Origin of the sequence: Salipiger bermudensis HTCC2601 (assembly GCF_000153725.1) — a bacterium.
In the GTDB taxonomy this organism is placed as follows: domain Bacteria; phylum Pseudomonadota; class Alphaproteobacteria; order Rhodobacterales; family Rhodobacteraceae; genus Salipiger; species Salipiger bermudensis.
Map to the genome: position 1 here is coordinate 1 of NZ_DS022277.1, position 95,241 is coordinate 95,241.

General features: G+C 64.6%; 89 protein-coding genes, 5 pseudogenes and 1 other annotated feature. Of the genes and pseudogenes, 42 read left to right on the plus strand and 52 right to left on the minus strand.

Features of this window, described 5'->3' with window-relative positions; all coding sequences use genetic code 11:
* Positions 1-806, minus strand: an 806-nt coding sequence (locus tag R2601_RS19230; protein WP_007801430.1) for an IS110 family RNA-guided transposase, incomplete at its 3' end; no start/stop codon positions are given.
* Positions 807-946: 140 nt separating this feature from the next.
* Between R2601_RS19230 and R2601_RS19235 the strand changes: the two genes are divergently transcribed.
* Positions 947-1,165 carry a hypothetical protein gene (locus tag R2601_RS19235; RefSeq protein ID WP_007801433.1) on the plus strand — a complete coding sequence of 73 codons (219 nt, stop codon included), beginning with the start codon at positions 947-949 and terminating at the stop codon, positions 1,163-1,165.
* Between the two features lie 83 nt (positions 1,166-1,248).
* Here R2601_RS19235 and R2601_RS19240 read toward each other — a convergent pair whose 3' ends face one another.
* Entirely contained in the window at positions 1,249-2,451 is a 1,203-nt protein-coding gene (locus R2601_RS19240; protein ID WP_007792467.1) for an IS256-like element ISPebe1 family transposase, read from the minus strand.
* Positions 2,452-2,611: 160 nt separating this feature from the next.
* On the opposite strand from R2601_RS19240, the gene R2601_RS19245 reads away from it, so the two are divergent.
* Positions 2,612-3,616 (plus strand): IS110 family RNA-guided transposase, encoded by a 1,005-nt coding sequence (locus tag R2601_RS19245; protein WP_007801435.1) that lies wholly within the window; start codon positions 2,612-2,614, stop codon positions 3,614-3,616.
* Between the two features lie 312 nt (positions 3,617-3,928).
* Here the strand turns inward: R2601_RS19245 and R2601_RS19250 are convergent.
* The 13 genes and pseudogenes from R2601_RS19250 to R2601_RS19315 form a co-directional block, all read right to left on the minus strand.
* Positions 3,929-4,977 (minus strand): annotated as a pseudogene (locus R2601_RS19250) (IS3 family transposase); the annotation flags it as partial.
* Positions 4,754-4,870 (minus strand) — a sequence feature (AL1L pseudoknot). Its footprint overlaps the pseudogene before it by 117 nt.
* Positions 4,978-5,071: 94 nt before the next feature.
* Positions 5,072-5,242, minus strand: coding sequence for a hypothetical protein (locus R2601_RS26820; RefSeq protein WP_154657519.1), 171 nt, complete (start codon positions 5,240-5,242; stop codon positions 5,072-5,074).
* Between the two features lie 215 nt (positions 5,243-5,457).
* Positions 5,458-6,780: an NAD(P)/FAD-dependent oxidoreductase gene (locus tag R2601_RS19260; RefSeq protein WP_007801440.1), complete on the minus strand. Its 1,323-nt coding sequence runs from the start codon at positions 6,778-6,780 to the stop codon at positions 5,458-5,460.
* Positions 6,777-7,805, minus strand: coding sequence for an ABC transporter ATP-binding protein (locus R2601_RS19265; protein WP_007801441.1), 1,029 nt, complete (start codon positions 7,803-7,805; stop codon positions 6,777-6,779). The genes R2601_RS19260 and R2601_RS19265 overlap by 4 nt, the downstream gene beginning before the upstream one ends.
* Positions 7,802-8,842, minus strand: coding sequence for an ABC transporter ATP-binding protein (locus R2601_RS19270; protein WP_007801442.1), 1,041 nt, complete (start codon positions 8,840-8,842; stop codon positions 7,802-7,804). The genes R2601_RS19265 and R2601_RS19270 overlap by 4 nt, the downstream gene beginning before the upstream one ends.
* Before the next feature lie 11 nt (positions 8,843-8,853).
* The gene (locus R2601_RS19275) at positions 8,854-9,741 is read right to left on the minus strand and encodes an ABC transporter permease (RefSeq protein ID WP_007801443.1); all 888 of its coding nucleotides are present in this window, start codon (positions 9,739-9,741) and stop codon (positions 8,854-8,856) included.
* 26 nt (positions 9,742-9,767) lie between these two features.
* Complete coding sequence (locus tag R2601_RS19280) at positions 9,768-10,718, minus strand: ABC transporter permease (RefSeq protein ID WP_040545570.1); 951 nt, start codon at positions 10,716-10,718, stop codon at positions 9,768-9,770.
* A 97-nt stretch (positions 10,719-10,815) separates the two neighbouring features.
* Positions 10,816-12,459: a peptide ABC transporter substrate-binding protein gene (locus R2601_RS19285; protein ID WP_007801445.1), complete on the minus strand. Its 1,644-nt coding sequence runs from the start codon at positions 12,457-12,459 to the stop codon at positions 10,816-10,818.
* 111 nt (positions 12,460-12,570) lie between these two features.
* Positions 12,571-13,902, minus strand: a complete 1,332-nt coding sequence (locus R2601_RS19290) for an NAD(P)/FAD-dependent oxidoreductase (RefSeq protein WP_040545572.1) — start codon at positions 13,900-13,902, stop codon at positions 12,571-12,573.
* Complete coding sequence (locus R2601_RS19295) at positions 13,902-14,603, minus strand: SDR family NAD(P)-dependent oxidoreductase (RefSeq protein ID WP_007801448.1); 702 nt, start codon at positions 14,601-14,603, stop codon at positions 13,902-13,904. Before R2601_RS19295 ends, R2601_RS19290 begins: the two co-directional genes overlap by 1 nt.
* Positions 14,603-15,106, minus strand: coding sequence for a MarR family winged helix-turn-helix transcriptional regulator (locus R2601_RS19300; RefSeq protein ID WP_110740119.1), 504 nt, complete (start codon positions 15,104-15,106; stop codon positions 14,603-14,605). Before R2601_RS19300 ends, R2601_RS19295 begins: the two co-directional genes overlap by 1 nt.
* 833 nt (positions 15,107-15,939) lie before the next feature.
* Positions 15,940-16,599: a hypothetical protein gene (locus R2601_RS19310; RefSeq protein ID WP_144266934.1), complete on the minus strand. Its 660-nt coding sequence runs from the start codon at positions 16,597-16,599 to the stop codon at positions 15,940-15,942.
* Positions 16,596-17,126, minus strand: coding sequence for a tyrosine-type recombinase/integrase (locus R2601_RS19315; protein ID WP_311135727.1), 531 nt, complete (start codon positions 17,124-17,126; stop codon positions 16,596-16,598). Before R2601_RS19315 ends, R2601_RS19310 begins: the two co-directional genes overlap by 4 nt.
* Before the next feature lie 205 nt (positions 17,127-17,331).
* Here R2601_RS19315 and R2601_RS26145 point away from each other — a divergent pair.
* Positions 17,332-18,502: pseudogene (locus R2601_RS26145) on the plus strand (IS5 family transposase).
* Between the two features lie 418 nt (positions 18,503-18,920).
* Here the strand turns inward: R2601_RS26145 and R2601_RS19335 are convergent.
* The gene (locus tag R2601_RS19335; RefSeq protein ID WP_007801456.1) at positions 18,921-20,630 is read right to left on the minus strand and encodes an FAD-dependent oxidoreductase; all 1,710 of its coding nucleotides are present in this window, start codon (positions 20,628-20,630) and stop codon (positions 18,921-18,923) included.
* A 12-nt stretch (positions 20,631-20,642) separates the two neighbouring features.
* Complete coding sequence (locus tag R2601_RS19340; protein WP_007801457.1) at positions 20,643-21,398, minus strand: SDR family NAD(P)-dependent oxidoreductase; 756 nt, start codon at positions 21,396-21,398, stop codon at positions 20,643-20,645.
* Between the two features lie 395 nt (positions 21,399-21,793).
* On the opposite strand from R2601_RS19340, the gene R2601_RS19345 reads away from it, so the two are divergent.
* From R2601_RS19345 to R2601_RS19360, 4 genes are all read left to right on the plus strand, one after another.
* Positions 21,794-24,271 carry an ATP-binding cassette domain-containing protein gene (locus R2601_RS19345; protein ID WP_040545575.1) on the plus strand — a complete coding sequence of 826 codons (2,478 nt, stop codon included), beginning with the start codon at positions 21,794-21,796 and terminating at the stop codon, positions 24,269-24,271.
* Positions 24,268-25,275, plus strand: coding sequence for an ABC transporter permease (locus R2601_RS19350; protein ID WP_007801460.1), 1,008 nt, complete (start codon positions 24,268-24,270; stop codon positions 25,273-25,275). Before R2601_RS19345 ends, R2601_RS19350 begins: the two co-directional genes overlap by 4 nt.
* Positions 25,276-25,336: 61 nt before the next feature.
* Positions 25,337-25,990 carry an EthD family reductase gene (locus R2601_RS25635; protein ID WP_007801462.1) on the plus strand — a complete coding sequence of 218 codons (654 nt, stop codon included), beginning with the start codon at positions 25,337-25,339 and terminating at the stop codon, positions 25,988-25,990.
* Between the two features lie 19 nt (positions 25,991-26,009).
* Complete coding sequence (locus R2601_RS19360) at positions 26,010-26,780, plus strand: sulfite exporter TauE/SafE family protein (protein WP_007801464.1); 771 nt, start codon at positions 26,010-26,012, stop codon at positions 26,778-26,780.
* A 300-nt stretch (positions 26,781-27,080) separates the two neighbouring features.
* Here the strand turns inward: R2601_RS19360 and R2601_RS19365 are convergent, their stop codons facing one another.
* From R2601_RS19365 to R2601_RS19375, 3 genes are all read right to left on the minus strand, one after another.
* Positions 27,081-28,061 (minus strand): zinc-binding dehydrogenase, encoded by a 981-nt coding sequence (locus R2601_RS19365; RefSeq protein ID WP_007801466.1) that lies wholly within the window; start codon positions 28,059-28,061, stop codon positions 27,081-27,083.
* Positions 28,062-28,075: 14 nt separating this feature from the next.
* Positions 28,076-28,687: a TetR/AcrR family transcriptional regulator gene (locus R2601_RS19370; protein ID WP_007801468.1), complete on the minus strand. Its 612-nt coding sequence runs from the start codon at positions 28,685-28,687 to the stop codon at positions 28,076-28,078.
* Positions 28,688-28,812: 125 nt separating this feature from the next.
* On the minus strand, positions 28,813-29,310 hold the full coding sequence (locus tag R2601_RS19375) for a lactoylglutathione lyase family protein (RefSeq protein ID WP_007801470.1): 498 nt from the start codon (positions 29,308-29,310) through the stop codon (positions 28,813-28,815).
* 102 nt (positions 29,311-29,412) lie between these two features.
* Between R2601_RS19375 and R2601_RS19380 the strand changes: the two genes are divergently transcribed.
* Entirely contained in the window at positions 29,413-30,300 is an 888-nt protein-coding gene (locus tag R2601_RS19380; RefSeq protein WP_007801472.1) for a LysR family transcriptional regulator, read from the plus strand.
* Between the two features lie 43 nt (positions 30,301-30,343).
* Here the strand turns inward: R2601_RS19380 and R2601_RS19385 are convergent, their stop codons facing one another.
* Positions 30,344-30,958: a TetR/AcrR family transcriptional regulator gene (locus tag R2601_RS19385; protein ID WP_007801473.1), complete on the minus strand. Its 615-nt coding sequence runs from the start codon at positions 30,956-30,958 to the stop codon at positions 30,344-30,346.
* A 144-nt stretch (positions 30,959-31,102) separates the two neighbouring features.
* Between R2601_RS19385 and R2601_RS19390 the strand changes: the two genes are divergently transcribed.
* Positions 31,103-31,666 (plus strand): carboxymuconolactone decarboxylase family protein, encoded by a 564-nt coding sequence (locus R2601_RS19390; protein ID WP_007801475.1) that lies wholly within the window; start codon positions 31,103-31,105, stop codon positions 31,664-31,666.
* Positions 31,667-32,353: 687 nt separating this feature from the next.
* Here the strand turns inward: R2601_RS19390 and R2601_RS19395 are convergent.
* Both R2601_RS19395 and hpbA read right to left on the minus strand, forming a co-directional pair.
* Complete coding sequence (locus tag R2601_RS19395) at positions 32,354-32,674, minus strand: PRC-barrel domain-containing protein (RefSeq protein WP_007801477.1); 321 nt, start codon at positions 32,672-32,674, stop codon at positions 32,354-32,356.
* A gap of 285 nt (positions 32,675-32,959) precedes the next feature.
* Positions 32,960-34,996, minus strand: a complete 2,037-nt coding sequence (hpbA, locus tag R2601_RS19400) for an N-methyl-L-proline N-demethylase HpbA (RefSeq protein WP_007801478.1) — start codon at positions 34,994-34,996, stop codon at positions 32,960-32,962.
* Between the two features lie 157 nt (positions 34,997-35,153).
* Between hpbA and R2601_RS19405 the strand changes: the two genes are divergently transcribed.
* The 5 genes from R2601_RS19405 to R2601_RS19425 all read left to right on the plus strand — a co-directional run bounded on the left by R2601_RS19405 (position 35,154) and on the right by R2601_RS19425 (position 41,052).
* The gene (locus R2601_RS19405) at positions 35,154-35,786 is read left to right on the plus strand and encodes a TetR/AcrR family transcriptional regulator (RefSeq protein ID WP_007801480.1); all 633 of its coding nucleotides are present in this window, start codon (positions 35,154-35,156) and stop codon (positions 35,784-35,786) included.
* A 180-nt stretch (positions 35,787-35,966) separates the two neighbouring features.
* On the plus strand, positions 35,967-37,223 hold the full coding sequence (locus R2601_RS19410) for an aromatic ring-hydroxylating oxygenase subunit alpha (RefSeq protein ID WP_007801482.1): 1,257 nt from the start codon (positions 35,967-35,969) through the stop codon (positions 37,221-37,223).
* Between the two features lie 3 nt (positions 37,224-37,226).
* Positions 37,227-38,315 carry an FAD-binding oxidoreductase gene (locus R2601_RS19415; RefSeq protein WP_007801485.1) on the plus strand — a complete coding sequence of 363 codons (1,089 nt, stop codon included), beginning with the start codon at positions 37,227-37,229 and terminating at the stop codon, positions 38,313-38,315.
* Positions 38,316-38,336: 21 nt separating this feature from the next.
* Positions 38,337-39,893 (plus strand): trimethylamine methyltransferase family protein, encoded by a 1,557-nt coding sequence (locus R2601_RS19420; protein ID WP_040545577.1) that lies wholly within the window; start codon positions 38,337-38,339, stop codon positions 39,891-39,893.
* A gap of 55 nt (positions 39,894-39,948) precedes the next feature.
* Positions 39,949-41,052, plus strand: coding sequence for a mandelate racemase/muconate lactonizing enzyme family protein (locus R2601_RS19425; RefSeq protein ID WP_007801489.1), 1,104 nt, complete (start codon positions 39,949-39,951; stop codon positions 41,050-41,052).
* A 60-nt stretch (positions 41,053-41,112) separates the two neighbouring features.
* Here R2601_RS19425 and R2601_RS19430 read toward each other — a convergent pair whose 3' ends face one another.
* From R2601_RS19430 to R2601_RS19445, 4 genes are read right to left on the minus strand one after another with little or no spacing between them, the layout of a single operon-like run.
* Positions 41,113-42,450, minus strand: a complete 1,338-nt coding sequence (locus R2601_RS19430) for an NAD(P)/FAD-dependent oxidoreductase (RefSeq protein WP_040545579.1) — start codon at positions 42,448-42,450, stop codon at positions 41,113-41,115.
* A complete protein-coding gene (locus R2601_RS19435; RefSeq protein ID WP_007801493.1) occupies positions 42,447-43,940 on the minus strand; it encodes an aldehyde dehydrogenase in 1,494 nt (497 codons plus the stop codon). The genes R2601_RS19430 and R2601_RS19435 overlap by 4 nt, the downstream gene beginning before the upstream one ends.
* A 5-nt stretch (positions 43,941-43,945) precedes the next feature.
* A complete protein-coding gene (locus R2601_RS19440) occupies positions 43,946-44,848 on the minus strand; it encodes a dihydrodipicolinate synthase family protein (RefSeq protein ID WP_007801495.1) in 903 nt (300 codons plus the stop codon).
* On the minus strand, positions 44,845-45,567 hold the full coding sequence (locus R2601_RS19445; RefSeq protein ID WP_007801497.1) for a GntR family transcriptional regulator: 723 nt from the start codon (positions 45,565-45,567) through the stop codon (positions 44,845-44,847). The genes R2601_RS19440 and R2601_RS19445 overlap by 4 nt, the downstream gene beginning before the upstream one ends.
* Positions 45,568-45,696: 129 nt before the next feature.
* Between R2601_RS19445 and R2601_RS19450 the strand changes: the two genes are divergently transcribed.
* Genes R2601_RS19450 through R2601_RS19465 form a run of 4 tightly spaced genes read left to right on the plus strand, consistent with a single transcriptional unit; the run spans position 45,697 to position 49,796 of the window.
* Positions 45,697-46,776 (plus strand): quaternary amine ABC transporter ATP-binding protein, encoded by a 1,080-nt coding sequence (locus tag R2601_RS19450; protein WP_007801500.1) that lies wholly within the window; start codon positions 45,697-45,699, stop codon positions 46,774-46,776.
* 14 nt (positions 46,777-46,790) lie between these two features.
* Positions 46,791-47,777 (plus strand): ABC transporter permease, encoded by a 987-nt coding sequence (locus R2601_RS19455; protein WP_007801502.1) that lies wholly within the window; start codon positions 46,791-46,793, stop codon positions 47,775-47,777.
* 22 nt (positions 47,778-47,799) lie between these two features.
* Complete coding sequence (gene proX, locus R2601_RS19460) at positions 47,800-48,789, plus strand: glycine betaine/L-proline ABC transporter substrate-binding protein ProX (RefSeq protein ID WP_007801504.1); 990 nt, start codon at positions 47,800-47,802, stop codon at positions 48,787-48,789.
* A 53-nt stretch (positions 48,790-48,842) separates the two neighbouring features.
* Positions 48,843-49,796, plus strand: coding sequence for a GlxA family transcriptional regulator (locus tag R2601_RS19465; RefSeq protein WP_007801506.1), 954 nt, complete (start codon positions 48,843-48,845; stop codon positions 49,794-49,796).
* Between the two features lie 310 nt (positions 49,797-50,106).
* On the opposite strand, the gene R2601_RS19470 is transcribed toward R2601_RS19465, so the two are convergent.
* Genes R2601_RS19470 through R2601_RS19480 form a run of 3 tightly spaced genes read right to left on the minus strand, consistent with a single transcriptional unit; the run spans position 50,107 to position 51,803 of the window.
* Positions 50,107-50,472 carry an ester cyclase gene (locus tag R2601_RS19470; protein ID WP_007801508.1) on the minus strand — a complete coding sequence of 122 codons (366 nt, stop codon included), beginning with the start codon at positions 50,470-50,472 and terminating at the stop codon, positions 50,107-50,109.
* A 2-nt stretch (positions 50,473-50,474) separates the two neighbouring features.
* A complete protein-coding gene (locus R2601_RS19475; protein ID WP_007801510.1) occupies positions 50,475-51,245 on the minus strand; it encodes an MBL fold metallo-hydrolase in 771 nt (256 codons plus the stop codon).
* A 15-nt stretch (positions 51,246-51,260) separates the two neighbouring features.
* A complete protein-coding gene (locus R2601_RS19480) occupies positions 51,261-51,803 on the minus strand; it encodes a cysteine hydrolase family protein (protein ID WP_007801512.1) in 543 nt (180 codons plus the stop codon).
* Between the two features lie 37 nt (positions 51,804-51,840).
* Here R2601_RS19480 and R2601_RS19485 point away from each other — a divergent pair, with 37 nt between their 5' ends.
* Complete coding sequence (locus R2601_RS19485; RefSeq protein ID WP_254656085.1) at positions 51,841-52,851, plus strand: GlxA family transcriptional regulator; 1,011 nt, start codon at positions 51,841-51,843, stop codon at positions 52,849-52,851.
* 211 nt (positions 52,852-53,062) lie between these two features.
* On the opposite strand, the gene R2601_RS19490 is transcribed toward R2601_RS19485, so the two are convergent.
* The 8 genes from R2601_RS19490 to dctP (R2601_RS19520) all read right to left on the minus strand — a co-directional run bounded on the left by R2601_RS19490 (position 53,063) and on the right by dctP (R2601_RS19520) (position 61,192).
* Positions 53,063-53,848: an L-2-amino-thiazoline-4-carboxylic acid hydrolase gene (locus tag R2601_RS19490; protein ID WP_217626393.1), complete on the minus strand. Its 786-nt coding sequence runs from the start codon at positions 53,846-53,848 to the stop codon at positions 53,063-53,065.
* Between the two features lie 191 nt (positions 53,849-54,039).
* Positions 54,040-55,554, minus strand: a complete 1,515-nt coding sequence (locus R2601_RS19495) for an aldehyde dehydrogenase (NADP(+)) (protein WP_007801517.1) — start codon at positions 55,552-55,554, stop codon at positions 54,040-54,042.
* Between the two features lie 68 nt (positions 55,555-55,622).
* Positions 55,623-56,348 (minus strand): ribonuclease activity regulator RraA, encoded by a 726-nt coding sequence (locus R2601_RS19500; protein ID WP_007801519.1) that lies wholly within the window; start codon positions 56,346-56,348, stop codon positions 55,623-55,625.
* Positions 56,349-56,359: 11 nt separating this feature from the next.
* On the minus strand, positions 56,360-58,093 hold the full coding sequence (araD, locus tag R2601_RS19505; protein ID WP_007801521.1) for an L-arabinonate dehydratase: 1,734 nt from the start codon (positions 58,091-58,093) through the stop codon (positions 56,360-56,362).
* A 5-nt stretch (positions 58,094-58,098) separates the two neighbouring features.
* Positions 58,099-58,260 carry a hypothetical protein gene (locus tag R2601_RS27090; protein WP_007801523.1) on the minus strand — a complete coding sequence of 54 codons (162 nt, stop codon included), beginning with the start codon at positions 58,258-58,260 and terminating at the stop codon, positions 58,099-58,101.
* 9 nt (positions 58,261-58,269) lie between these two features.
* Positions 58,270-59,586: a TRAP transporter large permease gene (locus tag R2601_RS19510; protein WP_007801525.1), complete on the minus strand. Its 1,317-nt coding sequence runs from the start codon at positions 59,584-59,586 to the stop codon at positions 58,270-58,272.
* Entirely contained in the window at positions 59,576-60,097 is a 522-nt protein-coding gene (locus R2601_RS19515; protein WP_007801526.1) for a TRAP transporter small permease subunit, read from the minus strand. Before R2601_RS19515 ends, R2601_RS19510 begins: the two co-directional genes overlap by 11 nt.
* 72 nt (positions 60,098-60,169) lie before the next feature.
* Positions 60,170-61,192 (minus strand): TRAP transporter substrate-binding protein DctP, encoded by a 1,023-nt coding sequence (gene dctP, locus R2601_RS19520; RefSeq protein WP_007801528.1) that lies wholly within the window; start codon positions 61,190-61,192, stop codon positions 60,170-60,172.
* A gap of 132 nt (positions 61,193-61,324) precedes the next feature.
* Here dctP (R2601_RS19520) and R2601_RS19525 point away from each other — a divergent pair, with 132 nt between their 5' ends.
* Positions 61,325-62,032, plus strand: a complete 708-nt coding sequence (locus R2601_RS19525; protein WP_007801530.1) for a GntR family transcriptional regulator — start codon at positions 61,325-61,327, stop codon at positions 62,030-62,032.
* Positions 62,033-62,081: 49 nt separating this feature from the next.
* Here R2601_RS19525 and R2601_RS19530 read toward each other — a convergent pair whose 3' ends face one another.
* Complete coding sequence (locus R2601_RS19530) at positions 62,082-62,999, minus strand: 2-hydroxyacid dehydrogenase (protein WP_007801532.1); 918 nt, start codon at positions 62,997-62,999, stop codon at positions 62,082-62,084.
* A 116-nt stretch (positions 63,000-63,115) separates the two neighbouring features.
* Between R2601_RS19530 and R2601_RS19535 the strand changes: the two genes are divergently transcribed.
* From R2601_RS19535 to R2601_RS26155, 5 genes are all read left to right on the plus strand, one after another.
* Positions 63,116-63,835: a FadR/GntR family transcriptional regulator gene (locus R2601_RS19535; RefSeq protein ID WP_040545736.1), complete on the plus strand. Its 720-nt coding sequence runs from the start codon at positions 63,116-63,118 to the stop codon at positions 63,833-63,835.
* Positions 63,798-65,099 carry an alpha-hydroxy acid oxidase gene (locus R2601_RS19540; protein ID WP_254656086.1) on the plus strand — a complete coding sequence of 434 codons (1,302 nt, stop codon included), beginning with the start codon at positions 63,798-63,800 and terminating at the stop codon, positions 65,097-65,099. Before R2601_RS19535 ends, R2601_RS19540 begins: the two co-directional genes overlap by 38 nt.
* A gap of 189 nt (positions 65,100-65,288) precedes the next feature.
* Positions 65,289-65,543: a type II toxin-antitoxin system CcdA family antitoxin gene (locus tag R2601_RS19545; protein WP_007801539.1), complete on the plus strand. Its 255-nt coding sequence runs from the start codon at positions 65,289-65,291 to the stop codon at positions 65,541-65,543.
* On the plus strand, positions 65,531-65,821 hold the full coding sequence (locus R2601_RS26150; protein WP_217626394.1) for a CcdB family protein: 291 nt from the start codon (positions 65,531-65,533) through the stop codon (positions 65,819-65,821). Before R2601_RS19545 ends, R2601_RS26150 begins: the two co-directional genes overlap by 13 nt.
* Before the next feature lie 127 nt (positions 65,822-65,948).
* Positions 65,949-67,037 (plus strand): IS30 family transposase, encoded by a 1,089-nt coding sequence (locus R2601_RS26155; protein ID WP_083793977.1) that lies wholly within the window; start codon positions 65,949-65,951, stop codon positions 67,035-67,037.
* Positions 67,038-67,282: 245 nt separating this feature from the next.
* On the opposite strand, the gene R2601_RS19555 is transcribed toward R2601_RS26155, so the two are convergent.
* From R2601_RS19555 to R2601_RS19565, 3 genes are all read right to left on the minus strand, one after another.
* On the minus strand, positions 67,283-68,053 hold the full coding sequence (locus tag R2601_RS19555; protein ID WP_007801543.1) for an SDR family NAD(P)-dependent oxidoreductase: 771 nt from the start codon (positions 68,051-68,053) through the stop codon (positions 67,283-67,285).
* Positions 68,054-68,102: 49 nt separating this feature from the next.
* The gene (locus tag R2601_RS19560; RefSeq protein WP_007801545.1) at positions 68,103-68,480 is read right to left on the minus strand and encodes a DUF2255 family protein; all 378 of its coding nucleotides are present in this window, start codon (positions 68,478-68,480) and stop codon (positions 68,103-68,105) included.
* 133 nt (positions 68,481-68,613) lie between these two features.
* Positions 68,614-68,829 carry a hypothetical protein gene (locus tag R2601_RS19565; protein ID WP_144266935.1) on the minus strand — a complete coding sequence of 72 codons (216 nt, stop codon included), beginning with the start codon at positions 68,827-68,829 and terminating at the stop codon, positions 68,614-68,616.
* A gap of 21 nt (positions 68,830-68,850) precedes the next feature.
* Here R2601_RS19565 and R2601_RS26160 point away from each other — a divergent pair.
* Positions 68,851-69,040 (plus strand): annotated as a pseudogene (locus R2601_RS26160) (hypothetical protein); the annotation flags it as partial.
* Positions 69,041-69,282: 242 nt separating this feature from the next.
* Here R2601_RS26160 and R2601_RS19570 read toward each other — a convergent pair.
* Positions 69,283-70,482 carry a pyridoxal phosphate-dependent aminotransferase gene (locus tag R2601_RS19570; RefSeq protein ID WP_007801548.1) on the minus strand — a complete coding sequence of 400 codons (1,200 nt, stop codon included), beginning with the start codon at positions 70,480-70,482 and terminating at the stop codon, positions 69,283-69,285.
* A gap of 1 nt (position 70,483) precedes the next feature.
* Positions 70,484-71,146 carry a TetR family transcriptional regulator C-terminal domain-containing protein gene (locus R2601_RS19575; protein ID WP_007801549.1) on the minus strand — a complete coding sequence of 221 codons (663 nt, stop codon included), beginning with the start codon at positions 71,144-71,146 and terminating at the stop codon, positions 70,484-70,486.
* Positions 71,147-71,300: 154 nt separating this feature from the next.
* Here R2601_RS19575 and R2601_RS19580 point away from each other — a divergent pair, with 154 nt between their 5' ends.
* From R2601_RS19580 to R2601_RS19595, 4 genes are all read left to right on the plus strand, one after another.
* Positions 71,301-72,074 carry an ABC transporter ATP-binding protein gene (locus tag R2601_RS19580; RefSeq protein ID WP_007801551.1) on the plus strand — a complete coding sequence of 258 codons (774 nt, stop codon included), beginning with the start codon at positions 71,301-71,303 and terminating at the stop codon, positions 72,072-72,074.
* A 36-nt stretch (positions 72,075-72,110) separates the two neighbouring features.
* Entirely contained in the window at positions 72,111-72,887 is a 777-nt protein-coding gene (locus R2601_RS19585) for a transporter substrate-binding domain-containing protein (RefSeq protein ID WP_007801552.1), read from the plus strand.
* A gap of 70 nt (positions 72,888-72,957) precedes the next feature.
* Positions 72,958-73,677, plus strand: a complete 720-nt coding sequence (locus tag R2601_RS19590) for an ABC transporter permease (RefSeq protein WP_007801554.1) — start codon at positions 72,958-72,960, stop codon at positions 73,675-73,677.
* A gap of 10 nt (positions 73,678-73,687) precedes the next feature.
* Positions 73,688-74,518 carry an ABC transporter permease gene (locus tag R2601_RS19595; RefSeq protein WP_007801556.1) on the plus strand — a complete coding sequence of 277 codons (831 nt, stop codon included), beginning with the start codon at positions 73,688-73,690 and terminating at the stop codon, positions 74,516-74,518.
* A 19-nt stretch (positions 74,519-74,537) separates the two neighbouring features.
* On the opposite strand, the gene R2601_RS19600 is transcribed toward R2601_RS19595, so the two are convergent.
* The 3 genes from R2601_RS19600 to R2601_RS19610 all read right to left on the minus strand — a co-directional run bounded on the left by R2601_RS19600 (position 74,538) and on the right by R2601_RS19610 (position 78,898).
* Positions 74,538-75,494 carry an NAD(P)-dependent oxidoreductase gene (locus R2601_RS19600; RefSeq protein ID WP_007801559.1) on the minus strand — a complete coding sequence of 319 codons (957 nt, stop codon included), beginning with the start codon at positions 75,492-75,494 and terminating at the stop codon, positions 74,538-74,540.
* A gap of 156 nt (positions 75,495-75,650) precedes the next feature.
* The gene (locus tag R2601_RS19605) at positions 75,651-78,167 is read right to left on the minus strand and encodes an ATP-binding protein (RefSeq protein WP_007801561.1); all 2,517 of its coding nucleotides are present in this window, start codon (positions 78,165-78,167) and stop codon (positions 75,651-75,653) included.
* Positions 78,164-78,898, minus strand: coding sequence for a response regulator (locus R2601_RS19610; RefSeq protein WP_007801563.1), 735 nt, complete (start codon positions 78,896-78,898; stop codon positions 78,164-78,166). The genes R2601_RS19605 and R2601_RS19610 overlap by 4 nt, the downstream gene beginning before the upstream one ends.
* A gap of 243 nt (positions 78,899-79,141) precedes the next feature.
* Between R2601_RS19610 and phnD the strand changes: the two genes are divergently transcribed.
* The 5 genes from phnD (at position 79,142) to R2601_RS19635 (ending at position 83,537) form a co-directional block, all read left to right on the plus strand.
* A complete protein-coding gene (phnD, locus tag R2601_RS19615) occupies positions 79,142-80,122 on the plus strand; it encodes a phosphate/phosphite/phosphonate ABC transporter substrate-binding protein (protein ID WP_007801565.1) in 981 nt (326 codons plus the stop codon).
* Between the two features lie 106 nt (positions 80,123-80,228).
* Entirely contained in the window at positions 80,229-81,002 is a 774-nt protein-coding gene (gene phnC / locus R2601_RS19620; protein WP_007801567.1) for a phosphonate ABC transporter ATP-binding protein, read from the plus strand.
* Positions 80,999-81,805 carry a phosphonate ABC transporter, permease protein PhnE gene (gene phnE, locus R2601_RS19625; protein ID WP_007801569.1) on the plus strand — a complete coding sequence of 269 codons (807 nt, stop codon included), beginning with the start codon at positions 80,999-81,001 and terminating at the stop codon, positions 81,803-81,805. The genes phnC and phnE (R2601_RS19625) overlap by 4 nt, the downstream gene beginning before the upstream one ends.
* Entirely contained in the window at positions 81,802-82,632 is an 831-nt protein-coding gene (phnE, locus tag R2601_RS19630) for a phosphonate ABC transporter, permease protein PhnE (protein ID WP_007801571.1), read from the plus strand. The genes phnE (R2601_RS19625) and phnE (R2601_RS19630) overlap by 4 nt, the downstream gene beginning before the upstream one ends.
* Positions 82,633-82,640: 8 nt before the next feature.
* Positions 82,641-83,537: an HAD-IIA family hydrolase gene (locus R2601_RS19635; RefSeq protein ID WP_007801572.1), complete on the plus strand. Its 897-nt coding sequence runs from the start codon at positions 82,641-82,643 to the stop codon at positions 83,535-83,537.
* 222 nt (positions 83,538-83,759) lie between these two features.
* On the opposite strand, the gene R2601_RS19640 is transcribed toward R2601_RS19635, so the two are convergent.
* Complete coding sequence (locus R2601_RS19640) at positions 83,760-84,020, minus strand: hypothetical protein (protein WP_007801573.1); 261 nt, start codon at positions 84,018-84,020, stop codon at positions 83,760-83,762.
* Between the two features lie 312 nt (positions 84,021-84,332).
* Here R2601_RS19640 and R2601_RS19645 point away from each other — a divergent pair, with 312 nt between their 5' ends.
* The 7 genes and pseudogenes from R2601_RS19645 to R2601_RS27760 form a co-directional block, all read left to right on the plus strand.
* On the plus strand, positions 84,333-85,328 hold the full coding sequence (locus R2601_RS19645; RefSeq protein ID WP_110740120.1) for an AraC family transcriptional regulator: 996 nt from the start codon (positions 84,333-84,335) through the stop codon (positions 85,326-85,328).
* Between the two features lie 97 nt (positions 85,329-85,425).
* Positions 85,426-86,193, plus strand: a complete 768-nt coding sequence (locus tag R2601_RS19650; RefSeq protein WP_007801577.1) for a CPBP family glutamic-type intramembrane protease — start codon at positions 85,426-85,428, stop codon at positions 86,191-86,193.
* A gap of 25 nt (positions 86,194-86,218) precedes the next feature.
* A complete protein-coding gene (locus tag R2601_RS19655; protein ID WP_007801579.1) occupies positions 86,219-86,818 on the plus strand; it encodes a lysozyme inhibitor LprI family protein in 600 nt (199 codons plus the stop codon).
* A gap of 42 nt (positions 86,819-86,860) precedes the next feature.
* Positions 86,861-87,727 (plus strand): SH3 domain-containing protein, encoded by an 867-nt coding sequence (locus R2601_RS19660; RefSeq protein WP_007801581.1) that lies wholly within the window; start codon positions 86,861-86,863, stop codon positions 87,725-87,727.
* Positions 87,728-87,866: 139 nt separating this feature from the next.
* Positions 87,867-89,795: an alpha/beta fold hydrolase gene (locus tag R2601_RS19665; RefSeq protein WP_007801583.1), complete on the plus strand. Its 1,929-nt coding sequence runs from the start codon at positions 87,867-87,869 to the stop codon at positions 89,793-89,795.
* A gap of 18 nt (positions 89,796-89,813) precedes the next feature.
* On the plus strand, positions 89,814-91,802 hold the full coding sequence (locus tag R2601_RS19670) for an alpha/beta hydrolase (protein ID WP_007801585.1): 1,989 nt from the start codon (positions 89,814-89,816) through the stop codon (positions 91,800-91,802).
* A gap of 326 nt (positions 91,803-92,128) precedes the next feature.
* Positions 92,129-92,345: pseudogene (locus R2601_RS27760) on the plus strand (IS110 family transposase); the annotation flags it as partial.
* A 28-nt stretch (positions 92,346-92,373) separates the two neighbouring features.
* Here the strand turns inward: R2601_RS27760 and R2601_RS19675 are convergent.
* From R2601_RS19675 to dctP (R2601_RS19690), 4 genes and pseudogenes are all read right to left on the minus strand, one after another.
* Positions 92,374-92,609 (minus strand): annotated as a pseudogene (locus R2601_RS19675) (transposase domain-containing protein); the annotation flags it as partial.
* Positions 92,610-92,752: 143 nt separating this feature from the next.
* Positions 92,753-94,066, minus strand: a complete 1,314-nt coding sequence (locus R2601_RS19680) for a TRAP transporter large permease (RefSeq protein ID WP_007801589.1) — start codon at positions 94,064-94,066, stop codon at positions 92,753-92,755.
* 21 nt (positions 94,067-94,087) lie between these two features.
* On the minus strand, positions 94,088-94,663 hold the full coding sequence (locus R2601_RS19685; RefSeq protein WP_050768464.1) for a TRAP transporter small permease subunit: 576 nt from the start codon (positions 94,661-94,663) through the stop codon (positions 94,088-94,090).
* The coding region (gene dctP, locus R2601_RS19690) for a TRAP transporter substrate-binding protein DctP (protein ID WP_007801592.1) at positions 94,660-95,241 on the minus strand (582 nt) is incomplete at its 5' end. The genes dctP (R2601_RS19690) and R2601_RS19685, both read right to left, overlap by 4 nt.

Here is a 95,241-nt window from a genome sequence, read left to right on the forward strand (position 1 = left end):
CCCACTGGATATTCCGAAGGCGTGAGCCCGAGGTAGGCCATCAATTGACGTGGGTTATCGAACCGCTGGAAATCGCCGACCTCGGCCACCACGGTAACTGCGACGATGAAGGCTACGCCCCTCATCGCTTGCACCGCCTCGACCACCGGGGCCAGCGACCAGGTCGGGAGCAGGTCGGCAATCTGTGTCGTGAGCCTCTCGACACGGACTTCGGCGTCGGAGACCGCATCGACATAGTCCTGGAACACGATCTTCTGGGCAGGGTGCTCAAAGCGCACCGTGGTCAGCCAGCGACGGTAGGCGACTGTCCACCCCTTCTTTCCGGGATAGATGCGACCGTGCCTTAGCAGAAACCCCTGCAAATGCTGACGCGCCTTTCCCAGCACCTGCATCGCCGTAGCGCGCGCTCGTACCAGGTCGCGCATCGCCTCATGCGCCGCATCCGGCACCCAGACCGCTGTCAGCTCTCCTGCACGGTGCAACTTCGCCAGCATCACTGCATCGCGGCGGTCGGTCTTCACACGGTCGCCCGTCTTCACCGGAATGAGCGATGGTGCGACCACGATGCAGTCATGCCCCATGTCGACGAGTTGCCGGTGCAGACCGTAGCCGCAAGGCCCGGCCTCATAGCAGAAACACAACCGGCCTCCGCTCGCAGCCAGCTTTTCCACCAGCTTACGGACATAATCAGGGCGGTGCGGCACCGTCCCCCAATGCCGGACCTCTCCACCGCGCTCTCCCATCGCAACCGCGACTGAAATCGTCGCCTTATGGACATCCAATCCGATGAACGTGCTACCCTGCATGTGGTCTCTCCCCCATTCTTGAGGCTCGGCGCCCGCCAACCGGACGCAACCCTCGAAGGGAGAATGCCGCGGGAGAGGCCACCAGCCCAGTCAGGCTCACTCCACGATCATGGGGTCTAAAGGACAACCGGATCATCGACATGTTCCTCGCCCAGGGCGATACGAAGCATCTCGTGCGCCTGCACTCCCTTGCCGGCAAGTTCATCCGTCGGTCCTTCGTCCTCGAGCACGGCATTCGCTTCGATGAGGGTCGTGTGGCGAACGAGGTGATGTTCAACGCGCGACTGCACCGAGCGAACCCGCGGCGGCGAGTCAGCAATCTGGTCTGCTACCAGCTGCGCGAAGGAGATCTGAACTGATGCGGTGGATGCCCCCACCGATGATGTCCCGGGAAGTGGTGTAGCTCCTCATGGGCCTCGCGCTTTCGAGCGGGCCGAGCTGGTCAGTCGCTCTGCGCTGCAGGCAGACTGACACCGAGATCATCGCAGACGGGCGCGAGCGTTTCCAGCGTCATGTATCTGGCGCGCTGGACTGTCCATTCCTCGGTCTGCTCCATGAGGATCGCGCCGACGAGGCGCCGGATCGAAGCCTCGTTCGGAAAGATGCCGACGACGTCCGTGCGTCGCTTGATCTCGCCGTTCAGCCGCTCGATCGGATTGGTGCTGTGCAGCTTGGTGCGATGCTGGGCCGGGAAGGTCATATAGGCCAGGACGTCCTCCTCGGCCGTGTCCATGAGCGTGGCCAGCTTGGGGAGCTTGCCGCGCATCTGGTCCGCCACGAGACGCCACTGGGCCTTCGCCGCCGCGTGGTCGGGCTGGGCAAAGGCCGTGGCGATGAATGCCGAGACCACCCGGCGGCTGTTCTTGCCGGCATGGGCGAGCGCATTGCGCTGGAAGTGGACGCGGCAGCGCTGCCAGGTCGTGGACAGGACCCGGGCGGTGGCGGCCTTGATGCCCTCATGCGCATCGCTGATCACAAGCTTCACGCCGCTGAGGCCACGGCGGACGAGATCACGCAGGAACTCGGTCCAAAAGGGTTCGGCCTCGGAGGCCCCGATCGCCATGCCCAGCACTTCGCGCCTGCCGTCGGTGTTGACGCCCACCGCGAGCGTGACCGCAACCGATACGATCCGGCCGCCCTGGCGCACCTTGAGATAGGTGGCATCGATCCAGAGGTAGGGCCATTCGCCCTCGATCGGCCGTGTCAGAAAGGCATCCACGCGCTCGTCGATCTCCTCGCACAGTCGGCTGACCTGGCTCTTCGACACCCCGGTGCCACCCATGGCCTGCACCAGGTCGTCCATCGATCGCGTTGAGACGCCGTGGACATAGGCCTCCTGGATCACGGCCGTCAGGGCCTTCTCAACAGAGCGCCGCGGCTCGAGGAACGAGGGGAAATAGGAGCCGGTGCGCAGGCGCGGGATGCGCAGTTCGACGCTGCCGGCCCGGGTCTGCCAGTCCCGATCGCGATACCCGTTGCGCTGCGCCAGGCGCTCGCTGGTCTTCTCACCATAGTCAGCACCGGTCTTGGCGCCGACCTCCAACTCCATCAGCCGTTCGGCAGCAAAGCCGATCATCTCGCGAAGCAGGTCGGCATCGGCGCTCTTCTCTACCAGCGCACGCAGGTCCATCATGGGTTTGGTCATCGGGGGCATCCCTCGGTTCAGGTTGGTGTCAGCAACCCGACCCTACCGAGAAACCCGATGGCCACCGAAAGCTACACCACGACCTGGGACCTCACCCCCCCAACCAACGGCATCTCATATGCCATGATGGTTCCATTGGAACCGAACGGAGGGCACATCGATGACGACGAATATCAGCATGCTGGCGATCGACCTTGCGAAGGGTAGCTTCCAGGTCTGCGCCATCGGGCCGGAGGGGGCGGTTCTATACAACCGAAGTATGTCGCGGACGCGGCTTGCGTCCCTTCTTGCCGAGCAGCCAGCTTGCATCGTGGCGATGGAGGCCTGCGCCACGTCGCACCATTGGGGCCGGGTGGCGCAACTGCACGGCCACGAGGCTCGGCTTGTTCCGGCGGCCTACGTGAAGCCGTTCGTAAAGCGCCAGAAGAATGATCGCGCGGACGCGGAAGCCATCGCGGAGGCGGCCTTGCGCCCGACTATGCGCTTCGTGGCGGTCAAGAGCGCCGAGACCCAGGCGCGCGCGGTCGCATTCCGGACACACCAATGCCTGGTCCGGCAACGCACGCAGCTTATCAACGGGCTACGAGGACATCTGGCCGAGTTCGGACTCGTGGCGCCGAAGGGCCCGGCGAGCCTGAACGCGCTGGACGACGAGGCCACGGACCTGCCAAGCCCGGTTCGTGAGATGGGCGCGATTTACCTCGACCAAATCGCGCGCCTCACTGCGGTGATCGAACAGCTGGCGGACGAACTCCAGGCGGCATCGAAGGCAGATGCACAGCTGCGACGATTGTGTACCATCCCCGGGATCGGCCCGGTCACCGCTGGCGCGGTCTCGGCATTTGCACCGGACCTCGATACATTTGACAGCGGACGAAACTTCGCAGCGTGGCTCGGCCTGGTACCCCGGCAGAGGTCCACCGGCGGCAAGATGAGGCTCGGCTCGGTCAGCAAGATGGGCCAAACTGACATCCGCCGCCTTCTGATTGTCGGCGCCATGAGCGTGATCCGTTGGGTGGTTCGCAAGGGCGGCAGTGCGAACCGCTGGCTGGCTGCGCTGGTGGCGCGCAAGCCCAGGATGGTCGCGGCCGTCGCGTTGGCGAATAAGATGGCTCGCATAATCTGGGCCATGACAACGAAGAAAGAGGATTATCGAATGCCGTGATCTGGGCCCGAGCAGGGCCTGAACACGGCATGGCCGCAGGGCCGGGGTGAGCGATCGACGAGGAGTAGGCGACACGGACTTCGAAGTTCAAGGCGGGAGATCCAGTCCCGGGGCTCGAGCGCTTGCAGCTCTCTGAACCGATGTGAACCCAGCCTTCCGAACAGCATACCGGCCCGTGGCGTCATGGAAGGCCACGCTCAGAGGCCTGACACACGTCCGATCGAAGACCCCGCCGACAAATCGAAGATCATGCTTGCCAAACAGGGGGCATCCACACACGCCCCGGTTTCAGCGGAGGCAGTTTGCTTGGTCTCAGGCGACCATATTCACTCCTTCGATCGTTTCATAGAAGTTGCGCTCGGCCTCGGCTGGCGGGATGTTCCCGACCGGCCCGAGAAGGCGGCGGTTGTTGAACCAGTCGACCCATTTCAATGTCTCCCATTCCACGGCATCGGTCGATTTCCACGGTCCAAGTCGGTGGATGACCTCGGTCTTGAAGAGGCCGATGATCGTTTCGGCCAGCGCGTTGTCATATGAATCCCCGACGCTGCCGACGGATGGCTCCAGCCCGGCCTCGCCCAGGCGCTCCGTATAGCGAATGGACAGGTATTGCCCGCCGAGGTCGGAATGATGGGTCAGACCCTTCCCTGGTCGGCGTTCGCACAGGGCCTGTTCGAGAGCATCGAGGACGAACTGTGTCTGCTGCGACCGGGATGCCCGCCAGCCCACGATCCTGTTGGCGAAGGTGTCGATTACGAAGGCGACGTAGACGACGCCCTGCCAGGTGGAGACATAGGTGAAATCGCTGACCCACAGGCAGTTGGGTGCAGGCGCTCGGAACTGCCGGTTCACCTTGTCCAGCGGACAGGGCATGGCCGGATCGGGGATCGTCGTCTTCCGCGTCTTTCCCCGGACAACGCCCTGAATCCCGAGCCGCTTCATCAGACGCTCGACCGTGCAGCGCGCCACTTCGAAGCCTTCTCGTCGCAATTGATGCCAGACCTTGCGCACGCCGTAGACCTGGAAGTTCTCGTCCCAGACCCGCTGCACTTCCGGCATCAGGTCCGCGTCACTGCGGGCGCGAGTGCTCGCCTGTGAAGGATCGCGGGCGACGACAAGCCCGGCATAGTAGGTCGACGGGGCGATCGGCAGCACCTTGCCGATCGGCTCGACCCCGAAGTCCATCCGGTGCTCTTCGATGAAGGCGATCATCGCTTCAGTGGGCGGTCGAGCTCCGCCTGGGCAAAATAGGCACTCGCCTTCTTCAGGATCTCGTTGGCCTGGCGTAACTCGCGCACCTCGCGCTCCAGTTCCTTGATGCGGGCGCGCTCGTCGCTGCTCAAGCCATCCCGCCGGCCGCTAACTAATCGAAATCAGCCTCCGGTAAACTCGGCGCAGTTCAGAACGCCTTAAGGGGGGCCGTCAAGCTTATCGTTCGTCATTTTCTTGGCAGGATCACCTGCCGCGAACCCCTGTCGCAAGGCTGAGTAAGCTGAACTCTTTCACTTGGCGTTGATCGCTGTGAATGCCGGTCTTCTTCTCGCCGCGCTCGGCCAGCGTCTGCGAAAAGATGCCTGTGTCGCGCCACTGGATCAGTTCAAATGCGACCATGGCACCGCCGGTCATGAGCGAGCTCTCCGTCACGGTGTCATGAGCGATTAGGGCAATCCGGACAGCGAGGAAAGGCGCAACCGGCGCCTTTCCTGATCTTCCTCGCCTCCAGTCTAACTGCTCGGCGTCTCCGGGCGCGAAAGTCTGACGCATGGAGGCGAAGGCTGACGCCTCGCGCCCGGCTTTGTTCCGGCCACAGCATGGCACTGCGCCGTCTCGTTATCGATGTGTCAAGCGTGTGGCGGCAGCTCAACGCCGTCACGCCGTGCGGAGAAGTTGTCCTTGATCCCGTACCAGCGCAGCATCATCTCCGGCGCGAACGACATGTAGGGCGGGGCCGCCTTCAGGCGCTCGACCGGCAGCGCGAGATCCATTTCGGCGGTGCCTTCAGCCCAGTCGGCAAGGATGCCGCCGAGCATGGTGCCGGTCGGTACGCCGCGTCCGGACAGACCGGTGCAGGCCAATGCGCCCGGGCCGAGGTCGTAGAGGCGCGGGATGGTGTGGCGCTGCATGTCCAGCTCGCCGGTCCAGAAGTAGTCCCATGTCGTGCCACCAGGCACCTGAGGGTGCAGCCAGCGCAGGCGGTCCATGAGCATCTGGCGGGTGTATTCGAGATCGCGCCCACGTTTGCCGACCGGGAACATCGAAGCGACGATCCGGCCTTCGGCGTTGTACTTGTAGACGAAGATGTCGCCCCGCCCGTCATGCATGGTGCCGTCGAAGGGGATCACCTGTGCCCGCACGTCCTCGGGCAGGATGCTGGTGGCCGCAAGCATCACCTTCTGGATGCGATAGGTCTTCTCGAGCCCGTTCCAGCCGCCGTCCGTATAGGCTCCGGTGGCCATGATCACCTTGTCCGCGATCACTTCGCCGGAATCGGTGCGGACGTGCCACTTGTCGCCCTGCCGCTCGACCTTCGAGACCTTTGACCGGGTGAAGAGCTGCGCGCCCTCCTGAAGCACCGCCCGCGCCAGCCCGCGCGCATATCCCAGCGGGTTCAGGTGGCCGCCCGATTTCAGCAACCAGCCGCCAAAGAACCTGTCGGATCCAGTGAGACGTCTGGCCTCGGCTGCGTCGACAACCGTAGACGGGCAGCCGACCGAGGCATAGCTATCGGCCTTTTTGCGAATGCCGTCCATACGTGATGGGCTGAGGGCGCCCTGGAAATAGCCGTTCTGCTTCCATTCGCAGGAAATCTGGAAATCGCGAATGAATTCGGCGGCCATGTCGGCGCCTTTTGTCTGGCGTGCGATCAGCCGGTTTGCGCGCTCGGTCCCGAGATGGGTGCGCAGCTCTTCCAGCGAGTAATAGGAAAATGTCGGCGTGCAGTGACCGGCATTGCGGCCCGATCCGCCAAACCCGGCCTCCTGCGCTTCCAGCAGCACCACCTCGTGCCCGCGGCGGCGCAATTCGATGGCCGACGTCATGCCCGTGTAGCCGCCACCCACGACGCAAACATCCGTGCGCACAGTGCCCTCGAGCGGGCCGGTGTCCGGGGCCCGTGTGGCGGTGGCGTGCCAAAGGGTCGTATCGAAGGGAGAGAACTGGGTCATGCTGACTGCTTTCGTCTGGGTGAAGTCGGTCGGTCGGATACCGCCGGCACGAGAGAGATGTCGTCGCGGATACAGGCGCTCAGGTGCCCCGGCGCTCGGGACCGCAGCTCGGGGTGGGCCGCGTCGCACTCGGGCGTGGCATGCGAGCACCGGGTGCGGAAGACGCAGCCCGAGGGCGGCGAGAGCGGGCTTGGCGGCTCGCCCTTCATCGGAATGCGCGCGCCCCGGGCGCCGACCGTGGGCTGCGGCGCAGCCGAGAGCAGGGTTTCCGTGTAGGGATGCTTCGGTGCCGTGAAGAGCGCACGGGTGGGGGCGATCTCCATGATCTGTCCGAGGTACATCACCGCCACCCGGTCGGCGATGTGGCCGACCACCGCGAGGTCATGTGTCACGAACAGCAGCGTGAGCCCCAGCGACTCCCGGATCTCGGAAAAGAGGTTGAGCACCTGCGCCTGCACCGACACGTCGAGCGCCGAGACAGGCTCGTCCGCCACCATGAACTCGGGCCGCACGATCAGACCGCGCGCGATGCCGATGCGCTGGCGCTGGCCGCCCGAGAACTCGTGCGGGTAGCGGGTTATCATGCTGCGTGGCAGCCCGACGCGCTCCAGCGTCTCGGCAGCGGCATCGCGGCGCTGCGCAGCGCTGAGCTCGGGCTGATGAAAGCGCAGCGGCATGGTCAGGCTGTCCTCGACCGTCATGCGCGGGTTCAGGGACGAGAACGGATCCTGGAACACCATCTGCATCTTCCGCCGGTAAGGATGCAGGGCCTTGTGCGAGCGGCCTGCCAGGTCGGAGCCTTCATAAAGCACGGCGCCGGAGGTCGGGCGTTCCATCATCATCAGGTTGCGCCCGAGCGTGGATTTACCCGAGCCGGACTCGCCGACGAGGCCCAGCACTTCGCCGCGATGGATTCGCAGGTTCACGCCGTCCACAGCCTTCACGGCAGCGGTCTGGCGACCGAGCAGTCCCTGGCGGACGGGATAGTGCTGCTTGAGGTCGACGGCTTCGATCAGGGTGCTCATACGGAGAGATCCTCCATGTCGGACGCTGCGATGTCCTCGATGCGGAGACAGCGCACGGGGTGATCGGGGCGGCCATGCGGCTCGAGCGCGGGCATGGCGGTGTCGCACACACCCGGCCGGGCATGGGGGCAGCGTGGGTGGAAACTGCACCCGTCGGGCAGGTTGCCGGCGGTGGGTACGAAGCCCTCGATGGTGCCAAGCGCCCCGGTCCTGAGCCCGGCATCTTCGAGCCGTGGCACCGAGGACAGCAGCCCTTGAGTGTAGGGCATGCGCGGCTGGGTCAGAACGTCTTCGAGACGGCCTTCTTCGACGATGCGGCCCGAGTACATGACCATCACCCGGTCGGCGATCTCGGCCACCACGCCAAAATCGTGGGTGATGAAGAGCATTGCCATGCCGGTGCGGTTCTGGATGTCGCGAAGAAGCTCGAGGATCTGCGCCTGCACCGTTACGTCGAGCGCGGTGGTCGGCTCGTCGGCAATGAGCAGGTCCGGCTCTAGCGCCAGCGCCATGGCGATGACCACGCGCTGCCTCATGCCGCCCGACATCGCGCCGGGATAGGCGGACATCCGGCGCTCGGGGTCCGGGATGCCGACGAGGGTTAGCAATTCGAGCACGCGGTCCCGGATTTGTGCGCGGGTCATCTTGCGGTGATAGCGGATCGCCTCGGCGATCTGGTCGCCGACCCGGTGCACCGGGTTGAGCGAGGTCAGAGGCTCCTGGAAGATCATTGCGATCTTCGGCCCGCGCACCGAGGTCATCTTGCGCTCGGTCAGCTCCAGCAGGTTGACCCCGCCGATATTGACCTGGCCCTCGATGGTGCAGTGCCGCGCGTCGGGCAGCAGCCGCATCAGTGCGAAAGAGGTCACGGATTTGCCCGACCCGGACTCGCCCACCAGGGCCAGCGTCTCGCCGCCATGGATGTCGAAATCGATGCCGTGCACCACCGGGGTCTCGCGCCCACGGGCCTTGAAACGGATGGTCAGGTCGCGAACAGAGAGCACGGGGTCAGTGGTGGAGGAGGAGGGTGTCGTCATGATCCGCATCCTCACTTGACCGAGCGTGCATCGAGCGCATCGCGCAGCCCGTCGCCGATAAAATTGAACGAGGTCACCGCCATGGTGATTGCGACGCCCGGCACGATGGCCAGCCAGGGGGCGCTCTCGAGATACTGTTGGGCGTTGTTGAGCATGTTGCCCCAGCTCGGCAGCGGTGGCTGTATGCCGTAACCGAGGAACGAGATGTAGGCTTCGAGCAGGATGGCGCGGGCCACGGTCAGAGTGGCAGCGACGATGATCGGACCGGTGACGTTGGGAAGGATCTCGCGCAGCATGATCCACCAGTGCGGCGCGCCGATCATGCGGGCGGCGGCGGTGAAATCGCGCGAAGCCTGGCCGCGGACCTCTGCTTCGACGATGCGGGCGACCTCCATCCACGAGGTGACGGCGATGATCAGTGTGATCATGGTCGGCGAGGGTTGCAAGAAGGCCGCGAGCGTCAGCATCAGGAAGATCGATGGGAAGGACAGGAACGCATCGACGATGCGCATCAGCCCGGTGCGGGTCCATCCGCCGAAGTAGCCGGCGACCAAGCCGATCACAGTGCCGATCAGGGTCGAGAGCACCATGGCGGTGAAACCGACGGTGAGCGAGATCTGCCCGGCCGAGAACAGCCGTGCGGCGATATCGCGGCCCAGAGGATCGGTGCCGAGGATGTGGTTCTCGGTCAGCGGCGGCGAGAAACGCGCGCGCAGATCGATGTACAGCTCGTCATAGGGCAGCAGGTAGGGGCCGAAGAAGCAGGTCAGCGTCAGGCCCACGATCATGATCAGGCCCAGCATGGCGAGCCGATGGCGCATGAACTTGCGCATACGCGGGCCGGTGAAGACGCGCAGCGGCGAAGGCCGGCGGGCGGGGGCGTCGGAGATGGCGCTCATTGGGGCGGTCCTTTCGGTCAGCTCTGTCAGCCCAGACGGATGCGCGGGTCGGCGAGTGCGACCCCCACGTCCGCGAGGAAGTTGCCGATGACGGTGAGGATGGCCGAGAACATGAGCAGGCCCATGATCACCGGGTAGTCGTTGTAGCCGAGGCTGTCGATGAACAGGCGTCCGAGGCCGGGCCAGGTGAAGACCGTCTCGGTCACCAGCGCGCCGCCGATGATGGTGGGCAGCTGCAGGCCGGCGAGGGTGATCATCGGGATCAGCGCGTTGCGCACGATATGGGCGCTGACCACGCGCAGGTGGGGCAGGCCCTTGGCCTTGGCGGTGCGGACATAATCCTGATCGATCACGTCGAGCGTCGCGGCGCGCATGTAGCGGCTCCAGATTGCGACATTCACCAGCGCCAGCACGATCGAGGGCATGATCAGGTGGATGAGGTAGTCGCCCAGGCTTTGGTCGCCGACCGTGTACATGCTGCCGGCGGGCAGCCAGCCGAGTTCCAGTGCAAAGATGAAGATGGCGACGAGGCCGAACCAGAAGGTCGGGATCGACAGTGCGATCATCGCGCCCACCGTGGCCATGTAATCGAAGATCGAGTAGCGCTTCAGCGCGCCGAGCACGCCGACGAGGGTGCCGAGCGCCACCGAGATCACGGTCGAGGTGCCCATCAGCAGCAGCGTCGCCCACATGTGTCGCCACACCACGTCGAGCACCGGCGACTGGTCGCGATAGCTGTTGCCCCAGTCTCCGATCAGCATGTTGCCAAGCCAGTCGAGGTACTGCACCGGGAGCGGACGGTCGAGACCCATCTGCGCCGCGATGCGGTCGAGGTCGGCTTGGCTCATGCCCGGGGTCATGGCGTATTGCGACAGCGGCCCGCCGGGGGCGAGGTTGATGACGAAGAACCCGATCATCGACACGATCAGGATCAGCACGGCCCCTTGCAGGACGCGGTTTAAGAGGAAACGTAGCATGCTGCGGCCTCCGAATGAGCGAGGGGGCAGAGGTCCCCGGCGCAGGCCGCGCCGGGGACGCCTGAGACGTCTGGTCGTTCAGGGCGGGGGGAGCGGATCAGCTCCAGCTCCAGTCCTGCATGTTCCAGAAGGTGATGCGGACGTTGATGTTGGGGGTGTAGCCCGCCATCTGCTCGTCGTGGCCGCGCACCTCGTTGCGCTGGAACAGCGGTAGGAAGGGCAGCTCTTCGCGCACAAGTGCTTGGATCTCTTCGTAGATGGGCTTGCGCGCTTCGGGGGACACGGTGGTCGCACCCTCGGCCAGAAGCTCGTCGATGCGCGGATTCGAGTATTGGAAGGTGTTCTGACCGGCACCGCCCTGTGCGTTGATCGCCTCGGTGTGGAAGTAGTCGCGGGTGTCCGGGTCGGGGCCCGTCAGGAAGATGATCCCGGCCACCGCCATGTCGAACTGCGACTGCATCCAGTGATCCGCCCACATCACTGCCGGCGGCAGGTTCGAGATGCTCATCTCGATGCCCATGTCGCGCCAGCTTTGCTGCAGGAACTGCTGAAGCTGCTCGCGGGTGTGGTTGCCGGCGGTGGTCGAGCACACGAAACTCAGTCGCTCGCCGTCCTTCTCGCGGATGCCGTCAGAGCCGACGACCCAGCCCGCTTCCTCGAGCAGGGCGATGCCCGCCTCGGGATCGTAGACATGCTCGGGCAGGCTCTCGTTGTAGTAGAAGCTCTGCTGCGGCATGTAGGTTTCGGTCGCGGTCGGCAGCCCGTAGTAGAGCGCGTCGATCACCGTGGCCTTGTCGACGCCGAGATAGAGCGCCTCGCGCACGGCCGGGTCGGCCAGCACCGGGTTGCCCACGTTGAGCGACAGGGTTTCGACGGTGCCCACGGGCACCAGCTCGACCGTCTTACCTGACAGCTCCGAAGCTTCGGCGTAGTGGTCCGGCGCGATGCCCTGCAGGGCGATCACGTCGATGTCGCCGGTGCGGAACTGGGTATAGAGCACCGTGAGGTCGGGCACGTAGCGAACCACGACACGCTCGATCTGCGCCTTGTTGCCGTGGTAGTCGGGGTTGGCGACCAGCTGGATATTGTCGCCCGGAGCGCGGCTGTCCCAGACGAAGGGGCCTGTGCCGATCGGGCTCTGGTTGAATGGCGCCTCGTTCGGATCTTCGCCCTCGAAGGCATGCGCGGGGACGATCATCGTCCAGCTCAGGATCGCCATGTAAGGCGCGAAGGCCGACGACATCTTCCAGGTCAGCTCGGTGTCCGACACCACGGTGATCTCTTCGATCAGTTCGTGACCGGTGCGGCGTGCGGCGCGGAAGTCGGGATTGGTCTGAAGTTCGAGAGTGAACTTCACGTCCTCGGCGGTCAGCGGGGTGCCATCGTGCCAGGTCACGCCCTCCTTGAGGCTGATCCGCCATTCGGTGCCATCCTCGGAGATGCCGCCATTCTCAACGGTGGGCACCTCGGTGACGAGCCGCGGCGCGAAGGAGCCGTCGGGTTCGACCGAGAAGAGCGGATCGAAGAGAGCCCAGTGGATGCCCTCATCCACCTCGATGTGCAGCAGGTGCGGGTTGAACACCGTCGGTTCCTGGCTGATGCCGACGATCACCTGGCCGGTGGCTTGGGCGCGGGCGGTGCCGGGCAGCGACGATAGTCCCAGCCCTGCGGCGCCCATCAGCGTCATGCCGAGGAAGCCCCGCCGGGACGGGTGCGCAAAATCGTTTCCAGTGTTGGTCATTCAAAAGATCCCTGTTTCGGTCTTTGTTGAGTGGTCAGATCATTCGATCTCGGGGTGGCGCTTCTTCTGGCGCCCTTCGCGACGCCCCGGCGCGCGGCCGGGGCGGGCAAGTCAGAACCCGTCGTCCGGTTTCAGTGGAGTGCCGTCGGAGAAGCGGGAAAAACGGAAATGATGCGGATCGACGCAGGGTGTACGCCCGGTGATGATCTCGGACATCAGCTTGCCGGCGGCCGGACCGATGCCGAAGCCGTGCCCGGAAAAGCCGGTTGCCATGAAGAAGCCGGGCAGGGCATCCACACCGGAGATCACCGGCACTGCGTCCGGGGTCACGTCGATGTAGCCCGCCCAGGACTGCCGGGGCTTGGCCTTGGCGAAGATCGGGAAGGCCTCGGCGGCGGCCTTGAGGGTGGTCCTCACCACCTTGGGATGCGGCTTGGGGTCGAGGACGCGGGTATATTCGAAGGGCGTCGGCTCGTCGTTCCGCCACTTGCGCGCATAGGAGGCCTCCTGCGCGAAGCGCGGCCCGAAGCGCAGGCGAAGGTCGCGCCACTGGTGCTGCATCGCCGGGAGGTACTTGAATGCCAGCCGAAAGCTGTCGGGGACGATGTCCACCACGTTGACCGATCCCGAGGCTAGCGAATAGCCGCCGTCTCTGCGCTTGCGGAAAGCGAAATCACGGGTCCAGTATGCCGCCTCGGGGCCACCCTCGAGCGGCTCGGTGCGGACCACGGTGTTCATCACCTTGAGTTGTGGGAAGTCGATGTCGAGGTTGCCCGAGAACAGCCGCGACCATGCGCCGCCCGCCAGCACCACCGCGTCGCAGGCGATCGGGCCGCGCTCGGTGATGACGCCGCTGATGTTTCCGGCGCTGGTCTCGACCCCGCGCACGGCGCATTCGGTGAGGATCGCCGCGCCCCTTTCGCGGGCGGCTTCGGCAATCGCGGGTGCCGCAAGCTGCGGCTCGGCGCGACCATCGGCCCCGGTGAAGAGCCCGCCTTTCACATCATCTTCGCACCCCGGTATCACCGCATCGAACTCGGCGCCCGAGACCATGCGGCAATCGAACTGGTAGGGCTTGAGGTGCTCGCTCCAGCGCTCGTACTGCGCCATCTGCTTGTCGGTGCGGCAGGCGAACATGATGCCGGCCTTCTTGTAGCCCAGCTCGCGGCCCGTCCGCTCGTTCATTCCGGGCCAGAGGCGCAGCGCTTCGGCCATCAACGGGATCTCGCGCGGGTCCCGGCGCGAGATCCGCACCCAGCCCCAGTTGCGCGAGCTCTGCTCCTGACCGATGCCGCCCTTTTCGCACAGCGCGACGCGCAGGCCCTTCTCGGACAGTTCGAGCGCGGTGGAGGTGCCGACGATACCGCCGCCGATGACCACCACGTCAACCTTATCAGGCAGCGCTTCGTCTCCGTGAACCGGTGTGACACGAGGTCCGGGCATCAGTGTATTCCATCTGGTTGGCAGTTAAGCGTGATTTCGGCCTGACACAGCGTGCTGGGCGTCTCGATCGTGTTGAGCGTCAGCGCGGCAAGGTCAGAAACCTGCGTCATGTCCTCCGGGGAATACCCACCGTCAGCCGCCGACAGGCCCATGTCGGTGGCGACGAGGCCGGGGCAGATCGCGGTTGCGCGGATGCCATGATCCCAACCTTCGTGTCTTAGCGCATGCGCCAGCCCCACGGCGGCGAACTTGGAGAAGGCGTAGAGACCGGAGCGCTGCGACTTGACCCGTTTTCCGGACAGCGACGCCATCACCACGATGCGCCCGTCTCCACTGTCGATGAGCGGCAGCCACGCCGCCGCCGCCAGCCGGCGCGGAGCATGTGCGTTGACCTCGAATAGACGCAGCACCGCCGCATCGTCCTGCGTGACAATGGTGTCGTGATCGAGCAGCCCGGCGCAGGCCACAACCGCATCGATGCGGCCATGCCGCTGCATGACACCCTCGACCCAAGCGGCCTCGCCGGCGGTGGTGGCATCATATGTCACCGCCTCGGCGCTCTTCGCCGCTAGCTCTTGCGGCAGTGCTGCCTCGCCGCGCAGCCCCAGCGATACGAACCAGCCTCGCCGTGCGGCCTCGAGTGCTATGCCAAGGCCAATACCGCGCGATCCGCCGGTCAAGAGCATGACTTTCCTGGTCATCACCGGCTCCTCTTCCAATCTAGCCCCTTGTGCCGTTCGATGTACGCGTTCGAGATCTTGCGCAGCAGCGCCACGGTCTGCGCGTGCTCTTCCGGGCTCAGCATCCAGAAGGCTTCCTCGCGCTCGCGGCCAACGATGGCGCGCACCTCGTCGAGCACCTCGCGGCCCCTGTCGGTGATGAAGAGTTGCTGGCGCCGCCGCGTCTCTGGGTCGGGCCGCCGGTCAAGCAAACCTTCGCTGATCAGCTTCTCGACAAGGCGCGTCATGGCTGGCGCGTCCTTGCCGGCGAACTGGCGGATCTCCGAGGCGGTGATGCCGGGCTGGTGGAACACGATGAACAGGGTCGAGACCTTGCCCGTGCCGCCAGCCACCGGAAGCCCGGCGAACTTCTTTTCAAGGTCGCGTGACACCCAGAGGTTCAGCACCCGGATGTAATAGCTGATCGCGCTGCTGAGGCAGTCGATCTCCAGCTCGTCGAAGCAATCCTTTGGGCGGTCAGTCATCATCACCTGCTTCCAAACACGTTTTACCGATCGCGCCGCACGCGGGGTCCGGGCGGCACATGTCAAACGATTGTCGATTGCAGTTGTCATCGACAAGTTGTTTTCGACAATTTGCCGGACCGGGGCGCGGAACTGCCGCGAAAGCGGATAAACGGCTAAAGAATGTGCGGATGGCGTACGGCTTTCGGGGGCTCGGGTGGGAGAGACGACCATCGCCACCACCCGGTCCCTGCAGGCCAACTTCCGGCGGTCACGTCATCCAGTCGGTCGAAGGGGGGATGGATCCGGCCCGGAAGCCGACAACGCGCGCCAAGCGGTGCGCTGCGGTCGAGGGGGGGGCAGCGCATCTCGAGGCAGCAGGCCTGAAAGGTCGAAACCACTGGCGGGACGCAGCTCACCCGCCACGTCCATTTTGTTCAAAGCGCCGCTCAGGAACGTTCAATACCCCGGCGCATGCCCGTGATACCCTTGTTCTACAGAACCGGTCCGCAGAGCCTTGCAGATGCGATCAGCCAGGCCCGCAGGCTTAGCGGCGTGCCTTCGCTTGGTCGATGACAGTAAGGATGTCGGATTGCGCCCAGCGCGAGGCGGAACCGAGCTTTATGGGCTTTGGGATCGAGCCATCAGCGACCCGTCGCCAGAAAGTCGGGACGCTGATGGATAGAAGGTCAGCCGCTTCGCGGACCTCCGGGAGGGGGTCGATATTGGTAGCGGTCGAGAGTGTAGAGTTGGTCATGAGGCCCACAGCTTCGTTCTGATGGAGGTTGACTCACCAAAAGCAGAAGCGTGCGGACCGGCCCAGTCAGGAGAAAAGATTATGGGTCAGAAAACCCTCAGATAACGAAAGCTCGCTCATCTTCGGTCAGAGAGTAGAGGCCTGGCAGCGGGGAGGGGGCAAAGCAGTCGGGGATTCTCCATGGATTCCACTCGAACCCTGACTTATCTGCGATCACGTCGATTTCTTGCTCGAAAGACCTCGCGTTCGACAGGAAAACTGTGAATGCGGCTGCGTCGTTCTCAAACTCCTCTGGGCCCGGGGTCGACCATCGCAGTGCAGCCTCGAGGTGGGCTGTGTTGATCCAACGCTCGAACTCCGCCTGAAGCACGGTGGTCATGGAGAGCTCATCTTGCCTGCCTCCTTCGTCACGTAGAGCCTTCGCAACGAGACGGTATGCGTTCGCACGAGTTAGAGGCAGCCCCTCGAACCTCAGGCGCATGAGCTCCACGATGATCATCGCGGCGTGCCTTCTCTCGGTCCAGAAGCGCTTGCGCCGAAGATACTTCGCCTCGACGACCTGGTCGAAATCGCTAAGTGGCGCGGAATTGTCGGAGTTGAGGGTCATGTGCCGCCATACCTGCGTGACAAGCTCTTCGCCTTCGCTCTCAGGTATAGAGAGGCGCGCCAGCGTGAAAAGGTCGGGCCTTTCGATGAGCTCCCTGTTCTCATCAAGGATCGGAAGGACGCGTGACGCGTGCATAGGTTTGATTGTCATTCTATCGCAAGTTTGACTGCGGCGCAGGGTGCGCCGGTTAAGTGTGCCGCCCAACGCTCAAGCAAGGCACGGCGCTGGTCGAGGTAGTCCGTTCGTCTATAGGCGCGTTCCACATGCCCTCCTACCACGTGGCCGAGGATGGTCTCCCCGACTTCGTGCCGGGCATCCGTTGCCTCGGCCAGCCAGTCACGCAGGCTGGACCGAAAGCCGTGCGGGCGTTCATCCATCCCCCTGCGCTCCATGAGCTGCGCCATCGTCGCGTCGGATATGACTCTCTTGCGGGTTCCGGGGAAAAGGAAGCCATCTCGCGCATGCCGGTTCGCCTCCGTGATGACCTCCTGTGCTTCTAAAGAAAGCGGCACCCGGAAATCAGACGTGGCGCCCCTGCGGCCTTTGATCTGTTCTGCCGGAATGGTCCACGTATCGCCGTCGATCTGGTCAAGGTGCATGAAGCGTATTGGCCTCGACCGTACGCCGGTGAGCATCAAGAGCCGCAAGGCCAGATGGGTTACGGATCCTTCCGCCAAGCTCTGGTAGAAGGCAGGCGCCTCGCTCCAGGGGACTGAAGGGATGTTCTTGGCGGTGTGTCGCGGTTTGCCGAGAAGAGCTCTGGCTTTTTCCGGAGCCTGGGTGTCTACGTCAAGCCCTCACAGGCTGCTGAAAAACTCTCGCCTCGACGCCTGACGTGGAACATGATTCACCGTAACCACTACGATGGTGGCGGAGTGTGGGATGCGTGGATCAGATCAGGTGACGGGCTCGCTGTTCAGCTACGTCGATCTCGAGGAGCGCATTCCAGTGCGATACCCGCTTCGCAAGATCAGGGCCGTCGTCAACGACGCACTGCGCTTCCTGGATGCAGAGTTCGACCGGCTTTACGCGGGTGAGGGCCGCCCCTCGATCGCGCCGGAACGATTGATCCGGGCCAGCCTGCTGCAAATCCTCTACTCGATCCGGTCCGAGCGGCAGCTCATGGAGCAGATGGACTACAACTTGCTGTTCCGCTGGTTCGTGGGCCTTGGGATCGATGACGTTGTCTGGGTCCCGACCGTGTTCACGAAGAACCACGACCGGCTGCTGACCACGGACATGTCGCGCAAGATCATGGCCGCCATTCTGGCGCATCGCGAGGTGGCACCGCTGCTGTCGGACGACCATTTCTCGGTCGACGGCACCCTTGTGAAGGCCTGGGCGTCGATGAAGAGTTTCCAGCCGAAGGAAAGAGCGACGTTGGGCGGGGACGAGGGTCCCGGCGATCCGCCAGATGGCAGCGCGCCGCCCACATCTTCCTCTGACCAGTCCACCGTCGAGCCCGACCCGATGACCCGCCCCACACGCCGCAACCGTAACGCCGAAGTCGACTTCCGTGGCGAACGACGGTCGAACGCGACCCATGCTTCGATGACCGATCCGGAGGCCCGGCTGTTCAAGACCCCCCGGCGCCGGCGCCATGCTGTGCTTCATGGGGCACAGCATGATGGAGAACCGCTCCGGCCTGATCGTGCAGGCCGACCTGACGCGGGCGGACGGCCACGCCGAGCGGCGTGCTGCCATCGACATGCCTCACCGCCACTCGCCGGGATCGACCCGGCGCCTGACCCTGGCAGCGGACCGCGGTTACGACAGCGCCGACTTCGTCGCCGAGCTGCGCCAAATGGTGGTCACGCCGCATGTCGCCCAGAAGTCTCGACACTCCGCCATCGACGGCAGAACCACCCGGCACCCCGGCTACGCCAAGTCACAGCGGCGCCGGAAGAAGATCGAGGAACCTTTCGGCTGGACCAAAACCGTCGGTGGCATGGCGCAGCCCCTGTACCGCGGCATCGAGCGCGTATGGGCCCGCTTCACCTTGGCGATGGCGGCCTGCAACCTCGCGAGGCTGCCGAAACTGCTCGCCAACTGAGCCGGCAAGCGGCTACTCGGACTGCCGGTTCGCAAACCAGGCCGCATCGAGCTCCTGCTCAAGGGAAACCCTTCCTCAAGGCAGACCTTTTCAGCGGCCTGTTAGGTGCGCCCCAGAGCCGACGGCCTCTTGGCTGATCGTCACAAGGGGGGGGAGCCATGATGCGCTTCCCCCCAAAAAAGGCTTGGGCAGGGAAGGTCTTTCGCTCTCGCGGGCAGGGGAGTGCACATAAGCCCTCCGCGCGAACAGTCGGTTCCGTGGGTGCCCGCGGCACGTCGGCGCCCATCCCTTTCTTCGCAGGATACAGCCTGTTCTCCGCGCTGTCCGCTCAGCGCTTCCGAACCGGCCTCGGAAAGAGACAGGAACGGCCCCGCAGCGTCGTGCTGCGGGGCCGCTCTCTTGTGGATGTGTACCGGGATCAGGCGTTGGCGCCGGACATGTGCCGCGCGGCGATGTAGCCGAAAGTCAGCGCCGGTCCCAGCGTAATGCCGCCGCCAGGGTAGTTGCCGCCCATGATGGAGGCCGCATCGTTGCCTGCCGAATAGAGCCCGCCGATTGGCTGGCCGTTGCCGTTCAGCACCTCGGCGTACTCGTTGGTCTTGAGGCCCGCGAAAGTCCCGAGATCACCCACATACAGCCGCACCGCGTAGAACGGGCCCTTCTTGACCGGCGCAACGCAGGGGTTGGGCTTGTGCTGCGGATCGCCCAGCGACCGGTTGTAGGCCGTCGAACCCTTGCCGAACTCGGGATCCTCCCCCTTGACCGCGTGCTTGTTGAACTCTGCCACGGTCTGCTCCAACTGCGCCGGGTCCGCGCCGATCTGACGCGCCAGATCGGCGATGGTCTTGCCCTGGATCAGGTAGCCCTGCTTGACCAGGCTCTTGTAGGGCACCGGCGACGGCTTGGCGAAGCCGAGACCGTATTTGCGGAAGGTCCGATGATCGGCAACGAACCAGGCTGCCAGTTCGGCATCCGGGCCGCCCTCTTCCTGGCAGCGCTTGACCATGGCCTGACAGAAATCGTGATAACTCTGCGCTTCGTTCACGAACCGCTTGCCCGAGCGCGTCACAGCGATCACCCCAGGCTTCGAGCGGTCAACGAAATGAGGGAAGGTGCCGAGTAGGCCGTTGCCCATCGGCGGGCGCGACACCGGCACCCAGGCCGCCGAGTTCGGCAGCTCGGTGTTGACCGTCGCGCCCACAGCCTCGCCAAGGCGCAGGCCGTCGCCCGTGTTGCCCGGAGGAGCGGGCGACACATGCTCGTGACCCGAGGGGGCATGCGGCATCAGCTCCTTGCGGCGCACCGAGTCCTGCGGAAAGCCACCCGCTGCGAGCACCACGCCCTTTCGCGCGTGCACCTCGACCGGACCATCGGGCCGGTTCACGACCGCACCGGTGACGCGGCCGCTGTCGTCGCGGATCAACGTCCGCACCGGAGCCGAGGTCCAGATCGGGACACCCTTGTCGAAGCAGGATTTCGCCAGCCGCGCGATCAGAGCATTGCCGTTCATCAGTCGCATCGAGCGGCCGTGGAAGGTCACGTCACGGGCGAATTTCGCAACCAGCCCGGTGACGAACAGCGCCGAGATCGGAGAGCGCGTCACATTGAAGAAATGCAGCAGCTCCTTGCCCGAGCCGATCATCATGCCCAGCACGGTGATCTCGCGCAGTGGTGGGCGCAGACGCTTGATCTCCTTTCCCAGCTCTCGCCCGTCGAAGGGCCGAGCCACGATCGACCGACCGCCATCCATCCCGCCCGGCGCGGTCGGGTGGTAATCGGAAAAGGTCGGGCCGAGGTCGAACTGAAGCGATGTCTGGCTCTCGAAGAAATCCACCGCTTTCGGCCCGGCCTCCAGGAATGCCTCGACCTTTGCTGAATCGTAGTGTTCGCCGGCCTCGTGCTTGAGGTAGGTCCGCGCCTTGTCGACGCTATCCTGCACCCCGGCACGTTTGGCGGGGGCGTTGTTGGGGATCCAGCTCCAGCCACCCGAGCGCGCGGTTGTGCCGCCAAAGACAGCTTCCTTTTCCGCCACGATCACCTTGAGACCCCGGTGCACCGCCGAGACCGCCGAGGCGAGCCCTCCCGCACCAGAGCCAACGACCAGAACGTCTACATCTTCTCGTTTCATCGGTTCTCCCCTTTATGCCGTCAGATATCCGCCATCGACCGGCAGCAGAGCGCCGGTCACGTAGCTCGAGGCCTCCGAGGCCAGGAACAGCACCGGGCCGACCAGCTCCGAGGGCTGGCCGGGCCGACGCATCGGCGTGTGTGCCATGAAGCGCCCGATCGCCTCGGGGTTCTCGCGCGTGGCCGCGGTCATTGGTGTCTCGATGACACCGGGCGCGATGGCATTCACACGGATCCCGTGCTCGGACAGATCGTGGGTGAGCGCGCGGGTCATCTGCAGCACCGCCCCCTTGGAGGCTGCGTAAGCCACGAGCCCCGGTCCGCCCGAGACGGACATGATCGAGCCGAGATTCACGATCCGGCCCTTGGTTCGCTTGAGCTGGGGCAGAAAGGCACGCACCATGTTCATGCAGCCGGTCGCGTTGACCCGCATCATCGCATCCCAGTCGTCTTCGAAGCTTTCTGCGTCCGGCGGGGTGCGGCGGATGATGCCGGCGTTGTTGACCAGAATATCGGTTGGCGCGCCAAAGCGGCTTTCGGTTTCCTGCGCGAGCGCCTCACAGGAGGCCCTTCGTGCAACGTCAAGCCCAAGCGCGATGGCCTCGCCTCCGGCCGCGGAGATTTCGGATGCGACGTCCGAGCAGGCCTGCTCCTGCAGGTCGCAGACCACAACCCGCGCCCCGGCCTCCGCCAACCCAAGGGCGATGGACCTGCCATTGCCCTGAGCGGCGCCGGTGACCACCGCCACCGCACCTTTGATTCCCAGCATGATTCCTCCCTCGGTCGTCTCGGTCGCCGGAGATTCTCCGGCCTACCTGATTTGGCAATAACGAAACGATTGCACCTTAACAAACGAATTCTCGAATCCAAGAAAAATTTCTGCTTCCAAGGTGTCAGTCTGAGCCGAAGCATGTGCGCAGATGGAGAAAAGTGTCGCGATATCAATGTCGTATATTCCAAATGCCATGGCGGACGAGGCTCGTCAGATCATACTATATTGACATATGTATTATTCATCGACAAACTTTAAGCCGAGGAGCGAGGCCTGCGGCGATGCCGTTGGGTCTTTAAAGGGAGAGAGATCATGACAAAGAATGGCGAAGTCATTCGCACCGCTGTGGTGCGAGCCGCCGCCTGTGGTCGTGCTGCGACGAGGGGGCAGGCATGAGTTCGGCGAGAAAACTTCTGGAGATGCGCGGCGTTTCCAAGCATTTTCCGGGTGTCCGGGCTCTGCACGACATTACCTTCGACGTCTACGCCGGAGAGGTTCACGGCCTCGTAGGTGAGAACGGCGCAGGCAAATCGACCCTGATGGGGGTAGCCTCGGGGGCGCTTGTAGCGACCGAGGGCGAAGTCCACATCGACAGCGACCCGATGTCGGGCGACCCGGATCGCGCGCGTGAGCTCGGTCTTGCCATCGTGCGGCAGGAGCCGGCGTTGATGCCGGACCTGTCAGTGGCCGAGAACCTCTTCCTCGGGATGCCACATGCCAAGCGGCCCTCGCTGTCTGCGCTCAACACCTGGGCGCGTGGACTGCTCAAGCACTGGAGCGAGGACGTCACGATCGACCCGCGCGACCACGTGTCCACGCTGAACCCGGAACAGCGCTTCATCGTCGAGATCGTGAAGGCCCTGGAATGCGAGCCGAAAGTGCTCGTGCTGGATGAGCCGACCGAGCACCTCGCCTCGGAGGATGTCGAACGGCTCTTCGAACGCGTGCGCGCAGTCACGGCGCGCGGTGCGGCGGTGATCTACATCTCGCACCGGATTCGCGAAGTTCAGGCCATCGCCAACCGGCTGACCGTGCTGCGCGATGGTGAAGGGCAGGGGACCTTCGATGCCCGGAACATGTCCGAGGATCAGATCGTCTCGCTGATCGTGGGTGGCGATCTCGACCGGACTTTCCCCGCTAAGGCGTCCGAGGCCTCCACGCGTACAGTGCTGTCCACCCGCGGCTTCTCGGGGCCCGGCTTCAGCAACGTCAATCTCGACATACGCGCGGGCGAGATCCTCGGTCTCGCGGGCATTGATGCCAACGGGCAGCGCGAGTTCATGCGGGCACTGGCCGGCATCCATCGCGGGTCGGGTGACGTGACCCTTCTTGGAAAGCCAATCTCGATCCGCAACAGTCAGGGCGCGAAGCGACACGGTATCGCGTACCTGCCCGGGGACCGGCACCGCGAAGGGATCTTCCCAGAGCTTTCGATCCGCGAGAATTTCTCGATCCGCAGTCCGCAAGAGGACGCGGCCCTCGGACTGATCCGTAGCGGCAGCGAACAGCGCCGCACGGTCGATGCGATCCGGCAGTTCGCAGTCAAGACGCCGCATGGAGAGACGCCGATCCAGTCCCTCTCCGGCGGCAACCAGCAAAAGGTCGTGCTCTCGAGCGTCCTTGCGGCCAAGCCGCAGGTGCTGCTGGTCGACGAGCCGACGCAGGGCGTCGATGTCGGAGCGCGGGCGGAGATCTACCGCAGTATCCGTGAAACCGCCCGCAGCGGTGTCGCTGTGATCGTCGTGTCTTCGGACGCGCAGGAGGTGGCTGGGCTGAGCGACCATGTCGCCATCTTCTCCCGTGGTCGCGTGGTCGACATGCTCTCGGGCGACGACGTGACCGAAGATCGCATCACGTCTTCGGTCTTGAAATCCACCGAACAGCGCGACCGTCATCATCGCCCCGTCGCGGCGTTCTGGAAATGGGCGGCGAGCAACAGCGCGCCGCTGGTCATGGTCGCCGCCGCGATCCTGTTTCTGGGTGCGGTCGCCGGGATGTGGAACCCGTTCTACCTCTCGCCTCGCAGCCTGACCGGAATGATGACCTTTGCCGCCACCCTGGCGCTGGTCGCCTACGGGCAGCAGTTCCTGATGATGGTCAGCGGCATCGACCTGTCAGTAGGGCCAACGATGGGGCTTTGTCAGGTCGTCGGCTCATTCTTCCTATTGCAGGAGCTGGGGCCGGGCTCACATGTCGCCGGCTGGGTGCTGCTCTTGCTGGTGGCGATGGCGGTCGGTGTCGTAAACTGGATCCTTGTCGAGGGCCTTCGGATGCACCCGATGGTCGCGACGCTGGCCACCTTTATGGCGGTCCAAGCCATCTCGCTGATCCTGCGCCCGGTGCCGGGTGGCATGATCGACGGTGACGTGATGATGGCGCTTTCGATGAAGGTGGGCATCGTGCCGGTGACCTTCATCGCAGCCGTCCTGCTGGCGCTGGTGCTGGAATTTTGGCTCTATCGGCGAGAGATGGGCGTATCGATGCGCGGCCTCGGCTCGCGGCAGGAAGCGGCGCGAACCGCCGGCATCCGACCGAAGCTTGCCCGCTTCGTGGCCTATGTTGGCTGCTCTTTCCTCGCAGGTCTGGCCGCGATCACCATGATTGCCCAGGTGGGCATCGGGGATCCCAGGGCCGGTCTGACCTATACGCTCGGCTCCATCGCGGCGGTGGTCATCGGCGGCGCGAGCCTTTTCGGGGGGCGCGGATCCTTCGTCGGCGCGCTGCTCGGGGCGATCTTCATCACCCAGGTGAACTCGGTGACCGTGTTTCTGAGGCTCAGCCAGGAATGGCAGCAGTATCTGCTTGGCTTCCTCATTCTCGCGTCCGTGGCGCTTTACTCCAAGAGCCGTGAAAAGGTGGTGCAGGCATGACGACGACAACGCTCAACAAGGCCGGTGACGCACCGGCCGGCAACGCTGGCTTCGCCCGGCTTTCGGCGACGCTCTTCAACGAGTTCTCGTGGATTTGGGGAGGCCTGTTCGCGCTGTTCCTGATCTGCTCGGTCGTCGCACCCGGCGTGGTGCGGCCCGCCGCACTCAGCTCGCTCCTGCCCTTCGCGGCGATCCTTGCGATTACCGCGGTGGGGATGACGGTGGTGATCCAGCAGCGGGGCCTCGACATGTCGCTGCCGGGCACCATGACCATCGCCGGCCTGCTCTTCGCCAAGATCGGCTTCATGACCGGATCGACGCTGCTTGCGGTGCCGCTCACGCTGCTCATTGCGCTTGGCATCGGCATCGTGAACGGCCTTCTGGTGGCCAAGGTGAACATCACCCCGATCGTGGTCACGCTCGCGACGAATGCCATCCTGATGGGTGCGGTGCGCGCGGTGTCGGGCGGAAGCCCGATGACCGCACCTGCGGAGCTGGCCGAGTTCTCGCACTCTAAGCTCTTCGGTGTGCCGATGACCCTTGTGCTGGCGTTGCTCTTCATCCTCGTGATCAGCGTCGTGACCAAGCGTTCGATCGCCGGTCGACGCTTTGTCGCCGTCGGGCAGAACCCCGCCGCCGCGACCGCCGCGGGCATCCCCATTCTGCGCTACCAGGTGGCGACCTACGCGGTGGCGGCGCTGTGCTTCGCCGTGGCCGGGATGCTGTTCACCGGCTTTATCGGCTCTGCCTCGCAGACCGCGGGCATCGATTACCTACTGCCTGCGATCGCAGCGGTGGTGGTTGGCGGCACCCCCTTCAGCGGCGGGCGCGGGAGCGTCATCGCCAGCGGGGCGGCAGCGCTGTTCATGGCGCTGCTCGGTCAGATGGTGCTCGCATTCGGGGCCGAAACCTCGGTGCAACTGCTGGTGCAGGCTGGCGCCATCATCGTTGCGGTGAGTGTGCGCCACCTCCCGGACCTGCTGCGCTGGATCGCGCGCGGCTGACTCCACGGGCCCCGGCCAAACGCCGGGGCCGTTCGTCCTATTTTGCTCAAGAGGAGACGACATGATTTCTGTCATGGCCCTGATCCGTACTGCCAACGAACTCTGCGCCGAGACCATGCGTGGGCCACTGGCCGAGCTCGCCTCGGGCGGGGCCTCTGCGGAGGAAATCCGGGGGATGGTCTTCAACCGGATTCACGGCCCGCAGGACGAAACCGCGCCGCTGGATGGCATCGCGCAGTTCTTCTGCCCGACGATCTCTTCCGGGATGTCTGCTGCCGCCAGCGGCGAACTTGATCTCGCGATGGGGGTTCCGGGGCATTTGATCCGTGAGATGAACCCGATCCTGTGCCTGCAGAACAGCGTCCTGGCGCCGGACCGCGACGCTGGGTTCAAGCGCATTTCGCTGCTGCGCAAACGCGCGGAGCTGTCGACGGAGGCCTTTCAGGAAGAATGGTTCGGTCTACATGCGGCGCTGGTCAAGCGGATGCCGGGGCTGCTTGGCTATCGCCAGAATCTCGTGCTGGACGGCCCGCGCGATGACGAGGGGCGGATGATGGCTGACGGCGTCGTCGAGATCTGGGCCAAGGATGCCACGGACCTCGACGCCGCCTTCGCCTCGGGCGCCGGGCGCACGGTTCTTAGCCACGCGCAGGAGTTCATCGCGGAGAGCTCGAGCTTCGTGGTCGAGCCGACTGCCCTGCGGGGGCTGCACTGAGCGACGTTGACAGGACGCCATGCTGACCGACCCTCTGCTGCTTGCCGTGATGACACTGGCGGTTGTGATCCTCGGCCTGTCGAAGGGCGGCTTTGCCGGGATCGGCATGGCAAGCACGCCGATGGTCGCGGCCATCACCGACCCGCTGACCGCGGCAGGCCTCATGCTGCCGATCCTGCTGGTGCAGGACCCGCTGGTGGTGGCGATCTATCGCCGCAGCATCGACTGGCGGGTGATCCGGCGGATGTTGCCGGGCGGCGCGGCTGGGGTGCTTGCGGCCTACGTGTTGGCCACGGAAGTCCCGGAATGGACGGTCAAGGCGGTGTTGGGCATGGTCTCTGTCGCCTTCGCGCTCTGGCAGGTGGCGGTCGACCGGCGGGGTGTCCCGCAGATCGCGCGCGCGCGCCGCTTCGACTGGCCTCTGGGCCTTGCAGCCGGTGCGGCGAGCGGATTTACCAGTGCCATCGCCCATGCCGGGCCGCCGCCGTTCCAGATCTACGTCATGCCGAAGCGGCTGCCCAAGGAGGTCTATGTCGGCACCAGCGTGATGTTCTTCGCCGCGGTGAACCTGATGAAGCTGCCAAGCTTCGTCGCGCTCGGCTTGTTCAGCCTCGGGACATTACAGACCAGCGCGCTCTTCCTTCCCCTCGCCATCGGCTCGAGCTGGGCGGGCGCTTGGCTGATCCGGCGGATCGACCCGCAGAGCTTTCGCCGGGTGATAAACGGCATCCTGCTGCTGATCGGCCTCGCACTGCTCTGGCAGGCCGCAGCCGGCGCCAGTCTGGGCTGAGGCCATGGCGCAACCGGTGTCACTGCGCTTTGCACCGCAGCGCGCTGGCGGGTTATCTGGGAAAGTTGGATAATCTGCGCCAAGCGCGACAAAGGACGAGCCGTGACAAGGTGGTTGCCCGCCACCCAGCTTCGCTCAGGCGGATCATGGGGATTGTTCAGCCGGAATGACGCTGACCCAAGTGTCCGACATGGTCAGCACATGCCCACTGAGCTGGGTGCCGAGTTCCGGGGTGAGGCGGGCCCTAGATTTGTAGGCGCTTTTCCCATTACCAAGAGCCGCGCAAGACACCTATCGGGCTCAGGGGCGCAGCATGATCTTCCCGGCCCGACCGGGGGTCAGCGCGGCTTTCATCGCGTCGGCACTGCGCGACAGGGAATAGCTGCCGCCGGTCTCGAGCGGCAGCTCACCACGTGCGGCCAGCTCGACCAGCTCGCCGATCAGGCGGCGGCGGGTGTCGGGCGCCATCTCCTTGCTGACCCGCGCGCCCCAGAAGCCCTTCACCGTGATGTGCTTGGTGATGAGATCGCCCGAGGACAGCGCCAGAGGCGCGCCGGTCGCGGTGCCGAAGACCACCAGCTCGCCATCGGTGCCCAGCAGGTCCACGAGGCTCGCGGCCATCTCGCCGCCGACCGAGTCGATGGCCGAGACCGCGCCGGCCTCGCCGATCAGTGCGCGTGCCTTGGACTTCCAGTCGGGATCCGCGGTGGAGAGCACGTTGGTCATGCCGGCCTTGAGCAGCTCGTTGGCGGCCTCGTCGCGGCGCACGAGGTTGAGCAGCCGGATGCCGCGCGCCTTGGCGAGCCCGGCCATGATCTTGCCGACCGCGCCGTTGGCGGCGGTTTGGATCAGCCACTGGCCCTCGCCGACCTTCAGCGTCTCGAGCAACGACAGCGCGCTGAACGGCATCGCCACGAGCTGGGCGCCGGCGGTGTCGGGGATGGCGTCGGGCAACGGCAGCAGCGCGGCCGCGGGGGCGGTGAAATACTCGGCCCAGGCGCCGTGCACCCCGGCCGCGGCGACGCGCTTGCCGAGCAGCTCGGGATCGACGCCTTCGCCAAGCGCCTCGACGATGCCTAGCGCCTCGGAGCCGCCGATGGCACCGGGCAGCGGCGGCTTGTAGCCGTAGCTGCCGCGGATCGTCCACAGGTCGTGATTGTGGATCGGCGACAGCACCATGCGGATCAGCGCCTCTCCGGGCCCGGGCTCGGGGCGCTCGATCTCGCGCGCGTCAAGGACATCGGCGGGCTCGCCGAAGGTGTCGTGGATGGCAGCGAACATGCTGGTTCTTCCTTTCAGTCGGTCGTTTCAGCCCCGGAGGGGGCGAGCTGGGCAGAGGTCTCCTCGCGCGCCATGCGCAGGGCCGCATCGCTCTGGGCGAGCTTCGCGAGCACCGCGGCGCCGAGCCATCTGGCGTAGAGCATCCGGGCAGTGGCGTCGGGATTGTCGACGGGGGCGACGCTGCCATCCTCTGCGCCGTCGCGCAGCAGGCGGGCGATGCGCGCCACGAGTGCGTCGACGCCGCGGTCGAGGATTTCGCGCATGGGCTCTGAGAGATCGGCGACCTCGGCGCCGAGCTTCACCACGAGGCATTCGCCGGCGATGCCCGCGCGCCCGGCCTCGGCCAACCACGCATCCCAGAACCGCGCGAGCTTGTCGCCGGCGCTGCCAGGGCTGTCGATGAGGGCATCGAAACGTGCGAGATAGCCCGCGACGTAATCCTCAAGAAGGGCGGCGCCGAAGGCCTCCTTGGAGGCGAAGTAATAGTAGAACGACCCCTTCGGCACGCCGCTCTCGGCGAGGATGCGCGACAGCCCCACCGCCGAGAAGCCGTGACGCAGCAGCAGGCCGCGTCCGGCGTCGAGAATGCGCTTCCGCGTCAGATCCGATTTGCTTTCCTCTGTCATGCGCAGCGAGATAGGAAATAATAGACCGGTCGTCTAGTAACGCTCGCGAAGCTGTGACCGGCCTTGGATCCGGGCCGGATCACGCGGCCCCGCGACGGGGGCGGGACCGCGCGGAGTGTCACTCGTCACTCATAGGCGCCGGCGGAGTAGGTCAGCTCGTAGCTGTGGCTGTAGAGCTCGAAGACGATGCCGAACGGGTCTTCGACATAGACCATGCGGTAGGGCTTCTTGCCGGGGAAATACTCTCGCACCGGCATGCGCTGGCGGCCGCCGGCCTCGACGATGCGCTGCGTCAGACCCTCGACATCGGGATCCTGCACCGCGAAGTGGAAGGTGCCGTGACGCTTGTGCTCGAGCTTTTCCTCGGGCGCGTAATCGCCCGGGAACTCAAAGATCTCGATGCCGATCCCGTCGGCTGTCGCGAGATGCGCGATACGCAGCGAGCCCCAGCCGGGGCCGAAGACGTCGGTGCACATGACGCCGATGGCGCTGTCATCCTCGACCGCCTCTGAGGGCGCCATGACGACATAGAAGCCGAGCACCTCCGAGTAGAATTTGACCGCGGCGTCGAGGTCGGGAACCGAAAGTCCGATGTGAGAGAAGGTGCGGGGGGTCTGTTGCATTGGGTGTCTCCTTGGGTGGCTGTGTGCCCTGGAGCTAGACATCCCGTACCTGCATATGAAATTATCATCTGGCATCGAAATGATAACTGATTGTAAGCGTCCATGCTGAACGCCACCTGGCTCGAGACCTTCACCACGCTTTGCGAAGCCGGGCATTTCACCCGCGCCGCAGAGCGGCTGAACATGACCCAGCCGGGCGTCTCGCAACATCTCAGGAAGCTTGAGGATCAGGTCGGCCAGCCGCTGATTGCGCGCGAGGGTAAGCGCTTCACGCTGACAACCGCCGGAGACGCGGTGTTTGCGCTCGGCCTGTCGCGACGCGGCGAGGAGGCGCGACTGCGCGAGGCGATCGAGACCGATGACCGGGATGCCGGCACGCTCTGCATCGGCTGTTCCGGCAGCTTTGCCATGCTGCTCTCGCCGTTCCTGCTGGACTGGATGGCATCGGCCCCGGCGCTGACGATCAGGCTGGTTGCGGCGCCGCAGGGCGAGATCCGGACCGGGCTTCTCGAGGGGCGCTTCGATCTGGGCGTGCTGGGCGCCGATCCAGGCCACGCGCGGCTGGAGGGGCAGTATCTCGGACGCGAGGAGCTGTGCCTGGTGCTCCCGAAGGAGGCGCCGGACCGGATGCCGGATTTCACTGATCTCGAGGCGCGCGGCTTCATTGCGCACCCGGACGGGTTTGGCTATGCCGACGAGTTGTTTGGGCTGAACTTTCCCGACGCCTATCCCGGGGCCGACCGGCTGCGGCTGCGGGGATTTCTCAACCAGATCGGGCAGATCCCGGCGCCGGTCGCAAAGGGGATCGGCTATACCCTGCTGCCGCGCAGCGGGGTCGAGGCCTTTGCCGGCAAGCAGGCCCTGCGCGTGGCGCCAATGGCGCGGCGTCGCTGGCACGAGCTCTGGCTGGTCAACCGCAAGGGGCGGGCGGCGACGGCGCGCGCCGCCCATGCCGCAAGCCTGATCCGCGAGGCGGCGCAACGGCTCTAGCGTCCGAGATTCAGCGCCGCCTCCGAGGCGGCTTGGCGCTGGATCAGCTTGCGGAGGACGCCGCCTGCGGTCGGCGCAGCTGGCCGAGCTCGTCGGCGAGGTCGGCGCAGAGCAGGCGCATGCGCTCGGGGTCGCGCTCGCGTTGCGCCTGGATCTTGAGGCCAAAGATATAGGTCTGTATCCGCCGCGCGATGCGGTCGGGATCGCTGCCCGGCGCCAGCTCTCCAAGCGCCTGCGCCCGGTGCAGGGCCTCGGCCAGCAGGTGCTCCACGGTGTCGAGATGCCCAAGCACGACGGCGCGCAGTTCCGCCTCGTCGGGCACTTCGAGCAGCGATTTCACCAGCATGCAGGCGGTCGACGGGCGATCGCCGGGACGCAGCTCGGCGAGGCTGCGCAGGTGGCCCTGAAGCGCCTCGAGCGGCGAGTCCGCATGGGCCAGCAGGGTCTCGAGATCGTTCGCCATGCGCGCGCCGTAGCGGTCGAGCGTGGCACGAAACAGCGCCTCCTTGCTCTGGAACGCGCCATAGATCGAGCCCGGCCGCATCTGCAGTGCCTGCTCGAGATCCTTCAGCGAGGTCGCGTGGTAGCCCTTGACCCAAAACAGGGTCATCGCCGCGTCGAGCGCGGCCTCGCGGTCATAGGAAGCGGTGCGTGCCATGCCGGGACCTTAGGCGTTCGTCGGGGCGAACAGAAGGGGCGGAGGAGTTTTTGAGCGATCACTCTAATATTACTTGAGTGACCGCTCAAGAATGGTCAGGTTCGCCGTATCGCACCTCAGAGCCAAGAGAAAGGGCCAGACCTCATGACCAAGTTCGAACGCTTCGACGACAGCAACGCGCCGGCGGAGTCGCTGCCGCTGATCGAGAAATCCAAGAAGGCTTTCGGCCGCCTGCCGGGGCTGCATTCGGTGATGGCGGGCTCGCCGCCGCTGCTCGACGGCTACCAGACGCTGCACCGGCTCTTTGCCGAGGAGACGGCCTTTGACGCCGACGAGAAGACCGTCGTCTGGCAGACCATCAACGTCTACCACGAATGCCATTACTGCGTGCCGGCCCATACCGGAATCGCCAAGATGATGGGCGTGAGCGACGAGATCTCCGATGCGCTGCGCGACGAGACCCCGCTGCCCAGCGGCAAGCTCGAGGCGCTGCGTCTCTTTACGCTGGCGATGCTGGAGACCCGTGGCAACCCGAGCGAGGACGCATTCGAGGCGTTCTACGCGGCGGGCTACGGCGAGCGGCAGGTGCTCGACATCATCCTTGGCCTCGCCCAGAAGGTGATGAGCAACTACACCAACCACGTGGCACATACGCCGGTGGACGCGCCGATGCAGAAATTCTCCTGGACCCCGAAGGCGCAGCGCTGAGCGGCGGAACCAGACCGACGGAGGCGCGCACATCGCTGGGTGCCTTTTCTCACATCTACGCTGCCCGAGGCTCTCGTTCTGCGGGCGATTGTGCCGGACAGCGGGGCACAATCGGCCTGTGTCGTGCAGCCGAATAGGACGAATCCGCCCCCATCTGAGCGCCGCTCGCAGCGAGTAGCAACGCTGCGACGTGTTGCGAAGAGCAACCCTTCAAGCCTCTCGGTGCCCTTGTAGGCATACCAAGGGCCAGCTTCGTGCGCGACCCGCTTCAGGATGAAGGCCTTCTGCATCTCCGCGAAGCTCGATGCTTTGATGTGTTTCCGCTCCTATCCCAGCCGAGGCAGCCCAGCCGAAGACTCCAGCTGCAAACGGTCCAGTTCCCTACGGGCAGAGCATTCGAGACTGGTAGTCGGGACGGTCGTTCTGGGCAGGCGCGCCGGGCGCGGAGCCTTCAATTGCTCAAGCGTCCGGCGCGCTTCGAGCGGGGAGCCCCCGTGAGTACGCCGGCAGAGCATCATGTCGATCTTGCGGGACGGCTCGGATCGTCAGGAACTATGCCTGAAAATGTCCACCTCCATCGGCTTTCATTTGCCCGTGGCGTTGCGTTGCCACGCAAAGCAAGAACGGCGCGCCCCAGATCGAGGCGCGCCGCGGATGTCTCAGTCGGTCTCGTCTCGCGAGCGCCGATCAATCCCACTTGGGAAGCGTTTCCATTTCCTCGGCGGTCATCGAGACCGTGTAGGTCCCGTTGTCATACTGAAGATTGTCGAACGAGATCACCACGTCCTCATCACCGATGTCGAGCCAGCCACCGACCTCGACCACCGCTGCGGTCGGCGTGCCGGAGTCGTCTACGAGAATTTCTTCGATCTCGCCGACCTGATCGCCGTTCGGTCCGAGGATCTTTGCATCGTCCAACGATCTGAGTACATCCACATCAAGGCCTTGGGCCAGTGCGGTGCCTGCGGCGAAGGTCAGTGCGATGGCGGGAAGAATTGCGCGGGGCATGGTATCTCCGTCTAATTGCTTGCGTCTGTTCGCAAAACCAACGGGGCGACGGGAAGTTCCACGGCGTGTCCTTGCCGTCGCGACAGGCGGGTGCCCGCGCGAAGGCAGAGGCCGTGCGGTGGATGCCCGGATCGTCCGGGCAACACCCGGCGGGGCAGATGCGAGCCCCTCCAGCGCGACCTGCTGCCGAGAGTTTTCATCCCGCCGCCGACCCAAGGCAGAGACACAACAGAAAAGGGGCCGGACAAGTGCTGGCCCCTTTTCCGTTTCAGGACATGGCGTGTCTCAGACGGTGCGCACCAGGCGCAGTGCGTCGTAGATGGCGGCATGGGTGTTTCGCGCCGCGACCGCATCGCCGATGCGGAACAGCTGGAAGCTGTCAGTCGGCCCGGTTGCGACCTTCTGTGCGGCGCCAGCCACCAAAGCCTCGTGATCGACCTCGCCAAGATTCACCGATTTCGGTTTGAGGTCGAAATAGAGGTCATCCAGCGGCCGGGTGCCGTGGTTGACGATCACTTGGTCGACCTCGCGGGTACGGGTCACGCCGCCGTAATCCGACCCCAGCACCGCCTTCAGCCCGTTGCCGTCGCGCTGCACGTCCGTCAGTCGCCAAGTGACGGTAAAAGTGGTGTCCTTCGCCTGGAGGCTGCGCATGTAGGGCACCAGGTTCATCGCCATGACCTCGGGGGCAAAGGCGCGATCGGGGGTCACGATCTCGACCCGGGCGCCGGTGGCAGCGATGATATCCGCCGCCTGCAGGCCCGCGTGGTCGCCCGCGTCGTCGAAGATCAGGACGTTGCTGCCCGGCTTCACGTCTCCTGAGAGGATGTCCCAAGCCGAGACCACAAGGTCGTCGCCGCTGGTCAGAACCTCGGTGTGGGGCAGGCCGCCGGTGGCGATGACTACAACGTCGGGCTCGGTTGCCAGCACGTCGGCCTCATCGGCGAAGCTGTTGAAGTTGAAGGTCACGCCCAGCTTCTCGCACTGATTGAAACGCCATGCGATGATCGAGGACATCTCGCGCCGACGCTCCTGCAGGGCGGTCAGGCGGATCTGGCCGCCCGGCTGGGCCGCGGCCTCGAAGACGGTCACCTCGTGGCCGCGCTCAGCCGCAACGCGGGCGGCTTCCATGCCTGCGGGGCCCGCGCCCACGATGGTCACGCGCTTGGGCGTGTCGGCCTTGGCGATCATGTGTGGCTGTTCGATTTCGCGACCGGTCGAGGGGTTGTGCAGACAAAGCGCCATGCCGCCCTGATAGATCCGGTCGAGGCAATAGTTGGCGCCCACGCAGGGACGAATGTCATCCTCCCGGCCCTCGACGATCTTGCGCACCAGATGCGGGTCCGCGATGTGCGCGCGGGTCATGCCCACCATGTCCAGCTTGCCCGAGGCGATCGCGTGGCGCGCGGTGGCCACGTCGGGGATCTTGGCGGCGTGGAAGGTCGGGAAGTCGGTGGCCTTGCGGATCTCACCTGCGAAATCGAGGTGCGGGGCGTTGCGCATGCCTTGCACCGGGATCACGTCGGTCAGACCTGCGTCGGTAGCAATATGGCCCTTCACCACGTTGAGGAAGTCGACCAGTCCACTGTCCTTGAGCTTGCGCGAGATCTCGATCCCGTCCTTGGCGTCGAACCCGCCGGGCAGGTCTTCGTCACCGGTGTATCTCACGCCCAACAGGAACTCTTCGCCGCAACGCTCCCGGATTCCGCGCAGCACGTCGAAGGTGAACCGCAGGCGATTGTCGAGGCTGCCACCGTAGGGCCCCTCGAGATCGTTGGTCAGAGGCGACCAGAACTGGTCCATCAGGTGCCCGTAGGCCTGGATTTCGAGCCCGTCGAGGCCAGCCGCCTTCATGCGTTCGGCGGCCTGCACGTAATCCTCGACGATGCGCGCGATATCCCAGTCTTCCATTTTCTTTGGGAAGGCGCGGTGCGATGCCTCGCGCTCGTGGCCCGGCGAGACCACCGGCAGCCAGTCGGCCTTGTCCCAGCGGGTGCGGCGGCCGAGATGGGTCAACTGGATCATCACCGCGCAGCCCTCGTCGTGGCACTCCTGCGCCAGCTTGGACATGTGGGCCACGACCTCGTCCTTCCAGGCGAGGATGTTGTTGAACACCGGCGGGCTGTCGCGCGACACGCTGGCCGATCCTGCGGTCATGGTCAGCGCAACGCCGGCCTTGGCGCGCTCCACGTGGTAGGCGCGATAGCGGTCCTTGGGCATGCCGTCCTCGGGATAGGCCGGCTCGTGGCTGGTGATCATGATGCGGTTCTTCAGCGTCAGATGCTTGAGCTGATAGGGCTGGAGAAGCGGGTCGTTCGACATGTGCGGGTGCCTCCGAGGGTGCCGGGTAAGAAACGATACGGAAAAATGTACAGCTATGTCGTGTCCGGCAGGAAGCAGAATGCGACGGGACCATGTGAAAATTCGACACCACTGTACAATCTCTGGACATCCCGTAAGGGTCATGGAAAATGGCGCGATGACCGACAAGACCCCTCTTCCCGATCGCGGCTGGCGTGGCTCGCCGGAACTGTGGCTTGATGCAGCCTATGACGCGTTGATCGACAAGGGGGTCGACGCCGTGAAGATCTTGCCGCTGGCCAATTCCCTGAACTTGTCGCGCACCAGCTACTACTGGTTCTTCAAGGACCGCCGCGCATTGCTGCTCGCGCTGCTGCAGCGCTGGGAGGCGACAACGACCGAACCGCTTCTCGAGATCACCAGGGCCTATGCCGCGACCGAGGCCGAAGCCATTCTTGGCGTGATCTCGATCTTCCTGGGCGACATTGGCTTCGATCGGCGGCTGGAACTGGCGGTTCGCGCCTGGGCGCAGCAAGACACGGAGGTCGCGGACATGCTGCAGGAGGCGGATGCCAAGCGGCTGTCGGCCCTGCGCGAGCTGCTGCTCCGCTGGGGACACGGGGAAGAAGATGCCGACGTGCGCGCCCGGACGATCTACCTCGTGCAAATCGGCTATATCTCGATGCGGATCGCGGAAAGCGTCGAGGACCGGATTCAGCGCGTTCCCTACTATGTGGAAGTCTACTCCGGACAGCGGCCTTCAGCGGACGAGATGGCACGTTTCCGCGCAAGAGTGACCGTCCCCGACTGAACCCCAGTCATCATGTCGCGACATCCCGGCCGACATGTCGCGATTTGCGAAGTGCGCCCCCCTGATCCCGTGCAGTACTGCCGAGAAGAAGAGACGCCGTGCGCCAACTCTTCTTTCAAATTTCTTCCCCAGATGACCCGGTCCGTCAGTGTTCTGCGGCCCGCTCAGAGGAGTACGCATATGCTGCGCGAATCCGAAGTGCTGTCGCTGTTGATGCGCCGCACCCCCGCACATTCCCTGGAACAGGACCTCTATTGCGACGCAGGCGTCTTCGAGGTCGACATGGAGAAGATCTGGTACCGCGAATGGGTCTTTGCCATCCCGGCCTGCGAGATCCCGAAGGCCGGTGAATTCGTCGTGCACGAGATCGGCGCCTATTCCGTCGTCATCGTGCGCGGCAACGATGGTGAGATCCGCGCATTTCACAACGCCTGCCGGCACCGCGGCTCGGTCCTGTGCAAGACCAAGAAGGGCAGGGGCCCGAAGCTGGTCTGTCCTTACCACCAGTGGACCTACGAGCTGGATGGCTCGCTTCTCTGGGCGCGTGATATGGGCCCCGACTTTGTCGCTTCGGATCACGGGCTGATGTCAGTTCATTGCCGCAATGTCTCGGGAATGGTCTACATCTGCCTTGCGGACGAGGCGCCCGAGTTCGAGGACTTTGCCGCCGAAGCCGCACGCTATCTCGCCCCGCATGATCTGGAGAATTCCAAGGTCGCTTTCGAAAGCACGATCATCGAGAAGGGCAATTGGAAGCTCGTCTGGGAAAACAACCGCGAATGCTATCACTGCTCGGGCAACCACCCTTCGCTGTGCCTGACCTTCCCGGATGATCCGCGGGCCATCGGCAACGACGACTCCGGACAGCTTTCAGGGCTTCTCGAGACCCATGTCGCGCGTTGCGAGGCGGTCGGCGCTCCCTCCGCGCACAAGGAGGATCCGGTCCGGGGGGACTGGCGCTTCGTTCGCACCCCGTTGCTCGGCGCGGGCGAGAGCTACACTCTGGATGGGAAGGTCGCTGTCACGAAACCGAACAGCTCGATCCCCTTCAAAGATGCCGGCAGTCTCTTGAAGTACAAATACCCGGGATGCTGGAACCATTTCCTGTCTGACCATGCCCTGATCTTCCGCGTCACGCCGATCAGTGCCACGGAGACCGAGGTCTGCACGAAGTGGCTGGTTCACAAGGATGCGGTCGAGGGCCAGGACTACGATGTCAAGCGCCTGACCGAGGTCTGGCTCGCGACCAACGATGAGGACCGCGAAGTGGTTGAGAACAACCAGCGCGGCATTCTCAGCCCTGCCTACCGACCGGGCCCCTATTCGCCGACCCATGAGGGCGGCAACATCCAGTTCACCGATTGGTACGCCGAGACCATCGTCCGCGCCATCACCGGGCCGGACCGGCGCGGCAAGCTCACCGTGGCGGCAGAATAAGCCATGTCGATCACGTCTGATCTCATTGCCACCGCGAACAGCGGCATTTGGACCGATAGCGAGATGCTGGAGTGCTGTGCCGTTGTTCCAGAGGCACCGGACACGGTCACCATAAGCTTCGTCTCTCCCTCCGGAAACCTGTTCAAGTACGAGCCCGGGCAGTTCCTGACGCTGGAACTGCCGGTGCCCGGCGGGCCGCTCTACCGGACCTACACAATCAGTTCCTCACCTTCGCGACCTCTGTCTTTGTCGATCACGGTGAAAGCACAGCCCGGCAGCATCGGGACGCGCTGGATGCTGGAGAAACTGATGCCCGGAATGCGGGTCAAGGCAATCGGCCCGGCAGGCCAGTTCACGCTGGATACGACCGCAAGGAAGAAGAAGTACCTCTTCATCTCGGCCGGGTCCGGCGTGACGCCAACGCTGGCGATGACGACGTACCTCTACGACAGAGGGACTGATATCGACGTCAGTATCATCAACTGCGCCCGTCGGCCCGGTGAGATCATAGGACGGCGCTCCCTGGCCGCGATGGCGTCGCGCGTGCCGTCAATCAAGCTCACGTTCATCGTTGAGGAGGACGACCCTTTTCAGGTCTGGACGGGTCTGCGCGGCAGGCTCAACCAGATCATGATCGGTATCGTTGCCGGAGACTATCTGGAGCGCGACATCTACTGCTGCGGACCGGAGCCCTTCATGGATGCCGTACGGGAGATGCTGATCGGCCTTGGCTACGACATGTCGCGTTACAGTCAGGAGAGCTTTTCCGCACCTGCGGAAACTGCCGAGGACGTGCCAGACCTTGACGATGTCACACCTGACGAGTCGGTGGCGGCACAGATCACTTTCGTGAGCTCCAAGGTGACGGCGGGTTGCACCGAGACGGACACGGTCCTGGCCGTCGCCCGTGGTGCGGGGCTGAACATCCCCTCGGGCTGCACCTTCGGGGTTTGCGGGACATGCAAGATCCGCAAGACCAAGGGCGAGGTCCACATGGTCCACAACGGCGGCATTTCGGAAGACGACATCGCGGACGGCTACATCCTTGCCTGCTGCTCGAAGCCGGTCGGCCAGGTCGAAGTTGATATCTGAGGGTTAAATCGGAGGGCAACCATGGAGACAGAGGCAGCGGCAAAGCGGGGGCGCAGCGGAGGGCGCGCGGCACGGCGCTCGCGCCGCAGCAAGCACGATGTTGCAATGTTGCCCGGTCTGCACAATACCTTGCCGCCGTGCGAAGTCCTCGATCACGAGATGGTTGAACGGATCGATGCGGCCTCCATGGACATCCTTGAGCAGGTTGGCGTGGTCTTTCGCGACCCGGAGGCCCTTGCGGACTGGAGCGCGATCGGAGCGAAGGTCGTTGGGGAGCGGGTCTACCTTGATCGTGGGCTGGTGCGTGACCTGATCGCCACCATTCCGGCGGATTTCACCTACAGCGCCCGAAACCCGGAAAACAACCTGCGTTTGGGGGGGCAGCACGCGATCTTCGTGCCGATGACCGGCGCGCCCTTCCTGCGCGACCTCGATGACGTACGGCGAACGCCTACGCTCGAAGATCTGGCGATGTTCCACAAGCTGGCACATATGTCACCGGCGCTGCATTCCACCGCCCACCACATCGTAGAGCCCTGCGATCACCCGATCAGCCAGCGCCATCTGCGCATCACCTACTCCTCGATGAAACACTCGGACAAGATCTTCATGGGCATGACGACCAGCCCGAAGAACGCCGAAGATGTGATGCAGATGTGTGCGCTGCTGTTCGGCGAGGACTTTCTGGAGACCAATCCTGTTACGACCGGAAACATCAACGGCAACTCGCCGCTGGTGTGGGACGAGACGATGCTGGGCGCCATGCGGGCCTTCTGCCGCCGAAACCAGCCAGTGCTGTGCTCGCCCTTCGTGCTTGGTGGCGCGAATACCCCCGCTTCGGTGCCTGCGGCAGTCGCGCAACTGAACGCCGAGGCGCTCTCGGCTCTGGCTTACACGCAGGTGATCCGGCGCGGCTGCCCCGCGATCTACGGACACTACCTGTCCACGGTGTCGATGAAATCCGGCGCACCGATGGCGGGGACGCCCGAGATCAGCTTGATGAACTTCATGATCGGGCAGATGGCGCGCTGGTACCGCATTCCCTGGCGGACCTCGAACACGCTGGGCGGGGCCAAAACCTTCGACGCTCAGGCCGGTTATGAGAGCGGCGCAACGCTTTCGGCCGTGATGCATTCCGGCGCCAACTATATCTGGCACTCGGCGGGATGGAACGAGGCTGGCATGCACTGCTCCGTCGCGAAGTTCGTCGTCGATGCGGAGCAGTGCGCCATGGCCTGTCGCATGGCCGAAGGTCCGAACTGGGCGGACTTCGATGCAGCGCTTTCTGCGATCCGCGACGTCGGTCCCGGAGGACACTATCTGGGCCATCCGCATACGCAGGACAACTTCCAGACGGCGTTCTACATGCCCAAGCTCTTCGACAACAACTCGATCGAGCAGTGGACCGCCGAAGGCTGCAAGGAGATCACAGCGCGCGCCCTCGACCATGCCCGGTCGCTTCTGGATGCCTACGAGGAGCCGAAGTTGGACGAGGCGCGGGACGACGCGCTGCGCGACTTCATCGACAGGCGCGAACGCGAGATCCCGGCAGCGGATGCCCTGAACCAGACATACTGACACCTCCCCAACTGGCCCGCCGCGATGGCGGGTCCTTTTTTTCGGGATAACAGCCATGAAGATTGCCGAGATCCAGCTTTTCCAGCACGACCTTCCGGTCGTGAATGGTCCTTACCGCATCGCCAGCGGGGACGTCTGGTCGCTGACGACCACCATCGTCAAGATCATTGCCGAGGACGGCACGATCGGCTGGGGAGAGACCTGTCCGGTCGGTCCCACCTATGCCGAGGCCCATGCGGGCGGGGCCCTTGCCGCCCTCGAGGTTCTGGCTTCCGGCCTCGCCGGCGCGGAGGCTCTGCCCCTGCCACTGCACACCCGCATGGACAGCCTGTTGTGCGGACACAACTATGCCAAGTCCGCGCTGGATATCGCGGTTCACGATCTCTGGGGCAAGCGGCTTGGCGTGCCTGTTCACGAACTCCTGGGCGGTGCTCTTACCGATAGCGTCTCCTCATATTACTCACTGGGGGTGATGGAGCCCGACGAGGCTGCAAGGCAGGCCCTCGAAAAGCAGCGCGAGGGATATTCCCGGCTTCAGGTGAAGCTTGGCGCGCGACCCATCGAGATCGACATCGAGGCGATCCGCAAGGTCTGGGAGGCTGTCCGCGGCACCGGTATTGCCCTTGCGGCCGACGGCAATCGCGGCTGGACAACCCGTGACGCCCTGCGCTTCAGCCGCGAATGCCCCGACATTCCCTTCGTGATGGAGCAACCCTGCAACTCCTTCGAGGATCTGGAGGCGATCCGCCCGCTGTGTCACCACGCGCTCTACATGGACGAGGATGGCACCAGCCTGAACACGGTGATCACCGCCGCGGCGACGTCCCTTGTCGACGGCTTCGGCATGAAGGTCAGCCGCATTGGCGGGCTGCAGCACATGCGCGCGTTTCGGGACTTTTGCGCGGCGCGGAATCTGCCGCACACATGCGACGACGCCTGGGGTGGGGATATTGTCTCGGCCGCCTGCACACACATCGCCTCGACAGTCTTGCCGCGGCTGATGGAAGGGGCGTGGCTTGCACAGCCCTATGTTGCAGAGCACTACGATGCGGAGAACGGCGTGCGCATTGAGGGGGGACGAATCCGTGTCCCGCAGGGTCCGGGTCTTGGATTGACCATCGACCCCGAGCGTTTCGGACCACCGCTCTTCTCCGCATGAGCATGATCCGGGCTTGGCCTCAGGGCGTTGAAGCGCGCGGCCGACAGGCCACGCGCGATGTCATTCCTTCGCGGCGCGGTACTCTTTCCAACGCATCCAGGCATTGGCGCCGATCTCGCGGAAGGGGCGGGGGGGCAGACGACTGGGGCGGGCCTCGCCTGTGAAATGTGCGGTGATGGCGCTGCTGTTTCCGCTGGCGAGTTCCGCCGCGCCCATCCCCGTCAGCGTGCCGCGCGCCGTCCCGAGCCCGTTCTGGACGCAGCCCGAGAACAGGCCGTCGTCCAGTTGGCGCATGACCGAGACCCCGTTCATCGTCAGGCACAGGTGACCGGACCAAGCGTGCTCCATCTCCATGCCGGCAAGTTGCGGAAACCGCTGGTCGAACTTGTCCTGCATGACCCGGGCCGCACGCGCCAGATCCGCGTCGCCGACCTTCATGCCGGGCCGGAGAGCCGCGCAGGTGCGGGTCACGATGCGGTTGCCACCCTGACCCGCGTCGATCCGGCGGATGGTGGTGCCCATCGGATCCGAAGGCGTGATGCCCCAGCGCGGATGACCGCCGAGCCGCGAGATGGTCTCGTTGTCCAGCTCGGGCGTCATCACCGCGAACAGGAAAACCTGCATGAGCCGCCCGGTTTCGAACCCGAAGCTCTCGAGATGGCCGTTCACGGTCAGGATGACGCGACCGGCGGTCACGGTTCCGGACGCCGTCGAGGCGCGCCAGTCGCCCGATACGCGTTCCAATTCCGTGACGGGCGCATTCTCCAGGACCTCGACGCCGTCGCGGCGCAAGCCTGTGGCCAGCCCCCGGATGTATCCCGCCGGCTGGAGCATGACCGTGCCGGGCGTGTACAGCCCGCCCAGATAGTGCGAGGATCCGGTGATCTCGCGCATTTGCCGCGCATCCAGCAGCTCGGAGCGTTCGCCGAGACTTTCGAGATGACGGGCGTAGCTCTGGTTGTGCGCCGCGGCGGTCTCGGAGGCGGCGCCGTTGATCTTTCCGGCGCGGTCGAAGAACCCGGGCGAGATGCCATAGTCCGCAACGGCCTCGCCGGCGAACCCGATGGCCCGCCGGTTGAGATCGATCATCGTGCGGTCATCTCCGCTGCCGGCATAGTCGTCAGACGCCAGATCGTGCGGCAGGTCGATCATGAAGCCGGAATTGCGGCCCGCCGAGCTGTCGGCCAGCTTCCCGGCCTCGAGCACGACAATCCGCGCCGAGGGCTCGAGCTGGCGCATGCGCCGCGCCGCCGAGAGACCGGCAAAGCCTGCACCGACGATCAACACGTCGGCGGTGCGGGCGCCATACAAGGTCACAGGCGGCTCGGCCGGCAGCAGCCGGTTCCATCCTGCCGGCCCGCGAAGAGCCGGCAGCTGGCGCACCGTCAGTCTTGTCAATCCACGGCCTCGTCTGCATCATCGCCAAGGTCGACCCAGATAGTCTTCAGCTGGGTGTACTGATCGTGGGCATGGATGCCGTTGTCCCGGCCTCCGAAACCGGACTGCTTGTAGCCTCCGAACGGTGTCGCGCTGTCGCCTTCGCCAAAGCTGTTGACCGTGACGGTGCCGGCGCGGATCGCCCGCGCGCCGCGGAGCGCCTTTTTGACGTTGGCGGTGAAGATCGAGGCCGCAAGCCCGTACTCGGTGTCGTTGGCCAGCGCGATGGCCTCGTCGAAGCCTTCGACTGTCAGGACCGAGAGCACCGGCCCGAAGATCTCTTCGCGCACCTGCCGGTCATCGCGGCGGGCCTCGATCACCGTGGGTTCGACGAAGCCGTTTTCGGCCTTGCCACCCACCAGCGCTTTCGCCCCCTCGAGATAGCTTGCCACCTTCTCGAAATGCGCCTTCGACACCAACGCGCCGACGCGCGTTTCCGGGTTTAGGGGGTCACCAACCGGCCATTCGCGGGTGTGGGCGATGATGCGCTCGATCAGGGCGTCCTTGATCCCTTTCTGTACGATGAGACGGGAGCTGGCCGAACAGTTCTCGCCCATGTTCCAAAAGGCGCCGTTGACCACGTGCGCGGCGACACGGTCGATGTTCTCGGCATCGTCGAGCACGACGGCAGGATTTTTGCCGCCCATCTCGAGCGTGACTTCCTTGATGTTGGATTCGGCCGAGTAGCCAAGGAAGCGCCGCCCGGTTGCGGTGGAGCCGGTGAAGGAGACGGCATCAATGTCGGGGTGACGGCCCAGCGGCTCGCCGACCTCGGCACCGCCGCCCGGGACCACGTTGAAGACGCCCGCGGGCAGGCCCGCCTCAGCGGCCAGTTCCGCAAGGCGCAGTGCGGTCAGAGAGGTCTCCTCGGCCGGTTTCACCACCACCGAGCAGCCGGCAGCCAGCGCCGGGCCGATCTTCCAGGCCAGCATCAGCAGCGGGAAGTTCCAGGGCAGCACCAGACCGACGACGCCGACGGGTTCCCGCACCACCATCGCGATATGATCGTCGGAGGACGGCGCGAGCTGGTCATAGATCTTGTCGATCAGTTCAGCGTGCCAGAGCAGGCAGTGGATGGTCTCGGGAATGTCGACGGTCTCACAGTCGTAGATCGTCTTGCCGCTGTCGAGGCTCTCCATCACCGCCAGCTCACGCGCGTTGCGCTTCATCAGCTTGGCCAGCCTGATGAGCACCTCCTTGCGCTCGGCCGGGTGCAGGCGGGACCAGCGGCCGTCCTCGAAGGCATCGCGGGCCTTCTCGACGGCGAAATCCACATCGGTCGCGTCGCAGGCGGCAACCTTGGCCAGAACGTCGCCGGTGGCGGGGTTCAGGCTGTCGAAGGTCTTGCCCGATTGCGCGGGGCGGAAACTGCCATCGATGAAGGCCTGCGTCGGGAACGACAGTTCGGCGGCGATGGCTTTGTATTCTTCGGTCGTCAGAAGATCGCTCATGTCAGTCACTCCGCTGCGATTTCGGCCACGGTGCGCTTGAGCACGCGGACCACCTGTTCAAGCTGACGCTTGTCATCCTTGTTGAGACCCTTCAGCGGGGGCCGCGGCGGACCGGCGTAGAGACCGTTCATCTCGACGCCGTGCTTGACGCACTGGATGAACTTGCCGCCCTGCTCCAGAACGCGCATCAGCGGCATCATCGCGGACATGATGCGGCGGCCCTTGTCGAAATTTCCCTCGACGGCACACGCGGTGTAGAGCGCGATATGCTCTTGCGGCAGGAAGTTCGACCCGGCGCAAACCCAGCTGCGGGCGCCCCAGGCGAAGAACTCCAGCGCCTGATCGTCCATGCCGCAGGACATCTGGATATGCGGATAGTCGCGAGCGAGCAGGTGGACCCGGTTGATGTCACCCGAGCTTTCCTTGATCGCGCAGACATTGCGCGAGCGTCCCACCCGGTCAAGGAACTCCTCGCCCATGTTGATGCCCATCCGGCCCGGATAGTTGTACAGCATGATCGGCAGGTCTGCGGCGCGGTCGATGGCCAGCGCGTTCAGAGCGTTCTCCCGCTCGGTCGGCACCGAGTAGGGCGGAGAGCCCACGAGGATACAATCTGCCCCGATCTTGGCCGCGTGCTCGGCCATGGCGATGCTGTCGGGCAGGCGCAGCGCCACCGTGCCGATCATCAGCGGTACGCGGTTCCCGATGACGTCCTTGGCAAGGCTCGCCATCTCCATGCGTTCGTCCATGGATTGGGCGTAGTATTCACCAGTCGACCCGCCGTTGATCAATCCGTGGACACCCGCGTCGATCAGATACTCGATCTGCGCGGCAAAGGCGTCCCGGTCGATGCTGCCATCGTCGCGGTGGGGCGTGATGACAGGCGTGTATATGCCTTCGAACTTCATGAAGCTCCCTTTATGGCTGTGGCCCCTGGCGCCTCTCCAAGCGGGATCTGCATGCCCTGGGGGGTGACGAAATTCTGGATCTCGGCGCGCGACAGCTCCCAGTGCTCGATGGCAAGGGCCTCGGCGGCATCGGCATCGCCCGCCTCAATGTGGGCGATGAATTGGTCATGCTGGTCGGCCGCAACGGTACGTTGCCGGGCCATGGATGTGTTGCGCGGGCTGTAGAAGGTCATGCCGATACGGGTGTGGTCGATCAGGAGGCGCCGCAGCGAGGGGAAAAGGTACTCGTTCGAGGCCATTTCGCCAATGATCGCGTGGAAGCTCTGGTTGGTGAGCGCGCGTTCGGCAGCATCGCCGTCCCGGATCGCGGCGCGGAACAGAAGCTGCGTGTCCTTCAGGCGCATTAGCTGTGCTTTCGTCCCGTTCAGCGCGGCGAGGCGCGAAACGGCGGCGTAGATCATCGGCGCGGCCACGAAGAAGTTTCGCAGCGTCTTGTGCGTCATCGGGGCAACCTGCGTCCCCCGATTCTTGTGCAGCACGACATAGTCTTCGCCTGCCAGTTGAAACAGCACTTCGCGCAGAGGGGGGCGGGAAATCTCGTAGGCCTCTGCCAGCTGGGTTTCATCCAGATAGCTGCCCGGCTCCAGATCCTCGGTCAGGATTCTCCGCCGCAAGTCCTCTAAGCACTTCATTTTTTTCGTCTTGGGGTCGTCGGCCATTTCTCGTCTCCATCAGGTGCAGCCACCCTTTGTACTGGCGGCTGGGAGCTGAAATCCATGTAGGATAAGAAAATACATATTGTCTACAGAGAAGTTTTCTGTCTTTGTTTTTTCTGCACGGAGGATCAAATGACCAAAGAAACGGACGAAGCCGTCATCCGCTGCGATGGCGTGTGGAAAATCTTCGGCGGCAGGGCGGACCAAGCCTTGCAAGCCGTGCAGCAACAGGGACTTTCGAAGGAAGAAACGCGAGACCAGTACGATTGCGTGGTCGGCGTGCGTGATGCCTCGTTCGAAGTGAGGCGTGGCGAGATCTTCTGCATCATGGGCTTGTCGGGCTCCGGCAAATCCACGCTGATCCGGCATATCAATCGCCTGATCGAACCGACGGCAGGGGCGATCTATATCGAGGGTCGCAACATCAACGAGATGTCGCAGAAGGATCTGCGGCAGCTTCGGGCCGAGAAGATCGGCATGGTGTTCCAGAGCATGGCGCTGATGCCGCATCGCACGGTTCTGGAGAACGTCGCCTTCAGCCAGGAGGTGCGAGGCCATTCCGTGAAGGAGCGCAACGCCAACGCGATGCGGGCGATTCACTCGGTCGAGCTGGATGGCTGGGAAAGCAAGTATCCTGATGAGCTGTCGGGCGGCATGCAACAAAGGGTCGGACTGGCGCGGGCCATCGCGGCCGATCCATCGATCTTGCTCATGGACGAGCCGTTCTCGGCGCTCGACCCCCTGATCCGCCGCCAGCTTCAGGATACTTTCATGGCGCTGTCGGCAGAGATGAAGAAGACGACGCTCTTCATCACGCACGACCTCGACGAAGCAATCCGCATCGGTGACCGCATTGCGATCATGAAGGATGGCGTTCTCGTGCAGATCGGGACGCCAGAGGACATCGTGACCAATCCCGCCGACGACTATGTCGCGGATTTCGTCGCTGGCATTTCCAAGCTCGAACTCGTGTCGGCGGGCAAGATCATGGAGCCCGTCGCGTCCTACGAACAGCGTCGTGGGAATGCCGACATGACCGGATGGCCCGAGGCACACCCGGAGCAGTCGCTCGACGATCTGCTAAACCTCTCCATCGCGACCCAGCACCCGATCGTCGTCAAGATCGACGGTCGTCCGCTGGGCGTCGTCACCAAGAACGCCCTGCTTCGGGGCATCAAGGGCGGGGCCGATGATACCGGCGCTGCCGCCTGAACGGGAGCTGCTCCATGGAAAACGAAGAGACCTTCAATTGGCTTGACCCCTTCTCCTCGGTCGATCTCGGAATTGCTGACAGTGCCGACGGCGTCAAGCAGTGGGCGATCTCCAACCGCGACGTGATCCAGCCGATCAAGCAGGTGTTCAACGAGCTGGTGGTGGCGATCGACACGAGCCTGAACGCGGTGCCGCCGACACTCATGCTGATCCTCCTGGTGCTGATCGCATGGCAGGCCGCGGGTTCGCGCACCGCGATCATCGTCGGCGTCGCGCTGACCTGTCTCGGCCTGCTGTCGCCAGATGCCTGGGGCCTGGCAATGACGACGCTGGCCATCGTCATCGCAGCGGTGGTCGTGTGTTTCGTCATCGGCTTGCCGCTCGGCATTCTCGCTGCAAAGAACGACACCTTCGAAAAGATGCTGAGGCCGGTTCTCGACACGATGCAGACCATCCCCGCGTTCGTCTATCTGGTCCCGGTGGTCATGCTGGTTGGGATCGGCAACGTCTCGGGCGTGATCGTCACGATCATCTTCGCCCTGCCGCCGCTGATCCGCCTGACCTCGCTGGGCATCCGAGGCGTGAACCCCTCGGTCGTCGAAGCCGCCCGGGCCTTTGGCGCCTCGCCGCGGCAGATCCTCTTCAAGGTCGAACTGCCCTTGGCCACCCCGACCATCCTGGCCGGCGTGAACCAGACCATCATGCTGTCGCTGTCGATGGTGGTTATCGCCTCCATGATTTCGGTGAAGGGACTCGGCAACGAGGTGCTGCGCGCCATGGGTCGTCTGGACGCCGGCAAGGCCATCGTCGGTGGCCTTGGCATCGTGATCCTGGCCATCGTGCTGGATCGCATCAGTCAGGGCATGGGCCAGTCTGGTCGCGAGCGTGGACACCGCCATTGGTGGCAGGGCGGGCCGGTCGGTCTGGCATTGCGGATGACCGGACCAAAGAACGAAACGACGCCGCCTGCTGCGCAGGCGACGGCGAAACCCGAAACCTGAACTCAACAACAGGGAGATACATATGTTCAGACCCAACATTTTCGCGACCCTTGTCGCCACCACCTGCCTTTCGGCGCCCGCAATGGCGCAGGACATGCCCGGCGAAGGCACAACTGTTCGCCCCATCATCGGCTTGATCGCCGAAGAGATGTTCCAGGCACGGGTCCTGTTCAGCGCCCTCGAAGATCTGGGCTATGAGGTCGCCGAGCCGCAGGAAGTCGAGATCCAGACCGCGCATCTCGCCCTCGCGACCGGCGATGGTGATTTCTACCCGGCGCACTGGGAGACGCTGCAAAGCGCCTTCTTCGATGAGTCCGGCGGCGATGACGTACTTGAGCGCGTTGGCCCCTTTATCGAAGGTACGCTGCAGGGCTACCTGGTCGACAAGGCAACCTATGACGCCGGCGTCACCAGCCTTGGCGACCTGACCGATCCGGACGTTGCGGCCAAGTTCGACGCCAATGGCGATGGCTCCGCCGATCTGGCGGGGTGCGTTCCGGGCTGGGGCTGCGAGCGTGTCATCGAGCATCACCTGGAGGAATACGGCCTGCGCGACACAGTGACCCACAACCAGGGCTCCTACAACGCCATCATGGCCGACGTGATTGCCCGCCACGAAAACGGCGACCCGATCCTCTATTACACCTGGACGCCCTACTGGGTGTCGGGCGCGCTGGTGCCGGGTGAAGACGTGGAATGGCTGGAGGTGCCCTATACCTCATTGCCCGACGGCGTCGAGGCGGAGACCACGTTCGACGGCAAGAACATCGGCTTCGCCGTGGACAACATCTACATCCTCGCCACCGATGATTTCCTCGCCGACAACCCTGCCGCAGCGAAACTGTTCGAGGTTGCGCAGATCAAAATCAACGATATCTCGGCTCAGAACAAGCTGATGGCCGATGGCGCCGATAGCTCTGACGATATCGACCAGCATGTGGCAGACTGGATCTCTGAGAACCAGGAAACCTACGACGGCTGGCTGGAGCAGGCTCGCGCTGCAGCAAGCTGATCCATTGGGGCCGCGGGGATCGCCTGCGGCCCGCCTTTGAAGGATGGGCGAGATTGACCGCAACGCAGCACTTTGTCTTTGCCTTGGTCGAAGACTTTACCCACATCGCCTTTTCCTGTGCCGTTGACCCCCTGCGCATCGCCAACCTGATCCGCGGGGAAGAGCTGTATCGCTGGTCTTATGCCTCGCTCAGCGGCGAGACCGTTGCCAGCTCCGACGGCACCACGATCCTGGTGCATCACGCCTTTCACGCTCTCCCTGCCTGCGACAGGCTGTTCGTGCTGTCGGGCATCGGCATGCACAGTAAGGATCACGCCGAGCTCATTGCCGCGCTACGCCACGCCGACCGCCACGGGCGGGCCCGGATCGGGGCGCTCTGCTCCGGCGCCTACGTTTTGGCAAAGGGCGGCTTTCTGAACGGCATGCAGGCCGCGATCCACTGGGAATATCATGATCTCGTCATGGAGGAGTTTCCCGAGATCAACCTCGTTCGCAACGTCTTCGTCGTAGATGAGCGTCACATCACAGCATCGGGGGGAACTGCGACCGCCGACCTCATGCTGCACCTGATCGAGCGCGACCACGGCAAAGACCTAGCCGTCGCGGTGGCGGACCAGATGGTCTATAATGCCGTACGTGACTCATCGGCTGCGCAGAAAGTTTCGTTGCAGTCACGGAATGGCATGCGCAATCCGCACTTGGTACGGGCGATCGACATCATGTCACGCAACATCGAGACTCCGCGAAGCCCGTCGCAGATCGCGCGCGAGGTCGGTATCTCGCTGCGCCAGATGGAGCGCCTGTTCGGTAAATACCTCAACAGCTCGCCGAAGAAGTACTACATGGAACTGCGCCTGGATAAGTCGCGAAACCTTCTGGTGCAGACGGACCGGTCCGTCATGGAGATTGCTCTCGCCTGCGGCTTCGAAAACTCGGGAACGTTTTCGCGGGTGTACAGGACCGCCTTCGGCGTGACGCCGATGATGCAGCGGGGCAAGCTGAAGTAGAGCCCTGCTGGCCGGTCTTGCCTGTGCGACCCTGTGACGACGCGATGTCGGCGGGACGTCTGATCATGGCGTCCCCCTCCATCCTGCCCCACGCGCGCGGAGCTGTTTCAGTAGGCCAAGAGGTTTGGCAGGGGCCTGTCGACGCAGTGGCGCAAGTGCTCTTCGCCAGTGCCGCATGACCCGCATGGGTAGCTTCGTTGTCTGAATGTCCTTCGGGCGCGCGTCTGATATCTTGTGCTGGGCCCCGAGCGGTCGGGGCCCAGCAGGGGAGCAGGCCTAGCCTGTGAGCTGCTGCCTGATATCGGCGCGGTCAAAATGCGCCCGTTTCTCGATGATCAGCCCGTCCCTGAGCGTCAGCTTCATGAAAAGAGAACCGAAGCTTGCGTCCCGAGGCGGGTATTCCTGCCCAGTCGCGGGCATGGGTGCCTTCGAAGATCAGGTATGCGGCCACTTGGTCGCCTTCTGCAATCAGCTTGATCAGTGGCATCTGCCAATCGTCATAGGCGGCGAAGTTCTTCTCTTCGGAGGCGCGGAAGCCCTCGACGCCCCAATGCGGCGTGTCCACTTGGTGGTAGAACACGAAACCTGGATGGCAATACTGCGCCAGATCGTCGAAACGGCGATCGTTCAGTGCCTCGTAGAAGGCGCGGACGGTGGCCTTGTTGCTCTCGCTCATCCTCAGAACTCGAGCACGGTGTCGTCGGCCGGGATCGACAGGCGCTCGGTCATGCCATTTGCCTCGGCGAAGGAGGCCAGCTCGGCGCGACTCAGAACGCAGTGGTTCACCGTTTCCATGTGGCTGGCGATGATCTGCGCCTCGGGCGCCGCGTCATGAACCGCCTTGATGTCGGCGGTGCCCATGATGATGGAGCCGAGGCCCGGCACCTGTGCATCGCCGGCCGCCAAGACGATGACATCGGGCTTGAACATTTCGAGATTGGTCTCGACCATCTGGTTCCAGACGGTGTCGCCGGCCAGGTAGAGCGTCTTTTCGCCCATCGCGCGGAACACGACGCCCATCACGTTGCCCAGAAGTTCGGCGCCGTAGACATAGGCCTGGTCCGAGCCGTGCTGGCCGCGGGTACGCGACAGGGTGACACCTTCGAACGTCGTCTCGATGCCCAGCGGACGAACATCGGTAAAGCCCATGGCCTTGATCAGCTCGGCATCGGAATAATCCTGTACGAAGACTGGCTTGTCCCGCGGCAGCAGCTTGACCGCGGCCTCGTCGAAGTGATCGGGATGCAGGTGCGTCAGGATCAGCGCATCGAAGTCGAGGACGGTGTCCATCGGGGTCGACAGCGCGACGCGCGGGTGGCGGATTTCGCTGTTCACCGTGCCTTCAAAGCCGGGATAGGCGTCCTTGTCGGCCAGGTAAGGATCGACGAGGAAGCGTTTGCCGCCAAAGGTGACGATCAGGGTGGCGTTGCGGATCTGGTGGATTTTCATGGGAATGTCTCCGGCTTAGCGTGCGATGAAGGCGTCGGTCGAGATGACCTCGCCGTAGAAGAAGGCCAGCGCGGACATCATCGCCGTCTGGACATGGGCGGCCGGAACGGTCGCGCCGTTGAACTCCAGTTCGCGGGTGGCGCAAGCGTCATGGATGGTGGTGGTCGTGTAGCCGAAGTCGTTGGCGGCTCGGACTGTTGCATCCACGCACATGTGGCTCATGGCACCAACCACGATGACCTCCCCGATGCCCTTCTCGTCCAGCAGGTCCTTCAGGCTGGTCTCGCGGAAAGAGTTGGGGAAGTTCTTGGTGATGACCGGCTCTCCTTGAGCGGGAGCGACGCTCTTGTTGATCTCCACGCCGACCGAGCCGGGCACGAAAACCGGCGCGCCGGGCATCTCGTGGCGGATGTTGACGATCAGATCGCCATTTTCGCGGCCATGGGCGATGACCCGGGCGGCGTTGGCAGCGGCGGCATCGATGCCTTCCAGCGGCAGGTTGCCGCCCGGCCAGTATTCATTCTGCAGGTCGATAACGATGATAGCGCGGTTCGACATCGGATTTCCTTCCTTCGCTTGGCTTGACGCCAAACTAATGACACCCGAGATTTCACTCCATTGGCGCAATCGACAAAATCCGGGGCGATATCGACAAATGACAGAAGTCAGGATTGGCATCGTTCTTTACCCCGGCGCGCAGCGCTCGGCGGCCATGGGCCTCGAGGATCTGTTTCACGTCGCGGACCGCATGACCCCGAATGCGGGGGGCGGCGGTCAGAGGCTTCACGTCCGTATGATCAAAGCAGACGATGGCGCGGAGGCGCTGCAAGACCTTCCGGGATCGTCTGCCGATCAGTGCCAGGTTTTGATCGTGCCCCCGTCATTGGAGGCCCCGATCAGCTCCGAAGCCGCCTCACCGATCGCGCACTGGCTTCGCGCGCGCCACGCGGCAGGGACCGTGCTCGCCTCGGTCTGCGGCGGAGCGTTTCTTCTGGGGGAAACAGGGTTACTCGCAGGGCGGGCGGCAACGACGCATTGGGCCTATGCAGATGCCTTCCGCGCAAGGTTCCCGGAGGTAGACCTTGATCCGGACCGGCTTGTCATCGATGGCGGTGACATCCTTTCGGCAGGCGGTTTGATGTCCTGGACAGATCTGGGACTGAAGCTGATAGAGCGCTTTCTCGGCCCCGTCGTCATGGGGAAAACGGCCCAGATGATGCTGGTCGACCCTCCTGGCCGGGAGCAGCGCTACTACAGTGGGTTCTCCCCGCGCCTGAGCCATGGCGATGCAGCGGTCCTGAAGGCCCAGCATGTCCTGCAGGCAAGCGAAGGGAAGGAGGCGCGGCTCGCGACATTGGCGGCGGAGGCCGGACTGGAGGAGCGCACCTTGTTGCGCCGCTTCCAGAAGGCCACGGGCCTGACCACCACGGAATACGCCCAGCGGCTTCGGGTTGCGAAGGCCCAAGAGCTTCTGCAGTTCGGGCGTTTACCGGTGGAACGCGTCTCGTGGGAGGTTGGCTACGCTGACCCGGGAGCTTTCCGTAAAGTTTTTCACCGCATTGTCGGTTTGACACCGCGCGAGTATCGTCGACGGTTTCATGCCTGACGGGGCCGTGTTGGAATAGCGGAGGCTTCGCTCTACGCTTTGCAGAAGAAGATCGTGATGGCGCCATCTTTAGACGTTGAGAAAGGCGCTCGGATCCGTAGGCGAGCGGCACCTGTCGCAGGGGGATGGCATGGTGCAGCTCTTGCCCGGGCTCGATCCCGATATCTGCATAAGACGCGTTTTTGCGGATGCGCCGATGCCCATGCCGAACTTAGCCTGAAACACCAGAATCTTGGTCTTGGCTCTTGTAGCTGTACCTAAAATCGCAACAAGAAGAGCCTTCCATGATTGTTTGCGTGCGCTGAAGTTTAATGTCTGTATTATAGCCCTCGGGGAAGACGTAGTCTCGGTTGCACGAAAGCAGATGGCCGATATCGCCAAGACCCATTTCTTGGTACATTTCTGCGTAACGGCAACGCGTTACCTTATAATGAAACTCTTTATCTGATGCTTTCTCAATTTCAATGGACAGGGCATCGTCCTGCGTCCAGAGTACCTGAAGGTCCTGAAAACTCCTCAAATCGGTTCCTCCAGGGGTCTTCTGTGCAAAGCTCTTGCCAGCTTCCAGCGCGGCAGTTCTTATCGCGGTGTCTATGATGCTCTTGGCCGCCTCATCGCCGTAGCGCAGCGCTATTTCCTTGTATATGGGAGCAATGATGGCTGCCTCTATGCGTCTGCGAGCGAGAATACCGATTTCACCAGCAACCGTGGTCTCAAACTGCTTATCTCGAGACTTTGACATGTGGACCTCTCCTTTCGTGTCGGTACTGACGACCGCCTGTGGATAGCAGGGCAGGGCGCGTTTGAATGCCTTCAGGCAGAAACTGTCGGCCTCGCTTCTACCTTGCAACAATCTTGTTCCCGGCCCTGGCTGACGACCTTCCTTGCCGGAATGGTTTCGGTTGTCACGGCCTCGCCAATCTTTGGTTTCTGGTGACGTGCAAGCAGGTGCTGCTGACGCAAGGTATGGCCCCGACATGAGGGTCGTGGCGATCATGCAATACCCGTTGTTCGGCATGGTCGCGGCGGCTTGTTGGGACTGATCCGAATGGCCCGTCCCAATTGTGTGAGTGGACCAGCCGGATCAGTCGAATTGCGTGCCGCCGCATGTGTTCAGCGGCAGGCGGCCCTTGTCCAGAGGCAGCAGCCGCGTTGGCTCAGGCCTTTACGGCCCCAACATCGGCCGGCCTATGCGAGATCGTCGGGCAGCACGCCTTGGGGGATGTTTTGGTAGCAGACCGGGCGCAGGAAGCGGCGGATCGACAGCGTGCCCACGGAGGTGGCGCCGAAGTTCGTGCTGGCCGGGTAGGGCCCGCCATGGACCATGGTGTCCGCGACCTCGACGCCGGTGGGGAAGCCATTGACCAGAACCCGGCCGGCCTTGCGTTCGAGGATCGGAAGCAGCGCGCGGGCGTCGGCGGTGTCGCCCTCGTCCATGTGGATGGTGGCGGTGAGCTGGCCCTCGAAGCCGCGGGCGAGCTGGGCCATCTCGTCATCGGAGGCGACGCGGATCACCAGCCCGAGCGGGCCGAAGACCTCTTCCCCGAGCGCGTGGTCCTGCAGGTAGCTCGCGGCATCGGTCTGGTAGAGGTTGGGCCTGGCGTTGCGGCCCTCCTGCTCGGTGGTCAGCACCGGCTTGACGGTGTTGCGCCCGTCGAACCGGGCCTTGCCGTCGCGATAGGCCTGCGCGATGCCCTCGGTCAGCATGACCTGCGCCAGCGCGTCGGTGAGCGCCTTGGCGGCGGCCTCGACGAAGGCATCGCCCTCGGCGCCGGTGCCGATCACCGCGATGCCGGGATTGGTGCAGAACTGGCCTGCCCCCATGGTGAGCGAGCCGGCCCAGCCGCTGCCGATCTCGGCGCCACGGGCGCGGGCGGCCTCGGGCAGGACGAACATCGGGTTGACCGAGCCCAGCTCGCCGAAGAACGGGATCGGCTCGGGACGCTGGGCGCAGAGATCAAAGAGCGCCCGGCCGCCGCCGAGCGAGCCGGTGAAGCCCACCGCCTTGATCTGCGGGTGCTGGACCAGCGCCTGGCCGACATCGCGCTTGCCGCCCTGGATCAGCGAGAACACGCCCTCGGGCATGCCGCACGACGCGATGGCGGCGTGGATCGCCTCGGCAACGATCTCGCCGGTGCCGGGATGGGCCGAGTGGCCCTTGACCACCACCGGGCAGCCGGCGGCCAGCGCCGCGGCGGTGTCGCCGCCTGCGGTGGAGAAGGCCAGCGGAAAGTTCGAGGCACCGAACACGGCCACCGGACCGATCGGGCGCTGCATCATCCGCAGGTCGGGGCGCGGCAGCGGCGCGCGGTCGGGCAGCGCCGCGTCATGGCGGCGGTCGAGATAGTCGCCCTTGCGGATGTGCTCGGCGAAAAGGCGGAGCTGTCCGGTGGTGCGGCCGCGCTCGCCCTGAAGCCGGGCCTCGGGCAGGCCGGTCTCCTGGGTGCCGATCGCGGTGATGGCCTCGGCGCGGGCCTCCATCTCGTCGGCGATGGCGTCGAGGAAGGCGGCGCGCTCTTCGCGGCTGGTGTAGCCGTAGCTCCAGAACGCCTCCTCGGCCGCCTCGCAGGCGCGGGTCACCAGCTCGGGCGTGCCGATGCTGAACGCGTGCGCGGGCCCGTGGGCGGGCTCGGAGGTGAAGGTCGCGTCCGAGGCGATCCAGTTTCCGGCGATCAGGTGCTTGCCGTGGGGGGTGAAGCTCATGGGATGTCCTTTCGTCCGTGCAAGAGAAAGGGCGCGGAGCTCTCCGCGCCCATCCGATGTGGCAGGTGTCAGAGGCCGGTCTTTTCGCACCAGGCTTCGAACTTCTTCTGGTTCTCGTCCTTGGTGCAGGGGTAGAGCCCGATGATCGGCGCGCCGTTCTCGACCTCCTCGAGCACGAAGGCCTCGAAATCCTCCATGCCGGCGCAGACCTCGGCGATCTCGTCGGACAGATGCGCCGGGATCACCATGACGCCGTCGCGGTCTCCCACCAGCACGTCGCCGGGAAACACCGCGACCTCGCCGCAGGCGATGGGCACGTTGATGTCGAGCGCCTCGTGCTTGGTCAGGTTGGTGGGTGCCGAGGGGCGCGCGGCGTAGGCCGGCATGTCGAGCGCGCCGATGCCCTCGAAGTCGCGCAGGCCGCCGTCGGTGACGAGCCCGGCGCACCCGCGCACCGCCATGCGGGTGACGAGGATCGAGCCCGCGGTGGCCGCCGAGGAATCGCCGCGTGCATCCATCACCAGCACGTGCCCTGCGGGGCAGGTCTCGACCGCGACGCGCTGCGGGTGATCGGCGTTTCGGAACACCTCGATCGGGTTGCGATCCTCGCGGGCCGGGATGTAGCGCAGGGTGAAGGCCTGCCCGACCATGTTGGCGGATTTCGCGGCAACGGGTTGCACGCCCTGGATGAACTGGTTGCGCAGGCCGCGCTTGTAGAGCTGGGTCGCGATGGAGGCGGTCGAGATGCGCTTGTACTTGGCGCGGGTCTCGTCGGACAGGACGTAATCGGTCATTTCTGGAGTCCTCAGAAGATGTCGGGTTCTCCGGCGGTCTTGCCGAAGTCGGATTTCAGGAAGTCGAAGTCGCAGCCCTCGTCGGCCTGCAGCACGTGCTTGGAGAACATCCAGCCCCAGCCGCGCTCGAAGCGCGGTTCCGGCGGCACGAGGGCCTTGCGGCGCGTCTCGAGGTCTTCCTCGCTGACCAGCATGTCGAGCGAGCGGTTGGGCAGGTCGAGGCGTACGATGTCGCCGGTCCTGAGCAGGGCAAGCGGGCCGCCGACGAAGCTCTCGGGCGAGACGTGCAGTACGCAGGCACCGTAGGAGGTGCCGGACATGCGCGCATCCGAGATCCGCAACATGTCGCGGTGGCCCTGCTTGATCAGCGCCTTGGGGATCGGCAGCATGCCCCATTCGGGGAAGCCCGGGCCGCCGAGCGGGCCGGCGTTGCGCAACACCATGACATGGTCGGGCGTCACCTCGGCCTGTTCGTCGTCGACGAATTTCTTCATTTCCGGGTAGCTGTCGAACACCAGTGCCGGGCCTTCGTGGACATGGTATTTCGGATCGCAGGCAGCGGGCTTGATGACCGCACCCATCGGGCAGAGATTACCCTTGAGCACGGCGAGGGAGCCCTCGTGATAGACCGGGTTCGACAGAGGCCGGATGACGTCGTCGTTATAGACCTCGGCGCCCTCGAGGTTCTCGCCCATGGTCTTGCCGGTGACCGTCATGCAAGAGGTGTCGAGCCGGTCCTCGAGCTGCTTCATCAGCGCGCGCAGGCCGCCGGCGTAGTAGAAATCCTCCATCAGGTAGTCCTTGCCCGAGGGGCGGACGTTGGCGATCAGCGGCGTATTGCGACCGAGCTCGTCGAGCTCCTCGAGCTGCATGGGCACGCCGGCCCGGCGGGCCATGGCTATGAGGTGGACGACCGCGTTGGTCGAGCAGCCGGTTGCCATGGCGACGATGGCGGCGTTCCGGCAGGCGCCTGCGGTGATGATCTGGTCGGGGGTCATGTCCTCCCAGACCATCTCGACGATGCGGCGCCCGCAGGCGGCGGACATGCGCTGGTGGTTGCTGTCGACCGCGGGGATCGACGAGGCACCGGGCAGGGTGATGCCCATGGCATCGGCGATCGCCGTCATGGTCGAGGCGGTGCCCATGGTCATGCAGGTGCCCGCCGAACGCGCGATGCCGCCCTGCACGCCGAGCCATTCCTCATCCGAGATGTTGCCGGCACGGCGCTCGTCCCAGTATTTCCAGGCATCCGAGCCAGAGCCGAGGATCTTGCCGGCGTAGTTGCCCCGCAGCATGGGCCCTGCGGGCAGGTAGATCAGCGGCACGCCGGCGCTGATCGCCCCCATGACGAGGCCGGGCGTGGTCTTGTCGCAGCCGCCCATCAACACCACGCCGTCGAGCGGGTGGCAGCGGATCATCTCCTCGGTCTCCATCGCCAGCATGTTGCGATAGAGCATCGAGGTCGGCTTGATGTTGCTCTCGTCGACCGAGAGCGCCGGCATCTCGACCGGCAGGCCGCCGGCCTGCAGCACGCCGCGCTTCACGTCATGCACGCGGTCCTTGAAATGGGCGTGGCAGGTGTTGAGCTCGGACCAGGTGTTGAGCACTCCGATCACCGGCTTATCGCGGTAATCCTCTTCACCGTAGCCGAGCTGCATCATTCGCGAGCGGTGGCCGAAGGAGCGCAGGTCGTCCGGCGCGAACCAGCGGGCGGACCGCAGGGTTTCAGGTGTCTTGCGGGTCATTGTGGTCATCCCGTGAAAGCAAAGGTGAGCCAGATCAGGAGCGCCGTGAGGGCGAGACCAAGGAGCTCCGGCCAGTTGCCGAAATCGTGGCCGTCCTGACGGTCCTCGGCGGCGAGCTCGGGTGCGGAGAGGTCTTCGTCCTGTCGGGTGAGATGGTCATCTGACATTGGGGTCTCCTATTCCATCAGCGAGGGCAGCCAGAGCGCCAGCTCGGGTATGAAGAGCACCAGGAACAGTCCGACGGCCTGCAGCGCGATGAAGGGCAGCACGGCGACGAAGATGTCCTGCAGCTCGACGCCTTTCGGGGCGACCGACTTCAGGAAGAAGCAGGCAGGCCCGAACGGGGGCGAGAGATAGTACATCTGGATGTTCATGGCGAAGAGCACGCCAAACCAGACCGGATCAAAGCCGAGATCGACCACGACAGGGGCGAAGATCGGCACGGTGATGAAGATGATCGCGATCCATTCGAGGAAGGTGCCGAGCACCATCACGATCAGCATCATCACGACGATCACCATGATCGGGGCGACGTCGAGCCCGGTCAGGATGCCGCGCAGGAACTCGCCGCCGCCGATGCGGTTGTAGATGCCGATCAGCGAGACCGCCCCAAGCACCAGCCAGATGATCGAGCCCACGGTGAGCACGGTCTGGCGCATGGCGTCGCGCGCCATCTTCCAGCGCAGCTCGCCGCGCACCGCGGCGACCACCAGGGCGCCCACGGCGCCAATGGCGGCGGCCTCGGTTACGGTGGCGATGCCGGAATAGATAATCCCCAGAACCGTGCCGATCAGCACGCCCGGCAGGATAATGCCCTTGAGGAACTTCAGGCGCTGGAGAAACGGCAGGCCGGTTTCCGGGATGTCGTAGATCGGCGCCATGGAGGGCTTCAGCCGGACCCGGATGAGGATGTAGGTGATGTAGAGCGAGGCGAGGATCAGCCCCGGCACCGCGGAGGCGGCGAAGAGCTTGGTGATCGAGACCTGCGCGGCCAGGCCGTAGATGATGAGCACGACCGAGGGCGGGATCAGCGTGGCCAGCGCGCCTGCGGCACAGATGATGCCGATCGAGAGGTGCTTGTCATAGCCCAGCCGCAGCATCTGCGGCAGCGCGATGAGGCCGAGCATGACGATCTCGCCGCCCATGATGCCGGACATGGCGGCCAGCACCACGGCGACGATGCAGGTCTGCACGCCGACCGAGCCACGAAAGCGCCCGCCCATGATCGCCATGGAGTCGAAGAGGGATTTGGCGATGCCTGATCGTTCCAGCACGTTCGCCATGAAGACGAAGAACGGCACCGCGATCAGTTCGTATTTGTGCAGCACCTCGCTGACGTTGGCGGCAACGATGAAGAAGCCGGCGCGGGTGCCGAAATAGAGGATGGCCGTGGCCAACGAGACCGTGAGCGTCGTGATGCCGAGCGGCACGCCGAGCGCCATCAGCCCCAGCAGCGAGATCACGATCAGGAGGGTGATGTATTCAATGCCCACTGGACAGGTCTCCTTCGGTGCGCTGGACCCAGCGAATTATGTTCGCGGCCAGCTGGGCGAGGTAGAGGAGGCAGCCGATCACGATCAGCACCTTGAAGATCGTCGGCTGGATCGAGTTCAGTGCGGTGCCGGCGTATTCGGTGCGCGACAGGACCTTCATCGCCGGCTTCCAGAGCGCGATGGTGAGCACGAGGATCGAGCCGAAGGCGATCATCATCTGCAGCAGCCGGAACAGCCGCCAGAGCTTCGGGCTGACCACCAGTTCAAGCATGGTGATCGAGATGTGGCGGTTGCGCTCGGTCACGAAGCCCACCGCCAGAACCCAGGCCGTGGCGCAAAGCGTCATCGCCAGCTCGGTCGACCACACCGTGGGCCGGTCGAAGCCGTAGCGAAGCACCACTTCGAGCGCGGATATGGCGATGCAGGTGAAAAACAGGACAGAGCAGGCCTGGCCGACAAAGACGCTGACGCGGTCCATGCCGTCGGCATAGCGGGCAAGAAGGCGAGACATCGCTTTCTCCACGAGAATGTTGGGACAGGGCCGCCCCGGCGTCGCACGACGCCAGGGCGGTGGGGCGGATGCTTACTTGAGCAGTCCGATCTCGGTCATGTAAGCGATATGCGCGTCGTAGACCTCTTTCGCGAGGTCGGACTTGGTGGCGTATTCTTCCCACTGACCGCGCGCGACTTCGCGCATCTGGTCACGGTCTTCCTGCGCCCAGTTGATGACCTCGATCTTTTCAGAGGCATCATCACGCGCTGCGAGCTCCTGATCGAGCTTGTGGACCTCGTCGCGCATCGCCGACTGGGCCTCGTACCACCAGTCGCGCAGCGCAGTCTGGTCTTCCTCCGACAGCGACTCCCACTTCTCCATGTTCACTGTGAACTGCATGTTCGGCATGGAGTGGATGCCCGGGTAGAGCGGGTAGGGGGCCACGTCCTGCATGCCGGTCGCATCGTTGTTGACGTAAGCCGAAGCGTCGGCCGCGTCGACGATGCCCTTCTCGAGCGCCCCGAAGACCTCGGAGAACGGAATGCTGACGGGCGAGGCGCCGGCAGCCTGAAACACCGCCGAGGCCATGCCCTCTGGAGAGCGGATTTTCTTGCCCTGAAGATCCTCGAAGGTGCGGATCGGCACACGGGAGGCGAGCGCCTCGCGCGAATAGGGCCCGCATGCCACGACCTTGACCTCGCCGCCCGTGAGGCTTTCGGCCGCTTTCTGGAACAGCTCCTCGCCGCCGCCTTCGCGGCAGAAGCCCATCATCTGCTCAGGCGTGTCGTAGCCCGCGATGAGATCGCCGAGCAGACCATATGCCGGCTCAACCCCGACGAAATAGGACGCCGAGGTCCAGTCGCCGTCGATCACCCCTGCGGCGATGGCTTCCTGTGTGTCGCGCGCGGGAACCACCGAACTGTTCGGCGTCAGGATGACCTCGACACGGCCGTCGGTCCGTTCCTTGATTTTCGGAAGCCAGTTCTCGGTCAGATACTGCGTCGAGAAGTCGCCGGCGTTGAACGAGGTCTGGATGTTGAAGGTTTCTGCAGGCGCGACCGTGGCGATGACGGTGGCGCAGCCTGCAAACAGTGCTGCTTTCGCGAAGTTCATCTGGGTTCCTCCCCCTGATCGTCCGGGAAGCCCTCCTCCCCGGTCATCTAATGTGCTAATATATTAGTGTCCATCGAGCAAGACTTGTTTATAGTTGCCGGCGAACGTGAAGGACTCAAGGCGATCACACCCGTGCCGAACGACATGATGACCTCTTCCCAGCGCCGCCGCCCGATGATCCGTCGCGCGTCTGCCAGCGTTGCGCTGCACGATTCGCTGCGCGAGCGAATCCTCAATCTCGATCTGGCGCCGGGTCAGTACATTTCCCGCTCGGAGATCGCCGCCGAATATCAGGTCAGCCTGACTCCGGTGCGTGACGCGCTCATCAAGCTCGAGGAGGAGGGGCTGATCCACATCTACCCCCAGTCCAAGACGGAGGTGTCCAAGATCGACCTGTCACATGCACGGGAGACCCATTTCCTGCGCCTATCGCTCGAGCTCGAGATCGTCAGTCGCCTGGCCGCGATGGGCGCTTCGGCGCCGGTCCAGCCGGCACGCTCGAGCCTCGCGCAGCAAATAGCGGCGCATGATGCGAATGACCTGTCCTCCTTCGTCCGGCTCGACCGCGCCTTCCACCATGCGCTCTACGAAGCGATCGGAATGGAGGCGCTGTCGTCGGTGATCGAAGCGCGGTCCGGCCATATCGACCGGCTGAGAAAACTGAACCTGCCCGCGCCGGGAAAGTCCGAATCCATCGTCGGCTGCCACACCCGCATTCTCGAGGCGATCGAGCGCGGCGACGTGGAGGCTGCCCGCGCCGTGCTCCGCGAGCATCTTTCCGGGACGCTGGCCATGGCCGACGAGATCCGCGAGCGGAACCCGGACTTCTTCGTCGCCTGAGGCGCGCGATAGGGTCTGTTTGCGCGCGAGCGCAGGGCGGTGTGCCGTGTCAGGCTCCCAGTGCGGTCTTCAGTGACGTCACCATCGACAGGCCCATCTGGCGCCGGGTTTCCTCCGTGCCCGAACCGATATGCGGCGTCAGGATCACCGAGGGATGCATCCTGAGCGCTTCCGGCACGTGAGGTTCGTTCTCGAACACGTCCAGGGCAGCGCCAGCCAGCCGCTCCGCCCGAAGCGCCTCTATCAGAGCGGTTTCGTCGACGATCGGGCCGCGCGAGATGTTCACGAGGTAGCCCTCCGATCCCAGAGCCGCGATCACCTCCCGGCTCACCAGCCCGCGCGTCGCATCGCTGAGCGGGCACGAGGCGACCAGCATCTGCGTGGCCTCCGCCAGCGCCTCGGGGCTGTCGAAATAGGGCAGCTCGACCGGCTTCTTCCGGGGGCCATAATAGCTGACACGCGCGCCCATCACCTCGAGCCGGCGGGCGATGGCCTTGCCGATATGCCCCAGCCCGATGATGCCCACCTCCATGCCACTGAGTGAATGGGTGAGCGGGAATTGCCCGCGCGTCCACGCCTCGGAGCGAACGAAGTCATGCGCGCGCACGAGTTGCCGGGTCACCGCGAGGCAGTGCATCACCGTCAGGTTGGCGACCTCTTCGGCGAGGATGTGCGAGGTGTTGGTGACCGTGATGCCGCGTTGGCGGCAGTGCTCGGTATCAACGTTCTCCAGCCCGGCAGAATAGCTCGCGACGATCTCGAGCGCCGGCAGGCGGTCCAGCAACTCTGCGCGGATCTGACGCTTCCTCACCGCGAGACCTCGGACCCGCGATCCACAGGTCTGCAACAGCGCAGCGATCTCCCCGTCGTCCTCCGGCAACTCCAGCACGTCGAGCGATGCAGAGAGCGCCGAAGCAATTTCGCCGGGGAGTTTGGCAGCCTTGAGCACGAGGGGTCGGGTCGTCATCGCAATCTCCTTTTGGGCCGCAGGCTTGTCGCCCCGGCATGAACGAGCTCGACCATATTGACGGTTTCGGCTTAGTCAACTATTCATCTGATGACTTGTTCACATTGGAGGCACGCGTGGCCCACCCTCTCGACAGATTTCCATCGCTGACCGAAACGCTGGTTCAGGCGGTGCTGCAGGTGGCGCGGGAGGAGCGGCTCGGGCCGGGCGACCGGCTGCCCTCGATCAAGGCGCTCTCGGAGCGCTTCGGGGTCTCGGTGCCGACCATGCGCGAGGCGCTGCAACGGGTCGCCAATCTTGGCGCGGTCGAGATCCGACACGGCTCGGGCATTTACCTGACGCGTACGCGCCTGCCGGTGATCACCGGTCATCCCGATGCGCTGCAGGGCCATGACCAGACATTGCTTCACCTGCTCGACGCACGTCTCGCCATCGAGCCCGCAGTTGCCGCCAAGGCGGCGCGGAACATCACCGATCCGCAGGCCGAGGCTCTGCGTGAAGCCATCGAAGCCGCCGAGCGCGCCCTGAGCGGCGCCGGCGGTGAACACAAGGCCAACATGAGCATCCACGCGCGGATTGCTGAGGCCGCCGACAACCCGATCCTTACCGACACGATCCTGTCGCTGATCAAGGTCTTCGGCGCCGAGCAGAAGCGCATCCTCGCCATGCATGACCGCCCGTCGAGAGAAAGAAATCACGCCGATCACGTGGCAATCTGCGATGCCATTATCGCCCGCGAGCCGGAGGCCGCCGAAAGCGCTATGCAAAAGCACCTCTCGCGCGTGCTCGCGGAGATCGGTGGCGCGCGCACTGGAAAGGCGGAACGGAATGACTGACACACCCTCGCTGATCGCGCGTGGTGCGAATGCCTTTGTTGAGCGGAGACTGCGCAGGATCCTGTCGCTGCGCGATTTCGAAAGGGCCGCGGCACGTAAATTACCGAAGCCGATCTTCGGTTACATCTCCGGCGCGGCCGAGACCAACGCTGCGCTGGAGGGCAACCAAGCCGCCTTCGCCGAGATCGACTTCGTCACCCGCGTCCTGCGCGATGTCTCGAGCAGATCGCTCGAGACCGAGCTTCTGGGCCGAACCTACGCGGCCCCGTTCGGCATCGCGCCGATGGGCGTCTCCTCGCTCAGTGGCTATCGCGGCGATCTCGCGCTCGCGACAGCCGCAGTGGCCGCAGGCATACCGATGGTCATCAGCGCCGCCTCTCTGATCCGCATGGAGGAGATCGCCGAGGCGGCGCCGGGCGTCTGGTATCAGGCCTATCTGCCGCCGGATGCGGCGGATGTCTCGGCCCTGCTCAAGCGCGTGGCGGCCACCGGCATCGACACCTTCGTCATTACCGTCGACAGCTCCGTCGTGCCGAGCCGCGAAAACAACGTGCGCAATGGCTACAAGACACCGTTGCGGCCCAGTCTCAAGCTGGCCTGGGACGGCATCACTCATCCCGGCTGGGCGATCGGCACTTTCCTTCGGACCTTCGCACAGCACGGCATGCCGTATTTCGAAAACGCCGATGCCGGGCGTGGCGCGCCGCTGCTCTCGAGCAGGGCGGTTCGGGACTTTTCCGGTCGCGAGCGCCTCAGTTGGGCGCAGGTCGAACAGGTGCGGCGGGAATGGACGGGCAAGCTTGTTCTCAAGGGGATCCTGCACCCACAGGATGCGATCCGGGCGCGTGACACCGGGGCCGACGCGATTGTCGTCTCCAACCATGGCGGCCGCCAGCTCGACCATGCGCTGTCCCCGATGCGGGCGCTGCCCAGGGTCGTGGCGGCGGTGCCGGATATGCCGGTCATGATTGATGGCGGTTTCTGGCGCGGCACCGACATCCTGAAGGCGCTCGGCCTTGGGGCTGCTTTCGTGTTTCTTGGCCGGCCCTTCAATTACGCCGCAACGGTGGCCGGGCAGCCCGGAGTGGATCACGCGATCCGGCTCCTGGTGAACGAGCTGCGCGCCGACATGGGTATGCTGGGGCTGACCACCATCCCTGAGATGAGTGCAGAGGCCTTGTCTCTGGCGCGCTTCCGATGTCCGGTCACCCCGGCCTCGGAGCTCTTGCAGCGCCGGGCCCCTCCTATCGCTCGTGCGACATGAGCGTCACGGGTGTACTGAGACGATAAATGTCCGAGCAGAGGCGACACGTGCTGCTGAGTAAAGCCACGGCCTCTTATACATAGGAGATGTCCGCATGCCGTGTTGGCTGACTTGAAGTGTCGGCATTCGAGGTCTTGTGTCAGGGCCGAGGCGGTATATATTTGAGGTATCAAAAAAGAGTATGATTGGATGGTATTGCAAAACCGGCGCAAGACGTCTCTGACCCTTGATGCTGAAGCGCTCGACCTTGCAAAGGAGCTTGGCCTCAATGTCTCAGCCGTCGCCGAGGCGGCGTTGGTCAAGGCTGTCGCAGCCGCAAGAAGCGAGAAATGGCTTGCCGAAAACGCGGATGCGTTCACTGCCCAGTCGGACTGGCATGAGCGAAACGGGCACCCCTTGGCTGACATCATCGTCGCTCCCGGAGGATCTTCGTGGAAGAGTTGAGCCGTTTCGATGTCGCGGAATACAATGGCGTTCTCATGGTCGTCGTCGAAAGCGAACTTCTGCCGCCTGATCCTGCGGTCGTCGTCATTCCCCTTCTTCCCGACTACCCTGCGGTTCGGCACCTTAATCCCGAGCTCCAGCATGACGGCAAGCGTCTGATCCTTGCGACGAGGCTGATTGCGGCTGTTCGACGGACGAGTTTGCGCCGAAACGGAACGGTCGCACATCAAGGCGATCTCGTTACGAAAGCTGTCGATGTCCTGATGTCAGGTGTTTAGTCTATCCAGCCAACACGGCTTGCGGACATAATCTATCCATAATCCCTATTCTGCGTATAATGGTTTGCTTCACGGGTACGCGCTACCCTCAAGTGCAACTCTCATTAAGAAAACAGTCGGTTATCTAATGGAGAGAGCCTGCCATGGGAGCGGTATATACGCACTGAACTTCAAGGAACCTGTTCAGATCGAACGTTGGAAGCTCGCGAAAATCCCGGTTCGGGAGATGGCGCGCGTCCTTCAGCGCTCGAAAGCCACCATCTATCGCGGGATCAAGCGTGACTGGTTCAGCGATGAGTGCCTGCCGGGTTATGATGGCTACTACGGCGCCGCCGCGCATCAGCAAGCCGCCAATCGGCGTGCTCGGCAGCGCAAATTGATCCGGCATCCAGAGCTTCGAAATCAGGTCGTCGAGCGGATCAAGAACGGCCCCCTCTCGGCAGCATGCTGCGCATGCGCCTGCCGGTCGACGGGACGCCTGCGCAGATCGGCAACCGGCTGGTCCAGGAAGGTGCGTCGCTTCGGGTCTGTATACCGCTACATCTACTCGAAGGAAGGCAGGGCGCAGGAGCTTTGGTGGTACCTGCCCGAACACCGTAAGGCCCGCCGGCCGCGTCGCGCCCGGAAGCGCCGGGCTCCAAAATTCGACCGTGATGTCAGTATCCTGTTGCGCCCGGATGATGTCGCACACCGCAGGGAATTCGGTCACTGGGAAGGCGATTTGATACTGTTCAAGCGATCCCTTGGTCCGACCAACGTCACCTCTCTTGTCGAACGCGTCAGCAGGTTCACCGTGCTGCTGAAGAATGCGAACAGGCGCACGAAACCGGTCATGAAGCAGATTGCGAAGGCGGTGCGGGATCTTCCCGTGGCGGGCCGCAGATCCATCACCTTCGACCGCGGCACGGAGTTCGTGTCATGGCCGCACCTGCAGGCCCAGCTCGGAACCCAGACCTGGTTCTGCGACCCCTCCTCGCCCTGGCAGAAAGGCACAGTCGAGAACACCAACCGCCGGCTCCGGCGCTGGCTTCCAAGGCAGCGCGACGTCGCGGCCATGACGGAGCTCGAGCTGAAGCAACTCTGCGACCAGCTCAACAACACGCCTCGCAAATGCCTCGGATGGCGGACCCTGGCCGAGGTCTTCCGCGAAAAGATGCTGGAGGAAATCGGCCGACGCCCCTACCGTCCCAAGCCATGGAAATCGCGCTTTGAGTAGCGTGCACAATTGGGTTGAAGAAGCGCGTGCCGTCGAAATGATCGCTCACCGGGCCGCTGTAATACGGGTTGCGCGAAACTTGCGCGCAGGAGGCAAAGAGCCCACCGACAGCGCCAAGACCGAGCGCCGCGGCGCCGGAACGAAAGAGAGTGCGTCGGTTCATCGGCTGGCCTTCTTGGCGAACCCGAAAATGCCCTCGCCCCAGGATTTGGGACGAGGGCCGGAATGGACTGGTCGAAAACAGCTCAGAGAAATTGGCCGTTATCCACTTGGATGACCTGCCCTGTGACGGCGCGACCCATGTCGGAGGCAAGGTAGAGCGCCGCGTAGGCCTGGTCGATAGGTTCGGTGCCCGGAACGGTGGTGTTGGTGTACTTGTCGGAGAATTCCAGCATCTCGCCGCCGCCTTCCTGTTCACCGGCGGCCCAGGCGCGCGCCGCGTCGGTGTCGGTCACGCCTGGTGCGATGGCGTTGCAGCGGATCTTGGTGCCCGAGAGGCGCATGGCGATGTTGAGGGTCATGGTGTTGATGCCGCCCTTGGTGGTCGTGTAGGCGACGCCGCAGATCGGCGTGGTGCCATTCACCGAGCTCACGTTGATGATCCGGCCCTCGTTGCGCGGCATCATGTGGTTGACCGCCTCGCGGCAGAAGCGGAACGGGCCCGCGAGGTTGATCTGCATGATCTCGTCGAAATGCTCGGTCGAGGTCTTCTCGATGGCGTACATCTCGCCGACACCGGCGTTGTTCACAAGGATGTCGACCTGGCCGAAGGCGTCAATTGCCTCCTTGAACACGCGCGCCGGCGCTTCGGGATCGGCGCTGTCGGCCACCACGGCCAGCGCCCGTCCGCCATCTCTGGCGTTGATCGTCGCGACGGCGTCCTCGAGCGCATCCTTGCCGCGCGCGGTCATCACCACGTTGGCGCCTTCCTCGGCATAGAGCTCGGCAATGGCGAGGCCGATGCCCTTGCTTGCCCCGGTCACAATGGCGGTCTTGCCGGTCAGAAGCTGTTTCATGATTTTCGTCCTATCGTGTGGGGCGCGGCACCGGGCCGGCCCCAAAGTTTCAATCGGTTTCGGCCGGCGCGACCCGCACGGTCGCGGCGCGTGCCCGCTCGGAAACCATCGGTGCGAGGTAGCGGCTGTGGCCGTATTTCGCCCGGTAGGCCTCGTCGATGCAGTCGTTGAGCGCCGGGTCCGCGGCATCGAAGACAACGTCGCGGGTCATCCCTGCCACGCTGATCTGGCCGGCCTTCTGTTGCAGAGCAGCGCGGAACCAGCTTGACCCGGGGCCACTATATGCGCGCACGTAGAGCGCGCCCTCCACCACCACGGACCAGATGAAGGTCGGCGTGCCCGTGGTCCGGCCGTCCTCGCGCAGCGGCGCGATGCGGAAATCATCCGCCACCGCGATCCGCTCGAGTTCGCTGTTGCTCCAGCCCATGGTGCCCTCCGGGTTTGTTGCTCTGTGGATAAGGATATGGCGTTGAAATCGCCGGGAATTAGCTCTCGGACAATCACGCCGGCCATGATGAATATTCATGAAACCGTTTCGGGCCTTGCCAACTTTGCCTGGCTCAATCCGCCGCCACGCGAACGCGGTCACACATCAGCCAGATCACTACGAAGCCCACGAAGGCCCGCACCGCGCCGGCCACGGGCACCGAGGCACAGCGCCACCAGCCCGCCCTGAGCGCGAGCCCGCCGATCCCGGCGCCGACGGCGTTGCCGAGGCTGAAAGCGGCGATGGTCATCGAGGCCGGCGCGTCGGAGGCCGCGTGCATCGCGCGCATCTGCAGCGCCGGGAGGCAGGCGAAAGCGCACATAGCTGGCGCGAACCACTGGTCGATTTCAGGGCCAGCGGTCTGGCGCTCGCGCCGAAATTTGCTGTCGGCCCCTCTCGTGACACTGCCTTTGGCTATGCACTGCCGGGCAGCGGACGGCGCCCTCGGATTCTGGAAAGCGATGGATGAGGTCTTCCCCCGCACACGCCATCAGCGTTGCTGAAAAAAATACGCCGCGAAGCTGATTGTCTTCCCCCTGATCAAGCCGCGTCACCCAAACGAAAGCTCCGGGAGTCATCTCACGCAGCTCAAATCGATGGATCCTGAGCCTATTACGGCGCTGCCGCGTATCGGAAAGCCGCCAATCGGCGTGCTCGGCAGCGCAAATTGATCCGGCATCCAGCGCCTCGAAATCAGGATATCGAGCGGGTCAAGAGTGGCACCTCTCGGCAGGATGCTGCGCTAGAGCATGGCGGTCGACGGGACTGAACGCACAGACAGGTCAGCACAGAGAGCGTCTACGCGCCGCGCCGCCTCTTCAAGCTCCGCATCCGGGACGGTCAGCGCAACCCGCACCAGCCCATCGCCGTTGCCGCCAAATGCACTGCCTGGCATCACCGCCACCCCCTGCTCGTCCAGCAGCCTCCAGGCAAAGGCCTCGCCATTCAGCCCGGTGCCCGCGACGTCGAGCATCAGGAACATGCCGCCCCGGGGCATCTGCACGGAGAGGCCCGGCACCGCGTTCAGCCGATCACAGAGCATCCGCGCGCGCCGTCCGAAGGCCTCGCGCATCCGCGCCGACGTGTCGAAATCGCCGCGCAGCGCGGCCTCGGTCATGTCGGCGATGAACGGCTGGTTGCCGAACAGCATCGTTTCGGAAATCGGCAGCAGCGCGGCGCAGAACTCCGCCGGTCCAATGGCCCAGCCGCTGCGGAAGCCGGTGGCCGCGTGGCTCTTGGAGATCGAAGACACCACCACGACACGCTCGCGCAGTGACTCGATCTCCAGCGGCGACGTGAAGCTGCCCTCGAAGATCAGCTCAGCGTAAACCTCGTCGCAGACGATCCACAGATCGTGCTCGGCGCAGATCGTCCCCAGCTTTTCCAGCGTCGCGCGGTCAATCACCGCGCCGGTCGGGTTGTGCGGCGTGTTGAGCAGCAGCACGCGGCTGTCGGGCGTGATCGCCGCGCGCAGGTCCGCAGGCTGCAGCACGAAATCCCGCTCCATGTGCAGCGGCACCGCCTGCACGTGACCGCCCGCGGCGGACACCACGCCCTCGTAGGTGGCGTAGTAGGGATCACCGATCAGCACCCCCTCGCCCGGCCCGACGAGCCCCAGCATCACCGCGAAGAGCGCGGTTTGCGTGCCGGGAAAGCACAGCACGTTCTCGGCGCCAATCTGTGGATGGCGCGGGCGGTAGGCCTCGACCAGCGCATCGACCAGCCCGGGCTCGCCGCGCCCGTTGGAGTACTGCGTGCGGCCAGCGCGCAGCGAGGCGACGCAGTGCTCAATCAGTTCAGGCGCGGGCGAGATGTCGGGCTCGCCGATGGTCAGTTCGAGAATCTCTTCGCCCGCATCGCGCCGGGCGCGCGCGGCGTTGTGCACGGCCCACTTGTCCCCTCCTAGGGTGCGCAGGCGTTCGGTGATCGCGGCATACCGCATGTCAGCTCCTTTCGTCTTCGAGCGCCAAATGGCGCGTCAGCGTTGTGTCGGGCAGGCGAAGGATGCCCTCGGCAGCGCCGAGCGCGATGGCCGGAAGCCGCCGCGCGTCGTAGAGCCCGTGGCCCAGCGAGCCCTCGATCCACAGGCCGTCGATCAGCCCGTTGAGCGCGATGGCGAGCTGCTTGCACCGCGACGGGTCCGCCGGGCCGCCCTGCGCCACCAGCACCGGGTGGATTCGCGCCTCGAGCAGATCGAGGAACTCCCGGTAGCCCTCGCGATGGATGTCGGCATAGGCCGGATCGACGCGCACACGCCCCACGAAGGTGGCCCAGAGCGAGACCTTCACCCCCGACAGGCTCGGCGACGCGAAGTTTGCCGCGATGACTTCCGCCAGCGCCGCCTCGGGCGACTGCTCATCCCCGGCCCCGGAATCTTCAGCGGCGGCAGTCATCTGACCCATCAGGTAGGCATAGGCCGCACGCACCATCTCGTCCTTCGACGGGAAGTAGTGCCGGATCAGGCCCGCCGAGACCCCGGCCCGCTCGGCGATTTGCCGCGCCCCGGCCCGGTCGAGCCCGAGATCGGCGACGCAGGACAGCGTCGCCTCCAGCAGGTCGGTGCGGCGACGGTCCTGTGACAGGCGGCTGTAGGCACGCCGGGTCACGCCCAGCCTCTCGCCGCAAAACGCATCATGTCGAGCGTGTTCCGTATCGTCACTTTGACTTCCTCGTCGATATTTGTTTTACAGTCGTACAACAGCGAAGAAATTGCAAGGGAAGAGCCACCCGGGAACGCCCGGATTTGGCAGAGGGACAGCCATGAACGACGCCACGCCGGCGGTAGAAATCCGCGACCTGCACAAGCGCTTCGGACATCTTGAGGTGCTCAAGGGCATCTCGCTCACCGCCCGCCCCGGCGACGTGGTGGCGGTGATCGGCGGCTCGGGCTCTGGCAAGTCCACGATGCTGCGCTGCATCAATATGCTCGAGACCCCGAGCGCCGGAGACATCGCCATTCACGGCGAGACCTATGCGATGCGCCCCACCCGTGACGGCGGCCTCGAACCGGCGGACCGCCGACAGCTGCAACGCATCCGCGCGCAACTCGGCATGGTGTTCCAGAACTTCAACCTGTGGCCGCATCGCACCGTGCTCGGCAACGTGATCGAAGTGCCGGTGCAGGTGCTGGGCATATCCCGGGACGAGGCCGTCGCCCGCGCCCGGCAGGTGCTCGACCGCGTCGGCCTCGCCGAGAAGGAAGACGCCTATCCCGCACACATGTCCGGCGGTCAGCAGCAACGCTGCGCCATCGCGCGAGTGCTGGCGGTCGAGCCGCTGGCGATGCTCTTCGACGAGCCGACCTCAGCGCTCGACCCGGAGCTGGTCGGCGAGGTGCTCAACGTGATCCGCGACCTCGCCGCCGAGAAGCGCACGATGATCCTCGTCACGCACGAGATGAGCTTCGCCCGCGATGTCGCCAGCCACGTCGTCTACCTGAAGGACGGCCGCATCGAGGAGCAGGGCCCGCCCGAGCAGATCTTCGGAGATCCGCGCTCGCCGCACCTTCAGCAATTCATCCGCTCGATCGCCTGATCGCGCGACACCAAGACACCAAACAGAGGAGACACCATGTTCAAGACACTCGCGCTCGCCGCCACTGCCGCCGCCGCGCTCGCCGCCCCGGCCCTCGCGGACCCCTACAAGGTCGGTATCGCCGCCGAGCCCTATCCGCCCTTCTACAGCCCCGACTCGAGCGGGAACTGGAGCGGCTGGGAGATCGACTTCGCCGATGCGCTCTGCGCCGAGATCGAGGCCGACTGCGTGATCACCCCGGTGGCCTGGGATGGCATCATCCCGGCGCTCAACACCGGCAAGATCGACATGATCGTCGCCTCCATGAGCATTACCGAGGAGCGCGCCAAGCAGATCGCCTTCTCCGACAAATACTATGACACGCCGACCGGCGTGATCGCCCTGAAGGAGACCGAGATCCAGCCCTCCGCCGAAGGCATCGAGGGCGCCTATCTCGGCGTCTCGGTGGGCACCATCCACGAGACTTACGCCCGCGCGCATTTCTCCGAGGCCGCCGCGGATATCCGCAGCTACCCGACGGTGGACGAAGAGCTGCAGGACCTGGCGGCGGGCCGCATCGACGCGGTGGTCGGCGACATGCTGGCGCTGATGCCGTTCCTCGAGAGCGACGCCGGCGAAGCCTGTTGCGAGTATCGCGGCGCGGTCGAGAGCGACCCGTCGATCCTCGGCAACGGCGTTGGTGTGGGCCTGCGCAAGGAGGACACCGACCTGCTGGAACGGGTGAACTCCGGCATCGCGGCAATCCGTGAAAACGGCACCTACGACGCACTGTCCGAGCCCTACTTCGCGGGTTTCGACATCTACGGCAGCTGAGCCGTCTTTCCGGGCCGCGACGCGAGAGTCGCGGCCCGATCTCTGCAACAACACGGGACACAGCCGCACGATGATCGAGGCAATAGATTTCAGCCTGCTTGCACTCACCTCACCGGGATGGGGCGGAGCGCTTCTCGCCGGGTTCCTGCGCTCGGTCGAACTGGCGGCAGGCGGCTATCTGCTGGGCATCGTCATCGGCCTGCTCGGCGCCACTGCCAAGCTCTACGGCGGCCGCGTGCTGCGCGACATCGCCGAGATCTACACGCTGCTCATCCGCGCGGTGCCCGAACTCGTACTGATGCTGCTGTTTTACTACGTGGGCACCGATCTGCTGAACCAGCTGATGGCCGCCTTCGGGCGCGAGGGCATCGACATCGACGGCCTCAGCGCCGGTATCCTCGTCATCGGGCTGGTGCAGGGCGGCTACGCAACCGAGGTGTTTCGCGGCGCCATCCGCGCCGTGCCGCCCGGACAGATCGAGGCCGCGCAAGCCTTCGGCATGTCGCCATTCAGGGTGTTGCGCCGCGTAACCCTGCCGGCGATGGCCCCGCACGCGCTTCCCGGCATGGCGAACCTATGGATGATCGCCACGAAGGACACGGCGCTCCTCGCCGTCATCGGGTTCTCCGAGCTGACGCTCGTGACCAAGCAGGCGGCCGCCGCGACCCGCGAATACTTCCTGTTCTTCTTCGCCGCCGGGCTTCTCTATCTCGCGCTCACCCTGATCTCGAACCTCGGCCTGCGCTGGCTAGAGCGGCGCGCCCGCCGCGGCCTGCCGGCCGCCGCCTGAGGAGCGTATCATGCCCGATATCGACATCGTCACCCCGATCCACCCTGCCCCCGCGCTGCCTTTGCGCGCGCGCCTCGCGCCGCTGCTGATGCCGCACCGCCTTGTCATGGCCGGGCTGGCCCTCGCCGCGCTGCTGGCAATCATCACCCAGATGGAGTGGAGCTGGCTACCGGTCTACCTGCCCAAGATCGGCGACGGCCTGCTGGTGACGCTTGTATTGCTGGCGTCCAGCGTCATAGCGGGCTTTGCCCTCGCGCTGCCGCTGGGGGCCGTACAGGTGACCGGCCCGGCGCCTTTGCGCTGGCTGGCAACCGGCTTCTGCACGGTGATCCGCGGCACGCCGCTGCTGCTGCAACTCTGGCTGATCTATTACGGGCTCGGCGCGCTTTTCGCGCAGTTCCCCGAGATACGCGGCTCGTGGCTCTGGCCCTACCTGCGGCAGGCCTGGCCCTATGGCTTCCTGACGCTGACGCTTTCCTTCGCCGCCTATCAGGGCGAAATCATGCGCGGGGCCTTTGCCGGAGTGCCGCGCGGTGAACTGGAGGCCGCTCGGGCCTTCGGGATGCCGCGGCTCATGGTGTTCCGCCGGGTCTGGTTCCCGCGCGCCGTGCACCGGGCCCTGCCGACGCTGGCGGGCGAGATCATCCTGCAACTCAAGGCGACGCCCCTGGTGGCAACCATCACCGTGACCGATCTCTACGCGGTCATCACCCGCGTGCGGCAGGACACCTACCTGACCTACGAGCCGCTGCTGCTGCTGATCGCCATCTACCTGTGCCTGAGCGGGACGCTGACGATCGTGCTGCGCTGGCTCGAGGGCCGGGTGCCGAGCGGGCACTGAGCCCGCCCGCTCCGCCCCGTCAGTAGCCGCGCGAGCGATCCACGGCATAGGCCATGGGTCGCCCGTCGCGCAGCGCCCGCGCGGTCTCGATGACCTGCGCGGCCACCACCTCCGGCAGCGAGTCGCTGGCGACGTGCGGCGTCAGCCGCAACCGCGCGTCGCGCCAGAAGCGGTGCGTTGCCGGAAGCGGCTCCTCGCGGAAGACGTCGAGCGTCGCCCCCTTGAGCTGTCCACTGTCCAGAGCGGCCTCCAGATCCGTCTCGACAAGATGCTCGCCGCGCCCGATCTGCACCAGCGACGCGCCCGGCGCGAGGCGGTCGAAGAGCGCCCCGTTCAGCACGTTCTCGGTCTCGGCGGTCAGCGGCAGCACGTTGACGAGATGGTCCGCGCCCTCGGCGGCAGACGTCACCGCGCCGGGACCGGTCAGGTAGCTGACACCATCCAGCTGAAGCTCGGGCATGCTGCAGCAGGCGACACGGACGGCAAAGCCAATCGCCCGCAATCCCCGGACCACGGCACGCCCCATGGTCCCGTGCCCAAGCACGGCCACCTGCACCGCGGCTGGCGCACGCATTTGGATTGGAGACCACCGCGCCTGAGCGGCGTTTCGCGCCATTTCTTCAAAGCCACGCTCATGATGCAGCACTTCGTGGACTGCGAAGCCCGCCATGAGTTCGGCCTGGTGCGGATCGCGGACCCGTGCCACGGCCACCGTTTTCGGCAGGCCCGGATGGGACAGCAGCGCATCGACTCCCGCGGCGACGGACATGGCGAGTCCGAGGTTCCGATAGGGCGCGAACGCCCCTTCCCCCGGCTCCCAGCAGATCGCGAAGCGCACGTCCTCGGGCCGGTCGATCTCATCCGGGTGACGCAGCACGACATCCTTCGCTGCACGCCGAAGCGCGTCGCCGTAGAGCGCATCAAGGTCAGTTGTCGCGCTGAGATAGACGCCAGTGATGGGAGTAGTCTCGGACATGGTTGCGGCTCCCTTTCAAAACCGCGCACCGTATTGCACAACTGTACAACAGTTGCCATCCCAATCCGCTCACACCATAGGAAATGGCGTGTCAACCTGCGGTCGTTGTCTCACGAATAGGGGTACCTCGCTCCTCACACGAATGACGCACGCTCATCACGATGCGTGCGAAGCAGGTGTCTCCCGAAGATCGGCGGAGTAGAGGTCACGCAAGGGTTCTTCAGTGACAGGCTTTGGAACGAACGCAACAGTCCGAGGCAAATCCGGTGGCGCGCGGCGCGTGGACATAAGCGCGAAACGACAATCAGGGAAGAGGCCACGCGCCCTGTCGATCAGATCGCGACCGCTGAACCCGTCATCAAGCCAAAGATCGGCCAACATCAGGTCGAGATGCTCAAGGTCCTTCAAGACCTCGATCGCCTCCGCATAAGACGCGGAGCGAATGACCTCTGCCCCGAGGGCTTCCAGAATGCTGCAGGATCGCGTGAGCGCTGCCGGATCATCATCGATGACCAGTGCGGTCCTCGGACTGACCGGAGGCGACGTCTCTTGTGCATCCTCCTGTCGCGGGAAGAACATGGTAACCGTCGTCCCATGGAATGAGGGGGCGGTTGCTGTTTCGATGTCGAGACGACCTCCGGATTGATGCACAAAGCCGTCGACCATCGACAACCCCAAGCCAGTGCCGCCGCCATCTTGCCTGCGCGTGAAAAAAGGATCCGTCGCGTGGCGCAGCACATCTTCGGACATGCCGCACCCGCTGTCGCGTACCGCGACCTCGACCACGTCGCTGGCTTTCACAGACACCACGATCCGCCCCGCGTCGGCACCTGTCGCGACGATGGCCTGACTGGCATTGATGCACAAATTGAGGATGGCGCTCTCAAGCTGGCCGGGATCGACGAGACAGGTCGCTGGGGTCTCGGGAACGTCCACGATCAGCGAGACCTGCTCCGGGATGGCGATTTCGAGAAGATCCGCCATGCCCGTCACAAGTTCCGAGACATCCGTCACCTGCGGCGCGAGATGCTGCTTGCGGGCAAAGGCCAAAAGCCGCTCCGTCAGGCTTGTTCCCAGATCGACCGCCGCCCCTAGTCGTCCGTGCAAATCGCGTCGACGCTCCGGTTCGGCTTGCTCCAGCAGGTGGAGGTTGCCAGAGATGCTCGAGAGGATATTTCCGAAATCATGTGCCACTTCTCCCGAGACTTTTCCCAAGGCCTCGACCCGGCGGATTGCCTCCAGCCGAGCCTCCATGCGCTTGCGTTCGGTGGTCTCGGAGATCAGCCAGACCTGGCCGCCGTCAGGCAGGGGCGACTTGTGTATCTCGATCACGTTTCCATCGGGATCACCATATTCCTCGAAGCCGCCTCGCTCATCTCCTCCGGCCCCTTGGCAGAAAGGGGAGGCTGCGATCAGGCCGCTCATTCGATCGGATGCTCCTTCGATATCCGGCGGCAGGCGGAGCAGGTTTCTCAGGTTCTCGTTCTCGGCGATGATCCGACCGTCCGCCGCCTCGACCGCGACGCCATCCTTTATGTTTTGAAAAACGCGCGAAAACAGCGCATTTTGCTGTCGCATCTGCGCCGTGCGCCGGTCCAGTTTGCGGGCGTTGTCGCGGAACACGCCGAACGCCGTGAACAGTTGACCAATCTCGTCGCGGGATGTCGGCGGATCGGGCAGGTCCACGCGCAGGTTTCCCGAAGCGAGCCGACGCATGGCGCCGGAGATGCGCTCGAGATTGCGTGCGACGTGCCGCGACACGTAGATCGAGGAGGTCACCGCAACGACAAGGCTCGCAACGATCAACGCGAGAAAGGCATTGCGCGCGAAGGCCAAAGTGTTCGACGTCGCGGCACGGGCCCGGGATAGCCGGCCCTCGGCCTGGGCGACCTTGGTCTCGGCAAAAGCGCTGACCCGACGGGTTTCCTGCCGGATGCGGAACAAAGCATTCTCGGCATCAAGCCGGGCGGACAGATCACCGTGCTTGAGCACGAACAACCCGCTCGCGCGTTTCACGGTCGAGGAAATCTCTTCGAAAGTTTCGCGCGAGTCATTGCCGATCGTGGTTTCAAGCGTTTTGCTCTGGCGTTGGAAATCGCGAGCAAACCCGCCCAGCTCGATCAGTTCCTCGGCCCGTGCAGCGCCCAGGGCGACGGCGGTCAACTGCTGGAGCGCGCTCCAGTCCTGGCGTGTTTGCAGCGGCAACAGGTTATCCTGTGCCATCCGCCTGCTTCGGGCGTTCAGGCGGACCAGAGCCCGGTCGATGGCATCCAGCTCCGCCTGACGGGCGCTTTGCGGGAGCAGCGCCTGTGCCAGATCCTCGATGGCGATCCCCAACCGCGCCAGCGGCAGCTCCAGCGCGGGATCGTTGGCCGAGGACTGTCGCACGCGGCCGAGGTTCGCCATGACCCCGGCGACTTCCTGTTCCAACTGGTAGGGCGTAAAGAGCGCAAACAGGAACGGCGCCGAAGTCGCAAGATCGGAGGCTTCACGCGACAGATCCATCGCGGCGGCAACCTCGGTCAACGTGTCGCGATGCAGCACATTCATCCAGATTTCGGTGCGATCAAGGACCCGCAATCCGATCACGCTGACCAGCAGCATGAGCGCGAACATCACTGCCAGCGCGGCGGACAGGCGAACCCGCACGCCAAGGTCGCGAAACCACGTCATCCGGCGGCCAGATGGAACACATAGCCGCGTGCCCGGCGGGTTTGCAGATGCACCGGCTTGGCGGGCACCCGCTCGATCTTGCGGCGCAGGCGCAGGATCAGCACGTCGACCGTGCGGTCGACGTAGCGTTGCGTATCGGCCCCCAATGCCTCCAGAAGCTCCTCTCGGGGAACCACGCGTTCGGGATTGCGGGCGAGAAATTCCAGCAGGCGGTATTCGGCATTGGTCAGGGGCACCTCTTCGCCCGTGCCGTCGAGCAGCCGCCGCGCATCGAGATCGATCCGCTTTTCTCCAAACACGATCTTCCGTTTGCCCGGTGCCACGGCGCGGGCGGAAGCATGGCCGTACCGGCGCAGCACCGCCCGGATGCGCGCCACCAATTCGCGCGGATTGAAGGGCTTGATCAGGTAGTCGTCCGCGCCGGTTTCCAGCCCGATGATCTTGTCGATCTCGTCGCCCACGCCGGTCAGCATGACGATGGGGATCTCGTGGCGCTCGCGCAGATGGATCGCCAGCGTCAGGCCGGACTCGCCCCGGAGCCGCAGGTCGATCAGCGCGAGGTCCACGGGCGGCGGGTCTCCGAGCGCGTGAAAGGCGTCGATATCCGCACAGGAGACCGCCGCGAACCCGCTGTCATGCATCAGCGCCGACAGGGTTTCGCGCACCTGCGGGTCGTCATCGACGATGGCGATGACCGGCTCCGAGCCGTCAATCGGACGGGTGGCCTGCATGTGACGCTCCTCCTGCGACGTGCTGGCAAGAGGCCGCCTCCCCGACGGCCAGACCCAGCCGTAGCGCAGATCACATCGGACTTTAAGCACCCGGCGCCGCTTTGTAATACTGTTAACAATTCAGCGCGTGTTCTGTGGTTTCGTTAACTGTTCGATGCTCGCAATCGCCGGCGCGTCGCATCTAGCCTGCCAGCATGATGCGAGATGAGCCAGCGCGCCGCTCGCTGTCAAAGGGAGGACACCATGACACCATTCATCACCCGTGCGGCCACCGCACTGGGCATCCTGACGTGCAGCACGATTGCAGCCCATGCGCAGGACTGCGCCGAACGCGGCGCGCTCGACATGCTCTATTGCGACGCCAACGGCGATCTCGTGGCCGACACGCCCACCGATCCGGCGGAGCTGACCAATCCCGATACGCTGGTCTTTGCCTATACCCCGGTCGAAGACCCCGCAGTCTATGCCGACATCTGGGAGCCGTTCATCGAGCATCTCTCCGAGGTTACCGGCAAAGACGTGCAGTTCTTCGCGGTGCAGTCCAACTCCGCAGAGGTCGAGGCGATGCGCTCCGGTCGCCTGCATGTTGCAGGCTTCTCCACCGGACCGACGCCGTTCGCGGTGAACCTCGCGGGGGCCGTGCCGTTTGCGATCATGGGCGCCGAAGACGGCCAGTTCGGCTACAAACTTCAAGTCTTCACGCAAGCCGACAGTGACATTCAGGAAGTGGCTGACCTCGCGGGCAAGCGCGTGGCCCACACCTCGCCCACGTCGAACTCCGGCAATCAGGCGCCGCGCGCGCTGTTCCCCGATATGGGCGTGGAGCCAGACAAGGACTACGAGGTGGTCTATTCCGGTTCGCATGACCAATCCATGCTGGGCGTCGTCGCGGGTGACTACGATGCAGCCCCCGTTGCCTCCGAAGTGGTGGACCGCATGGCCGAACGCGGCCTCTACGATCCCGCCGAGGTGCGTAAGATCTGGGAGAGCGACCCGTTCCCGACCACCTCCTTCACCATGGCGCACAACCTCGACCCGGAGCTCGCTGAAAAGGTGAAAGAGGCGTTCTTCTCCTTCGACTTCGCAGGCACCGCGCTGGGTGAAGAATTCGACGGCGTGTCGAAGTTCATCCCGATCACCTACAAGGATCAGTGGGCCGTGATCCGCCAGATTCAGGCGTCCAACGGCGTGGAATACACCCCGCAGGGTCTCGCCGCGAACTGATCCCCTCCGACATCGCCAGCCCGGTGCGCCCATGCGCGCCGGGCACGTTGCGCCGCCCTGCCCATCGTGGACAGGGCGCTGGCCGCGCCATTCTCAAGAGGCCCCCATGCTCAAGATCACCAACCTGACCAAGCGCTACGGCACCGGCGATCCGGTGCTGAAAGAGCTCAACCTGACGGTCGAGGGCGAACAGCTCACCTCCGTGATCGGCTCCTCCGGCGCGGGCAAGTCGACACTGTTGCGCTGCATCAATCGCCTTGTGGAACCGACCTCCGGCTCCGTCGTGCTCAATGGCACCGAATTCACCAACCTGTCCCGCCGCGAGCTGCGCACCGCGCGCCGCCGCATCGGCATGGTCTTCCAGAGCTTCAACCTCATCGACCGGCTGACCGTGATGGAGAACGTGCAGGCCGGGCGCCTGGGCTACATCTCGACATGGGCCGCGCTGACCCGCCGCTACCCCAAGGACGACATTCGCCGCGCCTTCGAGCTGATGGAGCGTGTGGGCATCGCCCATTACGCCGACAAGCGCGCCGACGAACTCTCGGGCGGCGAGCGCCAGCGCGTCGGCGTGGTCCGCGCGCTGATGCAGCGACCCGAAATCCTGCTGGCCGATGAGCCCACCGCCTCGCTCGACCCCAAGACCTCGGAGCAGATCATGTCGCTCCTGCGCGACCTTGCAAACGAGCTGAACCTGCCCGTCATCATCAACATCCACAATGTGACCGAGGCCAAGGAGTTCTCCGACCGCATCGTCGGCATGCGCTATGGCCGGATTATCTTTGACGACAAGCCAGCCGCGCTGACACGCGCAGAGATGGACCAGATCTACGCGGGCGTTCCCGCACAGGACCGCGCCGAGGCGGGGGCCGCCGCATGAGCGCGACGTCCGATACCCGTCCAGACAGCTGGCGCAAACCGCCCTTCATCGCCAACCCCTTGCTGCGCTACGCGCTCTATCTCGGAGCGCTTGTCTACATCGTCTTCACCCTCGCCACGCTGCCCATCGACTGGGACCGCGTCTCCGACGGGCTCAGCCGGGCACAGCGCATCTTCAGCGGGGCCTTTCCGCCCAGCTTCGACCGCGCGGGCCTGCTCTTTGACGGTTTCATGGAAAGCCTGAAAATTGCGATCATCGCCACCATGGGTGGGATCATCCTTTCCGTCCCGCTTGCCTTCATGGCCGCGGGCAACATCGCGCCCAAACCCATTTATCTGCTGGGTCGCGCGATCGTCATCATTGCCCGCAGCTTCCACCCGGTCATCGTCGCCATCATCTTCGTCAAGGCGGTGGGCTTTGGCCCCTTCGCGGGCGCTCTGACGCTGGTCGTCTATTCCGTGGGGTTCGTCGCCAAGCTGCTGGCCGAACGCATCGAGGAGATCGACTTCGGACAGGTGGAGGCCATGCGCTCCGCCGGAGCCGGGTTTCTCACGACCCAGGTCTACGCCGTGCTGCCGCAGGTCATGCCGCGCCTCGTGGGTCTCGGGATTTACCAGCTCGACAGCAATCTGCGGGCCTCGGCCGTGGTCGGCATCGTCGGCGCGGGGGGCATCGGCGCGACGCTGGCCAATGCGTTCGGCCGCTACGACTACGACTTCGCCCTTGCCATCACCATGGTCATCGTCGGCGTGATCCTCGTCTCCGAGGCCGTCAGCGGCGTCATCCGAAAGCGCATCACATGAACACTCTTTCACAAACGCAACCCCTCTCCGAAGCGCTCAGCGATCGGGACGACTGGTCTCGCTTCACGCCGAAACAGCGCCTGATCCGCTACGCAGGCTTTGTTTCCGCCGCCGCCGTGGTCGCCTGGGCGCTGGGAAGCATCGACGTGATCTGGGCTTGGGTCTGGGACAGCCCCGCGCAGATGGCCGACCTCTTCGGTCGCATGATTCCACCCGATCCGTCCAACTTGCCCTCCATCCTCGAAGCGATCTGGCAGACCGTGAACATCGCTACGCTCGCCACCATGATCGCGGTCGTGGTCTCTCTGCCCGTCGCCTACATCGCCGCACAGAACACCACGCCCAATCGCGCCTGCCTGTGGCTTGGCCGCTTCATCCTCGTGTCGTCGCGGTCCGTGAATACGATCATCTGGGCGCTGCTTTTCGTGGCGATCTTCGGCCCCGGTATCGTGGCGGGCATCGTGGCGATCATGTTCCGCTCCATCGGTTTCCTCGGCAAGCTGCTGGGCGAGGCCATCGAGGAGATCGATCGCAGGCCGGTCGAGGCGCTCGAAGCCTGCGGTGCGTCCCGGTTCAAGATCGTGCTCTACGCGATCGTGCCGCAGGTCATGCCCGCCTTCTTCGCCGTGTCGATCCTGCGTTGGGACATCAACCTCCGCGAGAGCACCGTGCTGGGGCTGGTCGGCGCAGGCGGTATTGGCATGATCCTGCAAGGTGCGATCGACACCTTCAACTGGCCCGAGGTTGCCACGGTGCTGCTGACGATCCTTGCGCTGGTCATCTTCGGCGAGATGGTGTCCTCCTTCCTACGACGCAAGATCCTGTAGGGCGCACCATGATCACGACCGAGGCAGCCTTTGCCCGTTACGAGCGCCTGCGGCCCACGCTGCCGCAGGCGCAATTCCCCGAGACGTCGCGGATGGGCCGGACGCTCGAAGACACCATGAACGACTACGACGCCTATATCCTCGATGCGTTCGGCGTGCTGAACCGGGGCGAAACGCCGGTCCCCGGCGCGGTCGAGCGCATCGCGCAGCTGCGCGCCGCAGGGAAGCGCCTCATCGTCCTAACCAATGCGGCAAGCTACACGCGGTCGGGCGTGCTGGCGAAATACCATCGTCTGGGGTTCGACTTCACGCTCGATGAGGTCGTCTCGAGCCGGGACGTGGCCTTCGCGCATCTGCCAAAAGTCCACGGTGTCTGGGCCGCGATCACATCGGGAGACGACGATCTCTCCGACGCGCCCGTCGGCCATTTCATCGTGGATCTCCATGAACAACCAGATCTTATGATCACCGCCGCGGCCTTCCTGTTCCTGTCGGCCGCACGGTGGAGCGACGCGGAGAACGCGCGGCTGGAACGAGCGCTGCAGTTCCAGCCGCGCCCCGTCATCGTCGCCAATCCGGATCTGGTAGCCCCGCGCGATCACGGTCTGTCGCTGGAGCCCGGCTGGTACGCGCAAGACATCGCGGAAAAAACTGGAGCGACCCTGCCCATGTTTGGCAAGCCTTTCCGCAACGCATTCGACGAGGCGCTGCGACGGCTTCCCGACATCAAGCCTGCGCGCATCGCAATGGTCGGTGATACTCTTCATACGGATGTCCTCGGCGGAGCAGCGGCCGGCCTCGGCACCATCCTGATCCGGGAGCACGGCCTGTTCCGCGGGCTTTCACCCGCCCCATTCATTGAAGCGAGCGGGATCCGACCTGCTTGGCTCATTCAAAGCACCTGAGCACATCGCGCGCGCATACGGTCCCGTGCTGGTCGGTGCGACGGCGGGACCGCGAGCGCATCGCATATGACGGACGTCAAACTACTCAGCCCGCTTCTCAGGCGTGCCGTCCCGCGCGCACTATCGTCAATCTTGACGAAGCAGACCATACCACCGAGCAAGCTGGAAAGGGTCGCATCGGTCACGCGGTGCCCGGCCGCTTCACGTCACGCCCAGGTAAACTCATCCGAACACGGGCACAGCTTCGCGCCATACTCGCAGCGCCGCCGCCGACGCGAAGACAAGGCCCAGCAGTGCCATTGCCAGATTGGCGATCAATTGCGTTCTCAGGACCGTCTCGACCGCCGGATCCGCAGGATGGGTCCGGTGCAGAGTTGCCGTGGCTCGGGTTCGCCAGAGCAGAAAACCTCCGACCAGACCGAACACGACGGCCATCGAGACATTGACCGTCACATTGCCCAACTCGCCGAGCGTGAGACCCATGGCGGTGATCGCAGACAGCAGCAGCCAGGAGGATGCCGCGAGACGTCCGGATATCGATGTCAGGATCTTTCGGCCCTTTTTCTCGCAACCCGTAAAGGGTCAATCGGGACGCTGTAATCTGATCAGTCGGACCAGCTTCTCAAACCATGATCAAATCGGGTCTAAGCAGGAAACGCCAGTCCGCAACGACAGGCATCGTGCGCCAGGATTGCATGAAACGCTGAAAACTCTCCGCCCGCGGATTCAGCTCAGGACAATTCCATGCGGAATGTTAAGCTGTCTCAGAGGTATAGGTCGGGTGTCCGCGATTCCATGCTCACGTATGAAGCAAAGCGCTGGGAAGAAACGGCGAGCGGTCTTGGCGATTACCGCTCCACGCTGTTCAGCGCACCTGACGCCTTCAACATGGCGCGCGGTCGGGATCGTCACATCAGGGTCAATTCGGCCACCTTTCCCCTGATCGGAACCAGCCTGCTCAGCGTCGCCTCCTCGGGGCATGACATCGACCTGGCCGACGCCAACTTCCTGACGATCATGCTTCCGACACGGGGCGTGACCCGGGTTCGCATGGACCGGACGGAGCGGGTCATCACGGAAGGTGGCGTGCTGGCGCTTGGCCCGTCGGAGCGATGGACGCAGGTCGACCCGAGGGGCAATCGGGATTTCCGGGCCAATGTCGCAAAGATCGACCTGAAACGGGTCGGACAGGGCAAGGTTTTCCCTGGCGTGGCGACAGATCCCCTCGTGCCTATCTCGACCTCGGCACTCGAAGGATTTCGCGGGCTGATGCGGTATCTATTTTCCGACCTGTCATCGCCTGCGCCCACGCTCGTTCATCAACCTGCTTCGGACCTGTTCGCGGCGCTCGTCCTTGAACATCTGCGCCACCTGCTGGCGTCGGACGGCGCCGATCCGGCGCTGGACGGGTCGCAGGACGACCTCGTGCGTCGCGCATTGGACTACATGTCAGCGTATGTCGGGGATCCCCTGACGGTCCGCACCATCGCCGATGCGGTCGGGGTCAGCACCCGGCGGCTTCAGGACGCGTTCCGGCTGAAAACTGGGCGGACGCCATGGGAGCACCTGACCGGGATACGTCTTGAGAACGCGCGGACGCGGCTCCTTGCCGCCGCCGGGCCGTCGGTGACGGCCATCGCCTTCGACTGCGGCTTTTCGCATCTCGGGCGGTTTTCGCAGACCTATCGCAACACATACGGCGAGGCGCCGTCCGTCACCCTGACCAGGGCCCGGGACGCGGCCCGCGCGGCACGTCCCGCAAACCGGATAGGGCCGACGCAGATCGGATAGTCTGGCCGGACCTGACGGACTAACGTCGCCGTCATGTCCCGATGGCCGTGTCATCCGGCGCGGGTCAAGGTGTCGGCGGATGAAGAGGGTTGCGTCCATGTCCACGAATGATCTGCCGGCCAGCGAGGGGTTCCTCTTCTTCGAGCGCAAGCAGTGCGATCTGCCCTACTACAGGCCTGCGCCCGAAGGTTTCAGCCAGACGGGATGGATCATCGTGCTGATCGCCGTCGCGGTCTCATTCGTCGTTCTGGGCCTCGCACAGCAGCAGTTTCACAGTGGGATCGCCGGGTTCATTCCACCGCTGCTCTTCGTCCTCATCCCGCTCGTCGCTGTCGCTGCCGTTGCCGGGGCGAAGGCACCTTTTGCCCTGTTCCGGCCTGTTGGCCTGCGCGAGGTCGGGCTGATGGTGCTGTTCTTCATCCTGAACTACATCGTGACGATCGTCGTCGGCACCATCCTCGTCAGCGCGTTCCACCCCGCTTCGAACCCCGCGGGGGATATGGTGGCCACGGCGTCCGGAGTGGACCAGGTGCTGTTCTTTTTCTGGACTGCGGTTCAGCTTCTGGGCGAAGAGATCTTCACCATCCTGATCTTTCTCGGGGCCATGGCGGGCCTCACCCGTGTGATGTCGCGCAATCTGGCGCTCTGCCTCGCCGCGCTGGTAGCCGCGATCATCTTCGGACTGGTCCATCTGCCGACTTATCAGGGGAACCTGATACAGGCCGTCACGCTGGTTCCGATCCGGATCGTTCTGCTCATCCCTTACATCATCACCCGCAACATCTGGACCTCGACCGGGGCCCATGTCCTCAACGACTGGACGACCTTCGGCATGGCCGCCTACGCCGGCATGCAAGCGGGCTGACCCCAATCGCAGCAAAGGAAATTCGATGACACCGCGCTCCATTCCCCTCCTCGCCTGCCTCGCGCTCAGCCCCGTTGCGGGACTGGCGCAGGACGGTCCCGCCTTCGACTGCGCCAAGGCCGAAAGCTCCGCCGAAAAGCTGATCTGCGACGATGCAGATCTGGCCGCCTTGGACCGGCGCCTGGCCGACCGCTTCGCCGCTGCAGTCGAGGTGGCCGAAGGTCTGGACGTCGGCGCCGAGGAGACGACCGACACCCTGCGCGCCATGCAGCGTGGCTGGATCTCGGGCCGCGACGAATGCTGGAAGGAGTCGGATCTGCGGGCCTGCGTCGAGACGGAGTATCTTCAGCGCGAGGCCGAACTGGTGGCTGAATTCATGCTCGAGCCGCCGTCCGAGACGTTTGAGTTGACCTGCGGCCCACGCGCCCTGACGGTGGACGTTTTCGCGACTGACCTGCCCGGCCTGCGGGTCGAGGAGGGCGACAGCGTCTATGTCGGTGCGCAACTCGCGATGGACACCCCCGGCACATATTACATGCGCAGCGCCGGTGGCCTCGTTTTGGGCGACGGCAGCATGAGCGTCAGTGACGCCTACGGCGAAGAACACGCGTGCCAGATCCGATGACATGGCGCCGTGATCGTCGCCGAACCTTGTGGAGATAAGTCAATGAAGTTTCGCACCAACCAGATACCGCAACGCCTGAAGGCGGCCATAGCCGGCACTGCGTTCGCCCTTGCGGCCTGTTTCGCCGTTCTGCCCGGTGCCGCACAAGCCCAGATGGGCCCTGATTACTGGCAGGTAACCGGCGTCGCGTCCGACGATCACCTCAATATCCGCACAGGTCCCGGCACCTCGAACCGCGTTGTGGCACTGGCGCCGAACGGGGCAGTCTTCCGCAACCTTGGCTGCCGGGGCGAAGGCAATGGCCGCTGGTGCCACATCGAAACGCCGGACGGCAGCACCTCGGGCTGGGTCGCGGGCCGGTTCCTTCAGGAATCCGGCGCACCGACCCATGGCAACGGATCGGGCCAGTCGGACGTGCCCGAGCTTTACGCGCGCCAGACCGGCGAGATCGAGGTGCGTTTCGCGCAGGGCTGCACGGTGCTCTACAATCCGGCGGGTCGCGTTGTCACGGCAGGCAGCTCCTGCTCGGGCACGCAGCGCAACCGTGCTCATGACGCGGTCGAGGCGCATATGCGGGAACAGGGGAACCACGCCGATCATTCCGGCGGCGGTTCGACGGCGGCGGACGTGAACGTCTCGGGCAACGGCACGATCTACGGCGGCAGTGCGCTGAACGGGCGTATCTTCGGCCACAAGGAGGGGGCCTATGCCCTGACCGTTTCCGGCAGCGGACTGACCTGCACCGGTCTCTTTCGCCACGCGCCGGGCACGGTGCGCAGCGAAAGCGCCTCGGTCCATTGCACCGACGGGGCCAGCGGGACGGCCGTGCTGGTCCGCAACAACAGCGGAAATGGCAGCACGCTGACGATGACCCTGACCAACGGAACCGGCGGATACGTGCTCTTCTGAACGTCGCAGGATCACGCACCTCGTCCCGATCCCCCACCCGGGGGACGGGGTGACCACTGCCCGTGCTGCCCGGTGTGATCTCGCTGAGAGCACCGGGCACGTCCCCGAACGGAAGCCCCTCCGCTGAAGGAGTCGCCTCATGTCGCCTGACCAGATCATCGCAACCCTCATCGCGCTTATGTCATCCGCGACCGAACCCGCGTTCGACCCGCTGAAGGCCGGCGGGCACGATACCCGTTACCCCGTTGCGATCGAGGCCTGCCCACGTCCCCTCGGTCCGCTGGAGGTCGAGGGCAGCACCGTGATCTGCGGCCGCGTGGACGTGCCCGAGGATCATGCTGCCACGGGTGGCCAGACGATCCCGCTGGCTTTCGCCCTCCTGAAGTCACGGTCCACCGCACCCGCACCCGATCCGGTGATCTACCTGCACGGGGGGCCGGGCGGGCACACGGTCCAGGACATCCCGATGAACGCCGCTCTGTTCGATTTCCTGCGCGACCGGCGCGACATCATCCTCTTCGACCAGCGCGGGGCCGGTCTCTCGGACCGGTCGGTCGCCTGTTACACCGAGTTCGCGGAGGAGTTCGTTAAGTTCGCAAACGTGGACGAGGAGAATGTCTTCGCCGCGGATGGTCCGATGGCGAAATGCCTGACCGAGACCGTGGCCACCGGAGTCGATCTGTCCCTCTACAACACCACGCAAAGCGCCCGCGATGTGCGCGCGATCATGGATGCGCTTGGCTACGGGGTCTACAACGCCTTCGGCATCTCTTACGGCACCAAGCTGGCGCAGGAACTGATGCGCTCCGCGCCCGATGGCCTGCGCAGCGTGGTGATCGACAGCATCAGCCGTGTCGACAGCCCGGCCTATGACACCAATGGCGTGCCGATGGATCAGGCGCTCGGCTGGGTGGTGGATTTCTGCATGGAAGATGACGCCTGCGCTGCTGCCTACCCGGATCTTGAGGAAACGGTTCACGCGGCGGGGCGTCGGCTGGCCGAAGAGCCGAAGCTGACCGTCGCCGGCGAGGAAATCGACGCAGGCATGATGTCGGAGCTGATCGATTCCAGCAACGCCGTGGCAGGGCCGTTCACAGCCTACCTGCCACAGGTCTTCACCGAACTGGCGGCGGGCGAGACCGCGACCCTTGAAAAGCTCGTCACCGGCGGATTCGACCCGGACCGCAGTGCTGCTGCGATCATGGGCCAATACGGCGCTGGCCTCGGAGGTCTGGACAGGACGCTGGCAGAGGTCGCGCTGATGGAAGCCGAACAGATGCGCAGCGCCGGGGACGCGGCAGCAAAGCTGCTCTCCACCCTGTCTGATGACCTTGCCACCTACGGCGCGCTCAACACCGAAGCGCTGCTGGACGAGGCGCTGTCGGATGTCGCCACGCGGCTTGACCTAGATGCGCTGCTGGCCTTCCTGCGCGATTACACGCTGTTCATCGGACAGGACCCCGACCGCGCCGACATCGAAACCTTGATCGCCACGCATATGCCAGATGTCGAACAACTCCGCCTTCTGGGCATGGTCGCAGCGATGACGGAAGAGGATGTCGCGGCCTTCTATCAGCGCGCGCGGGTCGATGCGGCGAAGCTGACGGCGTTGGCCCGCATGATCTTCGCGCTCGGCATCATTGCATGCCAGGAGGATTTTCCCTTCAACTCTCTCGAAGGCTACAATGCCGTGGCAGCCGACTACCGCTTTCCGTCGATCGATACCGGTGTCCGGGAGTCGACCGCGCCGCTCTATGGCTTCTGCGATCTGTTCGACAAGCACCCGCGCGAGGGGTTCCATGACCCGGTGACAAGCGACATTCCGGTGCTCGCCATGTCCGGCACCAAAGACACGCAGACCAACCCGGATGCCGCAGAGAATGTAGTACGGACGCTGCCGAACGGGCAGGCAGTGCTCTTCCCCGAGGCCGGACATGCCGTCATCATGTTCTCGCAATGCGCCAGGGACGTGGCCGAGGGCTTCGTCGAGACCCCGACCGCAGCGGTGAACGCAGCCTGCACCGCCGACCTGAAGCCCGGTTTCCATGTGCCGCCGCAGGCGCAGTAGGACCGCAAGGAGAGACCGATGTCGCCAGAGCAGATCTTCGCCCTGATCGCCGCCTTGACGGCAGAGCCCGATCCCGAGGCCTTTGCCACGCTGAAAGCCGGAGGCGCCGATCCGGCCTACCCGGTGACGGTGGCGCCCTGTGCCCGCCCGGTCGCGCCCACCGAGATCGACGGCAAGACCGTCATCTGCGGCACCATCGAAGTGCCCTTCGATCACCGCGCGCCCGATGGTCCGAAGATCGACATCGCCTTCAATCTCTACAAGGCGCATTCCCTGTCGCCGCAGCCCGACCCGGTGATCTATCTGCACGGCGGCCCCGGTGACGGCACCGTCAGCCGCGTCGCCAGAACCATCGGCTTCTTCGAACACCTGCGCGGGCGACGCGACATCATCGCCATCGACGAGCGCGGTGTGGACAGCAGCGCCCCCGAGATGGATTGCTACACGACTTTGGGCGACCAGCTTGGAGACGTGGTTGACGCGCGGCTCCAGGGCCTCGAGATGACGGTGCTGGAGCAGGATTTCATATCGGAATGCCTGGCGGAGCTTGATGCAAAAGGCATCGACATTTCGCTGATCAACACCGAACAGAACGCTATGGACGTGCCCGCCGTGATGTCCGCGCTCGGCTATGACAGCTACAACATCTACGGCATTTCCTACGGCACCAAGCTGACGATGGAGATCCTGCGGCAGGATCCGCCGGGCATCCGCGCGGCCGTGATCGACGGCAACGCGCCGCCCTGGCTGCCGCTCTACTCGATGTTCTGGCAATCCCATTCCGCCCCGATCCAGCTAAGCCTCGCACCATGCGAGCGCGACCCGGTCTGTGCCGAAGCCTATCCCGATATTACCGCCCGCACCTTCGCGCTGTATGAAACCCTCGGCGAGGCGCCGGTCGACGGACCGAATGGGCAGATCGACCCCGGAACGCTTTGGGGCGTGATCGACCAGCGGGTGGACGTCACGGGCAGCTACAAGGCCATCACCCCCTACATTCCGCTGATGGTCACGCAGCTGGAACAGGGCGACACAACGATCATCGACCAGATCCTGTCCGGGGCGCTGCCGCCGGAGCCTGCCACATATAGCGCCGAGGCCGCCCGTGCCGCAGCTCTGGCCGCCGGTTTGTCCAACGCAGAGATGGCCCGGGTGGAGGCGATGCTGTCCGCCGCCGAGCATATCGAGATCGCGGAAAGCACGGTCGATCGGGCCGCGCAGGAGCTTGAAGGCTCTCTCGACGCCGACGCACGCGACACCACGCTGGCCGAGATCTTCGATGACCGCCTCGCCGCTGCGATCCGCGCCCTGCCTGATCAGGCGGCGCGCCTCGCTGTGGGGCGCGACTACCTCGACCTGCGCTTTGAAGAGCCATCGGCCGCGAGGCTGGTCACGCTGATCGAAACCCACATGACGGGCGAGACCGCCGAGGCCCTGTCGGGGCTGGCCCACCAGCTTGACGCGGCAGAGGTCACTCGGGTTTTCGAGCTGATCCGTGACGACAACGAGGCCACGGTGCAGGACGTTGAGGGCGCGCTGCAACTCTATCTCTACGCCTGTCAGGAGGATTTCGCCGACGGCTGGAATTCGAGCGAGAAGTTCAGCCGGCTGATCGCCGAAGACGGCGCATGGGGGCCTCTCATGCAGGAGGCGATCGTCGACATGGTGGCGAGTTTCGAGACGGCGTGTCCCCTGTTCGAAAAACACCCGCGCGAGGACTGGACCTCCGTCGGATCAAGCGACCGTCCCGTTCTGTCGATGAACGGAGAACTGGACACGCAAACCGCCGGAGTTTGGGGCGAGCTTGCCGTGCAGGACTACAGCGACGCGCAGGTGGTCATGGTGCCGGAATCCGGCCACGGCACGATCCGCTTCAGCCAGTGCGCCAAGGACATCACCGCTGCCTTCATCGAGGACCCGGAGGGCGCGCTTGATACCTCCTGCGTCGAGGACCTGCGCCTTCCGGTCATGCTGCCGGACGGGACGATGCACCCTCTGCCTTATTGATGAGAACGGCGGGGGCCTGGGGCGTGCTTCCGCCTCCCGGCCACGCGACTTCACGATCGCCGACAGATTGTCGCGATGATGCTTTTGCGGTTCCTGCGACGCCCCCCTGTGCGGCGCCCGGGCCGCCGACCGGCTGTTCAGCGGCGCCTGCACCGATTTGATGGAAGGTGGATCGGGAAACGACCGGGCTTAGGGCGACGACGATCACATCATCGCCGGCGGCGAACGAGACGTCCGCGTTCAGGCAGCATCCGGCGGCGGGCGCGCTGACCCCGTCGTCATCGTCGAGCTCTCGGACAGGGCTGTGTTGAAGGACCGGGTCGTGAATGGGTGACCGATACCTACACCAGCTAATCGTTGTCGGTATGACATCGCGCATCCGGCAAGTTGCGCCCCCCTCCCGAGTGCGCCGACCCCAGGCTGACGAAGCTTTTGCAGAGAACGCCAGCGCGGCTTGCGACTGTCGCCATGGCGAACAAGACGGCCCGGATCATGTGGGCTGTATTGACCAGAGACGAGCCCTACAAGCCGCACGCCGTATGAGACGTAACCGGCCGGGAAGGACCGCAGCTCAAGCGACGGCCTTGGCCTCTTTGGATTGCGACACCCAGTTCCACGGCAGCCGTTCGTCGAGGCGGTTGATCTTGTGGTCGACGATGCGGGCCGGGATGTCTGCCAGGTAGGCTTCGGGATCATCGCCGCTGAGTTTCGCGCCTTGGATGATCGTCATGGCTTCCGCAAGGGTCTCGCCCCGGCGCAGGCTCCGGCGATGAGCGTGAAGGAGGGCCAGCGGCGGAGCGCGACGCCGGAAACTCATCCGACTTGATGCACTGCGCAAGCATGTGATCGGACGGCTGAAGGACGGCTGGCCGCGCCGACGTGCGGCGCCAAGATCCGCTGCCTTGAGTGCGCGCCGGGGCCACGAGCGGGCGTTGCCCCGGCGCAATGGGTCAACCGCCGTAAAGCAGGTTTGGCAGCCAGAGCGCGAGCTGCGGGAAGGCCACGAGGATGACCACTGCCAGCCCGAAGAGCAGGAAGAACGGCACCGAGGCCCGCGCCACCCGTCCCAGTGGCCAGTTGGTCAGCCCCTGCAACACGAAGAGGTTGATACCGACCGGCGGTGTCAGCAGCCCGATCTCGACCATCAGCACCAGAAAGACGCCGAACCAGACCGGATCGTAGCCCGCCGCCGTCACCAGCGGCAGCGTCATCGGCAGGGTCATGACGATGATCGCCACCCCGTCCACGAAGACCCCCAGCAGCAGGTAGAAGACCGCCAGCAGCATGATCAGCGCCAGCGGATCGAGGTTCATCGCCCCGATGGCCGCGCCCAGTTCCTGCGGCAGGTGCAGGTAACCCAGCGTTGTGGAGAGCAGCGAGGCAGAGATCAGGATGATGCAGACCATGGTGCTGGTTTTCACCGTACCGAGCAGGCTGGCGCGGACCAGGTCCCAGCTCAGCTCGCCCAGCAGGATCAGCACCACGAAGGCCGCCAGGACCCCCACCGCTGCCGCCTCCGAGGGCGTAGCAATACCGGAATAGATCGCGCCCAGCACAATCCCCATCAGCGCTACCACCGGCAGCAAGTCCAACGCCGCGCGCGCATAGTCGCGCATGGTGAAGTTCTGGTGCCCGGCCGGGGCCACGCTCGGACGTATCAGCGCCATCAGCATGATGAAGGCGGAATAGAGCCCCGCCACCACCAGCCCCGGCAGCACCCCCGCCGCGAACAGCCGGCTGACGGAGACCTCGGCCAGAATGCCGTAGATGATCATCGCAATCGACGGCGGGAGCAGCAGTCCGAGGCTGCCCGCTCCGGCCAGCGAACCAACCGCCAGCCGTTCGTCATAGCCGCGCGATACCAGTTCCTTCGAGGTGATCTTGCCCACGGTGGCGGTGGTTGCCGCCGACGAGCCGCTGACGGCTGCGAAGAGCGTGCAGCCCAGCACGTTGGTGTGCAGCAGCCGTCCGGGGATGCGGTCGACAAGCGGCGCAAGCCCCGTGAATAGACGCGCCGAGACCGAGGAGCGAAAGATCAGCTCGGCGACCCAGATGAACAGCGGCACCGCGGCCAGCTCCCAGGTGGAGGCGCTTCGATAGGTGATCGAGCCCGCGATCGAGAAGACACGGGTAAACGGCATACCCACGAGGAAATGCAGGCCGGCGAATGAGACGAGAAAAAGCCCGGCAAAGATCCACACGCCACTCCCAAGCGTGACAACCAGCATCGCGATCAGCGCCAGTCCGGCGAAAAGCGGGTCCATGAATTCCCTTTCTGCCTGTCTCTACAGGTCGTTCTGAAGCGGATCGTCGCTGCCCGGCGGGACAGGACCGGGCAGGTCGAAGATCTGACGCAGGATCCAGGCAAAGACCTGAAGACTGAAAATCCCGAGCCCGAGGGCACAGACCGCTTCGGGGATCCAAAGAGGGATTTCCGCGATCGAGCTGGAGGTGCGGCCACGCTCGAAACTGCGCATCGCGGTCTTGGCGATGACCCAGGCGATCTGCGACGTCACCGCCAGCGTGGCAACTCCGCAAAGCGTTTCCAGCGCCCGGCGCGCCCGGCCAGAGAGCCGGTCGACAAGCAGCCCGACCCGCACCAGCGCGCAATGCTCGAACGCATAGCCGAGCGACATAAAGGTGGCGCCTGCGATGGCATAGCCCACCATTTCGTCGAGCACGAAGGTCGAGCGGTCGACCAGCCGCAAGCCGATCTCCAGCAGGATATGCAGCACCATCCCCACCACCAGCACCGCCGCCACCACGGCGGCGGCCTGCGACAGGGCAAAGACGCAACGCTGAAAGAGCATCGCCGGCCCGGTCTGGCCGGCGATGTCATGGGTGTCGGACATCCCGCTCATTCCGCGCGGAGTTCCTCGAAGGCGGCAAGGATCGAGTCCGCATCGTCGCCCATCTTGTCTTTCCACTCTTCGAGCGCCGACTGCGCGGCCTCTTTCAGCGTCGCCAGATAGGCGGGATCAACACCGGTGACGACGGTCATGCCGTGGCCTTCCATCTCGGTGTAGTTCTGCGCCACGCGGTCTTCGAGCAGACCCCAGCCGAAATCCTCTGCGGTGGCGGCGGCTTCGGTCACCCAGGCCTTCTGCGCGTCGGACAGCGCCTCGTAGACATCGCGGTTCACATGCACGAATTGCAGCGGCATCGCATAGTTCACTTCGGTGAAATGCGACTGCTGCTCCCAGAGCTGCGCCGCCGCGCCGCCATCGGCGGAGGTCAGCACCGCGTCGATGGCGCCGGTGGAAAGCTGCGGCACGGTGTCGGCCCAGCTCAGCTGCACCGGGGTCGCGGCGGTGTTGCCGAAGGTGATGGTGCCGTTGGCGTCGTAGGTGCGCAGCTTCACCCCGTCGAGTGCCTCCATCGAGTCGAGCGGCTTGTTGCCCCAGAGCCCGCTTCGGCGGCCAAGGCGTCGCAAACAGGT

Coding starts and splice junctions, on each gene's coding strand:
- R2601_RS19235 (WP_007801433.1), top strand. CDS start 947: ATGTTCCTCGCCCAGGGCGATACGAAGCATCTCGTGCGCCTGCACTCC.
- R2601_RS19240 (WP_007792467.1), bottom strand. CDS start 2,451: ATGACCAAACCCATGATGGACCTGCGTGCGCTGGTAGAGAAGAGCGCC.
- R2601_RS19245 (WP_007801435.1), top strand. CDS start 2,612: ATGACGACGAATATCAGCATGCTGGCGATCGACCTTGCGAAGGGTAGC.
- R2601_RS26820 (WP_154657519.1), bottom strand. CDS start 5,242: ATGACCGGCGGTGCCATGGTCGCATTTGAACTGATCCAGTGGCGCGAC.
- R2601_RS19260 (WP_007801440.1), bottom strand. CDS start 6,780: ATGACCCAGTTCTCTCCCTTCGATACGACCCTTTGGCACGCCACCGCC.
- R2601_RS19265 (WP_007801441.1), bottom strand. CDS start 7,805: ATGAGCACCCTGATCGAAGCCGTCGACCTCAAGCAGCACTATCCCGTC.
- R2601_RS19270 (WP_007801442.1), bottom strand. CDS start 8,842: ATGACGACACCCTCCTCCTCCACCACTGACCCCGTGCTCTCTGTTCGC.
- R2601_RS19275 (WP_007801443.1), bottom strand. CDS start 9,741: ATGAGCGCCATCTCCGACGCCCCCGCCCGCCGGCCTTCGCCGCTGCGC.
- R2601_RS19280 (WP_040545570.1), bottom strand. CDS start 10,718: ATGCTACGTTTCCTCTTAAACCGCGTCCTGCAAGGGGCCGTGCTGATC.
- R2601_RS19285 (WP_007801445.1), bottom strand. CDS start 12,459: ATGACCAACACTGGAAACGATTTTGCGCACCCGTCCCGGCGGGGCTTC.
- R2601_RS19290 (WP_040545572.1), bottom strand. CDS start 13,902: ATGCCCGGACCTCGTGTCACACCGGTTCACGGAGACGAAGCGCTGCCT.
- R2601_RS19295 (WP_007801448.1), bottom strand. CDS start 14,603: ATGACCAGGAAAGTCATGCTCTTGACCGGCGGATCGCGCGGTATTGGC.
- R2601_RS19300 (WP_110740119.1), bottom strand. CDS start 15,106: ATGACTGACCGCCCAAAGGATTGCTTCGACGAGCTGGAGATCGACTGC.
- R2601_RS19310 (WP_144266934.1), bottom strand. CDS start 16,599: ATGACAATCAAACCTATGCACGCGTCACGCGTCCTTCCGATCCTTGAT.
- R2601_RS19335 (WP_007801456.1), bottom strand. CDS start 20,630: ATGAAACGAGAAGATGTAGACGTTCTGGTCGTTGGCTCTGGTGCGGGA.
- R2601_RS19340 (WP_007801457.1), bottom strand. CDS start 21,398: ATGCTGGGAATCAAAGGTGCGGTGGCGGTGGTCACCGGCGCCGCTCAG.
- R2601_RS19345 (WP_040545575.1), top strand. CDS start 21,794: ATGAGTTCGGCGAGAAAACTTCTGGAGATGCGCGGCGTTTCCAAGCAT.
- R2601_RS19350 (WP_007801460.1), top strand. CDS start 24,268: ATGACGACGACAACGCTCAACAAGGCCGGTGACGCACCGGCCGGCAAC.
- R2601_RS25635 (WP_007801462.1), top strand. CDS start 25,337: ATGATTTCTGTCATGGCCCTGATCCGTACTGCCAACGAACTCTGCGCC.
- R2601_RS19360 (WP_007801464.1), top strand. CDS start 26,010: ATGCTGACCGACCCTCTGCTGCTTGCCGTGATGACACTGGCGGTTGTG.
- R2601_RS19365 (WP_007801466.1), bottom strand. CDS start 28,061: ATGTTCGCTGCCATCCACGACACCTTCGGCGAGCCCGCCGATGTCCTT.
- R2601_RS19370 (WP_007801468.1), bottom strand. CDS start 28,687: ATGACAGAGGAAAGCAAATCGGATCTGACGCGGAAGCGCATTCTCGAC.
- R2601_RS19375 (WP_007801470.1), bottom strand. CDS start 29,310: ATGCAACAGACCCCCCGCACCTTCTCTCACATCGGACTTTCGGTTCCC.
- R2601_RS19380 (WP_007801472.1), top strand. CDS start 29,413: ATGCTGAACGCCACCTGGCTCGAGACCTTCACCACGCTTTGCGAAGCC.
- R2601_RS19385 (WP_007801473.1), bottom strand. CDS start 30,958: ATGGCACGCACCGCTTCCTATGACCGCGAGGCCGCGCTCGACGCGGCG.
- R2601_RS19390 (WP_007801475.1), top strand. CDS start 31,103: ATGACCAAGTTCGAACGCTTCGACGACAGCAACGCGCCGGCGGAGTCG.
- R2601_RS19395 (WP_007801477.1), bottom strand. CDS start 32,674: ATGCCCCGCGCAATTCTTCCCGCCATCGCACTGACCTTCGCCGCAGGC.
- hpbA (WP_007801478.1), bottom strand. CDS start 34,996: ATGTCGAACGACCCGCTTCTCCAGCCCTATCAGCTCAAGCATCTGACG.
- R2601_RS19405 (WP_007801480.1), top strand. CDS start 35,154: ATGACCGACAAGACCCCTCTTCCCGATCGCGGCTGGCGTGGCTCGCCG.
- R2601_RS19410 (WP_007801482.1), top strand. CDS start 35,967: ATGCTGCGCGAATCCGAAGTGCTGTCGCTGTTGATGCGCCGCACCCCC.
- R2601_RS19415 (WP_007801485.1), top strand. CDS start 37,227: ATGTCGATCACGTCTGATCTCATTGCCACCGCGAACAGCGGCATTTGG.
- R2601_RS19420 (WP_040545577.1), top strand. CDS start 38,337: ATGGAGACAGAGGCAGCGGCAAAGCGGGGGCGCAGCGGAGGGCGCGCG.
- R2601_RS19425 (WP_007801489.1), top strand. CDS start 39,949: ATGAAGATTGCCGAGATCCAGCTTTTCCAGCACGACCTTCCGGTCGTG.
- R2601_RS19435 (WP_007801493.1), bottom strand. CDS start 43,940: ATGAGCGATCTTCTGACGACCGAAGAATACAAAGCCATCGCCGCCGAA.
- R2601_RS19440 (WP_007801495.1), bottom strand. CDS start 44,848: ATGAAGTTCGAAGGCATATACACGCCTGTCATCACGCCCCACCGCGAC.
- R2601_RS19445 (WP_007801497.1), bottom strand. CDS start 45,567: ATGGCCGACGACCCCAAGACGAAAAAAATGAAGTGCTTAGAGGACTTG.
- R2601_RS19450 (WP_007801500.1), top strand. CDS start 45,697: ATGACCAAAGAAACGGACGAAGCCGTCATCCGCTGCGATGGCGTGTGG.
- R2601_RS19455 (WP_007801502.1), top strand. CDS start 46,791: ATGGAAAACGAAGAGACCTTCAATTGGCTTGACCCCTTCTCCTCGGTC.
- proX (WP_007801504.1), top strand. CDS start 47,800: ATGTTCAGACCCAACATTTTCGCGACCCTTGTCGCCACCACCTGCCTT.
- R2601_RS19470 (WP_007801508.1), bottom strand. CDS start 50,472: ATGAGCGAGAGCAACAAGGCCACCGTCCGCGCCTTCTACGAGGCACTG.
- R2601_RS19475 (WP_007801510.1), bottom strand. CDS start 51,245: ATGAAAATCCACCAGATCCGCAACGCCACCCTGATCGTCACCTTTGGC.
- R2601_RS19480 (WP_007801512.1), bottom strand. CDS start 51,803: ATGTCGAACCGCGCTATCATCGTTATCGACCTGCAGAATGAATACTGG.
- R2601_RS19485 (WP_254656085.1), top strand. CDS start 51,841: ATGACACCCGAGATTTCACTCCATTGGCGCAATCGACAAAATCCGGGG.
- R2601_RS19490 (WP_217626393.1), bottom strand. CDS start 53,848: ATGATCGCCACGACCCTCATGTCGGGGCCATACCTTGCGTCAGCAGCA.
- R2601_RS19495 (WP_007801517.1), bottom strand. CDS start 55,554: ATGAGCTTCACCCCCCACGGCAAGCACCTGATCGCCGGAAACTGGATC.
- R2601_RS19500 (WP_007801519.1), bottom strand. CDS start 56,348: ATGACCGATTACGTCCTGTCCGACGAGACCCGCGCCAAGTACAAGCGC.
- araD (WP_007801521.1), bottom strand. CDS start 58,093: ATGACCCGCAAGACACCTGAAACCCTGCGGTCCGCCCGCTGGTTCGCG.
- R2601_RS27090 (WP_007801523.1), bottom strand. CDS start 58,260: ATGTCAGATGACCATCTCACCCGACAGGACGAAGACCTCTCCGCACCC.
- R2601_RS19515 (WP_007801526.1), bottom strand. CDS start 60,097: ATGTCTCGCCTTCTTGCCCGCTATGCCGACGGCATGGACCGCGTCAGC.
- dctP (WP_007801528.1), bottom strand. CDS start 61,192: ATGAACTTCGCGAAAGCAGCACTGTTTGCAGGCTGCGCCACCGTCATC.
- R2601_RS19530 (WP_007801532.1), bottom strand. CDS start 62,999: ATGACGACCCGACCCCTCGTGCTCAAGGCTGCCAAACTCCCCGGCGAA.
- R2601_RS19545 (WP_007801539.1), top strand. CDS start 65,289: ATGGTATTGCAAAACCGGCGCAAGACGTCTCTGACCCTTGATGCTGAA.
- R2601_RS26155 (WP_083793977.1), top strand. CDS start 65,949: ATGGAGAGAGCCTGCCATGGGAGCGGTATATACGCACTGAACTTCAAG.
- R2601_RS19555 (WP_007801543.1), bottom strand. CDS start 68,053: ATGAAACAGCTTCTGACCGGCAAGACCGCCATTGTGACCGGGGCAAGC.
- R2601_RS19560 (WP_007801545.1), bottom strand. CDS start 68,480: ATGGGCTGGAGCAACAGCGAACTCGAGCGGATCGCGGTGGCGGATGAT.
- R2601_RS19565 (WP_144266935.1), bottom strand. CDS start 68,829: ATGCGCGCGATGCACGCGGCCTCCGACGCGCCGGCCTCGATGACCATC.
- R2601_RS19570 (WP_007801548.1), bottom strand. CDS start 70,482: ATGCGGTATGCCGCGATCACCGAACGCCTGCGCACCCTAGGAGGGGAC.
- R2601_RS19580 (WP_007801551.1), top strand. CDS start 71,301: ATGAACGACGCCACGCCGGCGGTAGAAATCCGCGACCTGCACAAGCGC.
- R2601_RS19585 (WP_007801552.1), top strand. CDS start 72,111: ATGTTCAAGACACTCGCGCTCGCCGCCACTGCCGCCGCCGCGCTCGCC.
- R2601_RS19590 (WP_007801554.1), top strand. CDS start 72,958: ATGATCGAGGCAATAGATTTCAGCCTGCTTGCACTCACCTCACCGGGA.
- R2601_RS19595 (WP_007801556.1), top strand. CDS start 73,688: ATGCCCGATATCGACATCGTCACCCCGATCCACCCTGCCCCCGCGCTG.
- R2601_RS19600 (WP_007801559.1), bottom strand. CDS start 75,494: ATGTCCGAGACTACTCCCATCACTGGCGTCTATCTCAGCGCGACAACT.
- R2601_RS19605 (WP_007801561.1), bottom strand. CDS start 78,167: ATGACGTGGTTTCGCGACCTTGGCGTGCGGGTTCGCCTGTCCGCCGCG.
- R2601_RS19610 (WP_007801563.1), bottom strand. CDS start 78,898: ATGCAGGCCACCCGTCCGATTGACGGCTCGGAGCCGGTCATCGCCATC.
- phnD (WP_007801565.1), top strand. CDS start 79,142: ATGACACCATTCATCACCCGTGCGGCCACCGCACTGGGCATCCTGACG.
- phnC (WP_007801567.1), top strand. CDS start 80,229: ATGCTCAAGATCACCAACCTGACCAAGCGCTACGGCACCGGCGATCCG.
- phnE (WP_007801569.1), top strand. CDS start 80,999: ATGAGCGCGACGTCCGATACCCGTCCAGACAGCTGGCGCAAACCGCCC.
- phnE (WP_007801571.1), top strand. CDS start 81,802: ATGAACACTCTTTCACAAACGCAACCCCTCTCCGAAGCGCTCAGCGAT.
- R2601_RS19635 (WP_007801572.1), top strand. CDS start 82,641: ATGATCACGACCGAGGCAGCCTTTGCCCGTTACGAGCGCCTGCGGCCC.
- R2601_RS19640 (WP_007801573.1), bottom strand. CDS start 84,020: ATGGGTCTCACGCTCGGCGAGTTGGGCAATGTGACGGTCAATGTCTCG.
- R2601_RS19645 (WP_110740120.1), top strand. CDS start 84,333: ATGCTCACGTATGAAGCAAAGCGCTGGGAAGAAACGGCGAGCGGTCTT.
- R2601_RS19650 (WP_007801577.1), top strand. CDS start 85,426: ATGTCCACGAATGATCTGCCGGCCAGCGAGGGGTTCCTCTTCTTCGAG.
- R2601_RS19655 (WP_007801579.1), top strand. CDS start 86,219: ATGACACCGCGCTCCATTCCCCTCCTCGCCTGCCTCGCGCTCAGCCCC.
- R2601_RS19660 (WP_007801581.1), top strand. CDS start 86,861: ATGAAGTTTCGCACCAACCAGATACCGCAACGCCTGAAGGCGGCCATA.
- R2601_RS19665 (WP_007801583.1), top strand. CDS start 87,867: ATGTCGCCTGACCAGATCATCGCAACCCTCATCGCGCTTATGTCATCC.
- R2601_RS19670 (WP_007801585.1), top strand. CDS start 89,814: ATGTCGCCAGAGCAGATCTTCGCCCTGATCGCCGCCTTGACGGCAGAG.
- R2601_RS19680 (WP_007801589.1), bottom strand. CDS start 94,066: ATGGACCCGCTTTTCGCCGGACTGGCGCTGATCGCGATGCTGGTTGTC.
- R2601_RS19685 (WP_050768464.1), bottom strand. CDS start 94,663: ATGAGCGGGATGTCCGACACCCATGACATCGCCGGCCAGACCGGGCCG.